The organism is Micromonospora sp. NPDC005710 (assembly GCF_040630995.1).
GTDB lineage: Bacteria > Actinomycetota > Actinomycetes > Mycobacteriales > Micromonosporaceae > Micromonospora.
Map to the genome: position 1 here is coordinate 1 of NZ_JBEXYP010000014.1, position 91,702 is coordinate 91,702.

The window sequence follows — 91,702 nt, forward strand, 5'->3', positions numbered from 1 at the left end:
GAAGCGTTTCCGGACCGGTTACAGCCAGATGGGGCAGGTCATGGTCCTGGGAAGGCTGGCGAGCTGGAAGAAGTACCTCGATGTGGCGTATCCGGCCAAGCCCGCCGACTGGGACGCCGAACTGACGCGTATCGAGGCGAAGCTGAGCGAGCCCGGCCGGATGAAGGTTCTGCAGGCCATGTGCAAGACCAGCCCGACCGATGCCGGCGCGCAGCTGGCCAACGTCACCTGCCCGGTGCTGGTCGTCGAGGGCAGCCTCGACCCCGACTGGGCCGAGCCCCGCGCCGAGGGCGAAAAGGTCATCGCCGACCTACCCCGGGGCCTCGGCCAGCTCGCCGTCATCGAGGGCGCCGGCCACTACCCCCACGCCCAGACGCCGGATCAGGTCCTCGCTCTGGCCCGGCCCTTCCTCGACAGAACGCTGGCGAATGCCTAGGGCCCGGCTCACCCCGCTGTCGGTCACCGAGGCCGGCGCCGCCCTCATCGACGAGATCGGCTTCGAGAACTTCAGCATGGGCCTGGTCGCGGAACGGCTCGGAGTCAAGACCCCCGCGCTCTACAAACACGTCACCAGCCAGGCTGATCTGGTCCACCGCATCGCGGCCCGGGCCATGGCCGAGTTCGCTGACGCCATTCGGGACGCCATCCAGGGCCGGGCCGGCAGCGACGCCCTCGCCGCCGGCGCGCAGGCGATGCGGACCTACGTACTGGAACACCCCGGCCAGTACGCGGCCGGCGACGCCGCTTCCCGCCCGACCGGGCCCGACGACCCGATCATCCCCGCCGTCGAACGGGTCGTCGCCTCCTGGGCGGCCATGCTGCGCGGCTACCACCTGGACTCCAGCCAGGAGATTCACGCCCTGCGGATGCTCCGCAGCGTCCTGCACGGGTTCTCGACCCTGGAAGCAGCGGGCGGGTTCCGGATGGACGCATCCGTCGACGACAGCTTCACCTGGATGATCAATTTTCTCGACCGTGGCCTGCAGGACATCACCGCCACCGCCAGCAGCGCCCGCTGACGGATCGTCGACGAACACGACCACATCATCGCGGAGGACCGACATCAGCATCACCTGCGCACCGACGATCACCCGGACACCACCACCCGGCGGCCACTGATGGTGCACATCGGCGAAGAGCCCAACGAAACCCGGATCGAGCGGCACGCGAGCTGGGCCGAGCTGTTCTTCGACCTCGTGGCGGTGGCCGGCGTGGCTGCGCTGGCACACGTGCTCGGGTCTGAACTGGACGCCGCGGCGCTCGGTCTCTACGCACTGCTGTTCCTGGCCCTCTGGCTGTCCTGGGCGACGTTCATGCTGTACGGCAACGTCGCCGCCGGCCAGACCCGCGTGCTGCGGCTGATGGTCGGCATGTTCGGCGTCGGGACCATGGCCGCGTCCGTGCCAGGCGTGGCGCACACCGTGCTCGGGCACGGCAGCGACCTCCTTCCGCTCAACGTCTTCGCGATCGCCTACATCGCCACCCGCGTGTACGGGTCCAAGTCGTGGCAACGCGGCGCAGTGTTGCTGGACTTCCCCGTGGTGCAGTACTCGGCAGGACTGCTCCCCTGGTTCGCGTCGCTCTGGGTCGACGAGCACTGGAAACTCGTACTCTGGGCCGCCGGAGTCGGCCTCGACCTGCTGCTGATCCTGGCCCTGTCCGGCAGCAGGGTCCTCCAGCGCGTCGAGTCGTACCTCACCGCGCCAGAACGGGCTCAGCGTCGGCCACGACGAGGAGGCCGCCCCAACGGCAAGGGCCCGGTCATTCACGGGGTATCGGTCGACCAGGTCCATCTCTCCGAGCGCCTGGGACTCTTCGTGATCATCGTGCTCGGCGAATCAGTGGTACAAATCGTTGCCGCCGCCAGCGAGACGCGATACGACATCGGCCTGCTGGCCACCGCGCTCGCGTCGTTCATTCTGCTGGCCGGCATGTTCGGCTTGTCCGTCGTCTTCGGATACGCCGGCCTGCCGCACCTGCGCGCCGGCCGGATCCCCACCCGCGCCGCCCTCGGCCTGCACTGCCTGGTCACCGGTGTCGTCGCCACCATCGCCGTGCCACTCTCTCTGGCGGTCAGCCACGGCTCCGACCCACCGCCCGGGCAAGCTCGGTGGCTGCTGTGCGGCGCGGTTGCTGCCTACTTCACCCTCGGCGTGGTCACCGGCGCCGCCAGCCACAGTTCCGACCTACCGAGGACGATCTCACGGGTCACAACCGGCATCGCGGCCCCCCTGCTGCTCGGCCTGCTCGCCACCGCCGTCAGCGCGCGAACACTCGTGGTCTATATGGCTCTGATAGTCCTGGCCCACCTCTGGTTCGAACGACGACTGACGCCCATCCAGCCCGCTCCCACCAATGAAGCGCCCGACCGCGTGGGCGGCTCATGAACCCTTTCGTCGGGCTGACGTCCAACGCCGGTCCCGGAGCCGTGCACCGCTTCGCTTACGGGCAACTGAGCACCTCATCGTCCACGCAGGGCTGTACGAGTTCGACACCTCCTGGGCGCACACCCCCTCACCCGCGCGGCATCCGCCACCTCTGAAGCCGCCGTGACTCGGCCCCGAACACAGCTCTCCCGACCAATCAGTTACCTAGACGGAAGTGGAACTCGTCATGAACAAGCTCCGCCCCCTCGCGGCTGCCACCTTCATCCTGGGCCCGGTGATCTATCTCGCCGCCGAAGCGATCACGGCCGCGGCATGGAAATCGCCTACCTACAGCTACGCCGACAACTGGATCAGCGACCTTGGATCCGCCACCGCCGGGGTGTTCCAAGGCCGCGAACTCAACTCGCCGCTGCACGTCGTCATGAACACCGGATTCATCGTTCAGGGCCTGCTCTTCGGGATCGCCACCGTGCTGCTATCGCGCACGATCAGCGGGCGCCGTACCTTCACCGCCGTGACCGGGATCGTGACCATGATCGGCTACATCCTGGTCGGAACCTTCCACGGTTCCCTACAGGCGCAGCAGAACGGCACGCTACCCCTGCACTTCACCGGAGCAACGCTGGCCATCCTCGGCGGGAACGTGCTCGCCCTCGTCCTGGGCATCCACTGGCGAAAGACTCCCGAGACGCGGCTGATCGGCCTCGTCAGCATCATCGTCGCAGCATTCGGCCTGGTCTCCGTAACCGCTCTCTTCCTCACCTTCGACGCTGGTCTGCCCTCGGGCGCGATCGAACGCGGCTCCGTCTACACCATCGTCATCTGGCAACTCGCCGTCGCCACCGCACTCCTGCGCAGCCGGGCCGACTCCCGCGCACTCCACGTCACCGCGACCAGTTAGTTCACAAGCACGGTCCAAAACCCCCATCACATCCAGTGAATCGACCCCGGTTTCCCCGACGCGAGGAATCGTTTCCGGGAAACCGGGGAAACGGCGACAATGCCTCGCATGACAGCCCCGAACAGGCTAGCTCGCCACCGCAATTCAGGAAGCCGGCGGCCGATCGGCTTGGTACGCAAACCAGCGCCGGAGTTGCCCCGCAGGGGTCATTAGTCGGTCGTCGTACCCGCGGCGTTCCACACCAGTACCGCCTCGCAGGAGCCGTGATCGGTGCGCCGCGCGGTGAAAGTCACCAACTGGTCGCCCGGCAGCAACCGGGCCTCGCCGAGGAACTGCTCGTCCACCAACCTGACCTGCAATCTGTCCCCGCCGATCGCCCGTCCCTGAGCCGTGATCACCCAATCGACTACCGGCGAGCAGCCGCCCCGCAACTCCAACGATCCGGTCACCCGAGTGTCCTCGGCCTCGTCGAGCGTGAAGCGGGTGGTGACCGAACCACCGCCGGGAACCGTCCACACCATCTGCCGGGGCGGGCAATTGGCCACGCCCTGCTGAACGCAGATCGGGCGATTGTGCTCGCGGGGTCGGTCACCGGACTGGTAGGTCAGCCCCGGTGTGGGATCCGTGCTCTCGTCGTACCAGTGCACCAGCCCGCCCCACACCACGAGGCACGGCGCGAACACTATGCACACCGCGAGCACCTGGAGCAGATTGGTCCTGAGCGCCTTGCCAACGGACATATCCATCACCCCACCAGGGAGCCTCCACCAGCAGCTTTATTGAATCACTCCGATGTCACCGTCCAGCCATGGCGGCGCGCTCCCGATGGGCGACGTGGCCGCGTCCGAGCGTGCCCCGGTTTAACCCGGTCGTGGATCTCCATGCCGGCTGTTAGCGTCGCCGGCATGTTCGCCACCGACCGGGTCCGACTGCGCCCGCCCACGCCCGACGACGCGCCGAACATGTTCCGCCTGCACGGTGATCCCGAGTTGCACCTGATCACAGACGGCGAGCCGTTCCTGCCGCGCCACGTCGGCCAAATCCGGGCCCGGCTGGAGAAACAGGTCACCGAGCCGCCCGACGGCGCGACCACCGTGTCGCTGCTCGCCGAAACCGTCGCCGACGGCACTTTCCTCGGTGGCAGCGCGCTGTGGGGGATCAACGCATTCAACCAGTACGCCCACCTCGGCATCTCACTGCTACCCGAGGCGCGTGGCCAGGGGTACGGGACCGAGGTGATTCGGCTGCTCTGCCGATACGGCTTCCGCAACCGCAACCTACGCCGTCTGGAATTGGAGACGCTGGCCAGCAACACGGCCATGCGGCGGACCGCGGAGACGTGCGGCTTCACGCACGAAGGCACCCAGCGGGAGCGCGAGTACGACGGCGACGGCTTCGTAGACATGGTGACGTACGGTCTACTCCGTTGCGACTGGACGCCGTAGCCGGCCGGCGCGACGACATCGACCCGATCGGCGGCCACGGATACTCACAGACCGATCAGCAGGCCGCGCCCGGTCGGCGGCATGTGCGCGCACCTCGGGCGGCTCTATGGTGCCTGCTCCACAAACGTGTCGTCGAACGGCCATTGATCGGCGCCGAGATCGACTCGGATGCTGCACCGGTACCTGAGCAGATCGATCCGGTCCGCGTCGTTCAGGTCCCCGTCCGGCTGTCTCGACGGATCGGCGTCGACGTTGTAGTACAGGCGGCTCTCGGCGATGTAGTCGCGACGAAAATTCGTACTCCACTGGGAGTTGTGACCCCATCCGTGGGATAGATCCACCGCTCTGCGGTTGCGCCGCCACCAGGCCCAGTACAGTGCCGAGCGTGCCGCCACGTCGGCGTCGAGGTGGTGAGTGCCGGCCCGGATCGCCACGCCTGCTCGGGCCACCAGCAGGCTGCCGACGATCGCGCCCGGCCAGAACTCGCCGGGCGGTTCGTCAGCGTCGTCGCTGACCTGCACCGAGACGATCTCGTGGAAGAACGGGTGGAAGGACGATTTGGCCAGCGGTGCCGCCCGGATCGCCGCGCGAAACGCCGGCCATGCCGACATGCCCGGGATGGTGCCCCGCCACCACGGCATGCCGCTGGTCCAGTCCAGCAACTGCGGATCGGGGTTGTCCGGTTGAGGCGCCGACACCAGCACCTCGACGATGCGACTGAACGCGTACAGCCCTTCCAGGGCCGTGAAGTGGTTGCCCTCGCGCGGTACACGCACCCGGCGGCTGTCCGGACGGCCCAGCTCATGCAACTCCGCTACAAGGTGAGGACGCCTATCAAGCCACGGCTGTAACACCTCGCCGCCCCAGCCCGCAGCCAGACCATCCCGCAGCTCGACGAACAAGTCTTGGAACTCCCACAGCGTCGACGGCACGCCGCGCACGATAAGCCACCCGCACCGCGGCGGGTGGCGGTGCTGCGCTGGCACGCCAGGGACAACTTCGACGCTGAGCAACTGGCGGAAGTGCTGCGGGAACGGGGCGACCCTCGACGAACGGAGGGCCGAGGCGCTAACGGATGGTGAAGGTCAGCGGGTTCGAGATGCCGATGCCGCCGTGGGGATCGTGGACCCGCACGGTGAAGGTGGACGACGTGCCGGCCGACAGGGCCGTCTGGAACTGGTAGCGCTGTCCGCTGTTGGTCGGCGTCACGGCCAGCCGGGTTGCGCCGAGGTACAACTCCACCCGGCTGACGAGGTCCCCGGGATCGGTGTCGGCGACGTCGGCGACCAGCGTGACGGTCGTCGGCTCGAGGAAGTAGGTCTGCCCGCCGGGGGTGCTCAACGCCACCGCCGGCGGGTGGTTGGTGCCGGTGGACGCCGGCGTCACCACCGTGACCAGCAACGGCGGCGCAGCGCCAGGAAGCGACTGGTCGGTGCCGGCCGAGACGTACAGCACGAAGGTGGTGCTGGTGCCGGGCTCCCCGATCGGTGGTGTCCACAGCGCCTCGTACCGGTCACCGGTCGTCCTCACTCCCTGGGCCGCCGTGACGCCGTCCACCCGGAACGACACCGAGGTGATGCTGTGTCCGCCTCCCACGGTCGCGGTCGCCGCCAGCGGGACGGTTCCCGGCGTGGTGTACACCGCACCGGCGGTCGGGCTGAGCCAGGTGACGATCGCTGGGTAGTCAGCGACCGGCGGTGTGGTCGTCCGGGTCGGCGTCACGCTGGGCAGGACGCCGCCGGTGCACGTGACGCCGTTGAGCGTGAACGACGCCGGTATGGGGTTGCTGCCCGACCAGGCGCCAACGAAACCGATGTTCGCGGAGCCATTGGTGCCCAGGGTCGCGTTCCAGCCCAGATTGGTCGCGCTGACCTGCTGGCCCGCCTGGGCCCAGGTGGCGCTCCAGGTTTGCGCGAGCCGCTGGTCGACTGCAGGGAACGCGAACCGCAGCGTCCACCCGTTGACTAGGTCACCCAAGTTGGTGACCGCGATGTCGGCGTGGAAGCCACCGGTCCACTGGCTGGTGACGACATAGTTCACCCGACACCCGGCCGCCGCGCTCGCCGCACTGGCGTGTGAGATCGCGGCCATCATCGCGACCATGGCAACAGCGATGGCGGCCACCGCAGTCAGCGACTTCCGCATGGCACACCTCGCCCTAGATAGCTGAACGTCTATCAATATGTCGACTGTCCTGCTGCTCCGCCCTCCTGTCAAGGCACGCACGGCAGTCCCGCCGCCGGCAGGACAACGGACAGCCCGCCCATGGCTGATCGGAGCGACCACAGCGCCGAGCAGGCAGAAGAGCGAATAGCGCAGCTTCCCGCCTGGACCGCGACTGAACGCCAGGTCCTGGACGACTTCCGTCAAAGACGCAACGAAGTGGGCGGCCACGTCCCGGCAGAAACCCGAGCGCCTGTTACGCGACCCCGCAATGTGGACCGGCGAGTGGGTAGATCTTCATCGGCTTCTGATCGCGAATCACGGCCGGTGGCAGGCCGGACGCGCGCAGAACAGTGGACTGCTGGCGAGGCGCGCTCAAGAGTCGCTCACGCTGACCAGCGTCGAGGCCGAACAGCTCGATCAGTTGTCGCGTCGACAGCAGGCCATGCTGTTGCACCGATGGCCAAGCAGTCGCCGACACCGTGTGGAAAACCTGCGGATGGCGCGCGATCAGTTCCTCGACGTCCATGCCGGCAATGATGCCGAAGGTCCACGGGTACGGGCCATCAGCGATCCGGTCGTCATCCTTCATCACCCCGTTGACAGACCCGCGGTCTGCGCCGCTACCCCTACGCCTGCCGAGACAACCGCTACCCGTAACGACCGGCTCGCGCCCTCCAGAACGCCTGACCGCGTGGTCGAGTTGCGGTGATTTTGCGGTCAACCGCGCGGCGCTCGGTCCGTTGAAGCGTCGAGACGCTGAGCTGCACGGCTCGGCGGCACGGGGTTGGCGCCGTCAGTACGAGTCGGGCCCGCCGCAGTCGCAGCCTTGGGTGTGCGGCGTTGGAGGGTGAACGTCATGACCAGCACGACCAGCGCCCCGACGATCAGCCCGAGGATCGCGCTGGCCACCGTGTTGACGAGCCAGCCGACGAGCCCGCCGAGAACACCCGTGGCGTCGTGGGCGGCGACCTCCACGTGGTGCACGGCCTCGTACAGGAAGTGCAGGTTCAGCTCGTTCGTGCCTAGCAGCAGGATGTGCCCGCCCACCCACAGCATCGCCGCGGTGCCGACCACCGTCAGCACGGTGAGAACGACCGGCATCGCCCTCACCAGACCGCGGCCGAACGTGGCGACGGCGCCGGAACGTTGCGACAGGCGCAGCCCGGCGTCATCCATCTTCACAATCAGGGCCACCACGCCGTACACCAGGACCGTTATGACGACGGCGACGATAGCCAAGATCACCAGGCGGGACCAGAACGCCTCATCGATCACCTCGTTAAGGCTGATGACCATGATCTCCGCCGAGAGAATCAGGTCGGTTCGTACCGCCCCGGACACCAGTGTCGCCTCGTCCTGCACCTTCTCCTCGCCCCCGCCCGAGGCACCGTGATGGGCGATCTTGGCCCACACCTTCTCCGCGCCTTCATAACAGAGGTAGGCGCCGCCGAGCATGAGGATCGGAGTGAGCAGCCAAGGCACGAACTGACTGAGCAGCAGCACCGCCGGCAGGATGATCAAGAATTTGTTGCGCAGCGACCCCACGGCAATGCGCTTGATAATCGGCAGCTCGCGCTCGGCCGCCAGGCTCCGCACGTACTGCGGCGTGACGGCAGCATCGTCGACGACGACACCTGCAGCCTTGGCGCCGGCCTTCGCCGCGGCCGCCCCGATGTCATCGATCGACGCGGCAGCGGCACGGGCCAGTACCGCCACATCATCCAGCAGGGCAACGAGTCCACCGGCCAAGAGAGGGTCCTTCCAGGGTTGCGCAGAGTCCGAACTGGCCCATTCTCGCCCAGGTCCCTGCGCGCGGCACGCCACCGCCCGGTCGCATATCCGGCGAGAGCTTGAGGTAAGCGACTATCGCGCTCGGCCGACGACCCACCACCACCGCGACCGGGTCATCACCGGGCGCCAGCTCAGGCCGAACCCGTCCGCCGCAGTCACCGTTAGCCAGGGTCGGCGTAATTGCGTTCCGGTCGATGTCTGGATCGACCGCGGATGCCCTTGATCGGCGGAATCTTGTTGACCAGGGGCAGTAATTCGGTGACGTCGTGACGGTTGCCGCTGCCGCCATGCTCGGCTGATCCCCCGTCATGCGGTCTCTGCTCAAACGCAAGCGCGGCAGCAACCCAATCACCGAGCCCGTGACGCCGACGCCGACATGTTAGCCATCCGGCGCCCGATCGAGCACGCCGTTCGATACGCGGCCGACGGCTTGCCCACGCCGGAACGCTGCACCGGCTCGCAACCGCCGCGGCCACCCACCACGCGGGTCACCTCAACCCGCACAATCCCGAGTAATCGGCAGCTATCTCTCAGGTCTCCTGCCAGCCGGCAATGCATCGGCAACACGGCGTTCATCATCCATTGACAGTAGTTGATCCGTGTGGTTAGCGTGAGAGCGCTCTCACGCGTTGATGGCTCGCAATGCTTGTCCAGGAAGAGCACTCTCGGTCGCCCCGGGCGGGAGTGTCCGTGGCCCACTCGCCGTGTCCGGCCGCGGGGTCGGCCCCGGGCATTGGCGTCGGTCCGTCATCTCCAACGGAAAGGCGAGGCTCCCCGACATGAAGATCAGGAATGCAGGTTTCGCGGACCGAGCGCAGTCACGCAGCCGCCGGCGCCTCATGGTCCTCCTCACCGCGGCCGTCACTGCGCTGGTCGGCAGCGTGGTCATCCAGCAGCAGCCCGCACAGGCCGCGTGGAACCTCGTGTGGGCCGACGAGTTCAACGGATCCGGCGCGCCGAGCAGCGCCAACTGGAACTACAACGTCGGCAACGGTCTTAACCCCGGCCTCAATACTTTCGACGGCTGGGGCAACGGCGAGTGGGAGTGGTACCGCCCCGAGAACTGCACGCAGTCCGGCGGCAACCTGGTGATGCGCGCCAACTGGCTCACGACGCCCATCACGGTCAACGGCCGCAACTTCTACCAGACGTCGTGCCGCATGACGACGGACACGAAGAGGTCCTTCCAGTATGGCCGCATCGAGGCGCGCATGGCGCTCCCGACCGCCGCCGGCTCGTGGCCGGCTTTCTGGATGCTCGGTGACTCGTGCGACGAGACATCCACGAGCGCTTACAACCCAGCGCAGACCTACTACGACCGCCTGCCCACCAACTGGGCCAGTTGCGGCGAGGTCGACATCATGGAACACGCGAACGCGAACGCGACCGTGACGAACAACATCTTCTGGGATCTCCGAACGGGCGTGTTCCCGTGGACAGCTGGTCAGAACGCCAACTACGTCGCGAACCCCGCCGTCAACAACGCCGCGGCCTTCCACGTCTATGCGATTGAGTGGACGGCCGCGCAAATCCGCTGGTACATCGACGGTGTGCAAACGCACGTGATCGACACGACACCGGCGACGTTGGAGGAGTTCCGCAAGCCGTTCCACGTCATCTTCAACCTGGCGCTGGGCGGCACGTACCCCGGACAGAACCCCGTGCAGAGCCAGTTCCCGCTCACCGCATCGATCGACTACGTGCGCTACTACCAGGACGGCGGGGGCACGACGCCGCCTTCCACAGGCGGACCCGCGACGCAGATCAACGGGCCGGGCGGCAAATGCGTGGACGTGGGCGGAAACGACACGGGCGGCAATGGCGCGCCCGTGCAGCTGTGGACGTGCCAGGGGCCTTCTGTTTCAAGGGACCAGCAGTGGAGTTGGGACGGCCAGACACTGCGGACGTTGGGCCGGTGCCTCGACGTCACCGGCGCGGGTACGGCCAACGGCACGAGGGTGCAGCTCTGGGACTGCAACGGCGGGGGCGCACAGAACTGGGTCCAGGAAGGTAACCGGTTGCGCAACCCGAACTCCAACAGGTGCCTGGACTCCCCGCAAGGCTCGACAGCGGACGGCGCGCGACTGCAGATCTGGGACTGCAACGGATCGGCCGCACAGTCCTTCGTAAAGGCCGCGTGACGGCCGGCCGAGGGGCACGCTGACGGTCAGGGCGCGGGAGCGGACAGGCTCCCGCGCCCTTTCCGCGCCTTCCAAGATGCGACCAGCGCCGGCTTTGTCCGGCGCGCTTCGGCCGGCACACCAGGGCGTCCTTCCTGACCGCCGACGGCTTGACGGACGGAGTCCTCGCTGCGGGTCGTCAGCGTGTGCGAGGGACAGGGACATGACCTAATCCGGGGTTGAGGAAGATCGGTACAGCGGTTAGCGGCGCAGTTGGTGCAGGGTCCATCCGGCGCCGTGCGGGTCGTGGAGCATGGACGCTCGTTTGAACAGGTATTCGGCGCGGGGGTACGACAGTCGGCCGCGGCCGGTGTCGGGGTCGATGTCGGCGAGGGCCTGGGCGCGGCGCCCGCCGGTGGGGGCGCGGCGGTCGGCGAGGAACACCGGCCCGGTGGCGCGGCCTTGCAGGAGCCGGGGCAGTAACCGGGCGGTGGGGGTCTCCCAGTGCACGTAGGCCTGGTCGCCGCCCTTCTCCACGATCAGGGCGCGGCGGAACTCCATGTCAAGGTCGGTGACGTCGAGGCCGAGGATTTCGTCGGTGCGGGCGCAGGTTTCGTAGAGCATCCGCCACAGCACCCGTTCGCGTAGCTGGTGGCGGTCGTCGGTGAACAGCCGTTCGAGGCGGGTCCGGGGTATGGCTTGTCCCGGGCCCGGGTGACCTTGCGGCGTTCCAGGCGGCGACCGGGGTCGGTGGTGAGCCATTCCTGGCGGCGGCAGTAGGCGGCGAACGAGTTCAGCGCCGACAGGTGCTTGTTGAAGGTGTTCGCCGCCTTGTCGTCCCAGCGGCCCATCACCGTCTCGTACACCTCGGCGGTGAGGTGCCCGACAGGCAGCAGGTCGCCGGCGAGATCGCGGAGCCGGGTCAGGGTCACGGCGTAGGTGGTCCGGGTGCCCTGGTCGTTGCGGAACCGGTCGAGGAACCGGTCGACGGCGACGACGAGCGGCACGCCGGCGCCAGCACTCGGAAGCGGGGGTGCAGACATCGGACCGGCCTCCCCGTGATGTGACACAGAACGTAGCCGAGTCGTACCGTGTTGCGAGCAATCGTCGCACTGGTCGGGTTGGGTGCGGGATCGTTGTTGTGACAGAGAATAGGAAATTCCCTGTCGCACCGCTGATGTCGTTGAGGGCTGAACTACGTGCCGCTGACGCTGCGTCCAAGCCAGGGCGTCCCGGTCGCCACCTGGGGCGGCGCGGCCAGGTCCGCTGCAGCATCTGCCCCTCGGTTCACCGGCGAGATCCGGTGTTATCGCTTCTGTCATTGATCCGCCACCCTCAGTGACGCCATTTCGGCGTACGCCGATGGAAGGCTGCCGATGGCTGCCGCACCCGCTGTGCGCAGTCCAAGCCCAAGCCGCCCGCCAAGGCGCAGATCTTCCGCGGTTCGTCTTCAGGAGAGGTGTCACATCATGCGAACTGGATTCTCGGATCGAACCAACGACGAGTTCCTGCAAGAGGTGCTGAAAAGGGTCAACGAACTGCGGAAAAAGCACGGATCGCCGGCGCTCAGCCTCGACCCGGAACTCGTGGAGTACGCCAAGTCGCGGGCGTCCTTCATGGCCGAGAAAGACAATCTCACCCACGAGGGCCTGCGCTCGGAGACCGGTGAGAACGCGTCGTGGGCGGGCGCCTCGGCCGGCCCCACGGCAGGTTCCGGGACCGCCGCAGTTGACTCCTGGTACAGCGAAATCAGCAACTACGACTTCGCCACGGGCAAGCCCATCGACTCCAAGGAAGACATCGGGCACTTCACCGCACTGGTGTGGAAGAACACCACGAAGCTGGGCGTGGGCAGGGTCGTCGGCCAGGGAACGGAATACTGGGAGACCTACATCGTGGCCAACTTCTCGCCGCCCGGGAACATGGCAGGCCAGTACGTGATGAACGTGGTGCCCGCGAGCTGACTCACCGGCCCTCACGGCGGGCGTACCGGCGGTGACCGGTGCGCCCGGCTGCCCCAAGCCGCCAGACGCACCACAGCGGCGGGCGTGCCTTCATCGTCGAGGACCCTGATGAAGCTCGGGCGAGCGCAAGCCGCCTGCATCGTCACCGCAACCATCGTCACCTGCGTGCTGGGCAGCGTCACCGCATCATCCTCAGCGACCGATCACGGTGACGCCATCGGTGTCCGGCACCATCACCGCCGCGGTGCCGGACACCGACCCGGGTGACACCGACACTCTGTCTGGCGCCTTGGCAACGACACCATCAACGTCCAGGACGGTGCAGACGACGACACCGCCAACGGCGGCTTCGGCACCGATACCTGTGCCGTCGATACCACCACCAGCTGCTGACTCTCCCCACTGGATCCGGCCCCGCGGTGGTGGAACCCGAGATGGGCGCCACCAGGCACGCCGCGAAGGCGGCTGTCACCGGCCCTGGCCGTTCGACTGCGAGCACGGTAGCGGTCGCCGCCTGCGTCGACCTCCACTGCGCCGAGCCATGAGCATTCAGGCCGGTTAGCGATCACCTGGCCCGCTCCGGCAGCCAATCTCAGAACAGGCCGCTCAGTAGGGCCCCGGCCGCGCAGGTGAACTTCCAGCGCCTGCACCCCGAACCGATTTGACGTTCTTCAGCGATAGTCCACCGCTTCGCAGGGAGGCCAACCTATGACTACTGCTACGCCGCCGAACGGCAAGGCGCCCACCGGCCCGACCCCCGCCATCCTCGACGGATCGACACCTACAGATCTCTTGCCCACTACGGGCAACTATCCAGTGGAGGTCGTCCGGTACCAGTCGGTGGTCCTGACCGACATTCCCGGCGCGAAGCCACCCCGGAAACTGACCGGCGCCATCGACCTCGGCGAGGAGAACCTGCCGTTCTACGACCGGCCCGCCGAGGGAATGATTATCACCACCGAGCAGTCCTGGTCGGTGCAGGGGGTCACGCTGGGCCGGCTGCTGCACAGCCTGGCCCTGGCCCCCGGGGAGAGCACCAGGGTCGCCGTCGTGGACTGGGAGCGGCGCACCCTCGGTGCCGGTACGGAGAAGACGGCCGAGGCCGACCTGCTGAGCAGCAAAACCGATCAGGACCGCTCGATCACCGAGGTGGCCAACACGATCGCCAGTGAGCAGCAGCACGGATACTCCATCATGCAGGAGCAGTCGAAGTCGACCAGCGGCGGCGGCGGCGCGGGGATTTCGCTGTTCGGGTTGAACATCGGCGGCTCGGGGAGCCACTCGTCGAACTCCGGCTTCGCCACCAACGTCGCACGGACCACCGGAGTGCGCACGGCCGCCGGGCAGACCGCTCAGCAGATCAGCGCGCGTACCCAGCAGGTCGCCACGGCAGCCCGCAGCCGGCACATGACGGTGGTGCGGGAGACCTCGCAGAAGGAGCGGGAACAGGTGACCACCCGGGTGGTGACCAACTACAACCACATGCACGCGCTGTCGGTGCAGTACTACGAGGTCGTGCAGGTCTACCAGGTGTCGACCCAGCCGGTGCTGGCGGAGCGCTGCCTGTTCATCCCGCTGCAGGAGTTGTCGTTCACCTACAACAACCTGCAGCGCTACAAGGAGATGCTGGCCAAGGTCGCACCGCCGGAGTGGGCCAAGCGGATCCGCGAGGCCAACCCGCTGGACACCACCGTGCGCAAGGCCGACGGCTGCACCGCCGCCGAGGCCCCGGCCCTCCAAGCGTTCGAGGGGGTCGACCTGCTCGACATCGGAGGGTCGAGCATGGGGGTCTACGGCGTCCGCAGACTTGACGGCGCGCCGTTGCGCTTCGACCCGGCGGCCCGGCAGTGGCAGCCGATGTCCACCGCCGGACTGCCCGCGGGCGGTCTGAAACGGATCGCGCCGGGCAAGAACACCGTGTGGGCGATCAGGCCGGACAACGCCATCGTCATTTTCGACGGCACGACATGGCGAAACGACCCGGCCGGCGGGATCGCGTTAGCCATCGCCAGCGGCAGTGACGGCACCACCTACCACGTGGGCCTGACCAACGGCTCCGTCTACCAGCGAGCCGGCGATGGGTGGACGCTGGTCCCCATCGAGGCCGACGACATCGCCGTCGTCAACAGTGAGCGGATGTGGTACAGCAAGCAGGGCCGGACCTGGGAACGGACCGGGACAACGTCGACCGAGCGGACTCCCGCTCCGGGCATAGTGCGGATGACCGCGGGACCCGACGGCACCATCTGGGGAGTCACCAAGGACAACAAGCTCATGATGGTCGAGGTCGGCGCGACGGCCTGGACACCTGGCAAGATCGGCACCGTGTCCCTCGGCTCGGTGCCGTTCGGGAAGGTCGTCGCGGCGGCCGGCGGCGAGTTCTGGGTCATGACCGACAAAGGCGCGTTACTGCGCGCGCTGACTACGCCCCGCGAAGCACTGGTCCCCTTCGACGACGCACCGCCACCGGAGTCGGGCTGGCCGTCCAAGATCGAGGTGTGGTGGGACGACGCCGGTATCCGCAGCATCCGGCTGGTCATCCCCGGCCACACGTTCCGCTGCGGTGACACCAGCGGCTCGGGTGTCCAGCAGCGCGGCGCCTACGAGTTCAAAGCCGGCGAGAAGCTGCTGTCGGTCGACTACTGGACCGGGACCGCCGCTCGCGGCAGCCTCGCCGGGCTGCGCCTGACCATGCAGTCCGGCATGGTCAGCTTCGGCCCGGCCGGGGGCATCGACACGCCGGACCAGACCGACGACGCCGGCGGCGCGGCCCTGTGCGGCCTGTTCGGGTCGACCGTCAAGGCCGGCAGCCGCACCTACATCGCCGGTCTCGGGGTGTACCTGCGCGGCGGGAAGGTCCCGCAAGCGGTCCTGGATCACCTCAACGACAACCGCCGCTACTACAGCCAAGCCGTCTGGGCCAATGCCGACGAACTGACCCTCAGCCGCGTCCTGGCCAACTACTCCTACACGCCGCCGGGCAGCAAGGCGGACCCGGTACCACTGGGGGTTCTGCTGGATCCGAAACCGATCGCGGCGACCGGTAACTACCTCGGCTTCCGCTGGAACTTCACCAGCGAAACCGAGCGCCTGGACTGGCTCAAGGCACGCTCGGACGACAGCACAACACTCGGCAAAACCGTCACCGCGAAGGTCGGCATCGCCACCAACGGCGTCTTCGCCGAAGCCGTCCTCGGCCGTGCCAACGCCGCCGAGAAGATCGACCTGACCCGCTTCTGGAACTGGAAGGAATCCCCGATCCCGATCCTGCCCACCGACATCGCCCCGGTCGCCACCGGCACCCGTAGCCAGGACGTCGACGTCAAGGTCAGCCAGCTCGCCGCAAGCGAAGCACGATTCCAGCAACTGCAGGCCGTACCCGACCCGACCGGTATGGAAGCGGCGATGCGGGCGCTGGCGAACGCGAACCTGTTCCGCGACATGAGCGGCTTCGCCCAGATGAGCGAAATGCTCGGCAAGGGCATCACAGCGGCCGCCGGCAACGACCAAGCGGCGGCCCAACGGGCGAACGAGGCGATGAAGACCGCCGCCGAACATCAGCAGAAAATGGGCGCCCTCGCGGTCGAGGCGATGTCGAAGGTCATCCCCGGTGGACAGGTCACCGGCAGCCTTACCGGACTCGGCGGCATGCTCAACCAAGGCAAGAACGGCGCCAGCGATAGCGCGGCGGCAGCGACCGAACCCGCCGCAAAACCGTAGCCGCAGCCTCGTCGCTGTTCACGACGTCCCATCGACACGCCACCAGCTGCTAACCCTCACGACCGCGCAGCCCTGTGCCGGGGTCCGTCCGGGCCGGACGGGCCCCGGCCTTCGAGCAAGGAGGTAACCGTGCGAGCCCAACGAACATTCGCACTGACTGTTCTATTCACCGTGACGGCCGTGCTGACCGGCACGGTGCCTTCATACGCCGCTGTCGTGGACGGCACCTGCGTGGCCGGCATCAGCATGGGCTTCAGCCCCGCGGTGACGCAGCCGCTCACGCCGGCCCCGCTGACCACGATCACCGGCGCCGGCACCATCACCACGTGCGTGTTTCCCGACGGGGGTGCCACCACCGGCACCCTCACCTACACGGTGCAGGGCAATCTGACCTCTACGTCGGCGCAGAACCTCACCGGTGTCCTCGACATCGCCTGGGCTGATGCGAGCACCAGTCACGGCACCGTCACCGGGCTGAGCAACCTCGGCAGCCTCGGCGGCGCCGCCGGGCTCACCGCCACCATCACCGCTGGACGGTTCACCGGCGACGAAGTGCAGATCGCCAACCTGCGCGACCCGCTCGCCCTGCTCAACTGCCTGACCACCGGGCTTTCCCAGTCGTCGGGCACCAGCGCCCTCGTCTTCACCGACCTCGCCTGATTCCTCGCCGCCGAGCCGGCGACCCGCAACCCGTGTACCGCACACCATGGAACTCGGACCCCGGACGGCGTGGCGTCCGGGTCCGCACCGCCACGCTTCGATCACGCTGATGACGTTGAGGAGTACAGCCGATGGATCCGGTCAGCCCACTGCGCAGCCGTAAGCTCGCCGCCCGCTTCGCCCAGCACGACGTGGACGGTGACGGCTTCCTGCAGCACAGCGACTACCAGACACTCGCCGCGACGCTCAGCGACCGGTTAGCGGCCGACGAGGCGACCAGGGCGATGATCGTTGACGGCTTCACCGATCAGTGGCAGCAGTTGTGCGCGTACGCCGGCGTCGACCGCGACGGCCGGCTGAGTCTGGCGCAGTACACCGCGGCGATGGGTGCGGGCATCGCCGGTGACGCCGTCAGCCTGGATCAGGCGGTGCTGCGCACGTCCCGGGCAGTGCTGCGCGCGGCCGACTCCGACAGCGACGGCTACTTGGACCTGTCGGAATATCAGCGGATCGCGCAGCTGCTCGGCGTCGACGGCGCCGCCGACAGCTTCGGACTGCTCGACACCGACGGCGACGGTCGGCTCAGCAACGCCGAAATTGCCGACGCGATCCGCGACTTCTACACCAGCGACGACCTCACCACGCCCGGCAACATACTGTTCGGCCGGTTCTGAGTTGAGGACGAGCCCGAGCGCGCCGAGCTGGTCCTCTTGGCCGGCGCGGAAGGGCTGCATGATGTCGCCGCGGTGCCCCAGTGCTGCACCCCTGGCCGGAGCCGCTGCCCGCATCCTGGTCCGGTCAGCTGGAGCGGCCAGAGCCGCTGCGGTACGTGCAGGTGGAGCCGAACGTGGTCGTGGAGATTGAAGCTGACGTGGCGTTCGAGCACCAGCGGTGGCGCCACCGCGTCCGCTACGTTCGGGCTCTGCCCGGGGTGTCGGTGTATGACGTGCCGCTGCTACTCGGCGAGGAGGAGGGCTACTTCGGCGAGCCGTGAGCGGCCGTGATGACGGCCCTCCCAGAGGTTGCAACCGCCGCCCGCTGCGCGAATTGGACGGTTGCCGAAAGGGTTACGGACGGAACCGGTGTAGATGCACGCTTCAATCGTGATCGACCGAAAGACGCTCTGAACCGCGACGCGGTCGGTGAGGTGGACGACGTACGCCATAGACGGTTCGGCCGCGCCAGCACGAGATGTTGCGCCGGTCTGCTGTTCGCGGTGGTGTCAGTGGACGGCGTCGTGCTCGGCGGGGCCGTCGAGGTCGGGGAAGCGCAGTGGGTGAGGGCTTCCCAGTCGAGGTGGGTGATGACGTCAGAGCAGGGTGTCGGGGCGAGCGAACAGCCCTGCACCGTGCCCGTCGACATCTCGGTGACGTTTGCAGCGGCCACCGCCGGTGGCGATGGTGCAGCGTCTGCCCTTGCGATTGATGGCTCCGCACTGCACCGCCGGGTCGTGAACGTGGCACAGTCCGGACGGTCGAGGGTCGATCATGCAGGGCTCGCCCTTGGTGGTGACAGCTGAGCAGTGTGCGCTCGGCCGCGCCGGACCTGCCGGCTGCAGGGCAACCGAAGCCTCAACTGGTGGCATCGGTGGCATCTGTGGCGTCATGGGCGTCCGGCGCGTGTTCTCGGCGGCAGCCCGGGAGTAGAGCAGCCGCCCGGCGATCCTCCGGCGGGTGGTGGGTACCCGGACTACTCCAATCGGGTCGGGCACGATCCAGGTCTTCGCATCGTTCCAGCGCACCCAGACCGGGATCGCGCCGGCGTCGGCCTCGCACAACAGCTTCCGGCTTGACCACTGCTTGTCGGTACGGTCGATCTCGATAGCGATCGGCGGCCCGTCGAGCCGTTGACACACGACATCCAGGTAGCCGGGTCGGTCAGGGTGTGGTCCGGGTAGACCAGCGATGCTGGGCACCTCGCGGCGGACCGGCCATCCGTGCTCCACGCCCCAGTCCACGACCTGACGGGTCAGCTCGGCGGTGACCCGGGCGGCGGACCAGTCGGTGAAATCCAGTGGTGCCAGGTAGCGCTGCAGCGACGCTGCCGCCCGCCGTGACCGCTCTATCACGTCCACACTGGAACGATAGTGCCTGGGATGACTCCGGACGCGCTCCATCTGGCACTCGGGCGATGGGAAGTGTCAGCCGTGGAGGTCCGCGCCTTCACCAGCGACAAGATCCTCGGCAATCTTGCGCAGCAGCCTGAGAAGTAGGTCGGCCAGGAGGACGGTCTCGGCGGCTTCGGTGGGGTCGGAGTAGTACGCGGCGATGGCTCGATGGGTTCTTGAACACCCCGATGGCGCCTTTGAAGAGCTCCATCTGGGCCACCGACTCGCCTGGGTCAAGGTCATCGCGCCAGAGCGGGCCGGCTTGGTCGCTGGGGTTCTTCGGCGGGCGGAACGCTTCCTGCATCAGCTTGGTCCCCACCAGGCTGTCGGAGAGCCCGGCGCGGCGACGGACCTGGACCTCGACCTCCTTCATCGCCGTGAACGCCGTCGTCTCGTAGTCGCCGCGCAGGAACTGGGGCCGGGCGGTGAACTCCAGTTCATAAACGAGGTCGACGTCGAGCCGCTCGACCGCCCGAAGCCAGTGGGCACCGTGACGTAGGAACTCACGACCTCGCCGGGTGGTGGTGAACGCCTCGGCGGCGGTCTGGTCAACGGTCCAGGCCATCAGGCACTTGGCCTGCAGCCAGCCCCATGCCTCCGACAGGAGCTGAACCGTCTCCGCCGACCTGTCTCCCGGCAGCGCGGATCTCAATCTGCTCCTAGCCGCACTGAAGGCACTTCAGGAGATGCCGGCATCCGGCGAGACGTGTTCACCCCGGCAGCCCGGCTCGGGTTCGCGCACCCGGCGATGGACGGCGGGACACTTATCCATTCGGAACTCAATCCGGCGAACCTGATCGTGACACCACTCGGCCTTCGCATCGTGGACTGGGCGTGGGCAACGAAGGCCGCCGCATGGGTCGAACTCGCGTTGCTCGTCCCATGGCTGATCGGCAGCGGCCACAGCGCCGAACAGGCAGAAGAGTGGATAGCGCAGCTTCCCGCATGGACTGCGACTGACCGTCAGGTCTTGGACGACTTCGCGTCAAAGAACGCGACGAAGTGGGCGGCCAAGTCCCGGCAGAAAACCGAGCGCTGGGTACGCGACCTCGCAATGTGGACCGGCGAGTGGGCGGATCACCGGACCGACGGCCATCAGCCAGCCTGCGAGTCACAGCGCGGGAGCACCCCCTCGTGATGTGGGCGCCGGTAGCGGTAGGACCAGCGTCTCAACTAGCCAGCAGTCCCCACTCGGGGCCGCAAATCAGGTCACGCAGCCGGGCGGGTCCATGCCGGTCCAAACCCAGAGCCAGCCGCGCTGCTCCCAATCTGCTCCCAATGTAAGCCGCACACACGGCGAAGCCCATTACCGACTATTGCGGTAACGGGCTTCTGACCTGCACAAACTGAGAGTGGGCGATGCTGGTATCGAACCAGCGACCTCTTCGGTGTGAACGAAGCGCTCTCCCACTGAGCTAATCGCCCTCAGCGCCACTGACTCTACCCGATCGTGGAACCGGACCGGAAATCCGGGGTCAGTGCGCTTCGAGGTAGTCCATGGCCTCGGCCACCACGTCGATGCCGAGGCTGTACTTGAGGGACAGCCAGACCACCGTGGCCACGAAGACCAGGCCGACGGAGCCGAGCACGATTCGCACGAGCAGCGATTGTTTCGTCACCCAGCGTGTCCATCCGTGGACGTGTCGGCGGGTGAAGCCGAGCAGCCGTCGCGCCCAGTGGTATTCGACGGCCCAGATGCCCAGGCCGGCGATGACCAGCAGCCAGCCCGGCCCGGGAAGCGGGATGAGGGCGATGCCGATGGTCACCACGATCGCGCCGGCGATCGCGATGAAGATCTTGAGTGCGATCCGCCCGGTGGGGTTGGCGCGGATGAGGTCGAGGGTCAGGGAGATCCGTTCACGCCAGCGAGGGCGGCGCGGCGGGTCCTGCACGGCGGTGCCACCGCCACGTCCGACGGTGGCGTCGTCACTGCCACCAGCACCGGCGCCGCCGTGCCGGCCGGCACCCGCGCGGTCGCCACCGGACCGACCGGCGTCGGACGCCGGCCGACCGGCCCGTTCGGGCTGCTCCATCGGCACTCCGTACCCCCGCTTTTCGGCTGTCCGGACCGCGACTTTCGGCGGGCCTGGCGCCGCCGCCGGATCCACTGAGGATTGCTTCGTCACCATTTCACCCCCCAGTGTCGCCCGGGCCCGTCACTGCAACGGCCGACTGGACGTTACCGGAGTAAGTCGACGACTGAGCCACCCGATACCGGGCGGGATCACACACTGGGCAGAACCGGAAATTCTACATGAATGCTTTCATTCACGCGGTTTTTCCGTCCCCCTTCCCACCACTGGGTGAAGTCAGCGTATGGCGGAGCGTAGCCAGAGGTAGCACCTGAGTATGGGAAAAGCGGGACACGCGCGTTCCGCAGCGGTGCCGGGGGGAGAACGTCCATGAGTGTCATCCGACCGACGACCGTAGAGGTCGAGACGTCGCTAAGGCTCGTCGCACCTGACGCCACCGCCTTGCCGGTGCGTGCCAGTCTGCGTTACGACCCTGCTGACCCGTATGCGGTCCATGTCCTGTTCCATGCCGAATCGGCAGGGGGCGAGGCGGTGAGTTGGTCGTTCGCTCGCGAACTTCTGGTCACCGGCCTGGACGAACCGGCAGGCATCGGGGATGTGCGGGTCTGGCCCTGGGCCACACCGCGCGGTGACTTCGTCGCGCTGGCCCTCTCGTCACCGGACGGCAACGCCCTCTTCGAGGTGCCGCGCAGCGTCCTGGTGCGTTTCCTTCGACGGACCTACGTCGTCGTCCCGCGCGGCCGTGAGGCCGAGCACCTGGACGTCGACACGGCGGTGACCCGGCTGCTCGCCGGTCGCTGACCGCCCGAACGGGCAACACCGGCCACACCGGGGCCGCGCGGATCTGCCGAGTCCGCGCGGCCCCGGCACACCTCCAGGGGGTACGCGGGCAGCCCGTCCCGGGTCGGCCGGTGCTCAGCCGTGCGTGGTGATGCCGCCGTCGACCGGAATGACCGCTCCGGTGAGGTAGGCGCCGGCACGCGACGAGAGGTAGATGGCGGTGCCGGCCATGTCCTCGGGGCGTCCGATGCGGCCCAGCGGCACCTGCTGCTCGATGGCGGTCCGGCTCGCGGGGTCTTCCAGCGCGAACGCCATCATCTTGCTCTCGAACGGGCCGGGCGCTATCGCGTTGACGGTGATCTGCTCACCGGCGAGTTGGTGGGCGAGGCTGCGGGTGAGCATGTGCACCGCGGCCTTGGTGGCCGAGTACGCGTACACCTCCATCATCGGCACCCGGATGCCGTCGATCGACCCGATGTTGATCACGCGGGCCGGGTCGTCGGCGCTGGCGGCGGCGCGCAGCGCCGGCAGCAGCGCGGTGGTGAGCCGGAAGACGGCCTTGACGTTCACCGCCCAGAGCTTGTCGAACGCGGCTCCGGGGTACTCCTCCAGCGGTGCGCCCCAGGTCGCGCCGGCGTTGTTGACAAGCACGTCGAGGCGGTCGACGCGCTCGCGTACGGCGGCGGCGAGCGTCTCGGCGCCGGTGTCGTCGCTGAGGTCGGCGGGGATGGCCTCGCATCGGCCCTCGGCGGAGAGGGTCGTGGCGACCGCCTCGCAGACGTCCGCCTTGCGGGACGAGATGATCACGTGTGCGCCGGCCCGGACGAAGCCCTGGGCGATCATCAGCCCGATCCCCCGCGACCCGCCGGTGACCAGGACCGTCTTACCTTCGACCGAGAACAGTTGCGTCATGCCCATCCCATCGCGAGTCGGCGGGGGCCGTCGGGGCGGTCGGTTGGCCGGCGGATGCCGGGTGGACCGCGGACGGACGGCACTACCGCCGGGTAACGTAGCCCGGCCGCCGGGACCGGGACAAGCCCGTGGCACGCCACGGATTCCGCCGCGAACGTCGATCGGGATGCGGTGACCTGCGGTTCGGGCTACCGTCGCAGGCGATGGTCACCACCGATCCCTCCCCCGCGCCACCGATCGGAACGGCGTCACCCGTCACCGACGAGATAGCCACGTTCGCGCTGGCCGACCTTGCCGGTGCCCCGGGCTGGCGACGGCCGGTGATCGTCGAGCGCGATCTGTTGATTCTGACCACGCGTGGGCACGGCGACGCGGAACTCGACTTCCATCTGCTGCCCTGCCGGCCGGGCACGCTCCTGCGGGTCCGCCCCGGCCAGGCGCTGCGCTGCGCCGGCCGACAGTTCGACGCCACAGTGGTCGCCTGGGAGCCTGAGGCGCTGCGCGGCTTCGACGTCGACCTGGCCACGACCGCCACCTGGCGGCAGTTGGCCGGCGAGGACGAGGACGCGGTGATCAGCGAGGTGAGCCAGTTGGCGGTGGACTGCCGGCGGCACCCCGACGGCCCCGCCGCCCGGGCCCTGCTCCGGCACCAACTGGCAGTGCTGCTGCTGCGGCTGGCCGTGGCGCACGTCGACCGGTCGCCGGCCCGACCCGAGGACGAGACGTTCCACAGGTTCCGCCGGGAGGTGGAGCACAGCCACCCGCACACCCGGCGGGTGGAGGACTATGCCGCCGAGCTCGGCTGCTCGGTGCGGACCCTGACCCGCGCCTGCCTGGCCATCACCGGTCGCAGCGCCAAACAGGTCATCGACGAGCGCGTCGCCTTGCAGGCCAGCCGGTTACTCGCCGCGACCGACCAGCCGATCGCCCAGATCGGCAGGCATCTCGGCTTCTCCGAGCCCACCAACTTCGGCCGCTTCTTCACCCGGGAGGTCGGGGTCAGCCCCGGCACGTTCCGGGCCGCCCGGGAGCAACCGGCGGCCAGCCGGGTGGTGCGGCCCCGACCGCCGGTCGAGTCGGCGGGCGCCAACGGCGGCCGGTTCCGCCCCGGCACCCCCGGCGAACCAGCGGACGGCGGGCACGCCACGAGGTCCGGGCCGCCCGCCGGAGGTCCGGGCGGCACCGGCCGGGCATGATGGCACTGTGCAGATCTCCGCGCGCGGCGACTACGCGGTACGGGCGGCGCTGAGCCTCGCCACCGCGTACCCCTCGCTGCTGTCCACCCAGGCCATCGCCGCGGAGCAGGACATGCCCCGCAAGTTCCTGGAGGCGGTCCTGGCGGATCTGCGCCGGGCCGGCATCGTCCGCGCCCAACGCGGCGCCGAGGGCGGCTACACCCTGGCCCGCCCGCCACGCGAGGTGACAGTCGGCGCGGTTCTGCGCGCCGTCGAGGGCCCGCTCGCCGGGGTACGCGGACTGCGCCCCGAGGAGACCCGGTACGAGGGCTCGGCGGAGAACCTGCCCGGCCTGTGGGTGGCGGTGCGCGCCGCCGTGCGGCGGGTCGTCGACGAGGTGAGCCTCGCCGAGATCGTCAGTGGTCGACTGCCCGCGCACGTCCGCAAGCTCACCGCGCTGCCCGACGCGTGGGAGCCCCGCTGACCCGGGGTCGGCTCACCGCGTCCACACCACCTCCTCGGTGCTGAGCCGGGGCAGCCGCGGCTCCCAGGCGTCCGGGCCGGGGCGGCCCAGGTTGAGCAGCAGCAACGCCTCGTGCCGACCGTCGGGGAAGAACTCGCCTGTCACCCCGGCCGCGTCGAACCCGGCCATCGGCCCGGCGGCCAGCCCGGCGGCGCGGACGCCCACCAGCAGGTAGCCGATCTGGAGGGTCGCGCTGAACCGGGCCTGCTCGGCGCGGGACGGACTGTCGCTCAGCCAGTCGCGGGCCTGCGGCCGGTGCGGGTACAGCTCGCGGCGGTGGCGGCGAGCACGACAAGGGCGGCAACGGCGGCGAGGGTACGCGGAAGGGCACGACGGGGTGGGGACATGAGGAGTCTCCTGATCTGTCCACCATGGGAGCGGGGACGCCCGGATGAGGGCGTGCTGGCACGCTGCTCCGCGTTGAGCGGGCGGGCGATGGGAGTGCGGCGCTGGAGCCGAGCCGGATGGACCGGTCAGCTCAACAGAGCGCGCTCGCGTGCCGGACCAGGTCGACGTGCACACGAGCGGTGAGGAGAAGCTCGTCCCGCTGCGACACGACCCCATGCTGCCGGGGATCGGAACGAGCGGTCAACGACCTTCCAGAAGATGAGACTTCTATCGCTGGCGATGTTAGGAACCACTCGGAGCAGCGCTTACCTTGCCGCAACACCTATCTGGTGGATAGAGATTCCGGTGCACGGATGGGGCACCGTCCAGGACGGACAGCGAGAGGGTTTCAAAAGTTGCTGGTTCGGGAATGTTCGATCTCGACACGGCAGGGAACGGTGACGAGGGGAGACCTCCGATGGGCCTCATGTTTCGTAAGCGCAAGAAGTACGGTCCGATCATCCTGAACTTCACCGAGAACGGCTTCTCCTCGTGGAGCATCAAGATCGGTCGCTGGTCCTGGAACTCCAAGGCTCGCGCGCACCGGGTCGACCTGCCGGGTCCGCTGTCCTGGAAGCAGGACAAGTCCCGGTCGTAACCATCCCGGGAGTCGAGCGGGGTGCCGGTGATTCACCGGCACCCCGCTCGGCGTCTGCACCCCAACCCCCAAGCCCGTCCCACCCCGCCCCCCACCCTCGCGATCTTGCAGTTTCTGTTGTCGATTCGCGAGGTGTGCCCCTTGTGTCGCCGCAGCAAGTGCAAGATCGCGAGGGCTGGGCGCGGAGGACCTAGCGGGTTGCGGTGATGGTTTCGTCGCCGGCCAGGCGGCCGGACTCACGCTCGCGGCGCAGGACGCCGGCGTCGAGCAGGTCGGTGAGGGCGAGGTTGGCGTCGGCGGCACGGTAGACGGTCGCGGTGAGGGTGTGCCGGCGCAGCTCGGTGACCTGCCGCGGCCCGCCCGCCCGCAACTCGGCCAGCAGTTCACGGGCCAGCGGTTCGAGGTCGGGATCACCCGCCACGTCCACTGTCGTGCCGGTCGGGTCCAACGGGTCGCGGTAGCTCAGGCCGAGGTCCGCGCCGATTGCCCAGAGCGCGTCACGGACCGCCTCCAGACTCCGGTCGGAGCGGCTGCCGAACGCGACCACACCGGCGGCCTCGCCGCCGGGCAGCACCGGTCCCACCTCGGCGACCAGGGGAAAGCCGGCGGAGACGAGCACGTCTCGGGAGCTGTCGGCGGTGTGCAGCAGCAGCTCTCCGGCCCGGCCGTTCGTCGCGGCGGTGAGCAGTTTCGGCGTCACCGCGCCGGGCAGGTGCACGAACGAGAACAGCGGCGCGCCGGCGGCCCCGGCGGCCTTCACCGCGACCGGTAACCGGTAGGCGTCTCCGGGCAGCAGGTGCACGGTGACCTCGGCGGGCAGCTCAGCCTCGATCGGGCCGAGTCGGGCCGGCAGATCGGCGTCGGCGTCGGCCAGCACCAGGACCGTCACCTGCCGGCCGCGCACCTGGTCGCCGTGCGTGGCGACCAGGCGCAGCGTGGCCTCCGCGCTGCCCGCGTCGACGCCCGCGAGGGCGACGGTGGCCCGCCGGGAGCGGTGCAGGGCTGCGGGCAGCCAGGTCGTCAACTGGCGGACCAGCAGCTCGCGGAGGAATTCGGTGATCCGGTCGGTCGGCATCGGTCCGTTCTACCGTACGGGCGGTCAGGCCGGGACGGAGATCCCCACCCCGCCCCGGGTCTGCCCGCCGTAGCGCTGCCGCTCGGCGTCCAGGTCGAGCCGACCGATCTGCTTGCGGGCGGCAAGCGCGGTGTCGTCGAGCAGGTCGGCTGGGATCAGCCAGACCACCTCGAACTCCAGCCCGTCCGGGTCCTTGCCGTAGAGGCTCTTTGTCGTGCCGTGGTCGGAGGTGCCGGCCAGGGCGCCGGCCGCGGCCAGCCGCTCGGCGGTGGCGGCCAGCTCGTCGAGCGTGTCCACCTCCCAGGCGAGGTGGTAGAGGCCGACGGTGGACCGGCCGGCGGTGGACCGCCCGGCGCTCGTACCGATCTCGAAGAGACCGAGGTCGTGGTCGTTCGTGGAGTCGGGGGCCTGGAGGAACGTGGCGCCCCGGAAGCCGTCCGGGGTCATCGCCACCGGGCGGAAGCCCAGCACGTCGCTGTAGAACGCGACGCTGCGGGCGAGGTCACTGACGTAGAGGACCGCGTGGTTGAGCCGGTGGATACCCATGACCCGAGACTATCGCGGTTTAGTTGAACATTCAACCATCGGTTGTATGATGGCGGTCATGACCCGCTGGCTTGACCCTGACGAGCAACGCACCTGGCGCGCGTACCTCGCCGTCTCCCGGGTGCTGATGGACACTCTCGACCGCGAGCTGCAACGCGAGGCGGGCATGCCGCACGCGTACTACGAGATCCTCGTTCAGCTCTCCGAGGCACCGGGTCGTCAACTGCGCATGAGCCAGCTGGCCCAGGCGGCGGGGTCCTCCCGCAGCCGGCTCTCGCACGCCGTGGCCCGCCTGGAGGCCGCCGGCTGGGTGCGCCGCGAGGACTGCCCCACCGACCGGCGCGGGCAGATCGCGCAACTCACCGACGAGGGTTTCGCGACCCTCGAGGCCGCCGCACCGGGCCACGTCGAGGGGGTACGCCGGCACTTGTTCGACGCGTTGAGCCCGGCCCAGGTCGACCAGTTGCGCCGAATCAGCGAGACCCTGGCCGACCACCTGACCAGATCCTGACCAATCGACACCGGCGCGGGTCTTGTACTTACCGTCGTCGGATGAGCACGATGGGGCGTGTCTTCCGGCTTCGGTGAACTGACTGATCAGGCGCACCACCTCGTGTCCTCCGGCGATCTTGCCGGCGCACAGCAACTGCTGTCCGACGCGCTCACCGACGCCGACCCCCGCCCGGCCAATGCCACCCCCGAGCTGGCCGAGGCTGCCAGCCTCCAGGCGCGGGTGCTGATCGCCCTCGGTGAGCCGCACTCGGCCCGAGGGTGGGCCGCCTTCGCGTACGCGGCCACCACCCGCCTGCACGGCCGCGCCGACCCGCGCACGGTGGCCGCCGCGGCGACTCTGGCCGCGGTGCTGCACCGGGTCGGCAGCCACTCCCGGGCGGCGCGGCTCTACCAGGAAGTCATCATCGAGTTGACGGCGCAGGACGGCCCGGAGTCGCTGCGGGTGCTCGCCGCGCACGCCGACCTGGCGACCGTCGAGTACGCGCGCGGTCAGTGCACGGTGGCCCGCGACCGCCTCCAGGACGCCTGGGAGCTGCACCGCGAGGTGTACGGCGACGGGCACCCCAGCGGCATCAAGATGCTGGCGCGGCTCGGGGGGATGCAGCGCGACTGCGGGCAGTTCGCCGAGGCACACGACAACCTGGCGCTCGCCCGTGAGCTGTGCCGGCAGCACCTGCCCGCCGACGACCCGCTGGCCGCCCAGGTGGCAGCCCTGGCCCGGGCGGCGGCGAATCCCAACCACGCCTGCTCGGACGATCCGCCCACGGCCCGGGACACGCCTGTCGTCCCGGCCGCCCGCGTCCCACCGCCCGACGACGGGCCAGCGGAATCCGGCTACCACCCGCCGGCCGCCGCGACCCACCAGGGCGGGGCGGTGCCGAACCCCCGGCTGCCCTCCGACGAAACGGTCGGATCGACCGGCGGCAGATGGTCGACCGAACCGGTGGACGAGCCCTCGCCGTACCCCACCGACCCTCCGGTGCCCCCGTCGGTGGTCGGGCTGGCCGGCGGCACCGAGGAGCAGCCCGGGGTGTACCGGCTGCACCGTCCGGCCACCCCCACCGACCCGTACGCGTCCCCCGGCCCGTATGCGTCACCCGACCCGCACTCGCCGTCGAACCCGTACCCACCGTCCGACCCGTACTCGCAGGCGGAGCCGTACGGGCCGGTCGAGCCGTACACGCCGTCGCGGTTGTTGCCGGTGCCCGTGCACCGCGCGCCGCCGGAGCAGCGCAACCGGCTGGTGCCGGTGCTGGTGGCGGGCGTGGTCGTGGTGCTCCTCGGCGCGGCAGCGGTGATCGCCGGGGTGGCCCGGGTGGACGGCGACGACGAGCCGACCCCGCCGCCGGCCAGCGCCTCCTCCACCGCCGGCGCGTCGGCCAGCACCGCGCCCGCCCCGAACGGCGCCGCACCCACGTCGGCCGCTGCCGCGGCGCCGCCCGGCACCCCACCCAGCGCGGTGACCCTGCGGGACACGCGGGACAGCATCGCGCTGAAGTGGACCTACCCGGCCGGCAGCGAGGGCCCGGTGGTCATCGCTGGCGGCCGCACCGGCCAGACCCACAACATCTTCGCGACGCTGCCCGCCGGCACCACCAGCTACGTCATCTACGCGCTCAACCGCACCAACGACTTCTGCTTCACCATCGCTGTCGCCTGGTCCACCGACACCGTGGCCCGTTCCAAGCAGGTCTGCACGAGCCGCCGCTGACTTGCCCGCCCCGGCCCCGCCCGCGACTGCCCAGCCGGTCGCGCCCAGCCCGCCACCGCCCATACCCACTGCCGGCACCGGCCGCCCGTCACGCCCGCCGGGGGGCACCCCGACCTCACTCAGCGTGACCGCACCCGTCCACGAAGCAGCCGTGACCGTCGGTGACATCCGACGTGCCTAACCGCGCTACTGCCCGGCCTTTGCTCTGCATACCTATCTGCACCACCTCAACTGAGCAGGTAAAACGTCAGGATCGCCGCTTCGGCACGCGCCGAAGAGCATCACGTCGCGTAGCTGTCGCATCCGCGGGTGCAGAGCAAAGGCTCACTGGTGGATGAGTGGGGGCCGGTCGGCGTCACGGGCTGTCGACAAGTGGGCGTCGCCGGCGGGCACCGCTGGCAGCAGCAGGCACACGCGTAGTCCCCGCTGCTCCGGAGCGTCGGTCAGGGTGATGCTGCCGCCCGCCCGTCGGACCAACTCCCGGACGATGGCGAGCCCCAGGCCGGCGCCCCCGTCGTCGCGGGCCCGCCCGTCATCCAGCCGGGTGAACCGGTCGAAGACCCGCTCCCGGTCCGCCACCGGGACGCCCGGGCCGTCGTCGGTCACCGTCACCAGGTGGTACGCCCCCACGCCAGACCCGGCCGCCGTCGACGTCGCCTCGGCCGCGAGCACGACATCGCCCCGCGCGTGCCGTACCGCGTTGTCGACCAGGTTGGCCAGCACCCGACGCAGCTCGTCGACGGTGCCGATCGTCCAGAGCGGCCCCGCCGGAGGCGTCACCCGCACCGGCGGCGACGGGTAGCGGGCGGCAACCTCGGCCAACAGGGCGCCCAGCTCCACCGGGCCGGTCCCCCGGGTGGGCGGGGTCTCGTCCAGGCGGGCCAGCAGCAGGAGATCGTCGACCAGGCGACTCAGCCGGTCGGTGTCGGCGAGCAGGTTGGCGGTCACCGCCGTCCAGTCGGTCTGGTCGGCGAGGCGCTGGGCCACCTCCAGCTCGGTCCTGATGTTCGCCAACGGGCTGCGCAGCTCGTGTGCGGCGTCGGAGACGAAGGCCCGCTGCCGGACCCGGGCGGATTCCAGCCGGCCCAGCATGCCGTTGAGGGTGACCGCCAGGCGGTGGATCTCGTCGGCCGACGCCGGCACCGGCAGCCGGCCGGTGCCGGCCCTCCCGGTGATCTCCTCCGCGCCTCGACGCAACGCCTCGACCGGCCGCAGGGTCGCACCCACCACCCGCCAGGCCACCGCGGCCAGCACCGCCACCAGCAGCGGGAACGCCACCAGCAGGATGGTGCGGACCACATGGGTGCTGTGCCGTACGTCGGCCATCGAGCGGGCGACCAGAACGGTGAGCGGGTCGGCAGCGGTGCCGGCGGGTACGGCGACCACCCGGACCGGGCCGTTGAGCCCGACCCGCTCGGCCGGAACCTCCAACCGCTGCCGGCCGTCGCGGTGCAGCCGCTCCGGGCGGACCATCGGCACCAGACGGTCGGCGTCGATCGAGGCCGCCCGGATCCGGCCCTGCCCGTCGACGACCTGCACGCGGACCTGCCCGCCGGCCACCGGCAGCGGGTCGGGCAGCGCGTCCTCGGCGGCGAGCAGCGCGACAGCGTCGGCGGTGCGGAACGCTTCGGTGTCGACGGTGCGCTGAAGCACGAACCCGAGCGCGCCGAGCAGCACCACCCCGCCCAGGGCCAATCCGATGGTGAGGCCGACCACACCGATCGCCAGGAGCCGCCCGCGCAGCCCGAGGACCGGCATCCGGCCGAGCCCGACCCGACCGGTGGGTGCCGGGCCGCCGGTGGTCACGTCGCCAACCGGTAGCCGGCGCCCCGGACCGTCTCCAGCCGGTCCCGGCCGAGCTTGCGGCGCAGGTAGCCGACGTACACCTCGACGGCGTTCGGCGCGGTCTCGAGGCTCGCGTCCCAGACGTGGTCCAACAACTCGATCTTGGAGATCACCTGGCCCGGTCGGCGCATCAGGTAGTCGAGCAACGCGAACTCCCGCGCGGTCAGCACCACCTCGGCGTCCGCCCGGGTGACCCGACGGCGCGCCGGGTCCAACCGCAGGTCACCGACCGCCAGCACGGCCGGACGCTCCGGTGCTCCCCGACGCAGCAACGCCCGCAGTCGGGCCAGCAGCACCACGTACGAGAAGGGTTTGGTCAGGTAGTCGTCGGCACCGCAGTCGAGGCCGTCGGCCTGGTCGTACTCGCCGTCCTTCGCGGAGAGCATGAGCACCGGCAGCCAGTACTGCTCGGCGCGAAGCCGCCGGACCAGCTCGTAGCCGGACAGGCCGGGCAGCATCACGTCGAGGATCATGGCGTCGTACCCGCCGTGCCGGGCCGCGTCGAGGCCGGCCGGGCCGGTCGCCGCCACGTCCACAGCGAACCCCTCCGCCTGGAGACCGCGTTGCAGGGCGGCTGCCAGCCGGACCTCGTCCTCCACCACAAGCACGCGCACAGCTCAAGGGTGCCACCCGGGTCAATCGGCGCGGTTCGGTGTCCTCAGCGCGTTCACAGCACCGAGGGGGCAGGATGGCCGCAGGAGGTGCCACCATGTCCGTCCTGAGAAGCCGTCCCGTCCTTCGTTGGCTGGTCCCGGCCACCGCGGCCGTCGCCGTCATCGGCGGGGGCGCGGCGATCGGCACGTTCGCCGCCGAGGCGGAGCCGAGCCTGCCGCCCCGAACCGCCGCCCAACTGCTGGTCGACCTGCAGACGTCCCGGCTGGAAGGGCTGTCGGGGACCGTTGTGCAACGCGCCGATCTCGGCCTGCCGTCCCTCGCCGGGCTGGTACCCGGCAACGAGCTGACCACCCTGCTGACCGGCACCCACACCCTTCGGGTCTGGTACTCCGGCCCGGACCAGCAGCGGGTCGCGCTGATGGACACCCTGGGTGAGCAGGACATCATCCGCAACGGCCGGGAGCTGTGGACCTGGCAGAGCCGCAGCAACACCGCCACCCACCGCACGCTTGGCGGCGACGCCGGAGCCTGGAAGCCCGCCCCCGACCCGGCGGCGAGCCTGCCGGCCACCCCGCAGCAGGCCGCCGACCTGGCGTTGGGCGCGATCGACCCGACCACCGAGGTGAGCGTCGGCCGGTCGGCGACGGTCGCCGGGCAGGACGCGTACGAGTTGGTGCTCCAGCCGCGCGACGGCGACTCGCTGGTGAGTCAACTGCGGATCGCCATCGACGCGAAGCAGCACGTGCCGCTGCGCTTCGAGGTGCTCGCGAAGGGCAGTGACCGGCCGGCGTTCGAGGTGGCCTTCACCCAGGTCGACTACCGCCGCCCGGACGCCGACCAGTTCACCTTCAACCCGCCACCCGGCGTGACCGTCACCGAGGAGAAGGCCGAGCGGCCGGCCGCCGGTAAGCCCGGCCACGCCGCGCCGACGGGTGACCCGCAGGCACGCGCGGTGGGCTCTGGCTGGACGACGGTGCTTGTCGGCCGCCTCGAAGGCGCCGACGTCGGCGGGAAGACCCCCGCGAAGCCCTCGGCGACCCCGGGTGGCTCCGGGCCGGACGTCGACGTGTCGAAGCTGCTCGGCGCACTGCCGGCGGTCAGCGGCGACTGGGGCAGCGGCCGGCTGCTCACCAGCAAGCTGTTCAGCGTGCTGCTCACCGACGACGGCCGGGTGCTCGCCGGAGCCGTCACGCCGGAGCGGCTCTACCAGGCCGCACGCGGCTGATAACTCCGCGGTGATCGCGCCGGGTCGACCTGACGGTCGGCCCGGCGCGTCGCTGTGGTCAGGAAGAGGTCAGGAGACGCCGAGGGCGCTGAGGTACGCGTCGGCGAGGACCGCGTGGCCCGGCAGGTACGGGTGAACCCGGTCGTCGGCCCAGCGCGTCGCCGGACTCACCGCGAGCACCCTGTCGAACGCCGCCTGGTTGGCCACGTGCACCGCGTCGAACTCGGTGGCCAACCTCGCCACGACCGCCGCGTACCGGTCGGTGTCGGCGCGTTGCGGGTCGCTGCGGTCCGCCTCGATGAGAAACGGGTCGCCGAGGATCAGCCGGCAACCGGTCGCGGCAACGGCCCGACGCAACAGGTCGCGAAGGCCGCGCTCGTACTCCTCGATGCCGACTGCCTCATGCTGCCGGTCACCGTAGTGCCGCCAGATGTCGTTGATGCCGATGAGCACCGCCAACCAGTCGGGGCGTTCGGCGATGGCGTCGTCGTCCCACCGTGCGGCCAGGTCCCGTACCGTGTCGCCGCCCACACCCCGGTTGACCCAATCCAGCTCCAACTCCGGGTGCCGCGCGTCGACCAGGGCGCGCACGAGGCTCACATATCCGCTGCCGTAGGGCGCGGCGACGTCGCGTCGACCACAATCGGTGATGCTGTCCCCGATGAAGACCACCCGTTGCCCGGTCCGCAGGATCATCCGCCGCTACCTCGCGATCACCGGCGCACCGAACCGCCCGGCTTGGTGAGCACCGGCGGAACGCGCTATCTTCAACAGTTCGAAGGCACAAAAAAGAACGGCTAAAAGCCGTTCCTGCAAAGGATTCTAATCTTTAGGGAGACGGCTTGTCAAGGCACTCCGGCGGTTCCGGCGAATTGCCGCTCGACGACGAGATCGGTCGCGAGCAGGAGTACGTCTCGATGCTCTACGGCCGGCTGGACGAGTTGCGGGAGCAGGCCGCTCACCGGCTGACCGCCGAGCTGCACAACACCGGCGGCACCCTGCAGGACCGCTCGCAGCGCGACAGCTCGGTGGCGATGTACGCCGATCAGGTCGAACAGTTCTCCGCTGTGGAGAACGGCCTCTGCTTCGGTCGTCTCGACGGCGACGACGACTCCCGCCGCTACATCGGCCGGATCGGCATCTTCGACACCACTGGTGACTACGACCCGCTGCTCATGGACTGGCGGGCCCCCGCCGCGCGCCCCTTCTACCTCGCCACCGCCGCGAACCCGCAGGGCGTACGCCGTCGCCGGCACCTGCGCAGCAGGCAACGCAAGGTGACCGGGCTCAACGACGAGGTGCTCGACATCGACACCGCCTCCCCCGGCGCCCACGAGGACCTGACCGGTGAGGCGTCACTGCTCGCCGCGCTCAACGCGGGCCGTACGGGCCGGATGCGCGACATCGTCGAGACCATCCAGGCCGAGCAGGACGAGGTCATCCGGGCGGAACTCCCTGGCGTGATGGTGGTCCAGGGCGGCCCGGGAACCGGCAAGACCGCTGTCGCGTTGCACCGGGCGGCCTACCTGCTCTACACGCACCGTCGGGAACTCTCCAGCCGCGGCGTGCTGCTGGTCGGCCCGAACGCGACCTTCCTGCGCTACATCTCCCAGGTGCTGCCGACGCTCGCCGAGACCGGCGTGCTGCTGCGTACCCAGGGTGATCTCTTTCCCGGGGTGAGCGCCCAGCGGACCGAGCCGGCCGAGACCGCGGCGCTCAAGGGCCGCGCGGTGCTGGCCGAGGTGCTGGCGTTGGCCGTGCGGGACCGGCAGTGGGTGCCGGACGAGCCGCTGGAGATCGAGGTCGAGCGGGAGACGCTCACCCTCGACGCGGAGATCGTGCGCGCAGCCCGGGACCGGGTCCGCCGCGCCGACCGACCGCACAACCTGACCCGTGCGCTGTTCGACGTGGAGATCGTCCACGCGCTCGCCGATCAGGTGGCCGAGCGGATCGGTGCCGACCCGCTCGGCGGGGACAACCTCCTCGACGAGGCGGACCGGGCCGAGATCCGCCGCGAGTTGCGCGAGGAGTCCGAGATCCAGGCGGCCCTCGACCAGCTGTGGCCGGTGCTCACCCCGCAGCAGTTCCTCGCCGACCTGTACGCCGACCCGGACCGGATCGCCGCCGCCACGCCGATGCTCACCGACGACGAGCGGGCACTGCTGCGGCGCGAGCCCGGCGGCTGGACGCCTGCCGACGTCCCGCTGCTCGACGAGGCCGCCGAACTGCTCGGCGAGGACGAACGTGCCGCCGCCGCCCGGCGGGACCGCATCCGGATGATGGAACGCGAGTACGCCGAGGGCGTGCTCGAGATCGCGCGGGGTTCCCGCTCGATCGACGTCGAGGACGAGGCCGAGGGTGGTGAGATCCTCGGCGTCACCGACCTGATCGACGCGGATCGGCTGCTGGAACGGCAGGAGGAGGCCGACCGGCTGACCACCGCCCAGCGGGCCGCCGCCGACCGCACCTGGGCGTTCGGCCACGTCATCGTGGACGAGGCGCAGGAACTCTCGCCGATGGCCTGGCGGCTGCTGATGCGCCGCTGCCCGAGCCGGTCGATGACGATCGTCGGTGATGTGGCCCAGACCGGGGCGCTCAGCGGCACGCCGTCCTGGGCGGACGCCCTCGCCCCGTATGTGGAGCAGCGGTGGCGGCTCACCGAACTGACTGTCAGCTACCGCACTCCCGCCGAGATCATGGCGGTCGCCGCCGACGTCCTGGCCGAGATCGACCCGGCGCTGCGGCCGCCGCGTTCGGTGCGGGAGAGCGGCGTACCGCCGTGGGACCGGACCGTCCCCGACGGGCGGTTGGCGGCGGAGCTGGTCGCCGAGGCCACCCGGGAGGCGGCCTTGTTGACCGAGGGCCGACTCGGGGTGCTCGTGCCGGCCGGCCGGGCGGGCGAGTTGGGCGCGGCTATCACCGCCGCCCTGCCGGAGGCCGCCGTCGGCGAGCATCCCGAGCTGGAGAGCCGGGTGGTGGTGCTGACCGTCGCGCAGGCCAAGGGGCTGGAGTTCGACTCGGTGCTCGTGGTCGACCCGGACCGCATGGTCGCCGAGTCCCCTCGCGGACGCAGCGATCTGTACGTAGCCCTGACCCGAGCCACCCAACGCCTAGGAGTCCTCCGCCCCAAAACCTAACCCCTACCCCACCCCACCCCCACCCCACCCCCACCCCACCTTGCGGGGTCGATCATGAGGTTGACGTGGCTGTTGGAGATCACACTCCACGTCAACCTCATGATCACGCTGCCGAAAGGGGGGCAGGTGGGGTGGGTGGGTGGGTGGGTTAGTCGGTGGTGGACGTGTCTTGGGTGGACTTTGCCGGGCCGGTTGCGGAGGTGGACTGGTCGCTGGTGCCACCGCCCCTCGGGGTGCTGAGGCCGCCGGTGGTGGCGTCGCCGGTCGTGGTCGGCGCGACGGTGCCCGGGTGTCGCTCCGGCTGTCGGGCCACCCGGCGTACGCTCGCCGGCCCGGCGGTGCCACCGGTGGTGGTCACGGCACCCTGCCCGCCGACCGGGCCACCGTCGCGCAACACCTGTGGGTCGATCCGTTCCTTCGCCGGATCGAACGGGTCGTCGCGCTGGATCTGACTCTCCACATCGGTGCGGGGCACTGTCACCTCGTCGAGGGCGCCCTTGCCGTACACGCCGCCGGCGATCCGGTCCTCGGCCTCGCGGGCGGCGTCCTGCCGCATGTCGTCCTCACGCACGTCCATCACCTCGCAGAAGCTGTGGAACCGACTGCGTGCCCGGCCACCGGCCGACCAAACCCGGCGGGGCCGGGAGGTCGTCCCCCGCGGTTCACCGTCGCGCCGCCCGGTGGCCGCCTGCCCGCAGTCCGAGATGTCCATGCTGTCCCGCGACCGGTGGGAGATGCCCGCCGGCAGGAGGGGATGACAGCGTGCGCACAGTACGCCGTACCGCCGTCGCGGCCCTGGTGGCCGCGACGGTGACGACCGGGCTCGCGGTGCCCGCTCAGGCGAAACCGCGACCGGACCGGACATTCGACGTGCAGGCCCACCGGGGTGGCCTCGGCCTACGGGTGGAGAACACCCTCGCCTCCTTCGGCAACGCCCTCCAGCTCGGGGTGACCACCCTCGAACTGGACGTGCAGATCACCGAGGACGGCCAGGCCGTCGTCACCCACGACCGCAAGATCAGTGGCACCAAGTGCGTCGACACCGGCCCGGTGACGCCCGGCGACCCGGAGTTCCCGTACGTCGGGAAGTACGTCAACACGCTCACCGTGGCCCAGGTGCGCTCGCTCGACTGCGGTTCGAGGACGCTGCCGGACAAGCCCGGCCAGCTCGCCGTCCCGGGTGCCCGGATGCCGCTGCTGCGTGAGGTCTTCGCGCTGGTCAACCGGTATCGGGCGAAGGACGTGACGCTCAACGTGGAGACCAAGGTCGAGGCCGGCGCACCGACCGAGACCGCCCCCCGGGAGCAGTTCGTCCGGGTCACCGCGGGCGAGATCCGCGCCGCCGGGCTGCTCAAGCAGGTCACCATCCAGAGCTTCGACTGGGGCGCGCTGATGCGGATGCGTCAGGTCGAACCGAAGCTGCCGCTCGTCGCCCTGACCAACTACGACTTCCTGCAGACCGGTCAGCCGGGCGCGTCGCCGTGGCTGGGCGGGCTGGACATCGACGACTTCGATGGCGACCCGATCACCGCGATCCGCAGCTTCGGTGCCAGCGCCTTCTCGCCCGTGCACGGATTTCCGCAGAACGGCACTGTCACCGACCCGGCCTACAAGCCGTACGTCACGAAGGAGATGGTCGCCCAGGCGCACCGCTACGGGATCAAAGTCATCCCGTGGACCGTCGACGACGTGCCGACCATGAACAAGCTGATCGACGACGGCGTGGACGGCATGATCACCGACTACCCGGACCGGTTGCGGGGTGTCCTGGCGCAGCGCGGTTACCGGCTGCCGAAGGCGTACGCCGCGCCGTTCGACATCCAGGCGCACCGGGGCGGGCGGGCCACCCGGCCGGAGAACACCCTGCCGGCGTTCGCGAACGCGCTGTCCAACCGGGCCATCTCCACGTTGGAGCTGGACACCAACGTGACGGCGGACGGCAAGCTCGTGGTGCTGCACGACCGCACCGTCAACGGGTCACACTGCGTCGACACCGCCCCGGTGCGACGCGGTGACCCGAAATTCCCGTACGTGGGCAAGCCGGTACACGAGCTGACCCTGGCGCAGCTCAAGACCATCGACTGCGGCACGAAGACGCTCCCGGAGCTGCCCGCCCAGGTGCCCGCTCCGGGTGCCCGGATTCCGACCCTTGACGAGGTCTTCGCCCTGGTGAAGGCGAGTGGCCGTACCGATATCGGCATGAACATCGAGACGAAGATCAGCCCGGTGGTGAACGACACCGAGCCGTACCGCAGCTTCACCCGCAAGCTCGTCGACGCGATCCAGCGGGCCGGCTTCACCAGCCGGGCCACCATCCAGTCGTTCGACTGGCGCACCATCAGGTACGCCCGGCAGCTCGACCAGCGGATCGGCACCGTCGGCCTGGTCTGGCAGTACGGCCCCACCGAGTGCGCGTCGCTCGCCGACGAGTGCTCACTGGAGGCGGTCTACGGCGACCCGTCGGTGAAGAGCCCGTGGACCGGTGGGCTGGACTGGTGGAAGTACCAGGACCTCGGCAAGCTGACCCGGGCGGCGGGCGCCGGCACGGTGTCCGCCAACTGGCAGGTGCACGACCCGAAGCAGGGCACCGTCGCCTCCGCCGACTGGTACCTGCGGGAGAACCCGGCGTACTTCCACGGACCGGACGTTCGGACCCTCCAGACGCGGTACGACCTGAAGGTGATCCCGTACACCGTCGATGACGCGACGGTGATGCAGCGGGTCATCGACCTCGGCGTCGACGGCATCATCACCGACGACCCGGACCTTCTGGTGAGCGTGGCCAGGCGCAACGGCCTGCGCTGACCGGCCGACCACCCGATCGCCGGCCGGACTTTTCCGGCCGGCGATCGGTGTTACCTGCTCCGGGGCCTCGGGTAGTCGGGGGTTGTCCCCGCCACGAAAGCGAACCGTGCCGTGGCCGAACCGCGGTAGCGGGGCGAGGGAGTGCAGGTACGACTCATCGCATCCTGAGGAGGACCAGATGAGCACGCAGGCTGCTTCCACCCGGCCGATGAACCGGCCCATGAACGACCCGCAGAACCCCGCCTCGATGCGGGACATGCAGACCCAGCAGATGCCGTCCATGCGGGACGGGCACCGAGACCCGATGCCGTCGCCGGGTACGGAGACCAAGCAGGCGTTCCTGACGACGGAATTCTGGGTCTACGCCGCTGCGGCCGCGCTCGTGGTTATCGCCGCGTTCTGGAAGGGCACCACGGCCAACGGCCTGAACATCAACGACCCGAACCGGGCGTGGCTGTTCCTGACCATCCTGACCGGTGGTTACCTGGTCAGCCGTGGTCTGTCGAAGGCCGGCTCCGCGCGCCGGTCCGGCAAGGACCGCGCCAAGCACTGACCCGACGTACGTACGACAGTGGCCTCCGGGAGCATTCCCGGAGGCCACTGTCGTCGTTTGTGGACCGGTTACTCGTCGCCGCCGAAGTCGCCGAAGTCGCCCTCGAACGCGTCCTCGATCATCTCACCGGCGATCATTCCGCCGGCGACGCCGAGGGCCGCCCCGGCGACCATTCCGCCCATGCCGTGCCCGCGGCTGTGCCCGTGACCGTGGCTCGGGGCGTACTGGGAGCGCAGGCTGCCGTAGCGGGACGTCGTCTCACGCAGCCAACCGTCGACGACCTGCGCCCAGTCCACCCGGTCGACGTCGGCGTGCGACACCTGGTAGCGGCCGAACGCGTCGTGGCCGGCGCTGAGGAACCCGCCGCGCTTGTCGCACTCGAGGATGACGTCGACACCGCGCTGGCTGGTCACGAAGGTCAGCTCGACCTCGTTGATCGTGCTCGCGTACTGCGGCGACGCGAAGAACTCGATCTCCTGGTAGAACGGCAGCGTCTGCTGCACGCCCCGGATGTGACCACGCTCCAGGTCGGAGTGCTTGAACCGGAAGCCGAGCCGCTGGAACGCCTCCAGGATCCGCTCGTGCACCGGCAGCGGGTGCACCGCCACCTGGTCCAGGTCGCTCTTGTCGACCGCGCGGGCGATGGCCAGCTCGGTGCGCAGACCCATCGTCATGCCGTGCAGGCGCTGGCCGTACACGTCGGTGATCGGGGTTTCCCACGGAATCGGCAGCTGGAACGGGATCGACAGCTGCTGCTTCGGGGCGAGCTGAAGCGAGCCGCTCACCACCATGCGGTGGAACTCCATGGTGCCCGCGTACTCGGTGTCGTGTCCCTCGACCTCGACCCGGGTGACCAGGCCGATCACCACCTGCTCGATGGCTGCCTCAGCGTCGCCACCGACGAGGTTGACCTGCCCGTCAAGGGTCAGGCCGGGCCGGGTGTTGGGGTTGGTCAGCACGGTGTCCACGCTGGGACCGCCCACACCGAACGCGCTCAACATCTTCTTGAAGACCATCGGAACTCCTGTGCGACGCCGACCGCTCCACGCTGGAGTCGGACGTTGACTCGAACGCACCCTATCCAGCACCCCTGTGAGATGGCTGTGAAGCGCGGCCACACCGGCAGCGCGGTGATGCGGCACGAGCACGAGCGCACGCCGTGGGCGGGGATTCAATCGGGGTCGACGATCACCAACTCGCCGACCTGTTCGCCGATAGTGGTGCGGGCCTCCGCCGGCAGCCCACGATCGGTGATCAGCACGTCGGCAGCCTCCAGCGGGGCGATGGTGGCGATGCCGATCGTCTCCCACTTGGTGTGATCGGCGAGCACCACGAACCGGCGGGCGGCACCGATGAGGCAGCGGTTGACGCCGGCCTCCAGCAGGTTGGGTGTGGTGAACCCGGTCCGTGGGCTGAGGCCGTGCACACCGAGGAACAGCAGGTCGACGTTCAGCGCGCTGATCGCCGCCTCGGCCACCGGCCCGGTCAACGCGTCCGAAGGGGTGCGGACGCCTCCGGTGAGCACGACTGTCTGGTCGGCGCGCGGGTTCTGGTAGAGCGCGTCGGCCACCGGGATCGAGTTGGTCACCACGGTCAGCCCGCGTACGTCGGAGAGGAGCGTGGCCAGCGCGGCGGTGGTGGTGCCGGCGGAGAGGGCGATGGCCATCCCCGGCTCCACGAGCGTCGCCGCGCGCTCGGCGATGGCCCGCTTCTCCGCCTGCTGGCGGATCGACTTGGCGGCGAAGCCGGGCTCCTCGGCCGAGCCCGGCCCGGCGAGGGTCGCGCCGCCGTGCACCTTGTCGACCAGGCCGCGCTCGGCCAACACCTCCAGGTCACGCCGGATCGTCATGTCGGACACGCCGAACCGACTGACCAGGTGACTCACCCGCACCCCGCCGCGTTGACGGATCAGATCGAGGATGGCGGTCTGCCGCTGCTGGGCGAGCATGGGGAAACCTCCTTCGTGCCGTGGCTGTCGTCAGAGTCCGGTCCGATCCTCACGGACCACCGCCACCTCACCGGCCGGCACCGTCAGCTCACCGGCGCAGTGTCCTCCGGTCAACAGCTCGACGCCGCGCGCCGGCAGGCGTACCTCGGTGTCGGTGTGGTTTATCATGAACAGCCAGGTCCGCTCGCCGTCGCGGCGACGGACCACCTCCACCCCGGACGGCGCCGACGCCGCCGGGTGGACGTCGGCCTCGGCGAGCAGCCGGGCCACCAGCCGGTCGGTGGCCGGCTCGTCCAGGCGGGTGCCGACGTACCAGGCGGCGCCGTCGCCCACCCGGTGCCGGGTCAGCGCCGGCACGCCCGGCAAGGGCCCGTCGGTGTACGACGCGAGCACCTCGGCGCCCTCGGCGTGCAGCCATTCCGTCCACACGTCGGCGGTGCTGCCGTCGTCGAGGCGTACCTGCTCGCCCTCGCGCAGCGGGAAGAACTCCTCGGTCCGGACGCCGAGCAACTCCCGGAACGCGCCCGGGTAGCCGCCCAGCCGGATGTGGTCGTTGGCGTCCACGATCCCGCTGAAGTAGGTGACGGCCGCGGTGCCACCGGCCTCGACGTACCGGTGCAGCGCGTCGACGTCGGCGTCCCGGACCAGGTAGAGGGTCGGCACCAGGACGAGCCGGTAGCCGCTGAGGTCGGTCGACGGGTGGACGATGTCGGCGGTCACGCCGGCCCGCCACAGTGAGCCGTACAGGGCCGTGAGCCGGTCGGCGTAGGTGACGTCGACGCTCGGGTGCGAATCCAACTCGACACCCCACCACGCCTCCCAGTCGAACAGGATCGCCACGTCGGCGTCCACCCGGCTGCCGCGTACCTCGGCCAGTGCCTTGAGGTCCGCGCCGAGCTGGCAGACCTCGCGGAACACCTTGGTGTCGGGACCGGCGTGCGGGACCAGCGCGGAGTGGAACTTCTCCGCCCCGGCACGGGAGGCACGCCACTGGAAGAAGAGCACCCCGTCGGCGCCGCGGGCCACGTGCGCGAGGCTGTTGCGGCGTAGCTGCCCGGGCAACTTGGCCACGTTGCGCGGCTGCCAGTTGACGGCGCTCGTGGAGTGCTCCATCAGCAACCACGGGTCGCCGCCGGCGACGCCTCGGGTGTGATCGGCTGCGAGCGCCAACTCGAGGTGCGCCTGCGGGTCGGCGGCGCTCAGGTAGTGGTCGTTGGAGACCAGGTCCACGTCGGACGCCCAGGAGTGGTAGTCCAAATGCTTGATGCCCAGGCCGATCATGAAGTTGGTGGTGACCGGCTGGTGGACCAGTGTCCTCAGCACCTCGCGCTCGGCGCGCAGTTGGGCGCGCTGCTCGTCGGAGGAGAACCGCAGGAAGTCCAGCTGCTGGGTGGGGTTGGCGAAGGTCGGCGCGGTGCGCGGAGGGTTGATCTCGGCCCAGTCGCCGTAGCGCTGGCTCCAGAACGCGGTGCCCCAGGCGTCGTTGAGCCCGTCCAGGTCGCCGTAGCGCTCGCGCAGCCACCCGCGGAACGCCTCGGCGCTGACATCGCAGTAGCAGTGCACGTTGTGGCAGCCCAGCTCGTTGGAGACGTGCCACATGACCACGGCGGGATGCTCGGCGTACCGGCCGGCGACAGCGCGTACCAGCTCCAGGGACCGTTCCCGGAAGACCGGCGAGCTGGGGCAGTACGCCTGTCGTCCCCCGGGCCAGAGGATCGCGCCGTCGGCCCGGCGGGGCAGCGTCTCCGGGTGGGCGCGGGCCAACCACGGCGGTGGGCTGGCCGTGGCGGTGGCCAGGTCGACCTGGATGCCGCCGTGGTGCAGCAGATCCAGCACCCGGTCCAGCCAGCCGAACTCGAACCGCCCAGGGGTGGGCTCCAGCAGTGCCCACGAGAAGATGCCGACGGAGACCAGGTTGACCCCGGCCCGGCGCATCAGGTCGACGTCCTCGGACCAGGTTTCCTCGGGCCACTGCTCGGGGTTGTAGTCGCCGCCGAAATAGATGCTGTCACCCTGCCATCGCCGCATGACAGCTGAGGGTGCACCCGCTGGCCCGTGAAAGTCAACAGGTTCCAACATCGAGCATCTTTCCAACGTTTACCACGTAACGGCCGTATCACGACTGGGTTATCGGAGGCGAACAGCCCTCTTGACAGCGCCCGACTGAAGGGTAACTTGAGGCCCCAATGGCCGTTCGTGTTCGCCAATGTGGATTCTCGGTGGATCTCAATGTGTGATCACGATGCCGGACCTGCCACCACCACCCTGATGGCTGTTGGGCGTAGCTCCTTCTCATCCGCAGGAGGCACAGATGTCCCGTCCCCAATCCCAAGCCGAGTATCTGGCTCGGCTCGTACCGCCCTCAGTCGCCGGCATCAACCGACGATCGTTGCTGGCCGGCGCGGCCGGCACGGGTGCGCTGCTCGGCACCGGCCTGCTCGCCGGTTGCGGCGACGACTCCGGCTCCGGCGGGTCCAGCACTGACGTGTCGCTCGGCTCGAACCAGTCCGACCCGAAGCCCAAGGACGTCCTGGTCAAGGTCACCGACGGGTTCAAGACCTCGTCCGGCGTGCAGGTCGCGGTCAATACGGTGGACCACAACACGTTCCAGGAAAACATCAACAATTACCTACAGGGCAAGCCGGACGACGTCTTCACCTGGTTCGCCGGCTACCGGATGCGCTTCTTCGCGCAGAAGGGCCTGGCCAGCGACATCAGTGACGTGTGGAGCAAGCTCTCCGGCTACTCCGACGCCTTCAAGAAGGCATCCACCGGCGACGACGGCAAGCAGTACTTCGTCCCGGGCACGTACTACCCGTGGGCGGTCTTCTACCGCAAGTCGGTCTGGCAGCAGCACGGCTACCAGGTGCCGAAGACCATCACCGACTTCACCAACCTCGGCGCGCAGATGAAGAAGGACGGGCTCATCCCGATCGCCTTCGCCGACAAGGACGGCTGGCCGGCGATGGGCACCTTCGACATCCTCAACCTGCGGATCAACGGCTACCAGTTCCACGTCGACCTGATGGCCGGCAAGGAGGCCTGGACCTCCGACAAGGTCAAGAAGGTCTTCGACACCTGGGCCGGCCTGCTCCCCCTGCACCAGCCCGACAGCCTCGGCCGCACCTGGCAGGAGGCCGCGCAGTCGTTGCAGCAGAAGAAGAGCGGCATGTACCTGCTCGGCCTCTTCGTCGGTCAGCAGTTCAGCAACGACGAGCAGGACGACCTCGACTTCTTCACGTTCCCCGAGATCGACCCGTCGATCGGCGCCAAGGCGCTGGACGCCCCGATCGACGGTTACATGATGGCCCGCAAGCCCAAGAACGAGGACAACGCGCGCAAGCTGCTGGAGTACCTCGGTGGCAAGGCCGCCGCGGACATCAACCTCAAGAACGACCCGGCCGTCCTCGTCGCCAACAGTGGCGCGGAGGTCGGCGGTTACACAGCGCTGCAGAAGAAGGCCGCCGAGCTGGTCGGGTCGGCGACCGAGATCGCCCAGTTCCTCGACCGGGACACCCGGCCGGACTTCGCCTCCACCGTGATGATCCCGGCGATCCAGCAGTTCATCAAGAACCCCAAGGACATCGACGATCTCACCTCGTCCATCGAGAACCAGAAGAAGTCGATCTTCACTGACTGACGGCGGAAGGGGAAGGACATCGTGTCCGACCTGCCCCTGATCCAAGCGGATCGCGCCGTGCCGCCGCCGGCCACGACCACCTCCACCGGTGGTCGTCGCCGGCGGCTACGGCTCCTGTCCCCAACCGACCGCGTGGTCATCACGCTGATGGTGCTCGTTCCGCTGCTGCTCGTCACCGGATTCGTCTGGATGCCGGCCGCGGCCACAGTGCTGCTCTCCGGCACCAACTGGGACGGCATCGGCCCCCTGAACGAGATCGAGTTCGTCGGCGCGCGCAACTACAGCGACGTGGTGAACATCTACCCGCCGTTCGTGCCGGCGATCCAGCACAACCTGCTCTGGCTGGCGGCGCTGTTCGTGGTCGCCACCCCGTTCGGCATGTTCCTGGCCGTGCTGCTGGACAAGGAGTTGCGCGGCAGCCGCTTCTACCAGACCGCCCTCTACCTGCCGGTGGTGCTCTCACTGGCGCTCATCGGCTTCGTCTGGCAGCTGCTCTACTCCCGGGACCAGGGCCTGATCAACGCCGTGTTCGGCAGCACCATCGACTGGTACGGCGACTCGAACGTCAACATCTGGGCGGTGATGGTCGCCTCCGGTTGGCGGCACGTCGGGTACATCATGCTGCTCTACCTGGCGGGCCTGAAGGGCGTCGATCCGTCGTTGCGGGAGGCGGCGGCCGTCGACGGCGCCTCGGAGAGCCGGACGTTCTTCCGGGTCGTGTTCCCGGTCATGCGGCCCATCAACATCATCGTGCTGGTGGTGACCGTGATCGAGTCGCTGCGGGCGTTCGACCTGGTCTGGGTGGTCAACAAGGGCCGCAACGGGCTGGAGCTGATCTCCGCGCTGGTCACCCAGAACGTGGTGGGTGAGGCGAGCCGGATCGGCTTCGGCTCGGCCCTGGCGACGATCATGCTGGTCGTCTCGCTCGTCTTCATCACCATCTACCTGGCGACAGTGATGAGGGAGAACCGGCAATGAGCACCGCGACCGCCACCCGGCGTACCGAGGACGGGGCCGACCTGCCGCCGCGCCGCCGCAAGCTGACCCCGTCGCGGATGCTGCTGCACGGCTTCCTCATCGTCGTCTCGCTGGCCTGGCTCTTCCCGATCGCCTGGGCGGTGCTCACCTCGCTGCGCTCGTACGACTACACCGCCGCGAACGGCTACGTGTCGTTCGGCGGCTGGACCTTCGACAACTACGTCACCGCCTGGCGGACGGCCGAGTTCGGGCAGCACTTCCTCAACTCGGTGTACATCACCGTGCCGGCGGTGCTGCTCACCCTCTTCCTCGCGTCCTGCGTGGCGTTCGTCATCGCCCGGTTCAGTTGGAGGCTCAACCTCGTCCTGCTCGGAATCTTCACCGCGGCCAACCTTCTGCCCCAGCAGGCGCTGCTCATCCCCCTGTTCCGGCTCTTCACCGAGGTGCCGCTGCCGGAGTTCATGAGCGACTCCGAGTTGCTCTACGACAGCTACTGGGGCCTGATCCTGATCAACGTGGCCTTCCAGTGCGGGTTCTGCGTCTTCGTGCTCAGCAACTACATGAAGGCGCTGCCCCGTGACCTCTACGAGGCGGCGATGGTCGACGGGGCGAGCATCTGGCGGCAGTACTGGCAGGTGACCATGCCGCTGTGCCGGCCGGCCCTGGCCGCCCTGGCGACGCTCGAGGTGACCTGGATCTACAACGAGTTCTTCTGGGCCACCGTCCTCATGCGCACCGGCGACAAGTTCCCGGTGACCAGCTCCCTCAACAACCTGCGCGGTGAGTTCTTCACCGACAACAACCTGGTGTCGGCGGGCAGCGTGCTCGTCGCGATCCCCACCCTGGTGATCTTCTTTATGCTCCAGCGGCACTTCGTTCGGGGCCTGACCTTGGGAGCCTCCAAAGGATGACGATCCTGTACCTGCGCCGCGCGCGAACCAGCCTGGTGCTCGACGCGCGCGGCCCGGGTCTGCCCCGGGTCGTGCACTGGGGCGGCGACGTCGGCCACCTCGACGACGACGGCCTGCTCCAGCTCACCGACGCGACAGTGCCGCCGGTGGTGCCGAGCAGCTTCGACCAGCCGACAGTGCTGTCCCTGCTGCCGGAGGCGAGCGCCGGCTGGAACGGACGACCAGGTCTGGCCGGGCACCGCGACGGACGAGACTGGTCCACCGCATTCCGCCTCGACGGGTTGGAGGTACACGACACCGGGCACGGCCCGGCGCTGCTGACGGTGCGGGCGTCGGACCCGGCCGCCGGGCTGACAGTGACCACCGAGATCACGCTCGACCCGCACGGCCTGCTCATCGTCCGGCACCGGCTGCGCAACGACGGGGACAGCGCGTACGAGCTGCGGGAGCTGACGCCGGTGCTGCCGGTGCCGGCCGTCGCCACCGAACTGCTCGACCTGACCGGCCGGTGGTGTCGGGAACGGTCCCCGCAGCGGCACCCGTGGCAGCACGGCACCTGGGTCCGCGAGGGCCGGCACGGCCGTACCGGGCACGACGCCACGCTGCTGCTGGTGGCCGGCACCACCGGGTTCGGCTTCGGCCACGGCGAGGTCTGGGCGGTGCACACCGCGTGGAGCGGCGACCACGTCACGTTCGCCGAGCGTCGCCCCACCGGCGAGTCGACGATCGGTGGCGGTGAACTGCTGGCCCCCGGCGAGGTCCGGCTCGACCCCGGCGAGTCGTACGAGACTCCCCTGCTCTACGCGGTCTGGTCCGACGCCGGGTTGGACGGGCTCAGCGACGTGCTGCACAGCCACCTGCGGTCCCGCCCCGGGCACCCCCGCTCCCCGCGCCCGGTCACCCTGAACGTCTGGGAGGCGGTCTACTTCGACCACGACCTGGACCGGCTGCGGGCACTCGCCGACCGGGCCGCACAGATCGGCGCGGAACGGTTCGTGCTCGACGACGGCTGGTTCCGGGGCCGGCGCGACGACACCGCCGGACTCGGCGACTGGTACGTCGACGAGGACGTGTGGCCGGACGGTCTGCAACCGCTCATCGACCACGTCACCGGCCAGGGCCTCCAGTTCGGCCTGTGGGTCGAGCCGGAAATGGTCAACCCCGACTCGGACCTGTTCCGCGCCCACCCCGACTGGGTGCTCGCCGTGCCGGGGCGGCTCCCGCCGGCCTGGCGCCACCAGCAGGTCCTCGACCTGGGCCGCCCCGAGGCGTACGACCATGTGCTGCACCGTCTCGACACGCTGCTCACCGACCACCCCGGCATCCGGTACCTCAAGTGGGACCAGAACCGGGACTTCGCCGAGGCCGGGCATCACGGCCGCCCCGGCGTGCACGGTCAGACCCTTGCGGTCTACCGGCTCTTCGACGAGCTGCGCGGCCGCCACCCGGGCGTCGAGATCGAGAGCTGCTCGTCCGGCGGGGCCCGGGTGGACCTGGCCATCCTGGCGCGTACCGACCGGGTCTGGGCCAGCGACTGCAACGACGCCCTGGAGCGGCTCAGCATCCAGCGCTGGACGGGGCTGCTGCTGCCACCGGAACTGATCGGCACGCACGTCGGCCCGGAACGCTCGCACACCACCCACCGCGTACACGACCTGGGTTTCCGGGCGGCGACGGCGCTCTTCGGTCACCACGGCATCGAGTGGGACATCACCACGATCACCGCTGCCGAGCAGACCGAACTGGCCGCCTGGGTGGCGCTGCACAAGCGGCTGCGCCCACTGCTGCACGCTGGCCGGGTGGTCCGGGTCGATCACCCGGACCCGGCCGTCTGGGCGCACGGCGTGGTCGATCACGACACCACCCGAGCGGTGTACGCGGTGGCCCGGCTGGCCACCTCGGTGGCGCAGGTGCCCGGCGCGGTGCGGCTGCCCGGCCTCGACCCGGGCCGGCGCTACCGGGTACGACAGGTGTCGGGCGTACCGGCCCCGGCGACCATCGACCTGTCGGCGCCCGCCTGGCTGGCCGGTGGCCTCACTCTCAGCGGGGCGGCGCTGGCCCGGGTGGGTGTGCAACTGCCCGCTCTGCACCCGGAGCAGAGCCTGGTGCTGGAGGTCGACGTCGTCGACTGAAAAGATTGTGGAAATACTTTGGCCGGGGTGTCGAGAACGGCGCGGCCTGCTTCTACCTCAGGGTGAGAGCACCGACGAGGGTGCGCAGGTGTGAGGAGCCAACCATGAAGTACATGCTGTTGATGCAGTTCAGCGCCGCCGGGGCCGACTTCCCGAGCATCGACACCTGGACCCAGGACGAGGTCCGGGCGCACATCGCCTTCATGGGCGAGGTCAACGCCAAACTGACCGCCGACGGCGAGTGGGTCGACGCGCAGGGTCTCGGTGGCCCGCAGCAGGCCCGGATCGTGCGGGCTGGTGAGGGCGGAACGCCGGTGGTCACCGAGGGGCCGTTCGCCGAGACGAAGGAGTTCCTGGCCGGCTTCTGGATCGTCGACTGCGCTGGCCCGCAGCGGGCGGTGGAACTGGCCGCGTACATCTCCACGGCTCCCGGCCCTGGCGGCCGGCCGCTGAACATGCCGGTCGAGGTGCACCCGGTGATGTCCGCCCCGCCGCAGGAGCTGTGAGGGCTGAACACCGTTTCTCACGTCGAGGATCTGCTGCGCGAGTTGGCGCCGCAGGTCCTCGGCGTGCTCAGCCGCCGCTTCGGTGACTTCGCCACGGCGGAGGACGCGGTGCAGGAGGCGTTGCTGGCCGCCGCCACCCAGTGGCCGACCGAAGGGCTACCGGCGAACCCCCGTGGCTGGCTGATCCAGGTCGGTTACCGCCGGATGATCGAGCTGGTCCGCGGTGAGCAGGCCCGACGCCGACGGGAGGACCTGGTCACCCGCCAGGATCCGGACGACCAGCGGTACGCGCCAGCCCCGGACGAGGAGTTGACCGCCGAGCGGGACGACACGCTGGTCCTGCTCTTCCTCTGCTGCCACCCGGCGCTCGCCTCGACGTCGGCGGTGGCGCTGACCCTGCGCGCGGTCGGCGGGTTGAGCAGCGCTGAGATCGCCCGCGCGTTCCTGGTGCCCGAGGCGACGATGGCGCAGCGGATCAGCCGGGCCAAGCAGCGTATCCGGGCATCGGGGCTGCCGTTCCGGATGCCCGACCCGGAGGAGCGCGCGGACCGGCTGGTCGCCGTCCGGCAGGTCCTCTACCTGGTATTCACCGAGGGTCACACCAGCACCACCGGCCCGGATCTGCGCCGCGTCGACCTCGCGGCGGAGGCGATCCGGCTGACCCGCGCACTGCACACGCTGCTGCCCAACGACAGCGAGTCCGCCGGGCTGCTGGCGCTGATGCTGCTCACCGAGGCCCGTGGCCCGGCGCGGACCGGACCGTCCGGCGAGCTCATCTCACTGGCCGATCAGGACCGCAGCCGCTGGGACGCGAAGGCCATCGCCGAGGGAGTAGCGCTCGTCACCCGGGCCCTACCGCGTGGGCCGGTCGGCCCGTACCAGGTGCAGGCCGCCATCGCCGCCCTGCACGACGAAGCGCCGGGCACCGAGCAGACCGACTGGCCGCAGATCCTGGCGCTCTACGAGGTGCTGGAACGCCTGGCCGGCAGCCCGGTGGTGGCGCTCAACCGCGCCGTGGCGACGGCAATGGTGCACGGACCGGCAGCCGGCCTGGCCGCCCTCGACGAGTTGGCCCACGATCCGCAACTGGCCGCCCACCACCGACTGGTCGCCGCCCGCGCCCACCTGCACGAGATGGCCGGTGACCAGGCCCAGGCGATCGCCGACTACCGGGCTGCCGCCGCCCGCACGAGCAGCCGCCCCGAACAGCTCTACCTGACCATGCGGGCAGCCCGATTGGCCACGGCAACCTCGGCGGGGGGCCGGGCGACATCTCAGGGCCGGGTTACACGGCAGGGCCGGGCGGCGGGGCGGCAGCAGCGCGGCGTGGGGTAGCGGCGGCGCGACCCCACCGAGGCTGGGGTGGACGGGTGTGGCTGGCCTCCTTTGGACCTGATGCCGTAGACGATTCATCCACCGGAGCGGGTGCCGGGCGTACGGCAAACCGGTGGGCAGGCTCAGGTTCGTCAGTGCAGACTGATTTGCCAGTTCCGCGCCATTCGTCGCGAGGCTTGCTCCAGGACCACGGCGATTCGTTTGTGGCATCAGCTCCAAAGGACTTCTGTGACAGGCATGGGGGGCGGCACGGACGCCCCTCAACGGGCAGCGACGGGCTTCATCGACCACGAAGGACCGGGAGACGCATGGCGTACGTGCTGCTGGGAATCGCGATCCTCGCCGAGGTGGTGGCGACCAGCCTGATCAAGAGCACCGCCGGGTTCAGTCGCCTGTGGCCGACGGTGGCGTGCCTGGGCGGCTACGCGGTGGCCTTTCTCCTGCTGGCCCAGGCGGTCAAGGAGATCCCGGTGGGGGTGGCGTACGCCCTCTGGTCGGGTCTGGGCACCGCCGCCATCGTGGCGATCGGGGCCGTGTTCCTGGGTGAGTCGGTGGGACTCGCGAAGCTCACCGGCATCGCGCTGATCATCGCCGGGGTGGTGATCGTGAACCTTTCCGGGGAGCACTGACCGGAGCGGGTTCCGGTGGCCGGGTCCGCCGCGGACCCGACCACCGGGCCGACGGTCAGCTCGCCGTGCAGCTCACCGCCGGCAGGCTGTTGGTGCCGGTCCAACTGCCGAGGAAGCCGAAGCTGGCACTGGCCCCGGCGGCCAGCCGCCCGTTGTAGTCGGTATTGCGGGCGGTCACCGTGGTGCCGCTGCTGCTGAGGGTCACATTCCAGGACTGGGTGACGCGTTGGCCGTTGGCGTAGGTCCAGCCGGCGGTCCAACCGGTGACCGCCCTCGTACCGGCGGTCACCCGCACCTCGCCCTGGAAGCCGCCCTGCCACTGGTTGATCACCGTGTACGTCGCCGTGCAGCCACCGGCGGGCGGGGGCGTCGTGGGCGGCGGCGTGGTGGGCGGGGGCGTCGTCGGGGGTGGGGTGCCGCCGAAGACGCTTGCCTCACGGGCGGTCTGCCGGATGCCGTTGACTCCGTTGAAGAGACGCTGACCCCAGTCGGTCAGGCTCGCCGGGTTGAAGTTGGTGGCCAGGTCGAGATATTCGACGCCGCCGCCGTTGCCGCTCCATGACCAGCCCAGCCAGCCGATCCCGTTGGCCTGGCTGTACGCGAGGATGGCGTCCTCGTCCGGGTTGCCGTCGGAGTGGTTGAAGCCGAACTCACCGACCACGATCGGTAGCCCCGCCGCGCGGAACCGACCGAGGTAGTCGCTGATCTCGGCGGCGGTGTCGAACACCCCGTACATGTGGACGGAGAACACCGTGTTGCGGGCCGGGTCGGCGGCGAAGACCGACGCGGCGTTGTCGCGCATGGTGAACGACCAGTCCTGCCCCCAGTTCGGCGCGTCCACCATGATGGTGTGGGCCAACCCGCCGGCTCGCAGCCGCTTGATCGCACTGGCGTTGTCGGTGGCCCAGGAGGCGTAGTTCTGGTTGCCGTACGGCTCGTTGCCGATGTTGACGATCACGTACCTCTCCTGGCCGGCGAGGACGTCGGCGAGGCTGAGCCAGTAGTCGACGGCGCGGTCGAGGGTGATCGCGCCGCTCTGTTCTCCGTACCCGGTGGTGTCGTGCACCTCCAGCACGCAGATCAGCCGGTTGGCTTTGCAGAGCGAGATGACGTTGGCGACGTCGGCGTTCGTGTTGCGGGTCCACCGGTCGCCGCTGGAGAGCACCACCCGCACGGTGTTCGCGCCGAGCGCCTTGACGTTGGCGAACGAGCTGGTCTGCTGCGGGTACCAGGTGTGCGCGTGGTTGACGCCGCGCATGATGAATTCGGCGCCGTTGGCGTCGTACAACGTGCCGCCGGCGACGGAGAAGCCAGCCGCGGCGTGCGCCGGCTGGCCGAACGCCAGCACGGTGACGAGCAACGCGAGCACTGTCGCGCCAGCGGCGGAGAGTCGAGTCTTCATGGCCTTCCTCAGGGAGGACCCCCGGTGCCCGACAGGGGTGGGGACGTGACAGGGAAGGCGGCTGCAGCCCGGCAGCCGCGCCCGGCTCCCGGCGCACGCATCAGCGTAGGACGATGGATTGGTCCTCGCAACCGGTTCAGTTGACGGGCCCGCAGCCCGGACAGCCGCAACGGCCCACGCAAGACGCGGGCCGTTGCGGGGCGGTCATCCCCACCACAGGATGTGCGCCACACCCGGCTCTTAACCGGTTAAGAGCGACGGTAGGCAGGTGAGTGCGATCCGTCAAGCACCGTGTCAGCCGAACCGGACGACAGGGTTGACCGCCGTGCACCGGGGTATCTCGGGAACGATCAGTCAGCGAAGGGGGATACCAGGATGGTCAGCGTCGGCTACACCCTGATGAGCGAGCAGGCCGGGCCAAAGCAGCTCGTGGACCACGCGGTACGGGCCGAGGCGGCTGGTTTCGACCAGTTGGTGATGTCCGATCACTACTACCCCTGGCTGGAGTCGCAGGGGCACTCCCCGTACGCCTGGTCGATGCTCGGCGCGGTCGCTCACGCCACCTCCCGGGCGGAGCTGATGTCGTTCGTGACCTGCCCGATCCGCCGTTACCACCCGGCCGTGGTGGCGCAGAAGGCCAGCACGATCGGCGCGCTCTCGGACGGCCGGTTCACCCTCGGCCTGGGCGCCGGGGAGAACCTGAACGAGCACGTGGTCGGCGGTTGGCCGCACGTCCAGCAGCGGCACGAGATGTTCGAGGAGGCGTTGCAGATCATCCGGCCGTTGCTCAACGGGGAGACGCTCACCTTCTCCGGCAACCACTTCGACGTGCCCGACGCCTACGTCTGGGACCGCCCGGAACGTCCGGTGCCGATGGCCGTCGCCGCGTCCGGTCGACAGTCCGCGACGCTGGCCGCCGAGTACGGCAGCGGCCTCATCTCCACCGAACCCGACCGGCATCTCATCGAGATGTACGACGACGCGGGCGGCGCCGGCCAGCCCCGCTACGGCCAGGTGGCCATCTGCTACGGCCCCGACGAGGCGGAGTGCCGCAAGCTCGTGCACGACCAGTTCCGTTGGTTCGGGATGGGTTGGAAGGTGAACGCCGACCTGCCCGGCCCGGAGTCGTTCGCCGCGGCCACCCAGTTCGTCCGCGAGGAGGACGTCGCCGAGGGCATCCCCTGCGGGCCGGACGTGGACGCGCACGTGGAGGCGTTCCGCAGGTTCGTCGACGCCGGCTTCACCCACGTGGCGATCATCCAGGTCGGCGGGGAGACCCAGCCGATGTTCCTCGACTGGGCGCAGGAGCAACTGCTGCCCCGACTGCGTCAACTGTGAGCCGAGCGGCAGTCCACCGGCCGCGCCGACCGGCTCGTACCGGACGATTCGGGCTGGCCGAACTGCGGCTCGGCATGGCCGCGCCGCGGCCGGCCGCCGGGCTCACGAGCGAGTGGCGGCTCGTCGACGGGCTGCGCACCCACACCCGGCACGCCGCGGGCCCGGGGACCGACGCGGCGCCGGTCGTGCTGGTGCACGGCCTGGCGGTCTCGCACCGGTACCTCACCCCGCTGGCCGTCGCGCTCTCCACCACCAACCAGGTGTACGTGCCGGACCTGCCCGGTTTCGGCCTGACCGAGCGCCCCCGAGGCGCGTACGACGTCCGCCGGCACGCCGATCACCTGGCCGCCTGGCTGGCCGCGTACCGTCTGCCGCCGGTCTGCCTGCTCGGGCACTCGTTCGGCGCGGAGGTGGCCGCGGCCCTCGCCGTGACCCACCCGGGCGCGGTGCGCGCGCTGGTGCTGGCCGGGCCGACAAGCGACCCGGCCGCCCGGTCCCGGCGGGCCCTGCTCGGTCGCTGGCTGGTGGACAACACCCGCGAGGCACCGCTGCAGGTGCCGCTCCTGACGAGGGACGTCTGGAACGCCCGGCCCTGGCGCGTCCTCGCGACGCTGTCGCACTCGGTGCACAACGCCATCGAGGCGGATCTGGTCCGGATCACCGCGCCGACAGTGGTCCTGACCGGAGGGCGCGACCCGATCGCCCCGCCACCGTGGCGGGACCAGGTGACCCGGCTGGTGCCGGACGCCGCCCTCGTTGTCGTTCCGGGTGCGCCGCACAACGTGGCGACAACCAACCCGACGGCGGTAGCGGACGCGATCCGGCGGCTGCTCGCCCCTCAACCCGCTCTCACGGACAGGTGACATCATGCGCTTCGGCAACACGGAGATCCGCCCGCTCGGCGGTGGCCTCGGCTGCCTCCTGATGATCCTCTTCTCGGTCCTCGCCTCGGTGCTGCTCACCGTGCTGGTGAACGTGTTGCTCTGACGGCGATCGGCGCCTCCACCCTGCCTGACCTGGTCAGCGGGGGGCAAGGTCCAACTCGGTCAGCAGCGGATAGTGGTCGCTGGCGGTGTCCGCCACGCCGCCGCGGACGACCCGACAGTCCCGTACCCGCTGCGCCACGGCGGTGCTGGCGAGCAGATAGTCCAGCCGCATCCCGGCGAACTCGGCCCCGCCCAGCCGGGTGGGCACTGTGTGGCCGGCGGCCTCCGGCGCGTCCGCGTTCGCCGACGGCCAGAGGTCGACCAGGCCGGCGGCGAGCAGCCGGGCGATCGCGCGGGTGTCCACCGTGTCACCGGAGCGGCGCAGGTGCCGCCGCCGGTAGAGGCCCGGCATGCCGGCCAGCCGCTCGGTGTGGTCGACGGTCGGGTCGAGCGAGTTGAGGTCACCCGTGACAAGCGTCAGCGGCCCCTGGTTGCGGCGCATCGCGGCGACCAACCAGTCGACCTCCATCCGCCGCCGACCCCCGGAGTACGGGTAGAGGTGGGTGCCGAGCACCGTGAACGGGCCGGCGGACGTGGCCACCACGACGCGGGCGGCGGCGTGGTGGAAGGGGCGGCGCACCGACCCGGCGTCGACGACCCGGTACGGCGGCCGGACCAGCACCGCCACCGGCTGCCCGAAGCAGGACCGGGCCAGGTGGGGCGTCATCCCCACCCGGCCCGCCGCGGCGGCCATCAACCCGTTCCGGTCGAAGCCCCGCAACTCCTGCAGGGCAAGCACGTCCGGTGCCTGCTCGTTGACGACCTGGACCACCTGATCCAGCCGGTCCGCTCCGCCGCGATCCCGGCCACCGGTACGGATGTTCCAGGTCATCACCCGCAGCACGACGGCCGCACCTAGTCGGCTCGGCCGGCCCGCGCCAGCTCGTCGTCGAGGGTGTCCACGTCCTCCGACTCGATGGCCGGTTCGTTGCCTTCCTTCAGGTCCTCGTTGGGGCGGATCACCAGGTACAGCAACCCGACCCAGAGCGCCGACAGCAGGATCGCGCCCATGAAGTCGGTCGGGTGGTGCATCCCCCGGTACATCCGGGAGGTGGCCACCCCGACCGGCATGATCACGGCCAGCGCCACGAAGATCCAACGCCACCACCGGTCGGTACGCGGGAACACGATGAGGGTGATCGCCAACCAGATGCAGATCGTGGCCGCGATGTGCCCGGACGGGAACGACGAGGTGGGCATCTGCCCGTCCAGGTTCTCCACCGGCGGGCGCGGCCGGTCGACGGCGCGGGCCGACGCGAGGAAGAGGGTCAACTCGCCCATCATCGCCAGCGCCACGAACAGCACCGGACGCCAGCGCCGCCACACCGCGAGCACCAGCGGGCAGAACACCAACGAGATGATGAGGATCGCGTGGGTGTCACCGAACTTGCTCCACCACCAGCTGACGTCGGTCAGCAAGTCGGTGTGCCGTTCGGCGAAGAACACCGGGACCTTCGTGTCGAGGGTGTCGAAGAAGGTGCCCTTGGCGTGGTAGCTGACGTACGTGCCGAAGCCGTACAGCGCGCCGAAGACGATCACCCAGCCGACCAGCAGCTCGGCCACCGCCGAGCGGGGGTGGGCCAACACGTGTTCCTCGGCCGGAGCGGGGGCGATGTCGTGCCCCGCCTCCGGCTCCAGGCCCTCGGTCAGCGGCGGCACCGACCGGCCCCGCTCCCGCCGCCACAGCCGGAAGGCGTACGCGGTGACGCCCAGCCAGGCGGCCCCGAGCAGCCAGGCGCCCAGCACGTCGGAGACGAAGTGCACGCCCAGCGCGATCCGGGTCAGCCCCACAAGTGCCACCAGCACACCGACGCCGACGATGGCCGGTTTGCGCCAGCGGGGCGCCATCGCCGGCAGGAACACCAGCAGCAGCGCTCCGTACGCGACGAACGACCCGAGCGCGTGCCCGCTCGGGAAGCTGTTGCCGGGTGCGCTGGCGATCGGCACGTCCACGACGGGGCGGAGCCGACCGACCAGCGTCTTCAACGACGGGTCGAGGATCAGGCCACCGACCCCCGTGATGATCAGGTAGACGGCGAGTCGGGGCTGCCGCCGGATCAGCAGACCGACCACGGCGATGGTGACCAACCAGATGAGGATCGGTCGACCGCCCAGGTCGGTCACCGCCTGAAGCACTGTGACTAGCGCGTGGTGTGGGGCGACGAGCCCGTTGAACCACTCGGCGGCGGCGTGGTCGGCGTCCTGCAGTGGACTCCATTGCGCCCGGACCAGCATCAACAGAAGTCCGAAGACCACCCCGGCACCTGCGACGGCCACCAGACCGACGATGCTCCGTTCGGCGAAGTGCCCGATCGGGCGCCGTGCCACCTCTTTGACCGCGGTCAACCCGCACCTCCCTTGTCGCCTCTGGCGAGGCGACTTACCCGATCCGTGACCCGGGTACACGTGACGGCGCTACAGCGCTGTCATGTCCCCGGTGTCGAGCAGTTCGGCCCGGTCGGTGTCGGGCTCCCACAGATCGGGTTGGGCGGGCTCCTGGACGCCGATGCGCAGCGCCTCCAACTGGGCGGCGAACGCCAGGCCGCCGAAGAGCGCCATCCCGGTCAGGTTGGCCCAGAGCAGCAGCGCCATCATTCCGGTCAACGCACCGTAGGTCTGCCCGAAACCCTCACTGAACCGCACGTACGCGGCGAGCAGCAGACTGGCCAGCCACCACAGGGCGGTGGCGATGCCGGAGCCGAAGAAGAGCCAGGACAGACCCGGTTGGTTGCGGCGCGGCGCGTGCCGGAACAGCACGGCGACGGCGAGGACTGTCAGCCCGAGGCTGAGCGGAAAACGGATCACGTCCCAGATGCCGTTGGCGAGGGCACCCCACTCGTAGTGCTTGCGCACCGACTCGCCCATCGCGCCGCCCCCGACCAGGATCAGGAAGCCGGCGAGCGCGGGCAGACCGGCGGTGACGGCGAGCACCGCGGCACGCACGTATTTCCACAGCGCGGGACGGTCCCGTTCGACCCCGTAGATGCGGTTGGCGCCGCGTTCGATCTGGGCCATCGTGGTGGTGAGCGCGAACAGGCCGGTGAGCAGACCGAGGGTCAGTGCCAGTTCCCCCGCGTCCTCGGCACGTTCGCCCTCGCCGAGCAGCTCGGCGACCATCTGCGCGCTCTGCCCGGGGGTGAGCGCGACGACGGTGTCGGCGACCACCCGGCCACCCTCCTCGACGCCCAGCTCACTGATCAGGCCGGTGAGGGCGATCAGGAACGGCACCACGGCGAGGCAGAGTTGCAGTGCGAAGGCCCGGGAGTGGCTGAACCCGTCGCCGTAGCGGAACCTGATGAACGCGTCCCGCAGCAGGTGCCAGCCGCCCTGCCGGCGCAGGGTGTGCCAGGCGTCGTCGGCGGACAGCTCCTCATCGGCCATCAGCCGGGTCTCCGGCACGAGTCGCGTGCTACTCACGGCGCGCTTCGTCGATCAGCTGCTCGCCCCGCTTCCCGGCGCCCTCGGCGTCGACGGCCAGGTCGGGGGCGTCCTCGGGCTGCGGGACGCAGAGCCAGAGCGCCTGCGGCCGGACCTCGGCCTCGAGGCGCCGGCCGGGGGCGATGAGGTCACCGTCCAACTCCCGGGGGTGGGCCCGGTTGCTGGTGACCACCACGCGCTTGCCCCGGAACACCTCCAGCCTCGGCACCTGGCCGCTGCGGCGGACGATCGCCCAGCCGAGCGCCAGCCAGTGCCGCAGATTGTTCGGGGTGAGCACGGCGACGTCGAGCCAACCGTCGTCCGGCGCGGCCTCGGCCAGCAGGGTCACGCCACCCTGCAGCCGGCCGACGTTGGCGACCAGGACCGAGCGGGCCCGGCGGCGGACCGGAGGGCGGTCGTCGATGCGGATCTGCACCCGCATCGGCCGGTCCCGCAGGTGCCGGGCGGCACCCATGACGTACGCCGGCCAGCCGATCCGGGCCTTCGTGGTCTCGTTGGTGGCGGCGAGCATCTGGGCGTCGAAGCCCATGCCCGCCATCACTGTGAAGTATTTGTCCTCGACGGCGCCGACGTCGAGGAGCCGCCGGCCGCGCTCGACGGCCACCTGCAACCCGGCGGCCAGGTCGGTGGAGAGACCCAGGTTGGCGGCGAGCAGGTTGCCGGTGCCCTGGGGCAGCACGGCCAGTGCCACGTCGGTGCCGACCAGACCGCTGACACAGGACATCACGGTGCCGTCGCCCCCGCAGGCGAAGACCAGGTCGACGCCGGCCTTGACGGCCTGCTCGGTCTGGCCGCGACCGGGGTCGTCGACTGTTGTCTCGTACCACTGCGGCGCGGGCCAACCGGCCGCGGTCAGGGCGTCGTCGACGGTCCGGCGCAACTCGTCGAGATCGTCGACCTTGACCGGGTTGACCACCACCGCGGAGCGCAACCCGCTGTCGCCGCCCGAGGGCCGCCTGTCCTGTCCACCATCCACCGCGCCAGTGTGCAGCACCCGGGCGGCTTCAGCGACCCGGTGACCGGCGCGCGTCGGAAGTGCCACAGACAGGTTTCAACCCGATCCCCACCGTCAGGCCGCCGCGCGCAGGGCCAGCTCCACCCGGCGGCGCAGGTCGTCGAGGTCGACTCCGGACTCGGTGAGCACCAACGCCCCCAGCCCGTTGCCCTCCCGGAGCACCCCGAGCAGGATGTGTTCGGTGCCGATGTGCTTGTGCCGCAGGCGGATGGCCTCCCGCAGGGACAGCTCCAGCGCCTTCTTCGAGCGGGGCGAGAACGGGCCCCCGAGGTAGCGCCGACGCCCCCAGCGGCGTCGCGGTGCCGGCACCGCCTGCCGGAGCGCGTCCGGGCCGAAGGATTGCTCGATGCGGGCCACGATCGCGGCCAGGTCGATGCCGATCTCCCGTAGAGCCGCCGCGTCCGCGTCGCCGAGGCCGGCGCCGCCGCTGACTGTGTGTCGTCGGACGCGGTCGCGCAGGTCGTCGGCGCGCACTCCGGCATCGGCGAGCACCCTGCTGGCCAGCCCTGCCTCGTCGGCGAGCAGGGCGAGCAGCAGGTGCTCGGTGCCGACCGGCCGCTGGCCCTCGACCCGCGCCTCCTCCAGCGCTCGTCGCACGACGCCGCGTGCCCGGTCGGTGAACCGTTCGAACATCACGCCTCCCAGGATGAGTTGACCGCCGGTCGCCCGGCGTGCTTCTTGTGCACGGCCTGCCGACTGACCTCGAGCGTGTCGGCGATCTCCTGCCAGGACCAACCCTGTCGTCGGGCGTTGTCCACCTGGACCACCTCGAGCCGCTCGAGCAGCCGGCGTAGTGCGCGGACGGCGCGCAGCCCGACCCGGGGGTCGGTGCTGCCGGCTGCCGCCGCGAGTTCTGTCGCCTGACTCATGCCGTCAACATACGTTGACAGCTTCACCCTTGTCAACCCTGGTTGACGAATGCCGACCACAGCAGATCGGACCCGCCGCCGTGCTCATCCGACTACCCTCGGTCAGGGACAGCTTGGTCGTGCCGGGCGCGACGCCCGGGAGGTGATATCGGATGGCCGCACCCGCCGACGCACCGGTACTTGTCGGCCTCGGGTCGGAACTCGACCTCCCGGTCGTCGAACAGGCCGCGCAGGAGGCCGCCGGACACGGCCGCCCACTGCACCTTCTGCACACCTTCGACTGGCGTGCGGCCTTCGCCGCGGACACCGTCGCCGCGCCCCGGGACCAGGCCGAAAACCTGATCACCCGCGCCGCCCAACTGGCCCACCAGACCGAGCCGGAGCTGACCGTACGCGGCGAGATCGTCGAGAGCGCCATGCTGCCCACCCTCATCCGCCGCTCGGAGGGCACCTTCCTGCTGGCCGTCGGCGACAGCGGCATGGCGGGCAGCGGCCAGTGCGTACCGGCCGAGACGACCGCCGTGCAGCTGGCCGCACGGGCCGGCTGCCCCCTGCTGGTGGTCCGGCGTGAGCCGCCGCCACCGGGCCCGGTGCTGGTGGGAGTGGACGGCTCCCCCAGCTCACACCTCGCCCTACGGTGGGCCATGGAGTGCGCGGCCCGCCGGGGCGCCCGACTGCTGGCGTTGCGGGTGGTCGAGTACGACGAGGACACCGACGCGGTTGCCGAGCAGCTCGACGAGGCGCTGGCCCGACACACGGACCGGCACGGCGCGGTGCCGACCGAGTGTCGGGTCGTCCGCGGTGACCCGGCCGAGGTGCTGATCGACGCGTCCCGCAGCGCGCAGGTGGCGCTCGTCGCCGCCCGCGGCGACGAACCGGGCCGGGCCATGCTGGGCGCGGTCGCCCAGTCCCTGCTCTACCACTCACCGGCACCGGTGGTCGTCGTCCGCGGCCTGGCCGAGGCGCCGCTGACCGGGCCCGACGCCCGCCCGGAGCGGGACCGACGGCAGTGAATCCGCAGCGGCCGGGCCGAACGCCACACTCCTACCCGCGAGAGGCAGCATGATGGACACCGCTCTCGACGTGCAACGCGCCCTCACCGACGACGAGCTGCGCCGGCTGGACGCCTACTGGCGGGCCGCGAACTACCTCACCGTCGGGCAGATCTACCTGCTGGACAATCCGCTGCTGCGGGAGCCGCTGACCCCCGACGACATCAAACCCCGACTGCTCGGGCACTGGGGCACCAGCCCCGGCCTCAACCTGGTCTACGCCCACCTCAACCGGGTGATCGTGGCGCGCGACCTCGACGCCATGTTCGTCACCGGCCCCGGCCACGGCGGCCCGGCCATCGTGGCCAACACCTGGTTGGAGGGCACCTGGTCGGAGCGCTACCACGACGTGTCGCGCGACGAGGTCGGGATGGCCCGGTTGTTCCGCCAGTTCTCCTTTCCGGGCGGCATCCCCAGCCATGTCGCCGCGGATGTGCCGGGTTCGATCCACGAGGGCGGCGAGCTGGGGTACGCCCTGAGCCACGCCTACGGCGCCGCGTTCGACCACCCGGACCTGCTGGTGGCCTGCGTGATCGGTGACGGCGAGGCGGAGACCGGGCCGCTGGCCGGGAGTTGGCTTTCCGACGTGTTCCTCAACCCCGCGCGCGACGGCGCGGTGCTGCCCATCCTGCACCTCAACGGATACAAGATCGCCAACCCGACAGTGCTGTCCCGGATCCCCGAGAAGGACCTGCTCGACCTCATGCACGGATCGGGCTACCAGCCGTACGTGGTGGCCGGCGACGACCCCGCCCAGGTGCACCGGACCCTCGCCGCGACTCTCGACCGGGTGCTGGACGAGATCGCCGAGATCCAGCGGAGGGCCCGCTCCGGGGGCGCTGTCGAACGTCCCCGCTGGCCGATGATCATTCTGCGGACGCCGAAGGGCTGGACCGGGCCACGTGAGGTCGACGGCATCCAGGTGGAGGGCACCTACCGCGCCCACCAGGTGCCGCTGTCGGGCGTCCGCGACAAGCCGGCACACCTGGCCGAACTGGAGAACTGGCTGCGCAGCTACCGACCGGAGGAGCTGTTCGACGCCACCGGCGCGCCGGTGGACGAACTGCTGACGCTGCCGCCGCGCGGTGACCGGCGGATGAGCGCCAACCCGGTCACCAACGGCGGCGTGGTGCTCCGCGATCTGACCCTGCCGGACTTCCGCGACTACGGCGTGGAGGTTCCCGAGCCGGGTACCCCGATCGCCGGCGCGACCGGGGTGCTCGGCCCGTGGATCCGCGACGTCATCAGCGCCAACCCGGAGACGTTCCGACTGTTCGGCCCGGACGAGGTCGCGTCCAACCGGCTGGGCGCCGCGTTCGAGGTGACCGACCGGGCGTGGGTGGCCGCCACGGTGCCCGGCGACGACCACCTCTCCCCCGACGGGCGGGTCATGGAGGTGCTGTCCGAGCACCTGTGCCAGGGCTGGCTGGAGGGCTACCTGCTGACCGGCCGGCACGGGGTGTTCACCAGCTACGAGGCGTTCATCCACATCGTCGACTCGATGCTCAACCAGCACGCCAAGTGGCTGAAGGTCACCCGGGCCATCCCCTGGCGACAGCCGATCGCCTCGCTCAACTACCTGCTGTCCAGCCACGTCTGGCGGCAGGACCACAACGGCTTCTCCCACCAGGACCCCGGCTTCATCGACCACGTGGTCAACAAGAAGGCCGAGGTGGTGCGGGTCTATCTGCCGCCGGACGCCAACACCCTGCTCGCCACGATGGACCACTGCCTGCGCAGCCGGCACTACATCAACGTGGTGGTGGCCGGTAAGCAGCCGGCCCCGAACTGGCTGACGATGACCGAGGCGATCCAGCACACCCGACGCGGCCTGGGCATCTGGGAGTGGGCGAGCAACGACGACGGCACCGAGCCGGACGTGGTGCTCGCCTGCTGCGGCGACGTGCCGACCCTGGAGACGTTGGCCGCCGTCGAGATGCTGCGACAGAACCTCCCGGAGCTGAAGGTGCGCCTGGTCAACGTGGTCGACCTGATGCGGCTCCAGCCGGACACCGAGCACCCGCACGGCCTGACCGACAACGAGTTCGACACCATCTTCACCGAGGAACGGCCGATCATCTTCGCGTACCACGGCTATCCGTGGCTGATCCACCGACTCACCTACCGCCGCACCAACCACGAGAACCTGCACGTGCGCGGTTTCAAGGAGGAGGGCACCACCACCACCCCGTTCGACATGGTGATGCTCAACGACCTGGACCGCTTCCACCTCGTCACCGACGTCATCGACCGGGTGCCCGGGCTGGCCGCCCGCGCCGCGCACCTGCGCCAGCGGATGGTCGACGCCCGGCAGGCGGCCCGCGACTACACCCGCGAGTACGGCGAGGACGACCCCCAGGTCGCCGAATGGCGCTGGGTCCGCGACACCGACCCGACCGCACCCTGAAGGAGGACGACGTGCGCGACGCGGAGATTCTGGTCGGCTACGACGGCTCCACCGACGCCTCGGTGGCAGTGGACTGGGCCGTGGAGGAGGCCCGGCACAGCGGCCAGGCGGTGCGGCTGGCGTACGTCTTCGAATGGTTGACGGTGGCCAGCTGGGTCGGCCCGGGCGTGGCCCCGGGCGTGTGGCCCGACGACGCCGCCCGCCGACAGGTCGAGGACCTGGTGCACACCGCCGTGAGGGACGCCGCCGCGGCCAACCCCGGGCTGCGGATCACCGGCGAGGTGTACGACGGGCCACCCGCACTGGTGTTGCAGGAACGCTCGGCCGAGGCCGGGATGCTGGTGCTCGGCAGCCGGGGCCACGGCGGGTTCGGCGGCCTGCTGGCCGGGTCGACGGCGGTGTCGGTCGCCGCGCACGCCCACTGCCCGGTCGTGGTGGTCCGCGACGGGGTCGGCAGCGCCGCGACCGACCCGTCGAGCCGACCGGTGACGGTCGGGGTGGACGGCTCGGAACCGTCGCTGGTGGCGCTCGGCTTCGCAGTCGAACGGGCGGCGCAGCGGCAGCTGCCGTTGCGCGTCCTGCACGCCTGGACACCCGGCCCCGGCGGGGCGGCCGGGGTGCCCGACGAGCGGGCCGCCGTGGAGCAGGCGCTGGAGCCGTGGCACCGGACGTTCCCCGAGCTGACGGTGACCGTCGACCTGGTGTCGACAAGCCCGGCGGCGATGCTCATCGAGGCGAGTCGGGACGCCCGGCTGATCGTGGTCGGCAGTAGGGGGCGGGGCGGACTGGCCGGCATGCTGCTCGGCTCGGTCAGTCAACAACTGATCCAACACGCCGCCTGCCCGGTTGCGGTGGTCCGCGAACGCTGACCAGGACCGTCGGCCGACGACTTCCGGGGATCGGCGCCCCACCGCTGCGCGAAGAGCCCCACGGGCAAACCGACGGCAGGCGAGCGAACCCTCGGCCCACGCCCTCCCTGAACGACGGCAGCCTGGAGAGACAACCGCGACCGCCAGCAGCCCAACCACCGACGGTTGGCATTATCCGAGGTAGGGGGTGTTGCGGCCTTCGGCATGGTGGTGGAGGCGGAGGCGGACGGTGTCGTGGATGGGGATGTGGCCGAAGTCGGCGGGGTGGATGAAGCGGACCTCGGTGGACTCGTCGCTGGCGGTCAGCGTGCCGTCGGTGACGCGCGCGAGGTAGGTCACGGTGAACTCTTGCCGCACCTCGCCATCGGCGTATGCGATGACGTGCGCCGGGTCGGTGTAGATGCCGAGCAGGCCGGTGATCTCGACGTCGAGGCCGGTTTCTTCCTTGACCTCGCGGACGGCGCACTGTTGAAGGGTTTCGCCGATGTCCATGGCACCGCCGGGCAGTGCCCAGTTGCCGGAGTCGGTGCGCCGTTGCAGCAAAACGCGGCCTTGCTGATCGGTGACGAGGGCGGCGGCACCGGGGACCAGGCTGTTCGCGGCGGGGGCCCGGGGGTCGTGGTAGTAGTCGCGCCGGCCGGTCACCGGGTTTCCTTCGGGTAGGCGGTGGTGGTTTGCCAGATCTGTTCGAACTGGTCGGCGTGGGCGGCAAAGATGCCGTGCGGGGAGAGTTCGCGCAGGTGAAGGGCGGGGTGGTGGTAGCCGCGGGCGCGGTAGAGGTGTGGGGTAACGATCATCTGGTGGTCGAAGCGGAACACCGAGTTGTACAGGTGCACAGTGTGCAGGCCGATCTCCACCCCGGGCACGCCGTGCAGTGGTTCGCAGAAGTTGAGGGCGTTGTGGATCCGGCCGGGTAGGGTGCCGCCGATCTGTTCGAGGGCGTCGCGTTCGGCGACGTGCGGGCAGTCGGGGTCGGCGAACGTGAGGCGGACGTGAGCACCGTCGGCGGCTTTGTCGGTGATGAGCTGCATGGTGTTGGGCAGCAGTTCCAGCAGGAACGGGTAGGCGTAGCCGAGCAGGTCGATCCGTTCCGTGGCGCCCGTGAGCAAGGCCGCCCAGACGTGGTGAGGGATGTCGGCGCGGTGAGCATAGGCGGCGACAACCTCGGCGGTGGCTTCCGCGCCGGGCGCCTGGTCGGGGCGGGTCTGGGGCCATAGGTCGGCTTCGGTCTCAGCGAGGGCGTCGGCGACGGCGAGGCGGGTGCGTTGGTGCGGGACGCGGCCGGTGAGCCACCGGGTGACGGTCTTGACGTCGACACCGACGGCTGTGGCTAGGGCGGCCGGGTCGAGGTGGGCGCGGAGCATGGCCGCGCGCAGGCGGTGACTCATACCGTCCCACGGTAGTGGACACGGCGGGACGCACCAGGGTCGCGGAAGTGTCCGGCGTGGTGTCCGTCGGGACGTTGGGCTGCCCAGGGCTGGTTCGTAGGTTCAGCGGCAAGGGCCCCGCCGGTTCGCTTGCGACAGATCGCCGGGCTGGTGGGCGCCAAGGGGGAAGGGGCGTCGCTCGACACGGGCTGTGGTCGGGTCCGGTGCGGGTGGCAGTCCCTTCCCCTTCCAACGATCCGGGAGGGTGGTGGGGTTGTTGTCGATGCACCAGCCGGTACGGCCGCAGTGGACCTGCGCGGGATGCGGGTCGGCGTGGCCGTGCCGGACCCGCAAGCGGCAGCTCGTGGCGGAGTTCACCGACGCGCGGATCTCGCTGATGCTGCATCTGTCGGCGTACCTGGTCCAGGCGTGCGAGGACCTGCCGCACACCCCGTCGGGCGTCCTGCACTCGCGCTTCCTCGCCTGGCCACGCTCAGCGGCAGTGCGCAACGAGTAGCGGCGCCCCGACCAGAATCATGGTCCGGGTCAGGGCGCCGCTGGTCGGGTGTCAGTCGTCGGTGGGTGGGATGTCGTCGTCTGGGTCGGTTCCATCGGGGTGTAGGGCGCGCGGTTCATGGCTTCGATGGCGTTGCCGTGCGGGCGGGGTCGGACGTGGGCGTTGATGTCGGCGGTGACGTGCAGCCGGTGACGGCACCGCCGGCAGGAGCCGCGGTGAGGGGAAAGCAGTACTCCTTCGATCACCGATTTTCCTGTGTGGCGAGCACCGCCGCCTCCCGGGCCGGGGCCAGCCCGATCGAGCTGCGCTGCGGTCGCCCGGCGCGGGAAGGCACGGCCCCGACCTCGCGGAGCCAACGCCAGGTGTCCTCGACGGTCTCGGCCACCGGCCGGCAGGTCAACCCGGCGGCGAGGGCGCGGCTCACGTCCTGCTCCAGCAACCCCCGGTACGGGTGGCCGCGGGGCAGCCAGATCGGCAGGTCGCTCCACGGCTGCACACCGGCGGCGAGGATCGACGCCGGATCGGTCCAGCGCAGCCGGGCTTCGGCACCGGTGGTGGCCACACAGGCGTCGAGCAGTTCGCCCATCGTGGTCTGCGTCGGACGGCCGACAGCGTTGAACATGCCGCTCACCCGCCGGGCGCCCGCGTCGAGCATCCACCGCGCCAGGTCGCGAACGTCGATGTACTGCACCGGCAGGTCGGCCGGCCCGGGGGCGAGCACGTCCCCGCCCCGCTCGACGCGCCGTAGCCACCAGGGCAGCCGGCCGATGTCCTCGCCCGGGCCGATGATCAGGCCGGCCCGGGCGACCAGCGCCCGCCCGCCGAGCACGTGCCGCACCGCGCGCTCGGCACCGGCCTTGAGCTGCGGATAGTCACCGTCGACGGAGTCCGGGTCGGCGTCCACCACCGGCGAGTCCTCAGTCAACCCCGCAGCGCCGTGGTCGGTGTAGACCGAGCCGCTGGACACGTACACGTAGTGGCCGATCGCGCCGGCCAGGGCACGGGCGGCGTCGCCGGCGGCCCGCGGCGCGCCGTCCCACGTGTCCACCGCGACGTCCCACTCGCCGTCGGCGAGCGCCGCCAGGCCGTCCGGCGCGGTCCGGTCACCCCGCAACCGGTGTACGCCGGACGGCACCGTCCCGTGCAGCCCCCTGTTGAACACCGTCACCGACCAGCCGCGGCGCACGGCCTCGGTGACAGTGGCCCCGCCCACGAAGCCCGTACCGCCCAGCACCAGCAGTCTCATGCGCCCCACACTGCCGATCGGGGCCTGCGGAGCACACCCCTGTTCGCCGGCAGCGGATCTGCCCGTGGCAGAACCGGTGGTGCCGCCGGGAGCGCCGCGAGCGCACCGGCGAGCGTCTCCCGGTTGACGACCCCCTCGGCCTCGTCGTCACCCGGCAGGTCCTCGATCGGTTCGGACTCCGGGCGGGCGTACGCCTCCCGCAGCCGGTTCATCACCGCCCGGCGGGCGATGGTGAAGAGCCACGGGGTGAACCGGTCCGGTTGCCGCAACCTCGGCAGCCCTCTAGGGACCGCCAGCCAGACCTCCTGCACCACGTCGTCGTCTGACCAGCCGAGCATCCGCCCGACGTACCGCTCGACCGCCGGATGCCAGCCGCGCACCAGCTCGGCGAACGCCTCCCGCTCACCCAACTGGCAGCGGACCACCAGCAACTCGTCACTCATCGGCCCTCCTTCGCCTGTTCAGTCGGCGTGGGAGGCCGGGAGGTTCACGGTCCGCCACCGCACGTCCAGCATGCAGGAAAGCCACCCAGGGCATGGTCAACGAAGCCGCCGACTGCGAAAGTGCTTCAATCTGCGTCAGCATCGGCAATCGAGACGCTTGACGCATGCGGTGACCATGCGTACCGGCTGAGTGACACCACGTGCCTGGTTGCCACCCGAGACTCGCTCGACATCGGCACAACGTGAACGGAGAAGGGAATGCCCAGCACGCAGCTGTCTCTGCCGCAGCCCTCCGCGCGGGCACCCGAGTTCGGCCGCGACGCGCTCATCGTCTGCGAGAACCTGGTGCGGATCTACCAGACCGGTTCGATCGAGGTGCAGGCCCTGCAGGGGCTCGACCTGGCCGTGGCCAGCGGTGAGCTGGTCGCCGTCGTCGGTGCCTCCGGGTCGGGAAAGTCGACGCTGCTCTCCATCCTGGCCGGCATCGACGCCCCCACCGCCGGGCGGGTCCGGGTCGACAGGTGGAACCTGCTGGCGATGTCCCGCGCCGACCGGGTCGACTACCGGCGGCACACCGTCGGGTTCGTACGACAGCAGACGGCCAGCAACCTGATCCCGTACCTGACCGCACGGGAGATGGTCGACCTGCCGATGACCGCGGCCCGCACCGCGAAGAAGGAACGCCGGGAACGCGCGTCGGAACTGCTGGACAGCCTCGGCGTCGCCGACTGCGCCGATCGGCGCCCCGGGCAACTCTCCGGCGGGCAGCAGATGCGCGTCGCGATCGCTGTGGCGCTTGCCAACCAGCCGAGGGTCCTGCTCGCCGACGAGCCGACCGGCGAGCTGGACGCGGCCACGTCCGCGGAGGTCTTCGGTGTGCTGCGGGACGTCAACCGGCGCTACGGCGTGACAGTCGTCGTGGTGACCCACGATCCGGAGGTCAGCGGCCAGGTCGAACGGACCGTCGCGATCCGGGATGGGCGCACCAGCAGCGAGGTGTTGCGCCGCACCACCACCGACGCGGAGGGCGACACGCACATGACCGCCGAGGAGTACGCCGTGATGGACCGGGCCGGGCGGGTCCAGGTGCCCCGCGAGTTCCGCCAGGCGTTGGCGCTGACCCGACGGGTCCGGCTGGCCCTGGAACCCGACCACATCACGATCCGCCCCGATCAGGGAAGCGGCGAATGACAGGCGAGCCGCTGCTCAGCGTGCGCGGCGTCCACCGACGCTTCGGGAGCGGGCCGACAGTCGTCCACGCCCTGCGGGGTGTGTCGTTCGACGTGGCCGCCGGTTCGATGGTGGCGCTCGTCGGCCGGTCCGGTTCGGGCAAGACGACACTGCTCAACGTCCTCGGCGGCCTGGATCGCCCGGACGCCGGAACCGTGCACGTCGACGGCACCGACGTCACCGCGCTCGACGAGGACGGCCTGTCCCGGTTGCGGCGCGAGAAGGTGTCGTACGTCTTCCAGAGCTTCGGGCTGATTCCGGTGCTGTCGGCCGCCGAGAACGTCGCGGCCCCCCTGCGGATGGCCCGCGTCGACCCCGCCGAGCGCGAGCGACGGGTCGAGTTGCTGCTGGAGCTGATCGGTCTTGCCGACCACGCCGGGCAGCGGCCGGCCGAACTGTCCGGCGGCCAGCAGCAGCGGGTGGCGATCGCCCGCGCCCTGGCCGCCTCACCCCAGCTTCTGCTCGCCGACGAGCCCACCGGTCAACTGGACGCCGAGACGGGCCTGTCGGTGATGGCCCTGCTGCGCGGAATCGTCGAGTCCGAAGGCGTCACGGTGCTGGTGTCGACGCACGACGCGGTGATGATGGCCCTGGCCGACCGGGTGATCCGCATCCACGACGGGCACCTCGACGAACAGCCGGCCGGGCAGCCGTACGCGCCGACGCCGGACGCCGGGTGACCTCGACGGTGCGGCTGGTCAGCCGGCGCGCCCGCGCGCAGTGGCCGTTGCTGGCTGCCCTCCTCGTGGTCGTCACCATCGGCGCGACAGTGCTGGGAACCTGCACCCTGCTCGTCACCCGCACCGCCGAGCGGGCGCTGGAGGTCACCATGGCCCGCGCCGCACCCGCCGCCGTCGACGTGACCGTCTACACCGGAACCATCGAAGGCCCGAACACACAGTCCGTAGCCGCCGACACCAAGGGCGTGGTGGCCTCCGCACTCTCATCGTTTCCGGTGACTACCACCGCGCGCGCGTCGACGGTGCTGCGGGCGCTGCCGCCCGGGCTCGTCCCGGGCACCACCGTCGGAGCGCAGGCGTACCTGTCGGGCCTGGACGACCTGCCGACCCGCGCCGAACTGGTCAACGGCCGCTGGCCGCAGCACCCCGGCGACGCGGTGCTGCTGGAATCCACCGCCCGCCTGCTCGACCTCACCCCCGGCAGCCGGGTGCGCCTCGGCGCCGAGCTGGCTCATGAGCCCGTCCCGGCCATCGACGTGACAGTCGTCGGAGTGGTACGCCCGCTGCCGGGGCGCGGCTGGGACCGCGACCCACTGGCCGCGGCCGGCTCCGCCGCCGGTTACCGGGACGGCCGTTTCATGCAGCCGGTGAACGCCTACGGTCCGTTCGTCGTCGACCTCGCCGACCTGGTCACCACAGGTGCCACTGTCGACCGGATGGAGGTCACCGCCCATCCGGACCTGTCCCACGCCAACCGCCGCGACCTGGAGGCCGTGGCCGAGGCCCTCCGTGGGGCCGACCGCCGGTTGGCCGGCACCCTCACCGACCGGGTCCGACTCGCGCGGGTCACCTCCGACCTGCCGCTGACCCTGCGGGCCGCCGACGACCAGCGGCACGTCACCGCCGCCGTCGTGCTCGCCATCGCCGCTCTCGGAGGTGTCCTGGCCGCGACGGCACTCGTCCTCGCCGGCCGGCTGACCGCTGGCATCCGCGCCGACGAGACGTCCCTGCGATCCGCTCTGGGCACCAGCCGTCGCCAACTCGCCGCCACCGCGACAATCGAGGCGGGGCTCGTCGCCGCCGTCGCCGCCACGCTCGCGCTGCCTGCCTCGTCGGCCCTGCACGCCGGCCTGACCCACCTGCCGCCGTTGGACACCGCCGGCCTGACCGTCCGGCCGACAGTCGCCGGGGCCCAGGTCCTCGCGGTCGTCGGCGGCGCCCTGGCGCTCGCCGCAGTCCTCACCGTCCTGGCGATCCGGCCCGTCCCGGCGCCCGGCGACCAGCGCACCCGCCGGGAACTGCTGGCCCGGTCCGGCGCCGACCTGCTGCTCGCGCTGTTCGCCGCCGCCGGCTGGTGGCAGCTGTACGCGCAATCCGCCGCCGCCAGCCCACGCGCCGACGCGGTTCGGGTACTCGCGCCGGCGCTCCTGCTCACCGCGGGCGCCGCCCTCGCTCTCCGGGTGGTGTTACCCGCCCTGCGCGGCGCCGACCGGCTGGCGTACCGCGCCCGTGGGCTGGCGCTCCCGCTGGCGGTCGCCGAGGCCGCCCGCCGGCCACAGGCGGTCGCCGCCGGCCTGCTCGTCGGGCTGGCCTGCGCGGCCGGAACCTTCGGCCTCGCCTTCGACGCCACCTGGCACCAGTCGCAGCGCGACCAGGCCGCCCTCTCCGTCGGCACCGACCTGGCACTGCGTCTCAGCACGGCGCCGGCGGCCGGGGACGGCCCGATCGTCAGCGCCGCCACCGCAGGAGTGGTGAGTCCGGCCCTCAACCGTGGCACGACAGTCGGTCAGTGGCTCGGCAGCAACGGAGAGGCACCACGCCTGGTCGCCGTCGACACCACCCGCGCCGACGCGCTGCTGCGCGGGCGGCTCGACGACGACGGCAACTGGGCGGACGTGGGTGCCACGTTGGCACCACCCACCCGGGCCACCGGCCTCGCCATCCCGGCCGGCGCCCCGCTCGTCCTGAGCGGGACCGCTGGCGGCGGCACCCCGCTCACGGTGACGCCCCAACTGCTGCTGCAGGACGCCACCGGCCTGCGCACGACCTGCACCGGTCCCGCCGTACCACTCGACGGACGGGAGGTACGGCTGCCCGCCTGCGCGACGGCCGACGGGCTGCGCCTCGTCGCAGTCGCCCTGCCGGTCACCGTCGAACCGCTCGGCGGACGCGTCGCCGTAGCCGTCACGCTCACCGTCCCGGCCTCGGGGTCGGCGCGGGGGGTCGACGACGGCTCGGACTGGACCGCCACGTCCGCGCCGCCCGTTCCGGGCAAGTTGAGCGAACCGACTGTCGGTGTGTCCGCCATGCCGACCGGAACCGCGCTGCGGATGGGCGCGACAGTCGACATCGGCGGCGGCGCGGAGGACCCCGCCCGGACCCTCGTCGCCACCGCCTTCCCGAACCCTGGCCGGGTGCCCGTCGCCGTGTCCTCCCGCTTCGCCAGCGAGGTCGGCGTCGACATCGGCAGCCGGCTCACCGTCACGGTCGGCATCACACCGGTCCCGATCGTCGTCACCGCTGTCGTGCCGACCGTACCGTCCGCACCCGGCGCCGCCGCCGTCCTGGCCGACCTGGACATGCTGTCGCGCGCACGCGTCGTCGCCGGAGACCTGACGTTCCCGGTGGACGCCTGGTGGGTCGGCCACCCCTCCGGCCCCGCAGCCACCGACCGGGCCGCCGCCCTGAACCTGGGCACCGTCACGACCCGCGAGGCGGAGACCGCCCGCCTCACCAGCGGCCCGCTGAGCGCCGTGCTGCCGGCCGCGCTCCGGCTCATCGTCCCGGCCGCGGCCCTGCTGCTGCTCGCCGGCGTCGTCCTGCACGTCACCTGCGACCTGCAGATCCGCGCCGTCGAGGTGGCGCGGCTACGCGGCCTGGGGATGTCCCGGCGCGACATCAGGAGAGTGCTGCTCGGCCAGCACGCCGGCGTCCTGCTGCCCCTGCTCGCGGCGGGCGCGGCCGTCGGCGCACTCGCCACCCTCGTCGTCGCTCCCCTGCTGGTGCGCTCCGACACCGGTGCCGCGCCCGTCCCGGCCGCCCAGCCACACTGGCCACTGCCGACCGAGGCCGCCCTGCTCGCCGTGCTGCTGGCCGGATGCGTGCTGGCTGTCGCCGTCGTGGTCACCGTCGAGGTCCGCCGAGCCGACGCCGCACACCTGCGGGTGGCACAGTGAAGCGGTGGCTGAGCCGCCGCTGGCCGGCGCTGCACTGGCCCAGCATCGGTGGCCGTGGCCGGAGCGACGCCGGACCACTGCTGCTCACCGCCGCCGTCATCGCGGCCGTCGCGCTGCTCGCCGGAGCCACACCGGCGCTGCTCCGCGCCGCCGCCGACAGCACCGTCCAGGACGCCGCCCGTTCGGCCGACCAGGACGCCGACGTCCTGGTACGCGCCGACTGGGAACGCGACGACGGCCCGACCGGCGGGCGGGTCCGGATGCCCCGCCTCGCCGACGAGGTCGACGAGTTCCTCGCCCGGGCGACGCACGCGCTCGGGCCCGACCTGGACGCCGCGCTTCTCCCGCCCGTCGCCGTCGTCGACAGCCCGATCCTCAACCTCACCGACGGCAACGCGCCGCGTACCTTCCAGTTCACCTACCTGGCCGGTGACCGCGGCAGCCCGGACGTGGCCTGGGTAGCCGGCAGCGCGCCCGGCCCCACCGTCTCCGGCGAGTACGTCGAGGTCTCCTACGGCGGGCCACCCTGGCCGGTGCAGGTCGGGCTCTCCGAGGCGGACGCCGCCGCACTCGACCTCGGCCCCGGCGACCGGATCCCCGTCAAGGACGGCCAGGGTCGCAACAGGGACATCCGGATCAGCGGGATCTACCGGCCCACTGACAGCGCGGACCCCGCCTGGCGGCTGGTACCGGCCCTCCTGCGCCCCGTGCCCGGGGCCGACGGCGTAGGGATCACCAGGTACGCCGGCCTGCTGTCGCGTGAGTCGTTACCGGATGCCCGGCTCGCTGTCGACGAGGACCAACTGCGGCGCACCGTCCACTTCTCCCCCGACCCCGACGCGCTCACCTGGGGCACCAGCGCGGCGCTCGCCAACCAGGTGGTCACGCTGAAGGCGACCTCCGGGGCATCCAGCGACCGCGACGAGTCCCTGAAGTGGCAGTCGCAGCTCGACAGGACCCTGCGGGACGCCCGGAACAGAAGCAGCGCCGCCTTCGCACAGGCCGCCGCCCTGCTCGTCGGGGTGCTGACCGCCACCGTGCTGGTCCTCCTGCTCGCCGCCGACCTGCTGGTCCGCCGACGTACGCAGGTGCTGGCCGCCGCCCGGCAGCGTGGGGCGGCGCTACCCGACATCGCTACGGAACTGCTCATCGAGTCCACTGTGGTGTCTGTGTCGGCGGCGGCCGTCGGGCTCGCGCTCGCCCGCGTGGCCACCGCCGGCGTCTCCTGGACCTGGGCCGTCCCCGTGGTCCTGGCCGGTGCTGTCGCCGGGCCCGCGTTCGGCACCCTCGCCGCCGCCCGCGCCAGCCGCAACCGCCGCCAACCCGCGAACCCGGCCGCTCGGCGTTGGATGCGGGCCACCGGCCACCTGCGCCGGGCCTCCGTGGAGGCCGCTGTCCTGATCGCCGCTGTCGCCGCAGTGGTCACCCTGCACCAGCGAGGGCTCCTGCGCGTCGCCGCCGACGGCGACACCGGTGAGCTGACCGGCGACCTGATCCTGCCGGTCAGCGCCGTCGCCCTGGGGGCGATCGTCGGCGCTCTCGTCCTGCTCCGGCTCGTACCCCTCGGGGCGCGGCTCGCGCTCCGACGGGCCCTGCGCTCGCGCCGCCCGCTGGCCGTGTTCGGTGCCGCCCAGGCGACCACCACGGCCGGGCGCGCGCTGCCGCTGCTGGTCCTGGTGAGCACCACGGCGCTCGCGTCGTTCGCGCTCATCCTCGGGAGCACCGTCACCCGGGGCGTTGCCGACGGCACGTGGAGCACCGTCGGCGCCGACGCCCGCCTCGACGTCGGCACCGACGCCACGGCCGCGACGCCCGCCCTCGCCGAGCGCATCACCGCCGCACCCGGGGTACGGCAGGTCGTCGTCGCGCAGGTGACCGACTCGGCACGCGTCTTCAGCGAATCGACACTGCTCACCCCGCGCCTGGTCATCGTGGACTCCGCGGCGTTCCAGCGTCTGCTGGCCACCACTCCGCTGCCCGACGCGCCGGCGCTGGCCCGGCTCACGGCACGCGGTGCGGGCAACGGGGACGTGCCGGCACTGGTCCGATCGAGCGACGGTGCACTACGGACCGGTTCGCGGTTGCAGTTGCCCCGCAACGACGCCCCGGCGATCCAGCTCGTCGCGGTCGGCACCGCTCCCGCCGTCGGCGGCGCCACCGACGTCGTCATCGTGGACGCCACGGCCCTCGCCGACGCCGGGCTGCCCGTCGTACCGAACACCGTCTGGGTGACCGGCCCCGGCGCGGCGCGGGCCGTGTCGAACAGCGGCGTCGCCGCCGACGTCGTGCTGCGCGCGGACGTCCTGCGGGCGCAGCGGGTGGCTCCGCTGACCGCCGGGCTGCTCCGGCTGGCGTGGACGGCCGCGGCGGTGCTGCTGGCACTGGGCCTGCTCGGCCTCGTTCTCGCCGCCGCCGCCGGTGCGTCGGAGCGGTGGCGGACCCTGACCCGGCTGCGGACCCTCGGCCTGCGGCCACGCGACGCCCGCTGGGTCGCCGCCGGCGAGCTGCTGCCGCCGGTGGTGGTCACCGCGGTGTGCGGCCCGCTGCTCGGGGCCCTGCTCGCACGTCTGACGCTCGGCCCGCTCGACCTGCGGCTGCTCACCGGCCAAGCCACCGACCCGGCGGCCGTCCTGCCGTGGTGGCTGCTGGGTCTGGTGAGCGTGGCACTGCTGGCGGTGGTCGCCACGGTCGTGCCTGTCGAGTCGGCGTTGCGGCGACGCGACCGGCTCGGCGAGGTGCTGCGCGCCGGCGAGTGACCGGTGGTCACCCCGTGCGGGTGGCAGAAACGCCGAGACCCGTCACCGGAGATCCGGTAACGGGTCCAGCTGAACTGATCGTATCGGTGGTGGGCGATACTGGGTTTGAACCAGTGACCTCTTCCGTGTCAAGGAAGCGCGCTCCCACTGCGCCAATCGCCCGTGGCGGCCCCGGGGGGCACATCGCGAGCGGACGACGGGATTCGAACCCGCGACCCTCACCTTGGCAAGGTGATGCGCTACCAGCTGCGCTACGTCCGCACGTCCCCGACAAGCGCCGGTGACAGGTGAACTCTACCCGACGCCAAGATCGCTGGGCACGGCACCCTGGCCGGTCGCGGTTGCGCTGGTCCCCGCCTGGGTACTGGGGGCTCGACAGCGCACCACACCCCCCTAAGGAGGCTGTCGTGGGTATCGGCACCAGCATCTTCCTGATCGCGCTCGGCGCGATCCTCACCTTCGCACTGGACACGAGCGTCGGCGGCATCAACCTCGACGTGGTCGGCTGGATCCTGATGGGCGCCGGCGTGCTCGGCCTGATCATGACCACGCTGATCTGGGGTCGCCGCCGCCAGGTCGTCACCACCACCGAGCAGCCGGTGGAGTACCGCCAGGTCGAGGAGCGGCGGGACATCGCACCCCCGCTGTGACCCGATGACCTCCATCGCTGATGGAGCTGTGTGATGCCGGGCCGGTCGCCTCGCCGAAGGCGGCCGGCCCGTCGGCACTGCGATCCGTGGCAGCCCAGCAGAACTACCTTCGGCGTGTCGAGTCGCTGAACTGCCAGCGAGGCGCGGTGGCTTCCACAAGCGGAACGGCTCGCCACCGGGTTTCCGATGACGAGCCGTTCTTGTCTGGTGGGCGATACTGGGTTTGAACCAGTGACCTCTTCCGTGTCAAGGAAGCGCGCTCCCACTGCGCCAATCGCCCGTGCTTGTTGCCGAGGTGGGGACGGGATTTGAACCCGCGTACACGGCTTTGCAGGCCGTTGCCTCGCCTCTCGGCCACCCCACCGAGGTTGCCCCCGTGAAATACGTGGCGGCAGCTCCGAGCGGACGACGGGATTCGAACCCGCGACCCTCACCTTGGCAAGGTGATGCGCTACCAGCTGCGCTACGTCCGCACGCCCCCGGACGTTCCCGGGTGACGGATGAGAACTTTAGCCGAGCCGGTGTTTGACTGCCAACTCGGGGTCGCCTCGGCGCGTCCGGTGTGGGCGCGCCGCACCCTGTGGGTCCGGTTCCGGGTGGTCGGAGCTGGACCGGAGCAACCCCCGGTAGGCTTCCTAGGGGGCTGGACTGGTATTCCCACCCTGCACCGACCGTCACACTCCGACATCGCCAGGCAACGATCGTCATCACCGCGTCGCAAGCCCGACCATCGACGTCTCCACCCCCCGACACTGGGCGGCGGACCTCGGCGAACACTCTCTGTCGAACGACAGGCGAGACCTGCGGAAAGTGTCCGGCTTCCGACTGTCGCCGCGTACATCAGCGCGTAGTGGTAACTGTTCGTGTTCAGTCGGATGGGTTACGGTAACGGTCGTGACGAGACGTGCGGCCGAGATCCGCCTGGATGCCCTGCTGCGCACCGCCTGTGACGTGATCGTGGAGCGCGGTCTGGCCAACACCCGGACAGCGGACGTGGCGAATGCCGCGGGCGTGAGCCAGGCGTTGGTCTTCTACCACTTTGCCACCAAGGAACGATTGCTCGCGCAGGCGTTCGCGTACGCGGTCGAACAGGACCTGGCCCGGCTGGACGCGGTGACCCGCTCCTCGGCCCCGCCGCTGACCAAGCTCCGCCGGATCCTCAAGCTCTACACCCCGGCCGGGCGGGCCACCTCCTGGTCGATGTGGATCGACGGCTGGTCCGAGTCGCTGCGTACCCCGGAGTTGGAGAAGGTCTCCCGCCGGCTCGACCTGCGCTGGCGGCAGGACCTGGCCGCGGTGATCAGCGCCGGGGTGGCCGACGGCACCTTCCAGTGCGCCGACCCCGACGGCGCCGCCTGGCGGATCAGCGCGGTGATGGACGGCCTCGCCGTCCAACTCGCCGTGCACGAGCGCGTGATCTCCCGCCGGCAGTTCGGCGAGTGGGTCCGGCTGGTCACCGCCCGCGAGCTCGGCCTTGATCCAGCCGACCTGGACTGACCTGGGCAATCGGCACAGATCCAGGGCACCAGGCCGGGCAAAACGGGCGCGGGCCGCCCCGCCTACCGGAACAATCGGCAGCATGGATCTCGTGGAGGCGTACCGCCGGAGCCTGGCCGAGTTCATCGACCGGGTCGACCAGATCGAGCCCGGCCAGTGGTCCGACCCGACGCCCTGCTCGGACTGGGACCTCCGCACGCTCGTCAACCACGTGGTGACCGAGGACCGGTGGAGCGTGCCGCTGCTCGCCGGTCGCACCATCGACGAGGTCGGCGACCGGCTCGACGGTGACCAGCTCGGCGCCGACCCGATCGCGACGGCTCGGGAAGCCGCGGCGCAGGCCGAGATCGCCGCCACCCACCCCGGCACCGTCGACCGGACCGTGCACCTCTCCAGCGGCGACACCCCGGCCACCGAGTACCTCCGGCAACTCCTCGCCGAGCACCTCGTGCACGGCTGGGACGTGGCGGTGGCCATCGGCGCGCAGCCGCGGCTCGACCCGGACGCGGTGCACGCCGCCGCCCAGTGGTTCGCCGGCCAGATCGAGACCTATCGGCGCAACAACCTGGTCCACACCGGGGTACGGGTGCCTGACGACGCCGACGAGCAGGACCACCTGCTGGCCGCGTTCGGCCGCGACCCCGACTGGGCGCCGAGCGACTGACCAGATCTCGATCTGTCGACGCGATAGCGGCTCCGGACCTTGCCGGGACCTCGAGAGGCTGATATCCACAGATGCGCATGCGTCACCGCGCATCTGTGGTCGGCGGCTCGCCGGCCATCTCGCTCCCACGAGGAGGTCCCGTGCCACAACCGGAGTGGTCACCCCCGATGAGCCGGCGTCGACGCCGGCTCATCGCCATCCTGGCGACGACGACGACGGTCGCCGCGCTGCTCCCCACCAGCGTGAGCACCGCTGCCCCCACCGGCGGCACGGCGTCCGCCGAGCGCCGGTCCGGACCGTTCGCCGAGGGGTACGCACCCGCCGACGCCGACAACCGCACCGGTACGGCGGCACCTGACGCGCGCCAACGCGGCCTCGCCCGCGCCGTCGACCCCGACGTCAGGTGGAACCGGCTCGGCACCCCGCAGGCGCTCGGCCCCGGTCGCGGCCCGCTGGCCAGCGGGCTGCCCGCCGACCCGGAGGCCGCGGCCCGCGCCTACCTGGCCGCCAACGGTGACCTGTTCGGCATGGACGCCGCCGCGGTGGCCGCCATGGAACGGGTGCTGGTCCGGCCGATCGGCAGCGGCACCGTCGTCACCCTCCGGCAACGCTTCGGTGACCTGCCGGCCGGGCCGGACGGCCTTGTCACAGTCGCGGTCTCCGACGGCGCGGTGCTCTCGGTCAGCTCATCGCTGGCCCGGAACACCGGCGCGCCGGCGCCGGCCACCCGCAGCGCCGAGCAGGCGTACGCCGCCGCGCTCGCGGACGCGAAGCTGACCGCTGGCGCGGTGGCCAGCCACACCATCCGGTCGGTGGCAGTGCCCACCCCGCTGGACGGGCCCCGGGCCGCCTACGAGGTGACCATGATCGGCGCGGACACCGAGCACCCGGCCGCGTTCACCAGCTACGTGGACGGCAGCACCGGGCAGGTGCTGGTCCGCGAGGATCTTGTCGACTACGACTCCGACAACCCGAGCTGGGCGGTCTTCCCGGCCACCCCGCCCCGCGACCTCGGCCCCGGGCAGGACCCCCGGGTGCGGTGGTGCGGCGACCCGGCCCCCGGCTGCCAGGCCGCATCCCGCGACCCGGCCACCGGCCAACCGTGGGACGTCGACGCGGCCACCGGCACGCCGACGTTCACCTCGCGCGGCAACTCGGCCAACACGGTGCTGTCCTGGGGCGCGAGCACCCCGGTCGTGCCGGCCCCCACCAGCCCGGAACGCCGCTACGAGTACCCCTTCACCGACCAGTGGCACCAGGCGAAGTGCAATCCGGGGGTGTTCACCTCCGCCCAGCGCAACGACGCGGACGCGTCGATCGCCAACCTCTTCGCCATGCACAACCGGATGCACGACTGGTCGTACCAGTTGGGCTTCACCGAGTCGGCGTGGAACCTCCAGGCGGTGAACCTCACCCCGTCCGGGCTGGGCGGGGACGCCGAGCAGGGCCGCGCCCAGCAGGGCGCGTTGACCGGCAACCGGAACAACGCCAACCAGGGCACCCCGCGCGACGGGCTGCCGCCGACCACGAACATGTACCTGTGGCAGCCGCAGGCCGGCGGGCCGTACCCGCCGTGCGTGGACGGCGACTACGACATGACGGTGATCGGCCACGAGTACACCCACGCGATCACCAACCGGATGATCGCCGGCCCGGACAGCGGGATCAGCGGCCACCAGGGCGGAGCGATGGGTGAGTCGTGGGGCGACCTGCTCGCCGCCGAGTACCTCTTCCAGCACGGGCTACGGGCACCCGGTGAGACGCCGTTCATCACCGGCGGCTACGTCACCGGCAACCTGGTCAGCGGCATCCGCAACTACGACCTGAGCCGCAGCCCTCTCAACTACTCCGACATCGGCTACAACACCGCCGGCCCGGCCGTGCACGCCGACGGGGAGATCTGGGGCGCCACCAACTTCCGGGTCCGCTCCGCCCTGGTCAAGCGCTACGGCCTCGGCACCCCGCAGCGGCAGCTCGACTGCGCACAGGGGAAGGTCGCGGCGGACCAGTGCCCGGGCAACCGGCGCTGGTCGCAGTTGGTCTTCGACTCGTTCCTGCTCCAGGCCGCCAGCCAGGTCAGCATGCTCGACATGCGGGACAACATGCTCACCGCCGACCTGCTCCGTTTCGGCGGCGCGAACCAGGACCTGATCTGGGCCGAGTTCGCCCGCTCCGGAATGGGCCGGGACGCCGTCACCAACGGTGCCGGCGACACCGATCCGACGCCGAGTTTCGCCTCGCCGCGCGGCGGCAACGCGACGCTCACCCTTCGCCCGCGCGGGGACAGCGCCGACGCGCCGATCCGCGTGTACGTGGGGGCGTACGAGGCGCGGGCCGTGCCGGTGGCCGACACCGACCCGGCGACGCCGATCCCGGACACCGTGGAGATGGTGGCCGGCACGTACGACCTGCTCGCCGTGGCTCCCAGCTTCGGGCACCAGCGGCTCAGTGTGGTCGCCAAGGCGGGTCAGGACGGTTACGTCGACCTGCGGATGAGCCGCAACCTGGCGTCCACCGCGTCCGGGGCCACGGTCACCGGCGACGGGGTCAATCTCGACCGGGTAGCCGACGACACCGAGGCGACGAACTGGGCCTCCCTGGACGGGGTCGCCGGCCGGCAGCTCACCGTGGCGCTCCCCGGCGGCGCCGCCCAGACGGTCAAGCGGGTGAACGTCAGCGCGATGCTGCGCCCGGCGATCACCGGCGACGCCGACACCGGCGCGCAGAACGCGCTCAGTGCGTTGCGCTCGTTCGCGGTGTCGGCCTGCAACGCGACGACCACCGACTGCGCGGACCCGGCGCGCTGGCAGCGCATCTACACCAGCGCTGAGGACGCGTTCCCCGGCGGGGCGTACCGGGCGTACAGCCGGGACATCAACCTCCGGACGTTCGCGGTACCCAGCACCCTCGCCACCCACCTGCGTCTCGAGGTGCTGGCGAGCCAGTGCACCGGCGGCCCGAACTACGCGGGTGAGCAGGACGACGACCCGGCCACGACGACTGACTGCGCGACCGCCAGCCCGGCCCGCAGCCAGGTCAGGATCGCCGAGTTCCAGGCGTTCGCGAAGTGACACCGTGGGGCCGGCGGGCATCCGCCGGCCCCACCCCCGATCAGCGGTGCGCCCGGCGCCAGGGGTCGGCCACGGCGGGACGCTCCCAGTGCCGGTCCACCGGGGGGTCGTCCGCCTCGTCGGCGTCCCCGGCCGCGGCCCTGGTCAGTTGGCGCAGCCGCAGCAGCAGCCCCACCCCGAGGAAGAGCAGCAGCCCGCCGAGCAGGAACGCGGCCTGCACCACTCCGAACGCGCCGGACTGCGAGACCGGACGGTTGGCCGCCGGTGGCGCGGCGTCGGCCGGGTACTCCGCGACCGGCTCCTCGCTCGCCGTGCTCTCGTCCTCGGTGGGCGTACTCGGCGATTCACTGGGCTCCGGCGGGGTAGCCGTCGGCTTCGGCGTAGCGGTCGGCACGCCACGCACCCCCACCACCGACCGGGTGGCGGTCTGCCGGGCGAGCAGGCGCAGGTTGGCGTCGTACGCCTCGGCGGCGAGGGTGACCCGCCCCTGGGTGACGTCCTCGGCGAAGGCCACCCGGTAGCGGGCCGTGACCGTGCGGCCCGGGCAGAGCGTGCCCGGGTCGAGCTGCCGGTCGGTCAACCGGGCCACGTCACCCTCGGTGCGGATCTCCAGCGGAAAGTCGCCGGTCTCCTCGACCCGGTCCATCTTCACCTGGTCGAGCCGGAGGCCCCCCTGCACGCTGAGCACCATCGACCAGCGCACCTTCGCGCACCTGGCGCGTCGATCCGTCTGGGAGACCACAGCGGATATCGTCCGCACCTGCTCACCGGCGGTGAACCGTCCCGGCAGGCCGCTCATCTCGGTGGTGAAGGCCGCCTGTGCCGGGGCGGCCAGGGTCAGCACCGCCCCGGTCATGCCGGCAACCACCGCCCCGACCCATAGCGCAAACCGCCACACGATCACCACCACCTCGCCTCTTCTCGTCGTTCCGGGGAAACGCTAGGAGGAAACGGGCGGGCCGGACAGAGGGGTGTCTTCGCAGCGGACGCCAAGGACAACTGGCAATTTCACCGAGAGTGGTGAACTGCTGACCCCTAGCGGCACCGCAGCCTCGAACCCTCGGCGGGTTGCTGGCCCAGCCGAGGCGAGAGCATTCGAAAGGGCATGGCACCATCCCGGGCCCCCGGGGTTCGTCACTCCAGAAAAGCCCCCGCCAGCGCCGATCTTGCAGTTTCGGTCGCCGATATGCGCGGAAAACCATCTTCTGTCGCGACCGTCAACGCAAGATCGCGGAGCAGGGCAGCCGGATGCCGTCGATCATGCAGTTGTGGTGCCAGATATGACGCACCATAAACACTTTGTCGCCCACCACAACTCCATGATCGACGAGGCAGTGCGGTACACGAACGGCCGCTCGCCCCAACGCAACGTCGTACATAGCGCCCTCATGCGCTGGCGCCTCCTCGACGCACCTCCCTGCGGCGCCGGTGACTGCCGGTGCGCGAGAATCACCATGTGTCCGAGCTCTCCAGCACCTTCGTCCGGCTGCACGCCCGACTGGCCCCGGTCCCCTTCGTGCCCGAGGTCCGGCTGCACCAGGCGGACGAGCCGATCGGGCTGTGGGAGCTGACCGAGGGCGAGTTCTCCACCGACCGGCCGCCACCGTTCTGGGCGTTCGCCTGGGCGGGCGGGCAGGCCCTCGCCCGGTACATGACCGACCACCCGGAGCTGGTCGCCGGCCGCCGGGTGCTCGACCTCGCCTCCGGTTCCGGTTTGGTGGCCATCGCCGCCGCCCGCGCCGGCGCGGCGTCGGTGCGGGCCGTCGAGGTGGACGAACTGGCGGTGGCGGCCGTCGCCCTCAACGCCGAGGCCAACGGGGTACGCGTCGACGCCGAGTTCGGCGACATCCTCGACGGCGACGCCGGGGACGCCGAGGTGGTGCTCGCCGGGGACGTCTTCTACAGCGAGGCGATGGCCCGCCGGGTCCTGCGGTTCCTGCTGCGCGCCGCCCGGGCCGGCGCGCCGGCGCTTGTCGGTGATCCCGGCCGGGCGTTCCTGCCCCGCGACCGCTTCGACGAGGTGGCCGCGTACGACGTGCCGGTGCCGGAGGCGTTGGAGAGTGTGCGGGTGAAGCGCACCACGGTCTGGCGGCTGCGGGCCGGGCTGCCGGGGGCCTCCGGCTAGCGTGTCCGGGTGCTGTTCCGCAGTTGGGCGCAGGTGGCCGACCCCGCATGGCCGGACGTGGCCCGGGTGCCGGACCACGTCGGCGGCACCCACCTGGTCGTGACCCGGCACGCGCTGGTCCGCCAGGTTCTCGCCGATCCGGTCACCTTTCGGCCGGACAACGCGCTGGACGCGGTGACGCCGATGCCGGTGACGGCGCTGCGGGTGCTCGCCGGGCACCGGTTCCGGCTGCCGCCGACCCTGGCGAACAACTCGGCTGTCAGCCATCCGGGGCTCCGGGCGATCGTCGCGGAGGCGTTGCACCCGACCCGGGTCGCCGCGCAGCGGCAGTGGCTCACCGCGCTGGTTCGGGACCGGGTGGCAGGCATCGACGCCACGCTCGACGCCGGTGAACCGGTCGACCTGTACGCGGACCTCGTCGCCGACCTGCCGCTGCTGGTGCTGGCCCGGCTCGTCGAGCTGCCGGACGCGTCGGTCGGCACGGTCAAGGAGTTCGCCCGCGCCGCGCTGGAGCTGTTCTGGGCACCACTCGACGCCGACCGGCAGGTGGCCCTGGCCGCCGAGGTGGGCCGGTTCCACGGCGTACTGCGGGACTTCGCGACCACCGGCGGCGGTCTGGCCGCCGAGTTGCGCGCGGCCGGGCACCCGCCGGACGTGGTGGTCGGCGCGCTCTTCTTCCTCCTCGTCGCCGGCCAGGAGACCACCTCGCAGTTCCTCACCCTGCTGCTGCACCGGCTGGCCGACGAGCCCGTCGTCCGGGCCGGCCTGCGCGGCGGTGAGGTAGCGGTGGCCGACGTGGTGGAGGAGGGGTTACGGCTGGAACCACCGATCGTCACCTGGCGGCGGGTGGCGACGACGGACAGCACGCTCGGCGGCACAGTAGTGCCGGCGGGCAGCAGCATCGTGCTGTGGCTGGCCCGCGCCGGCAGGGACCCGGCGGTCGTGGAGTCGCCCGACGAGTTCCGTCCGGGCCAACGGGGATCGCGCCGACACCTGGCGTTCGGGGCGGGCGCGCACCGCTGCGTCGGGGACGTGCTGGCCCGGATGGAGGCGGCAGTGGTGGTGGCCGAGACCGCACCACTGCTGGACGGGGTGACAGTGCTCCGTCCGCCCTGGTGCCCGGACAATCTGACCTTCCGGATGCCCGACGCGTTCGTGGTCGGCCGTTCCACCGGGCCACCGGGCTGACCGGATCCTGACATTCGCTCGGTATGTTTCCGGGCGTGTCAGCCATCCCCACCCGTCGGATCGCCGCCGTCGTCACGTTTCTGGGCCTGTTGGCGCTGACTGCGTGCACAGTCACCTCCGGTCACCCGGCCCACGCCCGGCAGATCACCGCGGCCCGCCCGGCTCCGTCCGCACCGGCGCCGACCCCCTCGGCCTCGCCGTCCGCGACGGTGAAACCGGCGTTCAAGAGCCTGGCCTGGTACGTGTCCCAGGTGCCGACGTTTCCGGAGGCACCGCCGCCGCAGCCGGTGCCGCTGCCGGCGACCGGTTCGGCGGCGTTCTGGCACCGCCTGCCGACCGATCAGAAGGTCGCCTTCATCACCATCGACGACGGCGGGTTGGCCCGCCCCCCTGAGGTGATCGACTTCATCTGGGAGGCGCGCATCCCGGTCACCCTGTTCCTGAACTCTCCGGCGGCGGCGGAGCACACCGACTACTTCCGGCAGATCGAGGCGGTGGGTGGGGTCGTGGAGAACCACACGATCCACCACAACTCGCTCGCCGGCCGGTCGTACGACTACCAGAAGCAGGAGATCTGTGGTGCCGCGGACAGCCTGGAAGGGCTGTTCGGCAAGCGGCCCACGCTGTTCCGGCCACCGTTCGGCGAGCACGACAGCACCACGCTGAAGGCCGCGCACGACTGCGGCGCGAAGGCGGTCTTCCACTGGACCGAGACCGTCCACGAGGGAAAGGTGCGCTACCAGACCCCGGAGAAGGTGGTCCAACCCGGCGACGTCCTGCTGATGCACTTCCGACCGGCGCTGATGGACGACCTGCTCGCGGCGTTGAAGGCGATCCACCGGGCCGGGCTCACCCCGGCACTGCTTGAGCAGTACGTACGGTGAGCAGCCCGCCACCGGCCTGACGAAAGTCAGTGGTGGGTGGTGCCGAACGGGCGCGGTGGAGCAGCAGGCCGCGCGCCTAGCGTCATCGCATGATCACATTACGTGGGTTGACGAAACGGTTCGGCCCGACCGTCGCTGTCGACGCGTTGACAGTCGACATCGCGCCCGGCCGGGTCACCGGTTTTCTCGGCCCCAACGGCGCCGGCAAGTCCACCACCATGCGGATGATCCTCGGGCTGGACCGTCCCACCGCCGGGCAGGCCCTGGTCGGCGGGCGCGCGTACCGGGAGTTGCGCCGGCCGCTGCACGAGGTCGGCGCGTTGCTCGACGCCCGGGCCATCCACCCCGCCCGGTCCGGCCGGGCCCACCTGCGGGCCATGGCACACAGCAACGGCATCCCGGCCCGTCGGGTCGACGAGGTGCTGGACACCGTCGGGCTGGACGCCCGGGCCGCCGGCAAGTCGGGGCGGACGCTGTCCCTCGGCATGGGCCAACGGCTGGGCATCGCCGGCGCGCTCCTCGGTGACCCGCCGGTGCTGATGTTCGACGAGCCGGTGAACGGCCTCGACCCGGACGGGGTGCGTTGGGTGCGGCACCTGATGCGCTCGCTGGCCGACGAGGGACGGACGGTCTTCGTCTCCAGCCACCTGATGAGCGAGATGCAACTCACCGCCGACCAACTCGTGGTGATCGGTCGGGGACGGCTGCTCGCCGACGCGCCGATCGGCGAGGTGATCGCCCGCAGCACCGTCGCGGTCCGGGTCCGCAGCCCGCACCCGGACGGGCTGGCCGCCCTCACCGCGCGCCTCACCGCCGCCGGGGCGACGGTCGAGGCGGCCGACCGCAACGAGCTGACAGTCACCGGCGCCACCGCCGACCAGGTCGGCGACCTGGCCCACGAGCTGGGGGTACGACTGCACGAGCTGAGCGCGCACGCCGCATCGTTGGAGCAGGCGTACATGGAGCTGACCGCCGACAGCGTCGAGTACGCGGGTGGCCCGGTCGACGGCGGGCAGCGATGAGCGCGCGGACCGACGCGGGCACCCGTCCCGCCATCGCGCCGGCTGCGTTCCGCGGGGCCGTGGCCGCCGAGTGGACGAAGCTCTCCTCGGTGCGTAGTTCCTGGTGGACGGCGCTGGCCGGGCTGCTGGTGATGGCCGCGAGCGCCGGCCAACTGGCCATCTACATAGCGAACGACAACACGAACGACGACCCGACCGACGACCGGGGGATCGTCACCGTCGGCAGCGTGCTGATCGACTCGGTCGAGCTGACCCAGTACGTGGTGCTGGCACTGGGCCTGCTCGCGATCACCGCCGAGTTCACGAGTGGCACCATCCGGACCACACTCCAGTGCACCCCGTCCCGCGGTCGCGTGCTGCTGGCCAAGGCCGCCGTCACCGGCGCTGTCACCTTCGCGCTCGGGCTGCTGCTCGGTGGAGTCGGCATCCTGGTGGCCCGGCCGGTGCTCGCCGAGTGGGGCAGCGCCCCGGCCGCCGACACCGTCGGCGACATCGTGGCGGTGGCGGCCTACCTGGCGCTGGTCGGCGTCCTCGCCCTGGGCCTCGGTGCCGCGCTGCGCAGCGCGGTGCTCACCCTCACCGTGCTCCTCGCCACCCTGATGATCGTGCCGCTGTCGCTTCAGGAGCCGGACATCGACGTGCTGAACCGGATCGCCGACGTGTTCCCCGGAGTGGCCGGCGGGCACTTCCTGGCCGGCGACACCGAGCCGTACCCGCCAGTGGTCGGGCTGCTCCTGCTCGCCGGGTGGGCGGGTGCCGCGCTGCTGCTGGGCCGGGCCGCCCTGCGCCGCCGCGACGCGTAGAGCCGGCAGAGCTGAGCGGGGGCCACCCGGCCCCCGCTCAGCCGTCGACCAACCCCGCCTCGTACGCGAGGATCGCCGCCTGCACCCGGTTGCGCACCTCCAGCCGGGTGAAAATGCTGGTCAGATAGCTCTTCACGGTGCCCTCCACCAGGTGCAGGCGGCGGGCGATCTCGGCGTTGGAGAGCCCCGCCCCGACCAGCGCCAGCACCTCCCGCTCCCGCTCGGTCAGCCCCGCCGTCCGGTCCCGGGCGGCGGGCCGGCGGGCCAACCGGCCGGCCCCCAGCTCGATCACCCGGCGGGCCACCCTCGGCGACAGGTACGCCCCACCGTCGGCGACCGCGTGCACTCCGGCGATCAACTCCCGCGGGTCGCCGGCCTTGAGCAGGAACCCGCTGGCACCGTGCCCGAGCGCCCGGGCCACGTGGTCGTCCTCGCCGAACGTGGTCAGCATGATCGTCGCGGTGTCCGGTACGACCCGGCGGATCTCGGCGGCGGCGGCCAACCCGTCCAGCCGCGGCATTCGGATGTCCAACAACGCCACCCGGGGTCGGTGGGCACGCACCGCCTCCACCGCCGCGTGCCCGTCACCGGCCTCGGCCACCACCTCGATGCCGGGGTCGCTGGCGAGGATGGCCCGGACACCGGCCCGCATCATCGCCTCGTCGTCGGCCAGCACCACCCGGATCGGCGGTGCCCCCGCCGTGTCGGTGTCCACTAGGCGATCCACTCCTTGCTGACCAGCCGGCCATCGGTGAAACAGAGCCGCCAGGTGGGCTCCGCGAGTGGGAAGTTGCCGTCGGTGTAGTACTCGCAGCCGGCCTGGTCGGCCGCCGCCGGGCGTTCCACCTGCCGCCGGGGCAACCCGACCAGCTCCGACCGGGCCGCACCCACCCGCAACTGGTCGAAGGCGGCCCGGTCCAGCACCGTCCCCGCGGTCGCCACCGGGTAGTAGACGAACGAGAGCACCAGGGCGAAACCGACAGGTGCGACGAGCGCCACCAGCAAACTGCGCCGAACCCGCCGCCGGGCGTCGTGCAGCCGCCGCTCGGCCTCCACCGGCCGCTCCGCCGCACCCGTTCGCTCCTCGGACCAGGACGTCGGCCCGGCCTCGGCCGCCGACCCGATCGCCTCCGGCGGCGGTGCGGTGGCCGGCAACACCGCCCGTACCGCGAACCCGCCGTCGGCCCGGTGACCCGCGTCGAGCGTCCCGCCGGCCAGACGCACCCGCTCGGCGAGGGCGAGCAGCCCACTGCCCTGCGACGGCGGGGCGGGCAGCGGGCCGGCCGGTGGGGGCTCGTTGACGACGCTCACCTCGACCCGGTCACCGTCGCGTTCGAGCCGCACATCGACAGGTGCGCCCGGCGCGTACCGGGCCGCGTTCGTCAGCGACTCCCGGACGATCCGGTGCGCCGCGTGAGAGGTCATCGCCGGCAGCTCCGCCACCGTCGGGGTGGCGTCCAGCCGTACCGCCATCCCGGCCTCCCGGGCGCCCTCGACCAGCTCGGCGACCGTCTCCCCGCTCGGACGCAGCGACCCGCCCGCCTCCTCGCGGAGCACCCCGATGATCTCGTGCAGGCGCTCGGTTGCGGCCGAGACACTGGCCCGCAACTCCCCCGCCGCGGCCCGGTGCCCGTCGTCCAGGTCGGCGGCGACCTCCAGGGCGGCGGCACGCACCGCGATCAGGCTGAGGTCGTGGCCCAGCGAGTCGTGCATCTCCCCGGCGATCCGGGCCCGCTCCCGCAGCCGGATCCGCTCGGCGGCACCCCGCTGCTCGCGGGTCAGCGCGTCGACGTGCCGGCGACCGGCGTCGGTCAACTCCTGCTGCTGGCGGCGGTACCTGCCCACCAACCAGGGGAACACGGCGGCGAAGAGCAGCACCGAGGCGAGCAGGAACCAGGTGGCCGCGCCGGTGCCGAGCAGCAGCAGGTTGAGCGCCGTGCCACCGGCCGCGACCAGCACGAAGACCATAATCGACGGGCCCACCGTGGCGCTGCGCCGCCCGGCGAGATAGCTGAAGACCGGAATGGCGAACACGAAGTTGCCGTCGACCACCGACCCGAGCACCACGAGCACCAGGGCGACCAACGGCTGACGTCGACTCGCCACCACCGCCGCACCGAGCAGCAGCACCTTGCCGACCAGCAGCGGCAGCGCGTACCGCGGATACGGCGGGCTGACCCCGGCGTAGCCGACCGGGGCGGCCACCACCGCCCACAGCAGCACGTCCAGCAGCAGGCGACGCCACCGGTGTGACCCACCCGGCGGCGCAGAGTCGACAATCCGCACGGCGGTCAGGCTACCTACGCCCGACCTGCGCGAACACCGACGAAAGTCAGGTGTTCAGCCGCTCTCCTCGGCCCAGACCCGCCAGTCGTCGAGCACGCCGTGCAGAGCCGGGGTGAGCCAACCCGGCGCGGAGCGCCGGAACACCCCCGGGTCCATCGCGCCCGCGCCGTCAGGCAACGCGCCGAGCAGGTTCGGCACCAGGTCGGCGAGGTTCGTCCAGTGCACCAGCTCCGGCCGGGCCGGCCAGGCACCGATCACCACACCGGCCGGCACCGCCCTACGGTCCAACGCCTCGAGGGTCAACGCCGTGTGGTTGAGCGTGCCCAACCCGGCACGGGCGACCACCACGGCCGGCGCGCCGAGCGACACAGCCAGGTCCGCCATCGTCCACGGCTCCCCCGACGGCCGCAGCCCCATCGGCACCAGCAACCCACCCGCGCCCTCGATCAACACGAGGTCGTGCTTGTCGGCCTCCGCGCGGACGGCGTCCACCGCCGCGTACAACTCCAACGGCGGCAGGTCCGCGACCCGCGCGGCGGCCAACGGGGCGAGCGGATCCGGATAGCTGGCCAGGGTCCGACCGGTCAGCGGCGCGGCCAGCCGGTTGACCACGTCCACGTCGCCGGGCTCACCGCCTGCCGTACCGGTCTGACCCGGCTTGACCACCGCCACCCGCAACCCGGCCGCCTGCGCGGCTGCCGCGATCGCCGCGGTCGCCACCGTCTTGCCGACCTCGGTGTCCGTCCCGGTAACCAGAACCGACCCCGCCCACCCGCTCACGGTGCAACCCTGGATCGCGACTGCGGGGCTCGCAAACCCGGCTCACTCCTCACGCTCACGGCGCAACCTCTGTTCGCGACTGCGGGGCTCGCAAACCCGGCTCACTCCTCACGCTCACGGCGCAACCTCTGTTCGCGACTGCGGGGCTCGCAAACCCGGCTCACTCCT

At 70.9% G+C, this 91,702-nt stretch carries 85 protein-coding genes, 6 tRNA genes and 1 pseudogene; 48 read left to right on the plus strand and 44 right to left on the minus strand.

Annotated elements, in window-relative coordinates; translation table 11 throughout:
- The 4 genes from ABZ406_RS19555 to ABZ406_RS19570 all read left to right on the plus strand — a co-directional run.
- Positions 1-436, plus strand: a 436-nt coding sequence (locus tag ABZ406_RS19555) for an alpha/beta hydrolase (RefSeq protein ID WP_357763367.1), incomplete at its 5' end; no start/stop codon positions are given.
- Positions 429-1,019 (plus strand): TetR/AcrR family transcriptional regulator, encoded by a 591-nt coding sequence (locus ABZ406_RS19560; RefSeq protein WP_357763369.1) that lies wholly within the window; start codon positions 429-431, stop codon positions 1,017-1,019. The genes ABZ406_RS19555 and ABZ406_RS19560, both read left to right, overlap by 8 nt.
- A gap of 99 nt (positions 1,020-1,118) precedes the next feature.
- Positions 1,119-2,387, plus strand: a complete 1,269-nt coding sequence (locus tag ABZ406_RS19565) for a low temperature requirement protein A (RefSeq protein WP_357763372.1) — start codon at positions 1,119-1,121, stop codon at positions 2,385-2,387.
- A gap of 214 nt (positions 2,388-2,601) precedes the next feature.
- A complete protein-coding gene (locus ABZ406_RS19570) occupies positions 2,602-3,288 on the plus strand; it encodes a DUF998 domain-containing protein (RefSeq protein ID WP_357763375.1) in 687 nt (228 codons plus the stop codon).
- A 209-nt stretch (positions 3,289-3,497) separates the two neighbouring features.
- Here the strand turns inward: ABZ406_RS19570 and ABZ406_RS19575 are convergent, their stop codons facing one another.
- Positions 3,498-4,034 (minus strand): hypothetical protein, encoded by a 537-nt coding sequence (locus ABZ406_RS19575; protein WP_357763378.1) that lies wholly within the window; start codon positions 4,032-4,034, stop codon positions 3,498-3,500.
- Between the two features lie 159 nt (positions 4,035-4,193).
- On the opposite strand from ABZ406_RS19575, the gene ABZ406_RS19580 reads away from it, so the two are divergent.
- Positions 4,194-4,733 (plus strand): GNAT family protein, encoded by a 540-nt coding sequence (locus tag ABZ406_RS19580; RefSeq protein ID WP_357763381.1) that lies wholly within the window; start codon positions 4,194-4,196, stop codon positions 4,731-4,733.
- A 104-nt stretch (positions 4,734-4,837) separates the two neighbouring features.
- On the opposite strand, the gene ABZ406_RS19585 is transcribed toward ABZ406_RS19580, so the two are convergent.
- The 5 genes and pseudogenes from ABZ406_RS19585 to ABZ406_RS19605 form a co-directional block, all read right to left on the minus strand.
- On the minus strand, positions 4,838-5,746 hold the full coding sequence (locus ABZ406_RS19585; RefSeq protein WP_357763384.1) for a hypothetical protein: 909 nt from the start codon (positions 5,744-5,746) through the stop codon (positions 4,838-4,840).
- 55 nt (positions 5,747-5,801) lie between these two features.
- A complete protein-coding gene (locus tag ABZ406_RS19590; RefSeq protein ID WP_357763386.1) occupies positions 5,802-6,878 on the minus strand; it encodes a cellulose binding domain-containing protein in 1,077 nt (358 codons plus the stop codon).
- A 274-nt stretch (positions 6,879-7,152) separates the two neighbouring features.
- Positions 7,153-7,488 carry a hypothetical protein gene (locus ABZ406_RS19595; protein WP_357763390.1) on the minus strand — a complete coding sequence of 112 codons (336 nt, stop codon included), beginning with the start codon at positions 7,486-7,488 and terminating at the stop codon, positions 7,153-7,155.
- A gap of 128 nt (positions 7,489-7,616) precedes the next feature.
- Positions 7,617-8,648: a DUF808 domain-containing protein gene (locus ABZ406_RS19600; protein ID WP_357763393.1), complete on the minus strand. Its 1,032-nt coding sequence runs from the start codon at positions 8,646-8,648 to the stop codon at positions 7,617-7,619.
- Positions 8,649-8,860: 212 nt separating this feature from the next.
- Positions 8,861-8,968 (minus strand): annotated as a pseudogene (locus tag ABZ406_RS19605) (IS5/IS1182 family transposase); the annotation flags it as partial.
- Between the two features lie 501 nt (positions 8,969-9,469).
- Here ABZ406_RS19605 and ABZ406_RS19610 point away from each other — a divergent pair.
- Positions 9,470-10,831 (plus strand): ricin-type beta-trefoil lectin domain protein, encoded by a 1,362-nt coding sequence (locus ABZ406_RS19610; RefSeq protein WP_357763395.1) that lies wholly within the window; start codon positions 9,470-9,472, stop codon positions 10,829-10,831.
- Positions 10,832-11,071: 240 nt separating this feature from the next.
- On the opposite strand, the gene ABZ406_RS19615 is transcribed toward ABZ406_RS19610, so the two are convergent.
- The gene (locus tag ABZ406_RS19615; RefSeq protein ID WP_357763397.1) at positions 11,072-11,434 is read right to left on the minus strand and encodes a hypothetical protein; all 363 of its coding nucleotides are present in this window, start codon (positions 11,432-11,434) and stop codon (positions 11,072-11,074) included.
- Entirely contained in the window at positions 11,350-11,853 is a 504-nt protein-coding gene (locus ABZ406_RS19620; protein ID WP_357763400.1) for a hypothetical protein, read from the minus strand. The genes ABZ406_RS19615 and ABZ406_RS19620 overlap by 85 nt, the downstream gene beginning before the upstream one ends.
- A 426-nt stretch (positions 11,854-12,279) precedes the next feature.
- On the opposite strand from ABZ406_RS19620, the gene ABZ406_RS19625 reads away from it, so the two are divergent.
- The 5 genes from ABZ406_RS19625 to ABZ406_RS19645 all read left to right on the plus strand — a co-directional run bounded on the left by ABZ406_RS19625 (position 12,280) and on the right by ABZ406_RS19645 (position 18,148).
- On the plus strand, positions 12,280-12,774 hold the full coding sequence (locus ABZ406_RS19625) for a CAP family protein (protein WP_357763403.1): 495 nt from the start codon (positions 12,280-12,282) through the stop codon (positions 12,772-12,774).
- A gap of 708 nt (positions 12,775-13,482) precedes the next feature.
- Entirely contained in the window at positions 13,483-16,494 is a 3,012-nt protein-coding gene (locus ABZ406_RS19630; RefSeq protein ID WP_357763406.1) for a hypothetical protein, read from the plus strand.
- A gap of 171 nt (positions 16,495-16,665) precedes the next feature.
- Complete coding sequence (locus ABZ406_RS19635) at positions 16,666-17,154, plus strand: hypothetical protein (RefSeq protein WP_357763409.1); 489 nt, start codon at positions 16,666-16,668, stop codon at positions 17,152-17,154.
- A gap of 131 nt (positions 17,155-17,285) precedes the next feature.
- Positions 17,286-17,828 (plus strand): hypothetical protein, encoded by a 543-nt coding sequence (locus ABZ406_RS19640; protein ID WP_357763411.1) that lies wholly within the window; start codon positions 17,286-17,288, stop codon positions 17,826-17,828.
- Positions 17,829-17,908: 80 nt separating this feature from the next.
- Entirely contained in the window at positions 17,909-18,148 is a 240-nt protein-coding gene (locus ABZ406_RS19645) for a hypothetical protein (RefSeq protein WP_357763413.1), read from the plus strand.
- Positions 18,149-18,463: 315 nt separating this feature from the next.
- On the opposite strand, the gene ABZ406_RS19650 is transcribed toward ABZ406_RS19645, so the two are convergent.
- Entirely contained in the window at positions 18,464-19,228 is a 765-nt protein-coding gene (locus ABZ406_RS19650; RefSeq protein ID WP_357763415.1) for a hypothetical protein, read from the minus strand.
- An 88-nt stretch (positions 19,229-19,316) separates the two neighbouring features.
- Positions 19,317-19,913, minus strand: coding sequence for a TIGR02391 family protein (locus tag ABZ406_RS19655; RefSeq protein WP_357763418.1), 597 nt, complete (start codon positions 19,911-19,913; stop codon positions 19,317-19,319).
- A 54-nt stretch (positions 19,914-19,967) separates the two neighbouring features.
- On the opposite strand from ABZ406_RS19655, the gene ABZ406_RS19660 reads away from it, so the two are divergent.
- Positions 19,968-20,399, plus strand: a complete 432-nt coding sequence (locus ABZ406_RS19660) for a hypothetical protein (protein ID WP_357763421.1) — start codon at positions 19,968-19,970, stop codon at positions 20,397-20,399.
- 215 nt (positions 20,400-20,614) lie between these two features.
- Here ABZ406_RS19660 and ABZ406_RS19665 read toward each other — a convergent pair.
- Both ABZ406_RS19665 and ABZ406_RS19670 read right to left on the minus strand, forming a co-directional pair.
- Positions 20,615-20,686: transfer RNA gene (locus tag ABZ406_RS19665), tRNA-Val, on the minus strand.
- Positions 20,687-20,736: 50 nt separating this feature from the next.
- Positions 20,737-21,390 carry a TIGR02611 family protein gene (locus ABZ406_RS19670; RefSeq protein WP_357763422.1) on the minus strand — a complete coding sequence of 218 codons (654 nt, stop codon included), beginning with the start codon at positions 21,388-21,390 and terminating at the stop codon, positions 20,737-20,739.
- A 273-nt stretch (positions 21,391-21,663) separates the two neighbouring features.
- On the opposite strand from ABZ406_RS19670, the gene ABZ406_RS19675 reads away from it, so the two are divergent.
- Complete coding sequence (locus tag ABZ406_RS19675) at positions 21,664-22,095, plus strand: SsgA family sporulation/cell division regulator (RefSeq protein ID WP_053653619.1); 432 nt, start codon at positions 21,664-21,666, stop codon at positions 22,093-22,095.
- A 114-nt stretch (positions 22,096-22,209) separates the two neighbouring features.
- Here the strand turns inward: ABZ406_RS19675 and ABZ406_RS19680 are convergent, their stop codons facing one another.
- Positions 22,210-22,986 (minus strand): SDR family oxidoreductase, encoded by a 777-nt coding sequence (locus tag ABZ406_RS19680; protein WP_357763425.1) that lies wholly within the window; start codon positions 22,984-22,986, stop codon positions 22,210-22,212.
- Positions 22,987-23,189: 203 nt separating this feature from the next.
- On the opposite strand from ABZ406_RS19680, the gene ABZ406_RS19685 reads away from it, so the two are divergent.
- Entirely contained in the window at positions 23,190-24,182 is a 993-nt protein-coding gene (locus tag ABZ406_RS19685) for an AraC family transcriptional regulator (RefSeq protein WP_357763428.1), read from the plus strand.
- A 7-nt stretch (positions 24,183-24,189) separates the two neighbouring features.
- Positions 24,190-24,645 (plus strand): Rrf2 family transcriptional regulator, encoded by a 456-nt coding sequence (locus ABZ406_RS19690; protein ID WP_030333674.1) that lies wholly within the window; start codon positions 24,190-24,192, stop codon positions 24,643-24,645.
- Between the two features lie 12 nt (positions 24,646-24,657).
- Here ABZ406_RS19690 and ABZ406_RS19695 read toward each other — a convergent pair whose 3' ends face one another.
- The gene (locus ABZ406_RS19695; protein WP_357763431.1) at positions 24,658-24,849 is read right to left on the minus strand and encodes a hypothetical protein; all 192 of its coding nucleotides are present in this window, start codon (positions 24,847-24,849) and stop codon (positions 24,658-24,660) included.
- A 313-nt stretch (positions 24,850-25,162) separates the two neighbouring features.
- Positions 25,163-25,354, minus strand: a complete 192-nt coding sequence (locus ABZ406_RS19700) for a putative leader peptide (protein WP_357763434.1) — start codon at positions 25,352-25,354, stop codon at positions 25,163-25,165.
- A 135-nt stretch (positions 25,355-25,489) separates the two neighbouring features.
- Between ABZ406_RS19700 and ABZ406_RS19705 the strand changes: the two genes are divergently transcribed.
- On the plus strand, positions 25,490-25,669 hold the full coding sequence (locus ABZ406_RS19705) for a DUF4236 domain-containing protein (protein WP_030333600.1): 180 nt from the start codon (positions 25,490-25,492) through the stop codon (positions 25,667-25,669).
- 190 nt (positions 25,670-25,859) lie between these two features.
- On the opposite strand, the gene ABZ406_RS19710 is transcribed toward ABZ406_RS19705, so the two are convergent.
- Together ABZ406_RS19710 and ABZ406_RS19715 are read right to left on the minus strand one after the other, a co-directional pair.
- Complete coding sequence (locus tag ABZ406_RS19710) at positions 25,860-26,744, minus strand: hypothetical protein (protein ID WP_357763436.1); 885 nt, start codon at positions 26,742-26,744, stop codon at positions 25,860-25,862.
- Between the two features lie 24 nt (positions 26,745-26,768).
- The gene (locus ABZ406_RS19715; protein ID WP_357763439.1) at positions 26,769-27,290 is read right to left on the minus strand and encodes a VOC family protein; all 522 of its coding nucleotides are present in this window, start codon (positions 27,288-27,290) and stop codon (positions 26,769-26,771) included.
- Positions 27,291-27,339: 49 nt separating this feature from the next.
- Here ABZ406_RS19715 and ABZ406_RS19720 point away from each other — a divergent pair, with 49 nt between their 5' ends.
- Positions 27,340-27,801, plus strand: coding sequence for a MarR family transcriptional regulator (locus ABZ406_RS19720; protein ID WP_357763817.1), 462 nt, complete (start codon positions 27,340-27,342; stop codon positions 27,799-27,801).
- A 57-nt stretch (positions 27,802-27,858) separates the two neighbouring features.
- On the plus strand, positions 27,859-29,514 hold the full coding sequence (locus ABZ406_RS19725; RefSeq protein ID WP_357763442.1) for a tetratricopeptide repeat protein: 1,656 nt from the start codon (positions 27,859-27,861) through the stop codon (positions 29,512-29,514).
- A 324-nt stretch (positions 29,515-29,838) separates the two neighbouring features.
- Here the strand turns inward: ABZ406_RS19725 and ABZ406_RS19730 are convergent, their stop codons facing one another.
- Both ABZ406_RS19730 and ABZ406_RS19735 read right to left on the minus strand, forming a co-directional pair.
- On the minus strand, positions 29,839-31,242 hold the full coding sequence (locus ABZ406_RS19730) for an ATP-binding protein (RefSeq protein WP_357763820.1): 1,404 nt from the start codon (positions 31,240-31,242) through the stop codon (positions 29,839-29,841).
- Between the two features lie 74 nt (positions 31,243-31,316).
- On the minus strand, positions 31,317-31,973 hold the full coding sequence (locus tag ABZ406_RS19735) for a response regulator transcription factor (RefSeq protein ID WP_357763446.1): 657 nt from the start codon (positions 31,971-31,973) through the stop codon (positions 31,317-31,319).
- 95 nt (positions 31,974-32,068) lie between these two features.
- Here ABZ406_RS19735 and ABZ406_RS19740 point away from each other — a divergent pair, with 95 nt between their 5' ends.
- On the plus strand, positions 32,069-33,199 hold the full coding sequence (locus ABZ406_RS19740; protein WP_357763449.1) for a hypothetical protein: 1,131 nt from the start codon (positions 32,069-32,071) through the stop codon (positions 33,197-33,199).
- Between the two features lie 69 nt (positions 33,200-33,268).
- Here the strand turns inward: ABZ406_RS19740 and ABZ406_RS19745 are convergent, their stop codons facing one another.
- The gene (locus tag ABZ406_RS19745) at positions 33,269-33,895 is read right to left on the minus strand and encodes an SGNH/GDSL hydrolase family protein (protein ID WP_357763452.1); all 627 of its coding nucleotides are present in this window, start codon (positions 33,893-33,895) and stop codon (positions 33,269-33,271) included.
- Between the two features lie 146 nt (positions 33,896-34,041).
- On the opposite strand from ABZ406_RS19745, the gene ABZ406_RS19750 reads away from it, so the two are divergent.
- Complete coding sequence (locus ABZ406_RS19750) at positions 34,042-36,336, plus strand: ATP-binding domain-containing protein (protein WP_357763455.1); 2,295 nt, start codon at positions 34,042-34,044, stop codon at positions 36,334-36,336.
- Between the two features lie 148 nt (positions 36,337-36,484).
- Here ABZ406_RS19750 and ABZ406_RS19755 read toward each other — a convergent pair whose 3' ends face one another.
- Complete coding sequence (locus ABZ406_RS19755; RefSeq protein WP_357763457.1) at positions 36,485-36,907, minus strand: hypothetical protein; 423 nt, start codon at positions 36,905-36,907, stop codon at positions 36,485-36,487.
- Positions 36,908-37,098: 191 nt separating this feature from the next.
- Here ABZ406_RS19755 and ABZ406_RS19760 point away from each other — a divergent pair, with 191 nt between their 5' ends.
- Together ABZ406_RS19760 and ABZ406_RS19765 are read left to right on the plus strand one after the other, a co-directional pair.
- Positions 37,099-39,141, plus strand: coding sequence for a glycerophosphodiester phosphodiesterase family protein (locus tag ABZ406_RS19760; RefSeq protein ID WP_357763460.1), 2,043 nt, complete (start codon positions 37,099-37,101; stop codon positions 39,139-39,141).
- Between the two features lie 178 nt (positions 39,142-39,319).
- Positions 39,320-39,694 carry a hypothetical protein gene (locus ABZ406_RS19765; RefSeq protein WP_357763462.1) on the plus strand — a complete coding sequence of 125 codons (375 nt, stop codon included), beginning with the start codon at positions 39,320-39,322 and terminating at the stop codon, positions 39,692-39,694.
- Positions 39,695-39,762: 68 nt separating this feature from the next.
- On the opposite strand, the gene ABZ406_RS19770 is transcribed toward ABZ406_RS19765, so the two are convergent.
- The 3 genes from ABZ406_RS19770 to ABZ406_RS19780 all read right to left on the minus strand — a co-directional run bounded on the left by ABZ406_RS19770 (position 39,763) and on the right by ABZ406_RS19780 (position 43,670).
- Complete coding sequence (locus ABZ406_RS19770) at positions 39,763-40,710, minus strand: sporulation protein (protein ID WP_357763465.1); 948 nt, start codon at positions 40,708-40,710, stop codon at positions 39,763-39,765.
- 155 nt (positions 40,711-40,865) lie between these two features.
- Positions 40,866-41,642 carry a DeoR/GlpR family DNA-binding transcription regulator gene (locus ABZ406_RS19775; protein ID WP_357763468.1) on the minus strand — a complete coding sequence of 259 codons (777 nt, stop codon included), beginning with the start codon at positions 41,640-41,642 and terminating at the stop codon, positions 40,866-40,868.
- Between the two features lie 30 nt (positions 41,643-41,672).
- Positions 41,673-43,670 (minus strand): beta-galactosidase, encoded by a 1,998-nt coding sequence (locus ABZ406_RS19780; protein WP_357763471.1) that lies wholly within the window; start codon positions 43,668-43,670, stop codon positions 41,673-41,675.
- A gap of 283 nt (positions 43,671-43,953) precedes the next feature.
- Between ABZ406_RS19780 and ABZ406_RS19785 the strand changes: the two genes are divergently transcribed.
- The 7 genes from ABZ406_RS19785 (at position 43,954) to ABZ406_RS19815 (ending at position 51,773) form a co-directional block, all read left to right on the plus strand.
- On the plus strand, positions 43,954-45,282 hold the full coding sequence (locus tag ABZ406_RS19785; protein WP_357763475.1) for an ABC transporter substrate-binding protein: 1,329 nt from the start codon (positions 43,954-43,956) through the stop codon (positions 45,280-45,282).
- 21 nt (positions 45,283-45,303) lie between these two features.
- Positions 45,304-46,260 (plus strand): sugar ABC transporter permease, encoded by a 957-nt coding sequence (locus ABZ406_RS19790; protein ID WP_357763478.1) that lies wholly within the window; start codon positions 45,304-45,306, stop codon positions 46,258-46,260.
- Positions 46,257-47,171: a carbohydrate ABC transporter permease gene (locus tag ABZ406_RS19795; protein ID WP_357763481.1), complete on the plus strand. Its 915-nt coding sequence runs from the start codon at positions 46,257-46,259 to the stop codon at positions 47,169-47,171. The genes ABZ406_RS19790 and ABZ406_RS19795 overlap by 4 nt, the downstream gene beginning before the upstream one ends.
- Positions 47,168-49,303 carry an alpha-galactosidase gene (locus ABZ406_RS19800; RefSeq protein WP_357763484.1) on the plus strand — a complete coding sequence of 712 codons (2,136 nt, stop codon included), beginning with the start codon at positions 47,168-47,170 and terminating at the stop codon, positions 49,301-49,303. Before ABZ406_RS19795 ends, ABZ406_RS19800 begins: the two co-directional genes overlap by 4 nt.
- A gap of 104 nt (positions 49,304-49,407) precedes the next feature.
- Complete coding sequence (locus tag ABZ406_RS19805; protein ID WP_357763487.1) at positions 49,408-49,809, plus strand: YciI family protein; 402 nt, start codon at positions 49,408-49,410, stop codon at positions 49,807-49,809.
- A gap of 3 nt (positions 49,810-49,812) precedes the next feature.
- Positions 49,813-51,144, plus strand: coding sequence for a sigma-70 family RNA polymerase sigma factor (locus tag ABZ406_RS19810; RefSeq protein WP_357763823.1), 1,332 nt, complete (start codon positions 49,813-49,815; stop codon positions 51,142-51,144).
- A gap of 308 nt (positions 51,145-51,452) precedes the next feature.
- The gene (locus ABZ406_RS19815) at positions 51,453-51,773 is read left to right on the plus strand and encodes a multidrug efflux SMR transporter (protein WP_357763490.1); all 321 of its coding nucleotides are present in this window, start codon (positions 51,453-51,455) and stop codon (positions 51,771-51,773) included.
- A gap of 55 nt (positions 51,774-51,828) precedes the next feature.
- Here ABZ406_RS19815 and ABZ406_RS19820 read toward each other — a convergent pair whose 3' ends face one another.
- A complete protein-coding gene (locus ABZ406_RS19820) occupies positions 51,829-53,175 on the minus strand; it encodes a cellulase family glycosylhydrolase (RefSeq protein WP_357763493.1) in 1,347 nt (448 codons plus the stop codon).
- A gap of 375 nt (positions 53,176-53,550) precedes the next feature.
- Between ABZ406_RS19820 and ABZ406_RS19825 the strand changes: the two genes are divergently transcribed.
- Both ABZ406_RS19825 and ABZ406_RS19830 read left to right on the plus strand, forming a co-directional pair.
- Positions 53,551-54,513 carry a TIGR03557 family F420-dependent LLM class oxidoreductase gene (locus ABZ406_RS19825; protein ID WP_357763496.1) on the plus strand — a complete coding sequence of 321 codons (963 nt, stop codon included), beginning with the start codon at positions 53,551-53,553 and terminating at the stop codon, positions 54,511-54,513.
- The gene (locus ABZ406_RS19830; protein ID WP_357763499.1) at positions 54,510-55,376 is read left to right on the plus strand and encodes an alpha/beta fold hydrolase; all 867 of its coding nucleotides are present in this window, start codon (positions 54,510-54,512) and stop codon (positions 55,374-55,376) included. The genes ABZ406_RS19825 and ABZ406_RS19830 overlap by 4 nt, the downstream gene beginning before the upstream one ends.
- A 157-nt stretch (positions 55,377-55,533) precedes the next feature.
- On the opposite strand, the gene ABZ406_RS19835 is transcribed toward ABZ406_RS19830, so the two are convergent.
- The 6 genes from ABZ406_RS19835 to ABZ406_RS19860 form a co-directional block, all read right to left on the minus strand.
- A complete protein-coding gene (locus tag ABZ406_RS19835) occupies positions 55,534-56,343 on the minus strand; it encodes an endonuclease/exonuclease/phosphatase family protein (RefSeq protein ID WP_357763502.1) in 810 nt (269 codons plus the stop codon).
- An 11-nt stretch (positions 56,344-56,354) separates the two neighbouring features.
- Positions 56,355-57,845 (minus strand): phosphatase PAP2 family protein, encoded by a 1,491-nt coding sequence (locus tag ABZ406_RS19840; RefSeq protein WP_357763505.1) that lies wholly within the window; start codon positions 57,843-57,845, stop codon positions 56,355-56,357.
- 69 nt (positions 57,846-57,914) lie between these two features.
- Positions 57,915-58,916: a YihY/virulence factor BrkB family protein gene (locus ABZ406_RS19845; RefSeq protein ID WP_357763507.1), complete on the minus strand. Its 1,002-nt coding sequence runs from the start codon at positions 58,914-58,916 to the stop codon at positions 57,915-57,917.
- On the minus strand, positions 58,909-59,913 hold the full coding sequence (locus ABZ406_RS19850; protein WP_357763509.1) for a diacylglycerol kinase family protein: 1,005 nt from the start codon (positions 59,911-59,913) through the stop codon (positions 58,909-58,911). Before ABZ406_RS19850 ends, ABZ406_RS19845 begins: the two co-directional genes overlap by 8 nt.
- Positions 59,914-60,006: 93 nt before the next feature.
- Positions 60,007-60,585 carry a Clp protease N-terminal domain-containing protein gene (locus ABZ406_RS19855; RefSeq protein WP_357763514.1) on the minus strand — a complete coding sequence of 193 codons (579 nt, stop codon included), beginning with the start codon at positions 60,583-60,585 and terminating at the stop codon, positions 60,007-60,009.
- On the minus strand, positions 60,585-60,821 hold the full coding sequence (locus ABZ406_RS19860) for an HTH domain-containing protein (protein WP_030336062.1): 237 nt from the start codon (positions 60,819-60,821) through the stop codon (positions 60,585-60,587). The genes ABZ406_RS19855 and ABZ406_RS19860 overlap by 1 nt, the downstream gene beginning before the upstream one ends.
- Positions 60,822-60,973: 152 nt before the next feature.
- Here ABZ406_RS19860 and ABZ406_RS19865 point away from each other — a divergent pair, with 152 nt between their 5' ends.
- From ABZ406_RS19865 to ABZ406_RS19875, 3 genes are read left to right on the plus strand one after another with little or no spacing between them, the layout of a single operon-like run.
- Complete coding sequence (locus ABZ406_RS19865; RefSeq protein ID WP_357763516.1) at positions 60,974-61,834, plus strand: universal stress protein; 861 nt, start codon at positions 60,974-60,976, stop codon at positions 61,832-61,834.
- 52 nt (positions 61,835-61,886) lie between these two features.
- Entirely contained in the window at positions 61,887-64,280 is a 2,394-nt protein-coding gene (locus ABZ406_RS19870) for a phosphoketolase family protein (protein WP_357763825.1), read from the plus strand.
- An 11-nt stretch (positions 64,281-64,291) separates the two neighbouring features.
- Complete coding sequence (locus ABZ406_RS19875) at positions 64,292-65,149, plus strand: universal stress protein (protein ID WP_357763519.1); 858 nt, start codon at positions 64,292-64,294, stop codon at positions 65,147-65,149.
- A 171-nt stretch (positions 65,150-65,320) separates the two neighbouring features.
- Here the strand turns inward: ABZ406_RS19875 and ABZ406_RS19880 are convergent, their stop codons facing one another.
- Complete coding sequence (locus ABZ406_RS19880; protein ID WP_357763522.1) at positions 65,321-65,794, minus strand: NUDIX domain-containing protein; 474 nt, start codon at positions 65,792-65,794, stop codon at positions 65,321-65,323.
- A complete protein-coding gene (locus ABZ406_RS19885; protein ID WP_357763829.1) occupies positions 65,791-66,513 on the minus strand; it encodes an XRE family transcriptional regulator in 723 nt (240 codons plus the stop codon). Before ABZ406_RS19885 ends, ABZ406_RS19880 begins: the two co-directional genes overlap by 4 nt.
- Positions 66,514-66,799: 286 nt before the next feature.
- Between ABZ406_RS19885 and ABZ406_RS19890 the strand changes: the two genes are divergently transcribed.
- Positions 66,800-67,033 carry a flavin reductase gene (locus tag ABZ406_RS19890; protein ID WP_357763524.1) on the plus strand — a complete coding sequence of 78 codons (234 nt, stop codon included), beginning with the start codon at positions 66,800-66,802 and terminating at the stop codon, positions 67,031-67,033.
- A gap of 241 nt (positions 67,034-67,274) precedes the next feature.
- Here the strand turns inward: ABZ406_RS19890 and ABZ406_RS19895 are convergent, their stop codons facing one another.
- Entirely contained in the window at positions 67,275-68,279 is a 1,005-nt protein-coding gene (locus ABZ406_RS19895) for an NAD-dependent epimerase/dehydratase family protein (protein WP_357763527.1), read from the minus strand.
- Complete coding sequence (locus ABZ406_RS19900; protein ID WP_357763530.1) at positions 68,276-68,722, minus strand: sigma factor; 447 nt, start codon at positions 68,720-68,722, stop codon at positions 68,276-68,278. Before ABZ406_RS19900 ends, ABZ406_RS19895 begins: the two co-directional genes overlap by 4 nt.
- Positions 68,723-68,980: 258 nt before the next feature.
- Between ABZ406_RS19900 and ABZ406_RS19905 the strand changes: the two genes are divergently transcribed.
- The 4 genes from ABZ406_RS19905 to ABZ406_RS19920 are packed head-to-tail and all read left to right on the plus strand — an operon-like array spanning position 68,981 to position 76,564.
- On the plus strand, positions 68,981-69,913 hold the full coding sequence (locus ABZ406_RS19905; RefSeq protein ID WP_357763532.1) for an ABC transporter ATP-binding protein: 933 nt from the start codon (positions 68,981-68,983) through the stop codon (positions 69,911-69,913).
- The gene (locus tag ABZ406_RS19910) at positions 69,910-70,632 is read left to right on the plus strand and encodes an ABC transporter ATP-binding protein (protein ID WP_357763535.1); all 723 of its coding nucleotides are present in this window, start codon (positions 69,910-69,912) and stop codon (positions 70,630-70,632) included. Before ABZ406_RS19905 ends, ABZ406_RS19910 begins: the two co-directional genes overlap by 4 nt.
- Positions 70,629-73,808, plus strand: a complete 3,180-nt coding sequence (locus ABZ406_RS19915; RefSeq protein WP_357763538.1) for a permease — start codon at positions 70,629-70,631, stop codon at positions 73,806-73,808. The genes ABZ406_RS19910 and ABZ406_RS19915 overlap by 4 nt, the downstream gene beginning before the upstream one ends.
- Positions 73,805-76,564 carry an ABC transporter permease gene (locus ABZ406_RS19920; protein ID WP_357763541.1) on the plus strand — a complete coding sequence of 920 codons (2,760 nt, stop codon included), beginning with the start codon at positions 73,805-73,807 and terminating at the stop codon, positions 76,562-76,564. The genes ABZ406_RS19915 and ABZ406_RS19920 overlap by 4 nt, the downstream gene beginning before the upstream one ends.
- 87 nt (positions 76,565-76,651) lie before the next feature.
- Here the strand turns inward: ABZ406_RS19920 and ABZ406_RS19925 are convergent.
- Both ABZ406_RS19925 and ABZ406_RS19930 read right to left on the minus strand, forming a co-directional pair.
- Positions 76,652-76,726: transfer RNA gene (locus ABZ406_RS19925), tRNA-Val, on the minus strand.
- 26 nt (positions 76,727-76,752) lie between these two features.
- Positions 76,753-76,825: transfer RNA gene (locus ABZ406_RS19930), tRNA-Gly, on the minus strand.
- Positions 76,826-76,971: 146 nt separating this feature from the next.
- On the opposite strand from ABZ406_RS19930, the gene ABZ406_RS19935 reads away from it, so the two are divergent.
- On the plus strand, positions 76,972-77,214 hold the full coding sequence (locus ABZ406_RS19935; protein WP_357763544.1) for a DUF6458 family protein: 243 nt from the start codon (positions 76,972-76,974) through the stop codon (positions 77,212-77,214).
- Between the two features lie 205 nt (positions 77,215-77,419).
- On the opposite strand, the gene ABZ406_RS19940 is transcribed toward ABZ406_RS19935, so the two are convergent.
- The 3 genes from ABZ406_RS19940 to ABZ406_RS19950 form a co-directional block, all read right to left on the minus strand.
- A tRNA-Val gene (locus tag ABZ406_RS19940) sits at positions 77,420-77,494 on the minus strand.
- A gap of 13 nt (positions 77,495-77,507) precedes the next feature.
- Positions 77,508-77,578: transfer RNA gene (locus ABZ406_RS19945), tRNA-Cys, on the minus strand.
- Between the two features lie 36 nt (positions 77,579-77,614).
- Positions 77,615-77,687: transfer RNA gene (locus ABZ406_RS19950), tRNA-Gly, on the minus strand.
- Between the two features lie 421 nt (positions 77,688-78,108).
- Between ABZ406_RS19950 and ABZ406_RS19955 the strand changes: the two genes are divergently transcribed.
- The 3 genes from ABZ406_RS19955 to ABZ406_RS19965 all read left to right on the plus strand — a co-directional run bounded on the left by ABZ406_RS19955 (position 78,109) and on the right by ABZ406_RS19965 (position 82,446).
- Entirely contained in the window at positions 78,109-78,711 is a 603-nt protein-coding gene (locus tag ABZ406_RS19955) for a TetR/AcrR family transcriptional regulator (RefSeq protein WP_357763547.1), read from the plus strand.
- Positions 78,712-78,793: 82 nt separating this feature from the next.
- Positions 78,794-79,375: a TIGR03086 family metal-binding protein gene (locus tag ABZ406_RS19960; RefSeq protein WP_357763551.1), complete on the plus strand. Its 582-nt coding sequence runs from the start codon at positions 78,794-78,796 to the stop codon at positions 79,373-79,375.
- A gap of 140 nt (positions 79,376-79,515) precedes the next feature.
- A complete protein-coding gene (locus ABZ406_RS19965) occupies positions 79,516-82,446 on the plus strand; it encodes a M36 family metallopeptidase (protein ID WP_357763553.1) in 2,931 nt (976 codons plus the stop codon).
- A 40-nt stretch (positions 82,447-82,486) separates the two neighbouring features.
- Here ABZ406_RS19965 and ABZ406_RS19970 read toward each other — a convergent pair whose 3' ends face one another.
- Positions 82,487-83,302 (minus strand): hypothetical protein, encoded by an 816-nt coding sequence (locus tag ABZ406_RS19970; RefSeq protein WP_357763556.1) that lies wholly within the window; start codon positions 83,300-83,302, stop codon positions 82,487-82,489.
- A 600-nt stretch (positions 83,303-83,902) separates the two neighbouring features.
- On the opposite strand from ABZ406_RS19970, the gene ABZ406_RS19975 reads away from it, so the two are divergent.
- The 5 genes from ABZ406_RS19975 (at position 83,903) to ABZ406_RS19995 (ending at position 88,468) form a co-directional block, all read left to right on the plus strand.
- A complete protein-coding gene (locus tag ABZ406_RS19975) occupies positions 83,903-84,571 on the plus strand; it encodes a 50S ribosomal protein L11 methyltransferase (protein WP_357763559.1) in 669 nt (222 codons plus the stop codon).
- A 9-nt stretch (positions 84,572-84,580) separates the two neighbouring features.
- On the plus strand, positions 84,581-85,759 hold the full coding sequence (locus ABZ406_RS19980) for a cytochrome P450 (protein WP_357763562.1): 1,179 nt from the start codon (positions 84,581-84,583) through the stop codon (positions 85,757-85,759).
- A gap of 35 nt (positions 85,760-85,794) precedes the next feature.
- The gene (locus ABZ406_RS19985; RefSeq protein ID WP_357763566.1) at positions 85,795-86,643 is read left to right on the plus strand and encodes a polysaccharide deacetylase family protein; all 849 of its coding nucleotides are present in this window, start codon (positions 85,795-85,797) and stop codon (positions 86,641-86,643) included.
- An 89-nt stretch (positions 86,644-86,732) separates the two neighbouring features.
- Complete coding sequence (locus ABZ406_RS19990; RefSeq protein ID WP_357763569.1) at positions 86,733-87,665, plus strand: ATP-binding cassette domain-containing protein; 933 nt, start codon at positions 86,733-86,735, stop codon at positions 87,663-87,665.
- On the plus strand, positions 87,662-88,468 hold the full coding sequence (locus tag ABZ406_RS19995; RefSeq protein ID WP_357763572.1) for an ABC transporter permease: 807 nt from the start codon (positions 87,662-87,664) through the stop codon (positions 88,466-88,468). The genes ABZ406_RS19990 and ABZ406_RS19995 overlap by 4 nt, the downstream gene beginning before the upstream one ends.
- A gap of 37 nt (positions 88,469-88,505) precedes the next feature.
- Here the strand turns inward: ABZ406_RS19995 and ABZ406_RS20000 are convergent, their stop codons facing one another.
- Genes ABZ406_RS20000 through bioD form a run of 3 tightly spaced genes read right to left on the minus strand, consistent with a single transcriptional unit; the run spans position 88,506 to position 91,549 of the window.
- A complete protein-coding gene (locus ABZ406_RS20000; RefSeq protein WP_357763576.1) occupies positions 88,506-89,183 on the minus strand; it encodes a response regulator transcription factor in 678 nt (225 codons plus the stop codon).
- Positions 89,183-90,754: a histidine kinase gene (locus ABZ406_RS20005; RefSeq protein ID WP_357763580.1), complete on the minus strand. Its 1,572-nt coding sequence runs from the start codon at positions 90,752-90,754 to the stop codon at positions 89,183-89,185. The genes ABZ406_RS20000 and ABZ406_RS20005 overlap by 1 nt, the downstream gene beginning before the upstream one ends.
- Before the next feature lie 54 nt (positions 90,755-90,808).
- A complete protein-coding gene (bioD, locus tag ABZ406_RS20010) occupies positions 90,809-91,549 on the minus strand; it encodes a dethiobiotin synthase (protein ID WP_357763831.1) in 741 nt (246 codons plus the stop codon).
- Positions 91,550-91,702: the final 153 nt, after the last annotated feature.

Bases quoted from the DNA above. Each gene is read 5' to 3' on its own strand.
- ABZ406_RS19680 (WP_357763425.1), bottom strand. From the start codon at position 22,986: ATGACGCAACTGTTCTCGGTCGAAGGTAAGACGGTCCTGGTCACCGGC.
- ABZ406_RS19860 (WP_030336062.1), bottom strand. From the start codon at position 60,821: ATGAGTCAGGCGACAGAACTCGCGGCGGCAGCCGGCAGCACCGACCCC.
- ABZ406_RS19785 (WP_357763475.1), top strand. From the start codon at position 43,954: ATGTCCCGTCCCCAATCCCAAGCCGAGTATCTGGCTCGGCTCGTACCG.
- ABZ406_RS19795 (WP_357763481.1), top strand. From the start codon at position 46,257: ATGAGCACCGCGACCGCCACCCGGCGTACCGAGGACGGGGCCGACCTG.
- ABZ406_RS19910 (WP_357763535.1), top strand. From the start codon at position 69,910: ATGACAGGCGAGCCGCTGCTCAGCGTGCGCGGCGTCCACCGACGCTTC.
- ABZ406_RS19705 (WP_030333600.1), top strand. From the start codon at position 25,490: ATGGGCCTCATGTTTCGTAAGCGCAAGAAGTACGGTCCGATCATCCTG.
- ABZ406_RS19815 (WP_357763490.1), top strand. From the start codon at position 51,453: ATGGCGTACGTGCTGCTGGGAATCGCGATCCTCGCCGAGGTGGTGGCG.
- ABZ406_RS19625 (WP_357763403.1), top strand. From the start codon at position 12,280: ATGCGAACTGGATTCTCGGATCGAACCAACGACGAGTTCCTGCAAGAG.
- ABZ406_RS19640 (WP_357763411.1), top strand. From the start codon at position 17,286: ATGGATCCGGTCAGCCCACTGCGCAGCCGTAAGCTCGCCGCCCGCTTC.
- ABZ406_RS19670 (WP_357763422.1), bottom strand. From the start codon at position 21,390: ATGGTGACGAAGCAATCCTCAGTGGATCCGGCGGCGGCGCCAGGCCCG.
- ABZ406_RS19780 (WP_357763471.1), bottom strand. From the start codon at position 43,670: ATGCGGCGATGGCAGGGTGACAGCATCTATTTCGGCGGCGACTACAAC.
- ABZ406_RS19805 (WP_357763487.1), top strand. From the start codon at position 49,408: ATGAAGTACATGCTGTTGATGCAGTTCAGCGCCGCCGGGGCCGACTTC.
- ABZ406_RS19870 (WP_357763825.1), top strand. From the start codon at position 61,887: ATGGACACCGCTCTCGACGTGCAACGCGCCCTCACCGACGACGAGCTG.
- ABZ406_RS19990 (WP_357763569.1), top strand. From the start codon at position 86,733: ATGATCACATTACGTGGGTTGACGAAACGGTTCGGCCCGACCGTCGCT.
- ABZ406_RS19895 (WP_357763527.1), bottom strand. From the start codon at position 68,279: ATGAGACTGCTGGTGCTGGGCGGTACGGGCTTCGTGGGCGGGGCCACT.
- ABZ406_RS19800 (WP_357763484.1), top strand. From the start codon at position 47,168: ATGACGATCCTGTACCTGCGCCGCGCGCGAACCAGCCTGGTGCTCGAC.
- ABZ406_RS19575 (WP_357763378.1), bottom strand. From the start codon at position 4,034: ATGGATATGTCCGTTGGCAAGGCGCTCAGGACCAATCTGCTCCAGGTG.
- ABZ406_RS19620 (WP_357763400.1), bottom strand. From the start codon at position 11,853: ATGTCTGCACCCCCGCTTCCGAGTGCTGGCGCCGGCGTGCCGCTCGTC.
- ABZ406_RS19560 (WP_357763369.1), top strand. From the start codon at position 429: ATGCCTAGGGCCCGGCTCACCCCGCTGTCGGTCACCGAGGCCGGCGCC.
- ABZ406_RS19825 (WP_357763496.1), top strand. From the start codon at position 53,551: ATGGTCAGCGTCGGCTACACCCTGATGAGCGAGCAGGCCGGGCCAAAG.
- ABZ406_RS19900 (WP_357763530.1), bottom strand. From the start codon at position 68,722: ATGAGTGACGAGTTGCTGGTGGTCCGCTGCCAGTTGGGTGAGCGGGAG.
- ABZ406_RS19995 (WP_357763572.1), top strand. From the start codon at position 87,662: ATGAGCGCGCGGACCGACGCGGGCACCCGTCCCGCCATCGCGCCGGCT.
- ABZ406_RS19590 (WP_357763386.1), bottom strand. From the start codon at position 6,878: ATGCGGAAGTCGCTGACTGCGGTGGCCGCCATCGCTGTTGCCATGGTC.
- ABZ406_RS19685 (WP_357763428.1), top strand. From the start codon at position 23,190: ATGGTCACCACCGATCCCTCCCCCGCGCCACCGATCGGAACGGCGTCA.
- ABZ406_RS19820 (WP_357763493.1), bottom strand. From the start codon at position 53,175: ATGAAGACTCGACTCTCCGCCGCTGGCGCGACAGTGCTCGCGTTGCTC.
- ABZ406_RS19740 (WP_357763449.1), top strand. From the start codon at position 32,069: ATGTCCGTCCTGAGAAGCCGTCCCGTCCTTCGTTGGCTGGTCCCGGCC.
- ABZ406_RS19905 (WP_357763532.1), top strand. From the start codon at position 68,981: ATGCCCAGCACGCAGCTGTCTCTGCCGCAGCCCTCCGCGCGGGCACCC.
- ABZ406_RS19765 (WP_357763462.1), top strand. From the start codon at position 39,320: ATGAGCACGCAGGCTGCTTCCACCCGGCCGATGAACCGGCCCATGAAC.
- ABZ406_RS19565 (WP_357763372.1), top strand. From the start codon at position 1,119: ATGGTGCACATCGGCGAAGAGCCCAACGAAACCCGGATCGAGCGGCAC.
- ABZ406_RS19615 (WP_357763397.1), bottom strand. From the start codon at position 11,434: ATGCTCTACGAAACCTGCGCCCGCACCGACGAAATCCTCGGCCTCGAC.
- ABZ406_RS19775 (WP_357763468.1), bottom strand. From the start codon at position 41,642: ATGCTCGCCCAGCAGCGGCAGACCGCCATCCTCGATCTGATCCGTCAA.
- ABZ406_RS19720 (WP_357763817.1), top strand. From the start codon at position 27,340: ATGGCGGTCATGACCCGCTGGCTTGACCCTGACGAGCAACGCACCTGG.
- ABZ406_RS19580 (WP_357763381.1), top strand. From the start codon at position 4,194: ATGTTCGCCACCGACCGGGTCCGACTGCGCCCGCCCACGCCCGACGAC.
- ABZ406_RS19855 (WP_357763514.1), bottom strand. From the start codon at position 60,585: ATGTTCGAACGGTTCACCGACCGGGCACGCGGCGTCGTGCGACGAGCG.
- ABZ406_RS19715 (WP_357763439.1), bottom strand. From the start codon at position 27,290: ATGGGTATCCACCGGCTCAACCACGCGGTCCTCTACGTCAGTGACCTC.
- ABZ406_RS19610 (WP_357763395.1), top strand. From the start codon at position 9,470: ATGAAGATCAGGAATGCAGGTTTCGCGGACCGAGCGCAGTCACGCAGC.
- ABZ406_RS19710 (WP_357763436.1), bottom strand. From the start codon at position 26,744: ATGCCGACCGACCGGATCACCGAATTCCTCCGCGAGCTGCTGGTCCGC.
- ABZ406_RS19890 (WP_357763524.1), top strand. From the start codon at position 66,800: ATGCACCAGCCGGTACGGCCGCAGTGGACCTGCGCGGGATGCGGGTCG.
- ABZ406_RS19595 (WP_357763390.1), bottom strand. From the start codon at position 7,488: ATGAAGGATGACGACCGGATCGCTGATGGCCCGTACCCGTGGACCTTC.
- ABZ406_RS19770 (WP_357763465.1), bottom strand. From the start codon at position 40,710: ATGGTCTTCAAGAAGATGTTGAGCGCGTTCGGTGTGGGCGGTCCCAGC.
- ABZ406_RS19745 (WP_357763452.1), bottom strand. From the start codon at position 33,895: ATGATCCTGCGGACCGGGCAACGGGTGGTCTTCATCGGGGACAGCATC.
- ABZ406_RS19675 (WP_053653619.1), top strand. From the start codon at position 21,664: ATGAGTGTCATCCGACCGACGACCGTAGAGGTCGAGACGTCGCTAAGG.
- ABZ406_RS19960 (WP_357763551.1), top strand. From the start codon at position 78,794: ATGGATCTCGTGGAGGCGTACCGCCGGAGCCTGGCCGAGTTCATCGAC.
- ABZ406_RS19865 (WP_357763516.1), top strand. From the start codon at position 60,974: ATGGCCGCACCCGCCGACGCACCGGTACTTGTCGGCCTCGGGTCGGAA.
- ABZ406_RS19885 (WP_357763829.1), bottom strand. From the start codon at position 66,513: ATGCTCCGCGCCCACCTCGACCCGGCCGCCCTAGCCACAGCCGTCGGT.
- ABZ406_RS19970 (WP_357763556.1), bottom strand. From the start codon at position 83,302: ATGACCGGGGCGGTGCTGACCCTGGCCGCCCCGGCACAGGCGGCCTTC.
- ABZ406_RS19630 (WP_357763406.1), top strand. From the start codon at position 13,483: ATGACTACTGCTACGCCGCCGAACGGCAAGGCGCCCACCGGCCCGACC.